Origin of the sequence: Stenotrophomonas sp. C3(2023) (genome assembly GCF_032911385.1) — a bacterium.
Classification (GTDB): Bacteria; Pseudomonadota; Gammaproteobacteria; order Xanthomonadales; family Xanthomonadaceae; genus Stenotrophomonas.
Window position 1 is genome coordinate 2,033,116 of the sequence record NZ_JAWJLO010000001.1, and the last position, 114,514, is coordinate 2,147,629.

A 114,514-nucleotide genomic window follows, 5' to 3' on the forward strand; every position below is an offset into this window, starting at 1 on the left:
TACCCGTGGTACATCCTGCACCAGAGCCTGCTCATCGCCCTGCTGTTCTGGCTCAAGCCGCTGCAACTCGGTCCGTGGGTGGAGCCGGCGCTGGTGCTGCTGGGGACGGTGGCCGGCTGCCTGGTGATCCACGAACTGCTGATCCGCCGCGTGCGCTGGCTGCGCCCCCTGTTCGGGCTGCGCATGCGCCGGCCGTAGAGCCGGCCCCATCTTCGGCCGATATTCGGACAGTCATGGCGAACCACCGCGCTGCGCGCGCGAGCCGACCATCGGGTCGGCTCCACCGACGAACCCGGCATCGCGTGCCCGCGCGAAGCGCTCGTGTAGCGCCGACCCCACGGTCGGCTGCTCTTCATACAGATCGCGGTGACCCTTGCGCTGCGCGCTCGCCGGGCAGAGCCCGGCGCTACGACAGCGCACGGCGCTACGGGCCGAAGCGCGACGATCAGGCCGGCAGGCAATGCTCGACGATGAGCTGGATGGCCTGCCCGCCACGGTAGTCGTCGCAGGCCAGGCGATAGGCCAGATGCACATGACGCGGCGGGGCGTTGCCGTGCCAGCCGCCGAAGTGGATGGCGCTGAGTGTGCCCGCCAGCCCGGGATGGCGCAGCTCCAGCTTGAGATGCCGTTCCTTCAACACGCGCCAGTTGCTCACCTCGAAATGACCGTCAAACAGGGGCTCGGGGAAGCCCTGCCCCCAGGGACCAGCCAGTCGCAACGCGTCGGCGTGGCGATGGTCGAACTCATCAACGCCCAGCTCGCCATCACTGATCACCTGCTGCTGCAGCGCGGCCGGATCGAGCAGCATCTGTACCGCTTCGACGAACGCCGCTTCGAATGCGGCCAGTGAGTCCAATGGCAGACTGAGGCCAGCCGCCATCGCATGGCCGCCAAACCGCTCGATCAACCCCGGATGCCGCGCATCAACCAATGCCAGGGCGTCACGGATATGCAGCCCGGCAATCGAGCGCGCCGAGCCGCGCAGCGACACGCCGCCGGGTTCGGATGGCGCAAACGCGACAACCGGTCGATGCAGCCGATCCTTCATTTTCGAGGCGACCAACCCGACCACCCCCGGATGCCACTGCGCGTCAAACAGGCAGGCCGCCACCGGTCGCGCCCCCTCGCCGCCGAGCACGACCCTGGCCACCGCCTGTTCGGCGTCATCGGTCATCGATTGCTGCACCGCGCGGCGCTCGGCGTTGATCTGCTCCAGCGTCTGCGCGATCTCTCTGGCCTGACGCGGCTCGTCGGTCAGCAGCAACGCGATGCCCAGCGCCATGTCTTCCAGCCGCCCGGCAGCGTTGAGGCGCGGCCCGAGGGCAAAGCCGATGTCGGTGGAGGTCAGTCGCCGGGCATCACGCCCGCTGGCCTCGATCAGTGCGTTGAGCCCCACACAGCCCTGCCCCGCGCGCAGCCTGCGCAAGCCGGCGGTGACCAGAGCGCGGTTGTTGGCGTCCAGCCCAACAAGATCGGCCACGGTCCCGACAGCAACCAGGTCCAGCAGCACGGTAAGATCCGGCCCCTTGCCGTCAGCAAACGCGCCGGCCTCGCGCAGGTGGCGGCGCAGCGCCATCAGCACGTAAAAGATCACGCCAACGCCGGCCAGAGACTTGCTGGGAAACGCGTCGCCTTCCAGGTTGGGGTCGACGATGGCATCGGCCGGCGGCAACTGCGGCCCGGGAAGATGGTGATCGGTCACCAGCACCTGCCAGCCGGCCGCCTTGGCTGCCGCCACACCGGCATGGCACGCAATGCCGTGATCGACGGTCACCAGCAGATGGGGCTGCAGCGGAGCGAGTTCGGCCACCAGCGAGGGCGACAGGCCGTAGCCGTGGACCATGCGGTTGGGCACCGCGTGCACCACGTCGGTCGCGCCCAGCATGCGCAGACCGCGCACGCCCACCGCACAGGCAGTCGCGCCATCGCAGTCGAAGTCGCCCACGACCAGGATGCGCTTGTTGCCGGCAATGGCAGCAGCCAGCAACTCCACCGCGGTCTGCATGCCGCCCATCAGGTCGGGCGCATGCAGGTTGCCCAACCGCGGCAGCGCGAGCGATGGCGTGTCGGCGCCGCGCGCGGCGTACAGCCGCGCCAGCAATGGCAGGGTGTCAGCAGGCCAGTCGCGCCAGGCGACCGGGTCACGGCGACGGATCAGCAAGGTGTCGGTGCCAGTCCCGGGCAGGACAGCAGCGGCGGCAGGAGACATCGGCAACGCCGGTTCAAGAACAAGCAGCCATGATAACGCCCCACACGACGGCGCCGTGGATCAAGTGTCGTGCAATTGCCGCGGCTTCTTCCAGAACTGCCAGCGCTGCGCAGCGGCAATCACAAAATGCGCGCCGTCCTCGAAATCCAGCACCAGCTGGTCAAGTTCAGCGCGGCGCACCGCCTGCAGCAGCGGCGCAATGGCCTCGTCCCCCAGCTGCTGCATCGAGCGCAACTGGCGCAGGTCAACCAGCGCATCGACCGTCTGCTCGCCGTCGACCTGCACACCGGCGGCCAGGGCCAGAGCGCGCAGCAGCGCGTCGCGGCTGCGGATCTGCGCGTGCGATGTGCGCACCGCGTCGGGCAGGACGCCGCCGCCCCAGAACCACAGCGTATTGATTGCCGTCCGCCCCTGCGCGGCGCGCTCGGCGTTCCACGGATGGGTATGCAGCACCACCTGGGTCTCGCTCAGCAAGGCGCGCCAGCGACGTCCGGGCTCGCCCGCCGGGAGGTGGTCGAACAGGTCATCGCCGAGCACCGCCTCCGGTGCAACGAACACCGGCAGCGGCAGGGCCTCAGGGACGCGCAGGTACCAGCGCGTGGGCGTGGGTGCGTCGAACTGCAGGCCGTGTTCGGCGAACACCGGTTGCAGCGCAGGCAGCAGGGCCTGCGCGTCCGTCTCGTCCAGCCCCAGCGTCTCGCCAAAACCCATCAGCCGCGCGCCGTGCATGTCCGGCACCACCCGTGCCGGGTCGGCACGCAGCCAGAGGTCACGGCCGGCATCGCCGACATCCATCTGCCGGGTCAACGCCGCTACCGGCCAGACATCGCCTGCCAGCTGGAAATGCCGCTTCAGCTGCGCATGCTCGCCCTCGGCGTGCATGCTGAAGCGCGCACGACCGAGCGCGCGCGCCACCGGCTCGGACAACGCAGCCGCGCCGAGGCGGCTGCGGGCAGGCAACAGCAGGGTTGCCGTGGCCATCGTCAGACGTCGTACTGGACGCTGACGATCTCGTACTCGCGCTGGCCGGCGGGTGCGTCGATCACGATCGAATCACCTTCCAGCTTGCCGATCATCGCCCGCGCGACTGGTGAGGAGATGGCGATCAGGCCGAGCTTGATGTCCGCCTCCAGGTCGCCAACGATCTGGTACTTCTTTTCCTCGTCGGTTTCCACGTCGGCCAGCGTCACGCTGGCACCGAACACCACCTTGGAGCCGGCATTGAGCTTGCTCACATCGATGATCTCGGCATGCGACAGCTCGCCTTCCAGCTGCTTGATGCGGCCCTCGATGAACCCCTGTTCCTCGCGCGCGGCGTGGTACTCGGCGTTCTCCTTCAGGTCGCCGTGCTCGCGCGCTTCGGCGATGGCGGCAATGACCTTGGGGCGCTTGACCGACTTCAGGTGGTCCAGCTCGTCGCGCAGGCGCTGTGCGCCCTTCATCGTGATGGGAGCTCTCATGCGTCCAATTCCTTGTGCAGTTCCTGCAGCGACCAGACCGGGCCGGTGCCACGGAATTCCAGCGACTGCACCAGCGCCTTGGCGCCGGCAATGGTGGTCGAATAAGTGACGCGGTGCTGCAACGCCTCGCGACGGATCGAGAACGAGTCATTGATCGCTGCACGGCCTTCGGTCGTGTTGACGATGTAGACGATCTCCCCGTTCTTGATCGAGTCGACAATGTGCGGACGACCTTCAACGACCTTGTTGACGATCTCGCAGTCCATGCCGTGCTGCTGCAGCCACGCAGCGGTGCCGCGGGTGGCGACCAGGCTGTAGCCGCGCTCCAGCAGCGCCTTGGCTACGGGCAGCACACGCTGCTTGTCCGGGTCACGCACCGATACGAAGGCCTTGCCCAGCGGCGGCGCCTTGATGCCGCCGGCTTCCTGCGCACGCGCGAAGGCAGCGCTGAAGCTGCGGCCCACGCCCATCACCTCGCCGGTGGAGCGCATCTCCGGCCCGAGGATCGGGTCCACGCCCTGGAACTTGGCGAACGGGAAGATCGCTTCCTTCACCGAGTAGTAGTCAGGCACGATCTCCCTGGTCGCGCCCTGCTCGGCCAGACTCTTGCCGGCCATGCAGCGTGCAGCGATCTTGGCCAGCGGCATGCCGGTGGCCTTGGAGACGAACGGCACCGTGCGCGAGGCACGCGGGTTCACTTCCAGCAGGTAGACGATGTCGTTGCCGTCTTCGCCCACCTGGATCGCGAACTGGGTGTTCATCAGGCCCACCACGTTCAGCGCCTTGGCCAGTTCGACCACCTGGCGCCGCAGTTCGGCCTGGGTTCCGGCAGAGAGCGAGTACGGTGGCAGCGAGCAGGAGGAGTCGCCGGAATGCACACCCGCCTCCTCGATGTGCTCCATCACGCCACCGATCAGCACGTTGCCGTGGGCATCGGCGATGATGTCCACATCGCACTCGACTGCGTTGTCGAGGAAGCGGTCCAGCAACACCGGTGAATCGTTGGACACCTTGACCGCGTCGCGCACGTAGCGGGCCAGGTCGGACTCGCCGTAGACGATTTCCATTGCCCGGCCGCCCAGCACGTAGCTCGGGCGCACCACCAGCGGATAGCCGATCTCACGGGCCAGCAGCAGGGCTTCCTGGTCATTGCGGGCGATGCGGTTCGGCGGCTGCTTCAGGCCCAGCTTTTCGACCAGCTGCTGGAAGCGCTCGCGGTCTTCGGCCAGGTCGATGGAGTCCGGACTGGTGCCGATCACCGGCACGCCGTTGGCCTCCAGCGCACGCGCCAGCTTCAGCGGGGTCTGGCCGCCGTACTGCACGATCACGCCCTTGGGCTGTTCCAGCTCGACGATCTCCAGCACGTCTTCCAGCGTCAGCGGCTCGAAGTACAGGCGGTCGGAGGTGTCGTAGTCGGTGGAGACCGTCTCCGGGTTGCAGTTGACCATGATGGTTTCGTAACCGTCCTCGCGCAGGGCAAGAGCGGCGTGCACGCAGCAGTAGTCGAACTCGATGCCCTGGCCGATCCGGTTCGGTCCGCCGCCGAGAATCATGATCTTGTCACGGTTGCTCGGCGCCGCCTCGCACTCGTCCTCGTAGGTCGAGTACAGGTACGCGGTGCCGGTGGCGAACTCGCCGGCGCACGAGTCGACGCGCTTGTACACCGGGCGCACCTTGTGCGCGCGGCGCAACGCACGGATGGCTGCTTCGTTGGTGCCGGTAAGCTGCGCCAGACGTGCATCGGAGAAGCCTGCACGCTTGAGCCGGCGCAGACGCGCGGCATCCAGCGCATCGATGCCTTCGGCCGCAACGCGGGTTTCAGCAGCGATGATCTCTTCGATCTGATCCAGGAACCAGGGGTCGATGAACGACAGTGCGAAGATGTCGGCCACGCTCATGCCGGCGCGGAATGCGTCGGCCACATAGAACAGGCGCTCCGGACCCGGCGCCTTGAGCTCGCGGCGCAGGGTCTGCAGGTCGTCTTCGCTGGCAAGGTCCAGGCCGGTCGGGTCAAAGCCGACCTTGCCGGTTTCCAGGCCGCGCAGCGCCTTCTGCATCGACTCCTGGAAGCTGCGGCCCATGGCCATCACTTCGCCCACCGACTTCATCTGGGTGGTCAGGCGCGCGTCGGCGGCGGGGAACTTCTCGAACGCAAAGCGCGGGATCTTGGTGACCACGTAGTCGATGGACGGCTCGAACGAGGCCGGGGTCAGCCCGCCGGTGATCTCGTTCTTCAGTTCGTCCAGGGTGTAGCCGACGGCGAGCTTCGCAGCCACCTTGGCGATCGGGAAACCGGTCGCCTTGGAGGCCAGCGCCGACGAGCGCGACACACGCGGATTCATCTCGATCACCACCACGCGACCGGTATCCGGGTTGATGCCGAACTGCACGTTCGAGCCGCCGGTATCCACGCCGATCTTGCGCAGCACGGCGATGGAGGCATCGCGCAGGCGCTGGTATTCCTTGTCGGTCAGGGTCTGGGCCGGGGCCACGGTAATCGAGTCACCGGTGTGCACGCCCATCGGGTCCAGGTTCTCGATGGAGCACACGATGATGCAGTTGTCCGCGGTGTCGCGGACCACTTCCATCTCGAATTCCTTCCAGCCCAGCACCGATTCTTCCACCAGCACCTCGGTGGTCGGCGACAGCTCAAGGCCACGGTTGACGATCTCGACCAGCTCTTCGCGGTTGTAGGCGATGCCACCACCGCTGCCGCCCAGGGTGAAGCTTGGGCGGATGATGGTCGGGTAACCCACACGGGTCTGGATCTCCAGCGCCTCATCCAGCGTGTGGGCAACCGCAGCCGACGGACATTCCAGGCCGATCTCGCTCATCGCCACGCGGAACAGTTCGCGGTCTTCGGCCATGCGGATGGCTTCGCGCTTGGCGCCGATCAGTTCGACGTTGTACTTCTCCAGCACCCCGTTGTCGGCCAGGTCCAGCGCGCAGTTCAGCGCGGTCTGGCCGCCCATGGTCGGCAGCAGCGCATCGGGCTTTTCCTTGGCGATGATCTTCTCGACCGTCTGCCAGTTGATCGGCTCGATGTAGACGGCGTCGGCCATCTCCGGGTCGGTCATGATGGTGGCCGGATTGCTGTTGACCAGCACCACGCGGTACCCCTCGTCGCGCAGCGCCTTGCAGGCCTGCGCGCCAGAGTAATCGAACTCACAGGCCTGGCCGATGACGATCGGGCCAGCACCGATGATGAGGATGGTTTTCAGGTCAGTGCGCTTGGGCATTGTCTTCTCTAGGTCAGTACAGCGTGTCTGGGGGACGTGATCGCACGCTGTCGATCAGGAAATGGCGTCTGGATGCTTGGTGATGCGGCAGCGGCGCCGCGCCGCGCACGGCGCCGGCTTGCGCATCAGGCCCTGGCCTCGGCCATCAGGGTCACGAATCGGTCAAACAGCGGGCCGACGTCGGTTGGACCCGGCGATGCTTCCGGATGGCCCTGGAACGAGAACGCCGGCACGTCGGTGCGGGCGATGCCTTGGTTGGTGTTGTCAAACAGCGAACGGTGGGTCACCCGCAGGCTGGCCGGCAGCGTCGCCTCATCCACCGCGAAGCCATGGTTCTGCGAGGTGATCATCACCCGGCCGCTGTCCAGGTCCTGCACCGGATGGTTCGCGCCGTGGTGGCCATGGCCCATCTTCAAGGTCTTCGCGCCCGAGGCCAGCGCCAGCAGCTGGTGCCCCAGGCAGATGCCGAACGTCGGCACACGCGCCTCAAGCACCTGCCTGATCGCCTCGATGGCGTAGTCGCAGGGCTCCGGATCACCGGGGCCGTTGGACAGGAACACACCGTCCGGCTTGAGCGCCAGAACTTCCGCTGCCGGGGTCTGGGCGGGCACCACGGTAACTGCGCAGCCGCGCTCGGCCAGCATGCGCAGGATGTTGGTCTTGACGCCGAAATCGTAGGCCACAACCTTGTACTGGGCCGGCACGCTGACAAACGCGTTGGCGTTCAGGTCCAGCTGCCCTTCACTCCAGCTGTAGGCGGTGTCGGTGCTGACCACCTTGGCCAGGTCCATGCCCTTGAGCCCAGGGAACGCCCGCGCCGCTTCCAGTGCCTTGTCCACGTCGATGTCGCCGGCCATCAGCGCGCCGTTCTGCGCGCCCTTCTCCCGCAGGATGCGGGTCAGCTTGCGGGTGTCGATGCCGGCGATGGCGACCACGCCCCGCTGCAGCAGCCAGTCCTGCAGGCTCAACTGGCTGCGCCAGCTGCTCGGACGGCGCGGGACGTCGCGCACGATCAGGCCCGCCGACCACACCTTGGACGCTTCGTTGTCCTGGTCGGTCATGCCGGTATTGCCGATATGCGGATAGGTCAGCGTGACCATCTGCCGGGCGTAGGACGGGTCGGTCAGCACTTCCTGGTAGCCGGTCATGGCGGTGTTGAACACCACTTCACCGACGGACAGGCCGGGCGCTCCTACGGATTCGCCCTCGAATACGGTGCCGTCTTCGAGGACGAGGATTGCGGCTTGGGTCACGGAAATCTCACTTTGGCTACCGAGGGGGCACCGAAGGTCACGCCTGAGCAACGGGTCAAAAACCGGTTGCAAAAAAGCGCGGACGTACGGTACTGGACCGGTCCGGCTGTCGTGTTTCGGCGAGTGCGAATTGTAAACGCATGCCGGGGCTGACGCCAGCGCCCGGCGGCGAATTCAGCGAACATTGCGCGGCAGACCGGCGCACAACGCCACCGGTCAAGGCGGCCGTTCAGCCTGCCGGGGCATCCAGCAGATCGCGCACGCGGTAGCTGCCTGGTGCCCGGCCCTGCAGCTGGCGGGCTGCGAACAGCGCGCCGCGGGCAAAGATGTCGCGGTTGGTGGCCCGGTGCACCAGTTCGATGCGCTCGCCCTGGCCGGTGAACTGCACCAGATGTTCGCCGATGATGTCGCCGGCCCGCAGGCTGGCGTAATGCGGCTGTGCACCGCCACGCGCAGCGGCCGCGCCCAGCGTCAGCGCCGTACCCGAGGGCGCGTCCTGCTTGCGGGTATGGTGCGATTCGACGATGTCGCAGTCCCAACCGGCCACAGCCTTGGCGGCCCGCTCGACCAGCTCATCCAGCACGGCCACGCCCAGGCTGAAATTGGACGCCCACACCAGCGGAACGGTCACCGCAGCCGCATCCAGGCGCTCACGCTGGAACTGGCTGATGCCAGTGGTGCCCGAGACCAGCGCGGCGCGGCGCTCCACACACAGCTGAACGATGGCATCGAAGCCCTCCGGCAGGCTGAAGTCGATGGCCACATCGAACGCGGGGGCGCCGGCCAGTTCGCTGGCGGCGAAAAACGCAATGCCATCGACCACGCGCTGCGCCGGCGCACGACCGGTCACGGCAGCGACCACCTTGAGATGGTCGGGATGGTCGGCGGCCAGTCGCAGCAGGGCCTGGCCCATGCGCCCGGAAGCGCCGTGAACAAGCAGTCGCAGAGGAGTCGGATTCATTGCTACAGGCTAGCGGCCACCGCCGCGATTGAACAGCACCCGGTGTGAACTGGCCAAACGGCAGCCGCGTAGCGCCGGGCTCTGCCCGGCGAGCGCGCAGCGCGGCTTCATCGCAATCTGTCCGAAGAGCAGCCGGGCAGAGCCCGGCTCTACGGCTGCGGTAGCCGCCGGCGGGTGCCAACACCCTCTTCACCCGACCGAGGGCCACACTGTGGCACCTGCCGACCGAACCGACTGCCCGATGCGCGTCCTGCTGGCCGACGATCATGCCACCGTGCTTGCCGGAATGGAGGCCCTGCTGCGGGGTGTACCGCGCCTGCAGATCGTCGGCAGTGCCCATACCACCGACCAGCTGCACGCCATGCTGGCGACCCGGCACTGCGACACGCTGGTGACCGATTACGCCATGCCGGGCGGCACCCACGGCGATGGGCTGTCGATGCTGCGTTTCCTGCGCCAGCGCCACCCGGCGCTGCGCATCGTGGTCCACACCATGCAGGAATCACCTGCCGTGCTGGCGCAGATCGTCCGCTGCGGGGTGCCCTGCGTCGTCAGCAAGGCCGACGCTGCCGGTCACCTGGCTGCGGCACTGGAGGCAGCGCGCGTCGACGGGCACTACCTTTCACCGGCCATCCAGCGCCTGCTGGCGACCGGCCACACGGCGCGCAACGCGCTCAGCCCCCGCGAAACCGAGGTGATCCGCCTTTATGTGTCCGGACTGCGGACCGATCAGATCGCCCAGCGGCTGCATCGCAGCAAGCAGACCATCAGCACGCAGAAGCGCAGTGCCATGCGCAAACTCGGCGTGGACCACGACGCCGCCCTGATCGGCGCGTGGGCAGGCCGTTGCGCGCAGTCCGGGGAGTAGGCCGGCGGCTCGTACCGATACGAAACGTTCTCGTACGGGTACGAAAAACCGCCCTCCGGGCCACCTTCCACCCTCCACCGGCGCCATCCTGCGCGGCCTCTTCCGCCGCCTGGTACCGCGCCGATGCCCCTGATCGTACGCCCTCGTCACGCCGCCGCCTGGCGGTGCCTCGCCCGCGCCATCCCCTCACTGCTTCTGACGGCCATCGGCAGTGCCGCAGCCCTTGCCTCGCCTGGTGCTGCCCTGCCCCTGGCCCTGCCCCCGTCAGTGCTGCAGCAGCCTGCGACCCGCCTGCTGGACGCCGTGCACGTGCGCCCGCTGATGGTCATCCCGGCGCCCCCGCAGAGCCCGGCATTCACGCTGCCGCTGAGCCTGACCTTCCGCGTCAGCAGCCCTTTTGGTGGACGCGTCCATCCCATCGCAGGCAAGCGCCATCAGCATACCGGCGCGGATCTGGCAGTACCGCGTGGCACCGAAGTGCAGGCCGTTGCCGCAGGCACCGTGAAACGGATCGTGCAGACCCGCGGCGGCTACGGACGGCTGGTCGTGGTCGCGCATGATGCCGGCTACACCAGCTGGTATGCGCACCTGGACCGCTTTGCCCCCGGGCTGGCCGTCGGCCAGCATGTACAACAGGGCACCCCGCTCGGTCAGGTAGGCAGTTCGGGGGCGGCCACCGGCCCGCACCTGCATCTGGAGATCCGTCTTCACGATGCGCCATTGGAGCCATTGGCGCTGTTGCGTCCCTCCGCCGTGCCAGCAGCGCCCGGCGCGGGCGGCAGCTGGCGCATGCAGGCCTCGCCGCCCTAGCCGACGCTGCCTAATGCTGCTTGGGCGCGCTGGGGCCGCAACTGTCGCAGCCCCCGCAGGCGCCGGCACTGCTGCCGGCCGGCGGTGCGATGCGCCGGCCCAGCGCCTGCATCCAGACCGGCCGGCCTGGCCGCACCAGCGCCAGTGCCAGCCCCCCGCGCAGGCGGCGCACGGTCCCAGGGAACTGCTTCTTCAGCACGACCCACAAGCTGAGCAGCGCCGCCAGCGCGATGACCAGATACTGCAGCACCAGGCCGGTTTCCATCAGCCGCCTCCCAGTGCCACGGTGACCTGGTAGGTGATCAGCGCGGCGATGTAGGCCGCAGCGAACAGGTAGACGGTGGCAAAGCCCATCTTGCTCCACGAGTTGGTCTCGCGCTTGATGGTGGCCAGCGTGGAGATGCACATCGGCGCATAGATGAACCAGACCAGCAGCGACAGACCGGTGGCCAGCGACCAGCCGTCACTGACCACCGGGGTCAACGCCTGGATCGCGGCATCATCGTCGGCGGCCGACAGCGCATAGATGGTGGCCAGCGAGGACACGGCCACCTCGCGTGCGCCCATGCCGGGAATCAGCGCGATGCAGATCTGCCAGTTGAAGCCCAGCGGGGCGAAGAACACGGCCATCGCGTGACCCAGCTGACCGGCGTAGCTGTAGTCGATGGCCGGCATCGTGGCATCGGCCGGGGCAGCCGGGAAACTCAGCAGCACCCACAGCAGCACGGTCAGCGCCAGGATGATGCCACCCACGCGCTTGAGGAAGATCATGCCACGCTCGTACAGACCCACCGCCAGATCGCGCGGGTGCGGGATGCGGTAGGAAGGCAGCTCCAGCATCAGCGGGTGTTCGCTCTTGTCGCGGCGCCACTTCTTCATCACCCACGACATCAGCAGCGCGCTGAGGATGCCAGCCACGTACAGGCCGAACAGCACCAGCCCCTGCTGGTTGAAGATGCCGACCTTGCCCTCGGGAATGAAGGCGCCGATCAGCAGTGCGTACACCGGCAGCCGCGCCGAACAGGTCATCAGCGGTGCCACCAGAATGGTGGCCAGGCGGTCACGCGGGTCCTGGATGCTGCGCGTGGCCATGATGCCGGGCACCGCGCAGGCAAAGCTGGACAGCAGCGGGATGAACGAGCGGCCGGACAGGCCGGCCGAGGCCATCATCCGGTCGAGCAGAAACGCCGCGCGCGGCAGGTAACCGGACTCTTCCAGTGCCAGGATGAAGGCGAACAGGATCAGGATCTGGGGCAGGAACACCACCACGCCACCGACACCGGCAATGATGCCGTCGGTCAGCAGGCTGCTCAGCGGACCTTCCGGCAGGGTGGTGCCGACCACCTCGCCGAGCCAGCCAAAGCCGCCCTCGATACCGTCCATCAGCGGCGTCGCCCAGGCGAACACCGCCTGGAAGATCAGGAACATCACCACCACCAGCGCCATCAACCCGAATACCGGGTGCAGCAGCCAGCGGTCGAGCACATCGTCGACCCTGGAGGTGCGGGTCGGCATGCTGACGGCGCTGGCCAGGATGTCGCGGACCTGGGCGTGATAGTCGTCACCGCCAGCGGTTGCCTGCACGGGTGCATCCAGATGCGGCACCATCGCATCGAGGCGCTGCACCAGCGCCTGTGCGCCATGGCGCCGTACCGCCACGGTCTCCACCACCGGCACGCCCAACGCCTTTTCCAGTGCGGGCACATCGACGGTGATGCCGCGACGCTGGGCGGCGTCGACCATGTTCAGTGCCACGATCATCGGCTTGCCCAGCTCCCGCAACTCCAACGCGAAGCGCAGATGCAGGCGCAGGTTGGTGGCATCGATCACACACAGCAGCACGTCCGGCGCCGCTTCGCCGGGGTAGAAGCCCCGGCACAGATCGCGGGTGATCGCCTCATCCAGGCTGGCCGGCTGCAGGCTGTATGCGCCCGGCAGGTCGAGCACGGCGAATTCGCGGCCGGACGGCGCACGCAGGCGGCCTTCCTTGCGCTCCACCGTCACGCCGGTGTAGTTGGCCACCTTCTGGCGGCTGCCGGTGAGCTGGTTGAACAGTGCGGTCTTGCCACTGTTCGGGTTGCCGACCAGCGCAACCCGCAGCGGCGCTGCCACCGCGCTCACGCGTGACCTCCCGCGTGCTTGTCCGGCTGCACCTGCACGCGCGCGGCTTCGCTGCGACGCAGCGCAAAACGGGTGAAGCCGATCTGCACGAGCAGCGGCTCACCACCGACCGGGCCACGGGCGACCATGCGCACCGGCTCGCCGTTGACGAAGCCCAGTTCCCTGAGGCGGCGGGCAATGGCGTCGTTGGCGTGCAGCTCGAGCACGGCATCAACCACGGCGGAAGCTTGCATCGGCAGATCGGACAACGTCACCAGCGCCTTCTCGTGTACTTAAGAATGGTTCTCGATTGTATCACCGCCGCAACGCGTCATGTCCCATGACCGATGGGCCGCTATGATCCATACAGCCAACCGCACCACGATGGACCCATGAGCAACGCACTGGAACAGCACCGCCACGGCAGCACCCTCACCCTGTGGCTGAACCGCCCCGAACTGCACAACGCCTTTGACGACAGCCTGATTGGCGAACTGACCGCGGCGCTGGCCGACGCCGCTGCCGATCCCGAGGTGCGCGTGGTGGTGCTCGCCGGCCATGGCGCCTCGTTTTCCGCCGGTGCCGACCTGAACTGGATGCGGGGCATGGCCGCGCTCAGTGAAAGCGAAAACCGCCAGGACGCGCTGGCGCTGGCCCGGCTGATGCGCACGCTGGACGAGCTGCCCAAGCCCACGATCGCGCGGGTCCACGGGGCAGCCTTTGGCGGCGGCGTCGGCCTGGTGGCGTGCTGTGACATCGCCATCGCCAGCGAGCAGGCGCGGTTCGGTCTGACCGAGAGCCGGCTGGGGCTGCTGCCAGCGGTCATTTCGCCTTACGTGGTGGCTGCCATCGGGCCGCGCCAAGCACGCCGCTGGTTTGCCACCGCCGAGCAGTTCGACGCCGCCACTGCCGGGCAGATCGGTCTGGTGCACCAGGTGGTACCTGCCGACCAGCTCGATGCAGCCGTTGCCCGGCAGCTCGAGCTGCTGGGCAAAGCCGGTCCGCTTGCCGCCGCCAGCGCCAAACAACTGGTGCGCGAAGTGGCCGCCATTGCCGACCGTGACGCGCTGGATGAAGCCAATGCGCGGCTGATCGCCCGTCTCAGGGTGTCGGCCGAGGGTCAGGAAGGCCTGGGTGCGTTTCTCGACAAGCGCGCGCCACGCTGGCAGACCTGACCGGTCGGCGCTCGAGCCCACCGGTTCAAGGGCCACCACTGGCACATGCTGCGGGTGCTGGACGCACATCCCGCCTTCCCCTCCTTCCTTACCGCACCGAGACCCGCCGTGATCACGTACTGCCCGCCCATCTCCATCACCGTTGCCTGCCACACCCCACCGGGCCACGCCGATGTCTGATTTCGTCCGTATCGTCGAGGTCGGCCCGCGCGACGGCCTGCAGAACGAAAAGCAGCCGGTGTCCACCGCCGACAAGATCGCCCTGATCGACCGCCTGTCAGCCACGGGCCTGCGCAGCATCGAAGCGACCAGCTTTGTCAGCCCGCGCTGGGTGCCCCAACTCGCCGATGCCGCCGATGTCCTGGCCGGCATCACCCGCCAGCCCGACATCGCCTATCCGGTGCTGGTACCCAACCTGCAGGGGTACCAGCGCGCCCGCGCAGCCGGTGCCGACGAAGTGGCGGTGTTCACCGCCGCCTCGGAAACCTTCAACCGTACCAACACCAATGCGGGCATCGACGAATCACTGGCGCGCTTCGAACCGATCCTGGCCCTTGCCGCTGCCGACGGCGTGCGCGTGCGTGGTTACGTGTCCACGGTGCTGGGGTGCCCCTACCAGGGGCAGGTCCCGCTGGCCGACGTGGTGCGCGTGGCCAGCGCCCTGCGCCAGATGGGCTGCTACGAAATCTCGCTCGGCGACACCATTGGCGTTGGCACGCCGCGCAAGGCACGTCAGATGCTCGAGGCGGTTGCCGCCGAGGTGCCGATGCACGCCTTGGCCGTGCATTTCCATGACACCTACGGCCAGGCCGTGGCCAACATCGCTGCGTGCCTGGATGCCGGCGTCCGCGTGGTGGACAGCGCCGTGTCAGGCGCCGGGGGATGTCCGTATGCCAAGGGCGCCAGCGGCAACGTGGCCAGCGAAGACGTGGTCTACCTGCTGCAGGGCCTGGGCCTGGACTGCGGCGTGGCCCTGCAGCCGCTGGCAGAAACCGGCCGCTGGCTCGCAGGCCTGCTGGGCCGGAACACCGGCAGCCGCACCGGACAGGCGCTGGTAGCCTCCTGAGCAACAAGGTGCTGCGCCACCGGCCGAAGCTCGCCATGAGACGCGGCGCAGTTCCTCGCACGATGGAAGCACTGCACAACGGTTCCAGCGTCGGCTTCCGCTAGAATCGCCGGTTCTCGAACCCGCAGGATCGTACGATGCAGCTGTCTTCTGTCCGCGCCGTCATCACCGGTGGCGTTTCCGGCCTCGGGCTGGCCGTGGCCCAGCACCTGGTCGCCCATGGCGGCAAAGTCGCCCTGTTCGACCTCAACGACGAGAAGGGGGCGGCAGCCGTTGCCGGCCTCGGCGCTGGGAACGCGCGTTACTACACCGTCAACGTCAGCGACGAAGCGGCCGTGGACGCGGCCATGGCGCAGGCGCACCAATTCCTGGGCGGGCTCAACCTGGCGATGAACTGTGCCGGCATCCTCGGCGCCGGTCGCGTGCTGGGCAAGACCGGGCCGATGCCGCTGGCTGCGTTCCAGAGCACGGTAATGGTCAACCTGGTCGGCAGCTTCAATGTCGCCAAGGCCGCAGCGAACCTGATGCAGCACAACGCCCCCGGCGATGACGGCGAACGCGGCGTCATCATCAACACGGCCAGCATTGCCGCCTACGAAGGGCAGATCGGCCAGGCCGCCTATGCAGCCAGCAAGGGGGGCGTGGTCTCGATGACGCTGCCGATGGCCCGCGAACTCTCGCGGTTCGGCATCCGGGTCAATACCATTGCCCCGGGCGTATTCTGGACCCCGATGGTCGATGGCATGCCCGAAGAGGTGCAGCAGTCACTGGCCGCGTCGATTCCGTTCCCCTCGCGGTTGGGCAGGCCGGAAGATTTTGCCGGTCTTGTCGGCTTCATCCTCGGCAACACCTACCTCAATGGCGAGACCATCCGCCTGGACGGCGCAACCCGGCTGGCTCCGAAGTGAATCCCCCGGGCACCGGGACGGTGCCCTCCCCCTACTGACACACACATCACATGAAAGCCAACGACATCAAGAAGGGCAACGTCGTCGAGTACAACAACGGCGTCTACCAGATCCGCGACATCGAGCGCAGCTCGCCGCAGGGTCGCGGCGGCAACGTGCGCTTCCGCTTCATCATGTACAGCGTGCCGGGCGGCAACAAGCTCGACGCCAGCTTCGATGCCGACGACAACCTGGTGGAGGTCGAGCTGCTGCGCCGCCAGTCCACCTATTCGTACAAGGACGGTGACGCGTTCGTGTTCCTCGACGACGAGGACTACACCCCCTATACGCTGGACGCCGACGTCATCGGCGACGATGCCGGCTACATCACCGACGGCCTGACCGGCATCTACGTGCAGGTCATCGACGAGATGCCCGTGGCGATCCAGCTGCCCGCCTCGGTGGTGCTGGAAGTGGTGGAGACCCCGCCGGAACTCAAAGGCGGCACGGCCACCAAGCGGCCGAAGCCGGCCAAGCTCAACACCGGCATCGAGATCATGGTGCCGGAGTACATCGTCAACGGTGAGCGCGTGCTGGTGAACACCAGCACCGGCGAGTTCGCCGGCCGCGCGGACTGACCGGAACGCCGGCGTGCCGGCTGCGGCCGGCACGCTATGCTGTGCTTGTGCGGTGTCGGGGCTTCAGATCGTTGCCGCACCCATGCAGCTGGCGTGTGCCAACCGTCAGCATCACCTTGGCATCGAACGACTGCCCACTCATGTCGTCCTGGCACGGCACCCGCTGAACGACCAGCCGGATCGGCGTGCCATCGGCGGCACTGCCCGCCCAGCCATCGGCACCCTCGCTGGGCGCGGCGACCTCGTAATGCGTCTGGCCGTAGTCCACTTCCACCCGCATGCCGGAGCTGGCTTCGCCGACCTCGGCCATCCACCCCGGCTCGTTGCCCATGGCACGGAACACGATCGTGCCCATCGGTGCCGGCACGGCACCGGACCCGGCCGGCGGGGCGCTCGCAGCAGAAACCTCCGCCGTGTCAGCCGGCATGGCCACCGGCGGACGGTCCTGCTGGCATGCCGCCAGCGCAATGCAGGCCAGCAGCGCAGTTGCAACACTATACGTTCGCATCAGTCTCATCCTCCATCCTGAGTGCTCTGCCCAGCCTAACAGAGCGACCTGAACAGGCTGCGTGGACGCACGGCCGGCGCGCCTCCCGCTTTCGTAGCGCCGGGCTCTGCCCGGCGAGCGCGAAGCGCGGCTTGCCACCGCGCCCTGACCGAAGACCTGCCGACCGTGGAGGCGGCGCTACCTACCGCGCTCTGTCCGAAGAGCCGCCGACCGTGGGGTCGGCGCTACCGCGGGCCAGGGCGCGCAGGTGCTCAGCGAGGGTCGCCAGGTTCTGCTCGATCTGCTCCAGCTCGGCCTGCTCGCGATGTGGCAACGACCGCTGCAGCTGCGTGCGCAGTTCCCGCCAGGCCTGTGGCGCCTGCGCGTCTGCTGCCTCAAGAACGGGCTGCAGCGCGGCCAGTTCGTCGGCCTGTGGCAGGCCATAGCCGCCGGCCGGCAGCAGCCCGGCGGGCTGCAGCCACTGACCAGCCTGCTGGAGCAACGCCTGCAGAGCCGCTGCTTCCTGCGGCTGCTGCCCGCGCACGAGCAGCCGCTTGAGCTGCTCGCGCGCCTGCATTTCCGCTCGACGCAGCGCCGCCTGTTCCAACAGCAGCAGCCCGGCGGTGCTGCGCAGGTCACCTCGGGTCAACCAGCGTGCGCGCACCGACGCGTCCAGCGCGAGCCAGTCCCGCGCGCGGGCGGCAGGCAACGGCAACTGCGCACGTGCCGCAGCGAACAGCGCGTCGAAATGCGCATCCGCCGCGGGGAAGTAGTATCCATCGCGCTCGGCGCTGCGAAGGTCTTCGAGCACGGTTTCATCCAGCATGCCCGCCTTGCGCAGCCGTTTGCGGACTCCGGCAGGCGTCAGCCGCCCGACTCCGGCCTGCTGCAGCGCCGGCACACCGGCACGCAGCAGCTTGGCGGTCTCCACCGCACAGTTGTTGCTCACAAAATAATAGCGGCCATCGTAGGCCCAGTTGCGCTGCGCCGCTTGTTCCAGCAGCGCGCGGATCTGCGCGCGCTCCAGCCGCAGCGGCAAAGAGGCGAGCCCGCGCAGCTCCACCTGGGTGTACTCGTCAATGACCTGCTGCAGCGGCAGCACGAACAGGCGCGACGGGTAACCTCCGGTCAGACCACGCCAGCTGGAAAGCTGAACATCACCAACGAACGCGCGGAAGGACAACACGCGGTGCTGGTCCAGATCCAGCCGGCAGTCCGGCCCAAGCGGCCGCCCCCGCCGACAGATCACCAGCCGCAGCATGCTGTGGCCCCAGCGGCTCATCGCCTGGCGTCCCTGTTCGGCATGCAGGTAATCCACGGCGTAGACCCGTGACGGGTCAAGGTCGAGCAGCTCGACCTGGCCTTCGACCGTACCTGCTGCAAGCAGTGGCACATGATCGCTGCAGGCCGCGGACGCCTGCGGCAGCGTGCCCCAGTGCGCGTCGAACCACGCCGCCAAGGCTGGACGACGGCAGGCGTAATCGGGATCAAGCAGCCAATGCTCGGCGTTGACCGCCAGGAACTCGGCCGGGCTGTGCAGCTCGTACAGGTCCGGGCTGCGCTGGCGCATCCCATTGCTGGTTCGCCCAAGACGCCATGGGCGCTGCTGCCACCCTGCCAGCTCACGCAGCCGCGCCTGCCGCGACCAGCCGCCGTGCGGACCGCGGTCGGCAAGATGCACAAGCTCGTGCAGCAGGGCCGCCTGCAACTGCTCTGGCGGCAGCGCCGGATCAGCCAGCGCCGGCCCCAGGGTGATCCCCTCGCCGTGCGCGCGGCCCGCCACGTGCTCCGGCAGCGTATCGCTCCATCGTATGCGCACCCGCGCCGGTATTGCCTGCCCCAGACCGCCCGGCAGGTGATCGGAAAGCCACTGCCCCGCCTGCTGCACGCGCCGCGACGCCGCCGCATCCGTGGGGTGTGGCTGGATCTGAAGCTCGAATGCTGGCACGGGCGCGGCGATCGCCAGTACCGGGAGCGCGGCCAGCAGCACCGCCGCACGCCGCGCCCGGCGCAGCACAGACATCAACGTGCCAGCAGCGCCTTGGCCAGCTGCAGGTCGCTCGCGTTGCGGGCCTCGACGTCGCTCTGCCGCAACTGCACCAGTGCGGCCTGCAGTCGCGCGCCGCGGATCTGGCCATCGCTGGCCACGAACGCCGCCGCATCGTCGCGCGCCTGCAGCAGCACCTTGTCATCGCCGGAGCTGCTGCCCGACGACGCCGAGGACGCCCCGGAGGCCGAGCCGGCCGAGGTCCCGGCAAAGCTGGAGGCAAAACTGGTCATCGGCAGCGCCACCAGGGCGAGCAGCAACAGCGAACGGGTCATCGGCGGCATCCAGCATGTGTAGGTGGCGTCAAGAGTAGCCGGATGCCGGGTCCGATGTCGCGCTATGGATCGAACAGCTTGTCCGGATTCAGCCGCCCGTCGGGATCGAACGCCTGCTTGACCGCCTTCATCAAGGCGATCTCGGCAGCGCCGCGGGTGCTGTCCAGGTAGCCCTTCTTGACCAGGCCGATGCCGTGCTCGGCGGAGATGCTGCCATCGAACTCGGCCAGCACCTGCGCCAGCAGGCGGGTGACCTGTTCGCATTGGCTGACGAACTCGGCCGAGGTAGTGTCGGCGGGCTTGAGGATGTTGATGTGCAGGTTGCCGTCGCCGATATGCCCGAACCAGACCACCTCGAAGTGCGGGTACGCCTGCCGCAGCAGCGACTGGGTGCGCTCAAGGAACGCGGGCATGGCCGAGATGCGCACCGAAACATCATTTTTGTACGGGGTATGCGGTGCCAGCGCCTCGGTGATGCCTTCGCGCAGCCGCCAGAGCTGGGCGGCCTGTGCATCACTGGCGCTGATCACCCCATCGACCACCCAGCCATGGGTCATGCAGTCCTCGAAGGCTGCCATGGCCGCCGCTTCCTGCGCCTCATCGCCGGCGGCGAATTCGGTCACCACATAGTAGGGGTGCACCTGCTCAAACGGCGGCTGCGCGCCGTGGGCCAGCACATGCGCCAGCGCCCGCTCGGTGAAGAACTCGAAGGCCTGCAGCTGCAGCCGCGCGCGGAAGGCGGCAAACACCTGCATCAGCACCTCGAAGCTCGGCAACGCCAGCAGCATCACGTTGCTCGCAGGGGGCGGGTCGGTAAGCCGCACCGTGGCTTCCACCACCACACCCAGCGTGCCCTCCGAGCCGATCATCAGCTGACGGAAGTCATACCCGCTGGAGTTCTTGATCAGGCCCTTGTTCAGTTCAAGCAGTTCGCCGCTGGCGGTGACCACCTTCAGGCCGGCGACCCACTCGCGGGTATTGCCATACCGGATCACCCGGATACCGCCGGCATTGGTGGCGATGTTGCCGCCAATCGTGCACGAGCCCCGCGCGGCAAAGTCCACCGGGTAGATCAACCCATGTTCGCGCGCGGCATTGTGCAGCGCCTCCAGCGGCATGCCCGCCTGCACCACCATCGTCCGGTCAACCGCATCATAGGCGACCGCCTTGTTCATGCGTTCCAGACTGAGCACCAATTCGCCATTGGCCGCAACTGCGCCGCCAGACAGACCCGTGCGCCCGCCTGAGGGCACCACCGCCACTGCGTGCTCGGCACTCCATCGCATTACGGCCTGCACCTGTTCCACCGTGGACGGCAGGGCGACGGCCAGCGGCGCCGGCGTCCAACGCCGCGTCCAGTCGCGCCCGTAATGCTCCAGGTCGGCCGGGTCGGTCTTCAGCCGCAGGTCCGGGCAGGCCTGGTGCAGCGAAGCGAGGCGGGAATCGGTCATGGCAATCCAGCACGATGCGTGAAGAACTGGCAAGGGTGACAGCGCCGCTGCGAGGCGTCCAGCCCTGACGCCGATGGCTGCAGATGCAACCATTTGCGCAGTGCACCATCGGCCGCACCTTCTGGCATAGTGGGCAGCTTCTGTCCTACTGGCCGTGCCGTCCCATGTCGCCGAAGAAGACCTCCTACCCCAAGCAGGATATCCGCGTGCTGTTGCTGGAGGGGGTCAGCCAGACCGCCGTGGACGTGTTCACCGCCGCCGGTTACAGCCAGATAGAACTGCACACCACGGCGCTGCCCGAGGACCAGCTCAAGGAGCGCATCGCCGAGGCCCACATCGTCGGCATCCGCTCGCGCAGCCAGCTCTCAGCCGATGTGCTGGCCGAGGCCAAGCGGCTGATCGCAGTGGGCTGCTTCTGCATCGGCACCAACCAGGTCGACCTGGACGCGGCTGAGCTGGCCGGCATTCCGGTCTTCAATGCGCCCTACTCCAACACTCGCAGCGTGGCCGAGCTGGTCATCGCCGAAGCGATCATGCTCACCCGTGGCATCCCGCAGAAGAATGCGCAATGCCATCGCGGCGGCTGGTCCAAGTCTGCCGCCGGCAGCCATGAAGTGCGTGGCAAGACGTTGGGCATCATCGGCTACGGTCATATCGGCACGCAGGTCGGCGTACTGGCCGAGGCGCTGGGCCTGCAGGTGATCTTCCATGATGTGGAGACCAAGCTGGCACTGGGCAATGCGCGTGCCGCGGCAAGCCTGGACGACCTGCTCGCACGGGCCGACATCGTGACCCTGCACGTGCCGGAAACCGCGTCCACCCAATGGATGATCGGGGCGACCGAGCTGGCGAAGATGCGCCGTGGCGCGCACCTGATCAACGCCGCCCGGGGCACCGTGGTCGACATCGATGCACTGGACGCGGCTCTGACGTCGGGCCACATCGGTGGCGCGGCACTGGATGTGTTCCCGATCGAGCCCAAGGGCAATGGCGATGTGTTCAGCTCACCGCTGATCCAGCACGACAACGTGATTCTCACCCCGCATGTGGGTGGCAGCACGCTGGAAGCCCAGGACAACATCGGCGTCGAAGTGGCGGCCAAGCTGGTGCGCTACAGCGACAACGGCAGCACGCTCTCGGCGGTGAATTTCCCGGAGGTCACCCTGCCCGAGCACGATGGCAGCCTGCGGCTGCTGCATATCCACCGCAACGTGCCCGGCGTGCTGTCCAAGGTCAATGAGATCTTCTCGCGGCACAACGTCAACATCGACGGCCAGTTCCTGCGGACCGACCCCAAAGTGGGTTACGTGGTGATCGACATCACCGCCAGTGAGGCACAGGCATCGGCGGTGCGCGAAGAACTGGCCGCCATCGAAGGCACGCTGCGTACGCGCGTGCTGTACTGACGCAGCAGCGGGGCGCTGCCGGTCACCGGCGCGCGAGCCACCGCCGTGCCATGCGCTGCAATGAGGGATCGCCGTCAGGATCGTCGGCGAGGGCCTCGATATCTCGCCAAGCCAGGGCCAGCGACTCTTCACTGATGGCGTACTGTTCACTGCCCCGCGCACGCACCACGTAGCGTACGTCGTAGTGCCAGTGCCCCTCGACCTGGCCACGGGCAGGAATCCAGTGCTTGTCCAGATCAAAGATTGCCGGGCTTTCCAGCACCAGGTCCTCAAGCCCCGACTCCTCCTGTGCCTCGCGCAGGGCCACCTGGGCCAGGTCGCGGTCCCCGTCGGCATGCCCGCCCAGCTGCAGCCAGCGCTCCAGCTTGCGGTGATGGGTCAGCAGGGCCCGCCGGCCATCGGCGCTGACCAGCCATGCACTGCCAGTGAAATGGCCTGCCACGCGTGAGCGCTCGAACGGATCCTCAAGCGCCTCCAGCATTGTGCTGAATTCGGCGCAAAGCCCGTTCTGCGAGGGCACTTCGGCAGCGTGCCGACGCAGCTGCGTGCGCAGCGCTTCGCACGGTGAGTCAAGGGCTGTCGCGCTTTCAGTCATGACCTATGCATGTTCAGGAAAAGGTCCTGCCATTATCGCCATGAAATGTTGCACGTGCGTCTTGTGCTTGGCCTTCAGCTTTGGCTAAGGTAGGGCCGGGCTTCGCATGGCCTTCACGACACAGGTGACGGTGGCGGCGTTTCACCACCCAACCCAACCACTCAGGATTGATTGCATGCTTAAAGCTCTGTTGAGGGTCAAACCGGTTGCGCCAGCCGGTCACGTAGACGCTGGCGAACCCATCGAAGGCAGCCTGGATGGCGAAGCCACGTTGAAACGGACTCTCACGGCGAAGCATCTGATCCTTCTGGGCATCGGTGCGGTGATCGGTGCGGGTATCTTCGTGCTCACCGGGCAGGCGGCGGCCAACCACGCGGGCCCTGCGGTGATGCTGTCCTTCGTCATCGCCGGCTTTGCCTGTGCGCTGGCGGGCCTGTGCTATGCCGAGTTCGCAGCGATGATGCCGGTCTCCGGCAGTGCGTATTCCTACTCGTACGCCACCCTGGGCGAAGGCATGGCCTGGTTCATCGGCTGGTGCCTGGTGCTCGAATATCTGTTCGCCTCGGCATCGGTGGCCGTGGGCTGGTCGGCCTATCTGATCAGCTTCATCACCACCACGCTGCACATGCCGTTCCCCGATGCGCTCAGTGCAGCACCCATTGCCTGGACCAACGGCGAGTTCGTGCGCTCGGGCCAGCTGTTCAACCTGCCGGCCGTGCTCATCGTCGCGGCTGTATCGGGCCTGCTGTACGTGGGTGTCACCCAGTCCGCCTTCGTCAACGCGATCATCGTGGCGGTCAAGGTCACGGTGATCTGCCTGTTCATCGGCTTCGGCGCAGCGCATATCGATCCGGCCAACTGGACGCCGTTCATCCCCGAAAACACCGGTGTTGCAGGTGAGTTTGGCTGGAGCGGCGTGTTCCGTGCGGCCACCATCGTGTTCTTCGCCTACATCGGCTTCGACGCGGTCTCCACCGCCGCAGGTGAAACCAAGGACCCGCAGCGCAACATGCCGATCGGTCTGCTGGGCTCGCTGGCAGTGTGCACCGTGGTCTACATCGTGGTCTGCGCGGTGCTGACCGGCATGATGCCGTTCAACCTGCTGGGCACCGACAAGCCGGTGGCCACCGCGCTGGAACCGTATGCCAGCCTGTCCTGGTTGAAGACCGCCGTTGAGATCGGCGCCATCGCCGGCCTGTCCTCGGTGGTGCTGGTGATGATGATGGGCCAGACCCGCATCGCCTACACCATCTCGCGCGACGGCCTGCTGCCCAGGATGTTCGGCAAGGTGCACGCGCGCTTCCGCACGCCCTACGTGGCCACCATCGTGGTGGGCGTACTGGCAGCGGCCCTGGCCGGCCTGGTACCGCTCAACGTGCTGGGCGAGCTGGTGTCGATGGGCACCCTGCTGGCGTTTGCCACGGTGTGCATCGGGGTGCTGGTGCTTCGCTACACCCGCCCGGAGCTGCAGCGTCCGTTCCGGGTGCCGGCGGTGTGGATCATCTGCCCGCTCGGCGCGGCCACCTGTCTGTTCCTGTTCTGGCAGGCGTTTGCGGTGCATTGGCACCTGTTCATCGGCTGGACCGTGCTCGGTCTGCTGATCTACCTCGGCTACGGCATCCGCAACAGCAAGCTGGCCAGGTCCAGCTGAGTTCCTCCCACGGGCCGACCCGGCAGGGTCGGCCCGCTTCACGTTCACCGGACGAAGAAATCCTTCCATGCTCAAGCAACTGTGGGCCACCAAGCACCCCCACGCCGCCCACGAAGACGCCAACGGTCTCAGCCTGACCCGGACGCTGGGACCCTGGGGCCTGACCGCGTTGGGTATCGGCGCGGTGATCGGTGGCGGCATCTTCGTCATCACCGGTCAAGCCGCCGCCAACCACGCCGGCCCGGCCATCATGCTCTCGTTCGTGCTGGCCGCCATCTGCTGCGCGTTCTGCGCGATGGCCTATGCCGAGTTCGCCTCGATGGTGCCGGTCTCCGGCAGTGCCTACACCTACACCTACGCCACCTTCGGCGAACTGGCGGCGTGGTTCATCGGCTGGATGCTGGTGCTGGAATACGGCGTCTCCGCCTCGGCGGTGGCGGTGAGCTGGACCGGCTACTTCCTCAGCCTGCTCAGCCATTTCGACATCCATCTGCCCGCGGCGCTGGTCAACGCTCCGCTGGACGGCCAGCTGCGTCCCACCGGAGCCATCGCCAACGTACCGGCGGCGATGCTCGTGCTGCTGCTGACCTGGCTGTGCTACGTCGGCATCCGCAAATCCTCGGCCATGAACATGGCCATGGTGGTGCTCAAGACCGGCCTGATCATCCTGGTGATCCTGGTCGGCTGGAAGTACGTAGACCCAGCCAACTGGACGCCCTTCATTCCCGACAACGAGGGGCCGGGACGCTACGGCATGGAAGGCGTGCTGCGCGGTGCGGCGATGGTCTTCTTCGCCTACATCGGCTTCGAGGCGGTCTCGGTGGCCGCGCAGGAATCGCACCGGCCGCAGCGGGACATGCCGGTGGGCATGATGCTCTCGCTGGTGGTCTGCACCGTGCTGTACATCGCCATGGCGGCGGTGATGACCGGGCTGGTGCCTTACACGCTGCTCGGGACCGATGAGCCGGTGGTGACCGCGGTGGCCGCCCATCCCCAGCTGGGCTGGCTGCGTGTGGTGGTGGAAATCGGCGCGCTGGTGGGGCTGTCCTCGGTGGTGCTGGTGATGATCATCGCCCAGCCGCGCATCTTCATGATCATGGGCCGGGACGGGCTGTTGCCGCCGGTGTTCACCCGCATCCATCCGACCTACCGCACGCCGCACATCAATACGGTGATCACCGGTATCGGCATTGCGATCCTGGCGGCAGTGTTCCCGCTGGACGTGCTCGGCGAACTGACCTCCATGGGGACGCTGATCGCGTTCGCCGCCGTCTGCGCCGGGGTGCTGGTGCTGCGCCGCACGCAGCCGGACCTGCCGCGACCATTCCGCATTCCAGCAGCGTGGCTGGTGTGCAGCCTCGGCGTACTGAGCTGCCTGGCATTGCTGTCGGCGATGACGTTCCACAACTGGATGCTGATGGGCGGCTGGACGATTGCCGGCCTCGTGCTCTACTTCGCCTACGGGCACCGGCACAGCCGTCTGCGCGGGAAGTGAGGGATTGCGGGGCAGCGGCCCCGCAATTCCGCGTCGCAGCGACAGGGCGGATCTGCAGCGCTGCGCGGCGTTTGGCCTTAAAATAGCCGCATGAGCGCTCCCACCTACCCTTACGACACTGCCCGGCTGGGCGACCTGGCCCGGCTGCTGATCACCAACGTCGGTGAACTGGCCCGCGCGGGCTGGACACCGGCGACCAGCAGCAATTTCTCGCATCGGCTGGATGACCGCCATGCGGCCATCACGGTGTCCGGCAAGGACAAGGGCCGGCTGGTCGAGGATGACATCATGGTGGTCGACTTCGATGGCAAGGCGGTCGGTCGTCCGCTGCGTCCGTCGGCCGAGACGCTGCTGCACACCCAGCTCTATCGCCGCTTTCCGGAGATCGGCTGCGTGCTGCATACGCATTCGCCGGTGCAGACCATCGCCTCCCGCCTGTATGCGCCGCAGGGCCACGTGCGGCTGGAAGGCTATGAGCTGCTGAAGGCGTTTGCCGGCAACAGCACCCACGAGATGGCAATTGATGTGCCCGTGTTCGCCAACACCCAGGACATGAACGTGCTCTCGGCCCAGGTCGACGCGCTGCTGGACAGCCAGCCGCTGTGGGGCTATCTCATTGATGGCCACGGGCTCTACGCATGGGGCCGCGACATGGCCGAGGCCCGGCGCCATCTGGAGGCGTTCGAGTTCCTGCTGCATTGCGAGCTGGAGCTGCAGCGCCTGCGCCGGTGAAGCGTGACGACCAACGGTCGTCATCTACCCCTCCACCCGCCGCCCCGGTAGGTGACGACCGTTGGTCGTCACGCCATTGCTCCCGCCCGCAGCCGCCCCGGCAGGTGACGACCGTTGGTCGTCACACCGTTGCTCCGCCCGCAGCCGCCCCGGTAGGTGACGACCGTTGGTCGTCACGCCGTTGCCCCGCCGCAGCCCGCGCCGGTAGGTGACGACCGTTGGTCGTCACGCCGTTGCTCCCGCGTACGCCTCTGCGGCACGGAGGTTGCCGGGCAGAGCCCGGCACTACTATTCTGGGGGCCCCCTGTTCAAGCCCTCGCCATGAGCCGACTGCGCATCTACGACGACACCGCCCCCGATACACCGCTGCTGGACACCCAGGACGGCGGGCTCATCGCGACCGAGCTGCAGAAGATCGGGGTTACCTTCGAGCGCTGGCAGGCCACCCAGCCGGTTGCTCCAGGGGCGAGCCAGGAAGAGGTGTTTGCCGCTTACCGCGCTGATATCGACCGCCTGGTCGCCGAGCGCGGTTTCAAGAGCGTGGACGTGGCGTCGATCGCGCCCGACAACCCCAACCGCGCCGAGCTGCGGAAGAAGTTCCTCGATGAGCACTTCCACAAGGAGGACGAGGTGCGTTTCTTCGTCGCCGGCTCGGGTCTTTTCACCCTGCATGTGGGTGACAAGGTCTATGAGATCGAGTGCGTCAAGGATGACCTGATCGCCGTACCCGACGGCACCACGCACTGGTTCGACATGGGCGATGAGCCGAGCTTCGTGGCCATCCGCTTTTTCACCGAGCCCGATGGCTGGGTAGGCCATTTCACCGGCACCGATATCGCGCAGAAATTCCCCCGCTACGTTCCCACCCAGGGCTCCTGATCCATGCAGCCGCGCGTGATTCTCACCGACATCGAAGGCACCACCAGCAGCATCTCGTTCGTCAAGAACGTGCTGTTTCCTTACGCTCGCAAGGCGCTGCCCGCGTTCATCGCCGAACATGGCCGGGAGCCCGGGGTCCGCCGCTGGCTCGACGCGGTGGCTGCCGAGATCGGCGGCGCCTGCCAGGACAGTCTGGTGGCCGAGACCCTGCAGGGCTGGATCGACCAGGACCGCAAGCACACCGCGCTGAAGGCATTGCAGGGCATGATCTGGGACGCTGGCTACAAGCGCGGCGATTACACCGCCCACTTCTACCCCGAGGTGGCTGCCGTGCTGCAGCGCTGGCATGCGCAGGGCCTGTCCCTGCACGTGTACTCCTCCGGGTCGGTACCCGCGCAGAAACAGTTCTTCGGCTACAGCACCGCAGGCGACCTGACCGCCCTTGTGTCGGGCTGGTTCGACACCGAAGTTGGCGGCAAGCGCGAGGCGGACAGCTACCGCCGCATCGTCCAGACCATCGGCGTGCCTGCGCCGGAGATCCTGTTCCTCTCCGATGTAGTGGAGGAGCTGGACGCGGCGCGTGAAGCGGGCCTGCAGACCTGTCTGCTTGACCGTCGCGACGATTACCCGCAGCCGCGCACCGGTGAGGCCACCCACGCCCACACGCGGGTGGAAAGCTTCGAGCAGATCACTCTCTGAATCCTGCCGGGCGTTGCCGCAACAGCAACGCCCGACCGCTTATCCGCGCAGCACGCGCAGTACCTCGTGACACGCACCCATGGTGTGGTAATCGGTCTTGCCCGCTGGACTCTTCTGAGCGTCGTACGGCCGGTTGTTCGCATCCAGGATGCGGAACCAGGCGCCATGCCGGTGATCGACCAGATGCCGCCAGCTGTAGTCCCATAGCCGCTGATACCACTGCCAGTACGCTGCATCGCCGGTTCGGGTGGCCAGCAACGCGGCTGCGGCCAGGCTCTCTGCCTGCACCCAGAAGTACTTGTCGCCGTCACAGATCGTCCCGTCCGGGGCGAACCCGTAGTGCAGGCCACCGTGCGTGGCATCCCAGCTGCGTGCCACTGCCGTATCGAACAGATGACGCGCCACCGGAAGCAGCCAGTCGGCCTGCACGTGCCGTTCAAGCATCAGCAGCAGTTTGGCCCATTCGGTCTGGTGCCCGGGCTGGAACCCCCACGGCCGGAACAGGTTGCGCGGGTCGTCCTTGTTGTAGTCCCAGTCCGGCAGCCAGTGCGTGTCGTAGTGCTCCCAGACCAGCCCGCCCGAACGCGCCGCCTGGCGCCGGGTGACGGCGTCAGCCAGCTGCACGGCCCGCTGCAGGTAGCGCGCCTCTCCGGTAGCCTCGAAGGCCGTCAACAGCGCCTCGCACAGGTGCATGTTGGCGTTCTGCCCGCGGTAGTGGCTGAACTGCCAGTCCGCATCGGCCTGGTCCCGGTACAGGCCGTGTGCCGGCTCCCAGCAGTGCTGCTCCAGCAGCTGCCAGGTCTCGGCCACCCACTCCCGCGCCTCCGGCATGCCGGCCTTCAGCGCCCACGCGTAGGCCAGCATGACAAAGGCCAGACCATAGGTGTGGTTGTCGGCGTCTTCCACCGCCCCGCCGCGCAGGGTCCATGCGTACCCGCCACGCACCGGGTCGCGATGTACCTCGCGCAGGTAAGCCACGCCATGCCTGACGGCCTGCTGATAGGCCGGCTCGCCGAACTCGAGCCACGCACTGGCGTAGTTGAAAATGAAACGGGTGCTGCTGACCAGGTGCCGATGGTCGCGCTCATACACCGTGCCATCGTCGAGGAAATAGTGGAAAAAGCCACCTGCCGGGTCGATGCAGCGCGGGTGATAGAAGGCCATTGTGTCGGCCACGTGGTCGCGCAGGAACGCGACGCTGCGGAAATCGGGAAGCATGATGGTGTTCATCAAGCCTGCTCCAAATGCTGCGAAAGCAGCGACTCGACCTCGTCGCGGCCAGGCATCGCCGCAAAAGCGCCCTGCCGGGTGACGGCCAGCGCACCTGCCGCAGCGGCAAAGCGCAGCACCGGGCGCAGCAGCTCCGGCTGGGCGCAGGCAGCGGCAAAGCGGTCACCGTCCAGGCCGTGTCGGCACAGCCCGGCCAACAGTGCTCCGACGAAGGCATCGCCCGCCGCGGTCGTATCGCATGCCTGCACGGTAAACGCACGCTGCTCGCCCTGTCCGGTCCGGGTAAACCAGCGCGCCCCCTCGGCGCCATCGGTCACCAACACCAGTTGTGCCTGGGCGGTGAGCAGATCACCGATCACGGCCTCGCTGGAGGTGAGCTGGGCCTGGGCCACGAAACTCAGTTCACTGCGCGAGAACTTCACCAGCGTGGCACGCTGCAACGCCTGCCAGATGACGGGCGCAGCCGCCGTTTCGTCGGCCCACAATGCCGGCCGCAGATTGACATCGAAACTCACCAGCGCGCCGCCCGCAGCGGCCCGGTGCATGGCGGTCAGCGTCGCCTCGGCGATTTCCTCGTCGGTAAGGCTGTTGGAGCACACATGGAAACAGCCGACGTCGGCGAACATCGCGGCGTCCAGATGCGATGTGCGGTAAAGAAGGTCGGCGGCAGGCGGCCGGTAGAAGCTGAAACTGCGTTCGCCCTGCGCATCAAGCGCGACCACCGCCAGCGCAGTGGGCGCATCGGCAGTACGCCGCACGTGGCGCACATCCACCCCGTTTTCAATCAGGCTGCGCAGCAGGAAGTCGGAGAACGCATCCCGGCCCAGCATGCCGACAAAACGGCTGGGTACGCCCAGCCGCGCTGCTGCCACGGTGACATTGGCAGGAGCGCCCCCTGCCTGCTGCACGAACAGCGGTGCACCCCCGTCAGCCGCAGGCGGAAGCGCCAGCAGATCGATGAGTGCCTCTCCAAATCCCAGTACAGCCTTCATGAGTCAGTGCTCTCCATTACAGTCATTACGCACCGGTGCGCCAAACACCATCACCGCCACATAGCAGCACAATGGCACGATGAAGCTGACCTGCAACCCTGCCTGGTCGGCCAGCAGCCCCTGCAGCATGGGAACCACCGCCCCACCCGCCACCGCAATGAGCAGCAGGCCGGAACCGGCCGTGGCCTGCGACCCAAGGCCTGCAATGCCTTGAGCGAAGAGGCTGGGAAAAATGATCGAGTTGAACAGACCCGCCACCACCAGACAATAAAGCGGCAGCGCGCCGGTGGCGCCGATCACCACCGTCAGCAGGGCCATGTTGATTGCGGCAGCCCAGAAACGCAGACGATGAGCCGGCAGCTTGAGCATGAGGGCGGCGCCGGCGAAGCGTCCCAGCATGGTGCCACTCCAGTACAGCGAGACCAGCGGCGCTGCCTGCCTCATGTCCATGGCAGCGACCTGCGGCAGCGCCGCGTACAGGATCAGCAGGCTGCCCAAGGCGATTTCGGCGCCGACAAAGCAGAACAACGCCAGCCACGCGCCGCGCAACGGCCGGTGGTGCAGGAGCTTGCGCACCGGGGCCGCTGCCGGGGCCGGCGACACCTTCGTCGCCGGCAAGGGCAGGCGCAGGACAACAATAGCCGTCAGCACCAGCACCAGCGCCATCACCGCATACGCGACCTGCACCAGACCTGCCGGGCCCGCATGGCCTGCGTCCGTTTGTCGCGACGCGCCCAGCAGCAACCATCCACCGGCCAACGGCGCCAGTACGGTACCCAGCGAATACAGGCCCTGGGCCAGGGTCAGCCGGGCAGCGCTGGTGCGGCTGGCACCGAGCTGTGTGGTGTAGGAGGTGGCCGTGACCTGCAGCACGATGACGCCGCTGGCAAGCACGAACAGCGACGCCAGGAACAGCGGGAAACGGTGCATGCCTGCTGCGGGCACGAAGCACAGCGCGCCCAGCGCAGCCACCGCCAGACCAGTACCCATGCCGATGTTGGGCCGATGGTGCGCCACCCACCGTGCAGCGAGCACGGGCAGCACGACGTAGGCGGCAAAGAAGGCGGTTTTGACCAGCATCGCGCGCGCATAGTCCAGCGCGAATACCGCCTTCAGGTGCGGCACCAGCACGTCGTTGAGGCTGGTCAGAAAGCCCCAGATGAAAAACAGCGGCAGAACGCAGGCCAGCGCGCCCTTCCGGCCCATCGTCTGCGTTACGCGGGACAGCGGGCGAGCATTCATGGCGGCCGGACCTCACAGGTTGCACCGTTACGCACATCCTGACCGCCGCACGCAGGCGGCGCAGCGCGTGCGGCGCCAAACGCCGCCGCGTGCCGTCAGACAGCGGCGCCGTCGCGACAGCCTGCGCCGACCACGCCCGAGTGCGGTGGCGGCGGCGACACCGGGCCTCGCCACCTCACCGGCTCAGGGCTCGCCCACCTCCAGCCGATAGCGGGTGCTCGCCGTGAAGACGGCGCCATCAGGCTGGGTCGCGCGCACGTCCACCTTGTGCTCGCCCACCTCCAGCGAGGTCGGCAACGCACCGCGCCACAGATGCGGCGATGCCGTCGCCTCGGGCGAGCGGTCATAGCCACGCAGCGTGTCGGCCAGATCATCGGCCACATTCTCAAGCAGCAGCTGCGGATCAGGCTGACGGACCTGCTTCATCGGCTGCCACGGGCCGCCATCGACGCGGTACTCGACCACACTGCGGTCCTCGCCCATGTAGACGTTCGCGTAGACGCCCCACGCCGGGTACGCGCCCTGACGCAGCACCTTCGGGGCATGCAGGCCGATCTGTTCACTGGCCGGTGCGCCGGCGACCCGGTACTGCAGGCGGTAACTGCCGTTGCCGGCCACGTCCAGCAGCGCATACCCCTTCGGCGTGCCATCGCTCATGCGACTGTCGGGCACACCATCGGCGTCCTTGACCCCCGACCAGAACGCGCCGCAGTTGGCGCCGACGTTGTACTCGTGCAGCGGCTTGTCGCCGTGCCACCCCTCGGCGGCGCCATGGTAATAGTGCTGCTGGGTATGGCTGTGACCGCTGAGCACCAGCACATTGCTGAAGGGCCGGAGCAGCGCGAACAGGCGCTGGCGGTCGGCGTGACGGAAGGTTTCCCGTCCTGGCGCGGCATCGAACAGCGGGATGTGCATGCCCAGCACCAGCAGCCGATCACGGCGCAGGCCCTTGAGGTAGCCCTCCAGGAACGCAAACTGATCCGCGCGCAGACCACCGACGTACTTCGGCGTTCCCGCAGGGTCGTAAACCACGTCATCAAGGAACACGAAGCTGGCTCCGCCCTCCTCCACCGCGTAGGTGTCGGGCCCGTAGATTGCCCGCCAGCTGTCGAGCGAGCGCGCGTCATCGGGCGCATCGAAGTCCAGATCATGGTTGCCCGGCACATGGAACCACGGCACACCCAACTGCGTGGTTACCCGGTTCAGCAGCGGATACAGCGACAGATCGTCGTTGGTGATGTCGCCCAGCGTGGTACCCAGGCGCGCCCTGGTACCACGCAGCGGCCGGACGATGGACTGCTCGTAATACCCCACATCGCGCGCGCTGGCAGTCTGCGGATCGGTGAACACCAGCATCTGGAACCCATCGCCGCTGGCGCGCCGATCCGGCTGCAGCGCAAAGTCGTAGCTGTTCAAGGGCGTATGGGTGGCCGCGATGCCCTTGTACTTCAGGGGCGGCGATCCTTCGGGATGGTAGTGACGCCAGAAGCCCGGCAGCCCACCGGCAGCTTTGACGAAACGATAGTCCTCGGGCTTGATCACAAACACCGTATCCCCCGATCGCACCGGCAGCCGGTAGCTGCCATCACCCGCGGTGCGCACGATATCGCGACCATTGGACACCCGCACACCCGCCAGGCCCGGATCAGTCGCCCCCCGCCCCGGCTTGCCATCACGCTCCTGATAGACCTTGCCGCTGACCACCGCATCGGCCGCCAGCGACAGACCCGGCACAGCCAGCAACAGCCCCAGGCAGAACACGGCAGGCAACTTGATCACGACGGCACACCCCTCAAAAAGACCCGCCTATTCTAAAGGCCGAAGGTGACAGCCGTCCCCCGCAGACCCACACCGGCCCGCCAGACCATCAGCGGCACGTATCCAGCGCCGTTGCCATTGCCATTGCCGTTGCACTTGCCACTCGCACTAGCAGTTGCTCTACCCACCGGTAGCAGCAGACTGTCAGAGGCGGGACGGTGTGGGTCTGCGGGGGTGTCGAGCGCCAGGGACGGCGCGAAACAAGGCACGCACGGATGCAGTTTTTGCCGTCCCCCGCAGACCCCCACCGGCCCGCCCAACCATCAGCAACACCCAGCCGTTGCCGTTGCCGTTGCCGTTGCCGTTGCCATTGCCGTTGCAGTTGCACTTGCCACTCGCACTTGCAGTTGCTCTACCCGCCGGTAGCAGCGGACTGTCAGAGGCGGACCGGTGTCGGGCTGCGGGGGTGTCGAGCGCCAGGGACGGCGCGAAACAAGGCACGCACGGATGCAGCTTTTGCCGTCCCCCGCAGACCCACACCGGCCCGCCAGACCATCAGCAACACCCCGCCAACGCCGTTGCACTTGCCGTCGCCGTTGCACTTGCACTTGCACTTGCCGTGCGCCCCGGCCTCAGCAATCTGTCAGAGGCGGGACGGGGTGGGTCGGCGGGGGTGTCGAGCGCCAGGGACGGCGCGAAACAAGGCACGCACGGACGCAGTTCTTGCCGTCCCCCGCAGACCCACACCGGCCCGCCCAACCATCAGCAACACCCAGCTACTGCCGTTGCACTTGCACTTGCACTTGCCGTAAGCCTCAAGGGGGCGCGGGGGCCAAGCCCCCGCAACACCTCACCCCCTGTGACGCTGCTCCAGCACCGCCCGCGCATCATCCAACGACAACCCCCGCGCACGCAGCACCACCAGCAGATGGAACAGCAGATCCGCCGCCTCCCCCAACAGCGCCGCATCATCCTGCGCCACCGCAGCCAACGCCGTTTCCACCCCTTCCTCACCGACCTTCTGCGCGATGCGCCGCACCCCGCCCTCGAACAACGACGTGGTGTAACTGCCCTGCGGACGCTGCTGCTCGCGCACCGCCACCAGCCGATCCAGCCCACCGAGAAAATCCTGCGGCGCCGGACCAAAGCAGCTCTCCGTGCCCGTGTGGCACGTCGGCCCCGCCGGACGCGCCACCACCAGCACGGTATCGGCATCACAATCGACACAGATCGACCGCACCGCCAACACGTTGCCCGACTGCTCGCCCTTGGTCCACAGCCGCTGCCTGCTGCGACTGAAGAAGGTCATCCGACCAGTGGCAAGGGTGACCTGCAGCGACTCGGCCGACACATAGCCCAGCATCAACACCTGCAGCGTATCGGCGTGCTGGATGACGGCCGGCAGCAGACCATCGCCCTTGCTCCAGTCCAGTGCGACCAGCGCCTCGGTCGAAGGGAACACATCAATAGACATCACGGACCTCGATCTGCTGCTGGCGCAGGTAATGCTTCAATTCGGGAATGACGATGGCACCGCGGTGGAAGACGCTCGCAGCCAATGCACCGTCCACGTCGGCGTGGGTGAAGACCTCGGCGAAATGCTCTGGCGCCCCGGCACCACCCGACGCGATCAGCGGAACATGGCACAGCTGCCGGGCCTGCTGCAGCTGCGCGACGTCATAACCACGACGCACGCCGTCACTGTCCATGCAGTTGAGCACGATCTCGCCGGCGCCACGCCGCTGCGCCTCCACCAGCCAATCCAGCGTGCGCAGCGCCACGGCCTGGGTCTTGTGCGGATCGCCGCTGAAGCGGCGCACCCGCCATTGGCCATCAGGCTCGCGCACCGAGTCGATGCCCACCACCACGCATTGGACGCCGAAGGCCTCGGCCAGCTCGGTGATCAGTTCCGGACGACCCAGCGCCGGCGAATTGATCGATATCTTGTCCGCACCGGCATGCAGCACCCGCCGCGCGGTCTCCACGTCACCGATACCACCGGCCACGCAGAACGGAATATCGATCAGGCGGGCAATGCGCTCGATCCAGCCGACATCAACACTGCGCCCGTCAGGGCTTGCACCGATGTCATAGAACACCAGCTCGTCGGCCCCCTGCTCGCGGTAACGCAGCGCCAGCTCGGCGATGTCGCCCATGTCGACATGGTCACGGAAACGAACGCCCTTGACCACGCGACCATCGCGAACGTCCAGGCACGGAATGATGCGACGACTCAGCATGCCAGTGCCTCGCCCAGGTCCATGCGCTGCTCCAGCAACGCCTTGCCCAGTACCACACCGCCGCAGCCTGCGGCGCGCGCAGCGGCCACGTCGGCCACATCGCGCACACCGCCCGACGCCTGCACCGCCACCCCGGGCAACAGGGCCGCCAGGTGCCGATACAGTGCCAGGTTCGGTCCGGCCAGCATGCCATCACGGGCGATATCGGTGCACAGCAGCTCGGTCATGCCGGCATCGGCGTAGCGCCGGGCCAGAGTGTCCAGCGTGACACCGGCATTCTCGGTCCAGCCGTGGATGGGCAGCTGCCACAGACCCTGCGCGTCCTGGCGTGCGTCCAGCGCGATGGTCAGCCGCTGCGGGCCGAAGGCCAGCAGCCACTGCAGCACCTTCTCCGGCTCGCGCACCGCCAGCGAGCCGATGACCACACGGCTGGCGCCGGCATCGAGAATGCGCGCCACGTCGTCACGGCTGCGTACGCCGCCGCCGGTCTGCACCTGCAGACCGGTCTGCGCGCTGATCTGCTCCAACAGCGGGGCCAGCGTGTAGCCGCCTGCACGGGCGGCATCGAGGTCGACCAGGTGCATCCAGCGCGCGCCCTGCGCGGCGAAGGCCCGTGCACGCGGCAACGGGTCGTCACCGTAATGCGTTTCCTGCGCGTAGTCGCCCTGGCGCAGGCGCACCACACGCCCCTGGCGGATGTCCAAAGCGGGATAGACGGTGAAGCTCATGCCGAGGTGCTCTTGAGAAAGTTGTGCAGCAGCAGCGCGCCGGTGTCGCCGGAACGTTCCGGGTGATACTGCGCGCCGAAGTAACGACCGTGCTCGACCACCGCACTGAACAGCCCGCCATGGTCACAGGCAGCCACCGTGTGCTGGTTGATCGGCGCCGCGTAGCTGTGCACGAAATACGCGCTGGACCGTTCGGCAATCCCGTCCAGCAACGGCGAGGCACGCAGGGGCAACAGCCGGTTCCAGCCCATGTGTGGCACGCGGATGCCGGTAGCGGGCACCAGCTTGCGAACGATGCCGGGAATCAGCCCCAGCGTCTGCACATCCGCTTCTTCCGAGCGCTCGAACAGCAGCTGCATGCCCAGGCAGATACCCAGCAGGGGCACCTGCAGCTGCCGCAGCGGCGTGTACAGCCCCTGCGCGTGCAGGCGCTGCATTGCCGGTCCGGCGGCGCCCACGCCGGGCAGGATCACCCGGCCCGCACCTGCCAGGCCAGCCTCGTCGCGCACCAGGCGGACGTCAACGCCAAGCCGCTCCAGCGCAAAGCGCACCGAACCGAAGTTGGCGCCACCGGCATCGATCAGCGCGACCTCGGTCACAACGCCCCCTTGGTGCTGGGAAGGCTGGTGCCGCTGCGGGCTACCGCCGTGCGCAGCGCGCGCGCCAGCGCCTTGAAACAGGCTTCAACCTTGTGATGATCGTTATCACCCCGCACCTGCAGGTTGAGATTCAGCCCAGCCGCATCGCAGAGCGAGCGGAAGAAGTGAGGCACCATCTCGGTGGGCAGGTCGCCGACCCGTTCGCGCCGGAACTCACCATCGAACACCAACCAGGGACGCCCGCTGAAGTCGAGCGCCGCCGTGGCCAGTGCTTCGTCCATGGGCAGGGTGAAGCCGTAACGGCCGATGCCGCGCTTGTCGCCCAGCGCCTGTCGGAGCGCCTGACCAAGCGCCAGCCCGGTGTCTTCGATGGTGTGATGTTCATCGATATGCAGATCGCCCTCAGCCTGGATGCGCAGGCTGAAGCCGCCGTGCTTGCCGATCTGCTCCAGCATGTGATCGAAGAACGGCAGACCGGTAGCGATCTGCGGCTCGGCGGCCGCGTCCAGATCAATCTCGACCCGGATGCGGGTTTCCCGGGTATCACGCTGCACGACCGCCGTGCGTGGCGCATCGGCCAGCGCGTGCGCGATGCCCGGCCAGTCCCACTGACCGCCGAACTCGTCGGTACGCAGCTGGAAGCCACGGATGTTGAGGTTGTCGGCAAAGGTGATATCGGTAGGGCGGTCGCCCACCATCGCCGAGCGCGCCCAGTCGATGCTGCGATCCTGCAGATAGCCGGTCATCAGACCGATGCCCGGCTTGCGCGTAGGCAGGTTCTCGTGCGGCCAGCTGCGGTCGATGAGCACGTCACGGAAGACGATGCCCTGGCTTTCGAAGACGTGCATCATCAGCGCGTGCGGCCCATCGAAACTGGCCTGCGGATAGCCCTCGGTACCCAGACCATCCTGGTTGGAAACGATGACGAACTGCCAGCCGGCATCGCGCAGTTTCAGCAGCGCCGGGATCACATCGCGCACAAAGCGCAGCTTCCCGTAAGCGTCGATCTGGTGGTCGGCGGGCTCCTCGATCAGGGTGCCGTCTCGGTCAATGAACAGGATCGGGGTCATGCGGCGGCACTCCGGGCCGAAAGTGCGGCAAGCACGCGTTGGTTGTCGTCGGCGCTGCCGATGCTGATGCGAAGCGCATCGTAAAGCTGCGGCGCAGCACGCTGATCGCGCACCACGACACCGGCGGCCAGCAGGGCCTCGAATGCGGCCTGGGCGTCATCGAACCGCACCAGCAGGTAATTGCCGGCCGACGGGTAGACGCGGCGTACGCCGGGCAGCGCAGCCAGGGACTGCGCAAGCGCGGAGCGCTGCTGGCAGACCTCGGCCACCCGCGCGCGCGTCTGTGCCAGTGCAGCCGGCTGCAACGCAGCCAGCGCCAGCTCCGCGCACGGCGTCGGGACCGGGTAAGGCGCCTGGCAGCGACGCAGTGCCGCAATGAGCGGGGCGGCGGCCAGCAGCGTGCCCACGCGTGCGGCGGCCAAGGCGTGCGCCTTGGACAGCGTGCGCAGCACCGCGACATTGTCATGCCCGGTCAGCAGGGTGGCAGCCGAGGCCTGGCTGCTGAACTCGATGTAAGCCTCGTCCACCACCACCACGGCCTGCCCCTGCAACGCCTGCGCGGTGCGCACCACATCGGCCAGCGCGATCTCGCTGCCGGCCGGGTTGGACGGTGAACACAGGAACACCAGACGCGCCGCATTGTCGCGCGCGGAGCGGATCACCGCGTCGATGTCGACCATCAGCCCCGCCTCGGTTTCAATCAGCGGCACTTCCAGCAGCGGCGCGCCCTGCAGCCGGGCGGACACCGCGTACATGCCGAACACCGGTGGGGTGGCCAACACCGCGTCGATGCCGGGACGGCAGAACGCACGCACCAGCAGGTCGATCGCCTCGTCACTGCCCCGCCCCACCAGCACCTGCTCGGGAGCTACCTCGTACAGGTCGGCCAATGCAGCGCGCAACCCGGAGGGCTGCGGCTCGGGATAGCGCCGGCTGGTGCCGGCTGCATCAGCCGGGTTGGCCCAAGCCAGCTCGTTCGCATTGAGCCAGACCTCGCCATTCAAGGCAGCGCTGCGTGCTGAACTGTAGCCAGCGAAGGCCTGCAGGTCGGGGCGCAGCAACGCCAGAACAGCGTCGATGGCAGGCCGGGGAAGCGCAGCGCTCATGCCAGCACCCCCATGCGCACGGCCACCGCACGCTCGTGGGCGTCCAGCCCCTCGGCGCTGGCCAGCACCCGCGCGCATCCACCGATGGCGGCGATGCCCTGCGCGCTCGCACTCTGCACGCTGATGAAGTTCTGGAAGCTGGCCACGCTCACCCCGCTGTAGGCGCGGGCCGCACCGGCGGTCGGCAGCACGTGGTTGGTGCCGCTGCAGTAGTCGCCCAGCGCCTCGGGCGTGTAGTCGCCCATGAACACCGAGCCGGCAGCCTGGACCTGTCCGAGCCAGGCGCGCGGGTCGCGCAACGCCAGAATCAGGTGCTCTGGTGCGTAGCGGTTGCTGATCTCGAACGCGTCCTGCAGGCGCTCGACCAGGATCAACTGCGAGGCGGCCAGCGCCTGGCGCGCGATCTGCTCACGCGGCAGCAGGGCCACCTGGCGTTCTACCTCGGCCTCCACCGCAGCCAGCATCGCGGCATCGTCGGTCAGCAGCAGCACCTGCGAGTCAGGGCCATGCTCGGCCTGGGAGAGCAGATCGGCGGCGACGAAGGCCGGGGGCGCACCGGCGTCGGCGATGACCAGCACTTCAGAGGGCCCCGCCGGCATGTCGATGGCGGCAGCCCCGTCCTGCGCGACCTGCTGCTTGGCTTCGGTGACGAAGCTGTTGCCCGGCCCGAACAGTTTGTCGCAGGCCGGCACGCTCGCCGTGCCATAGGCCATGGCGGCTATCGCCTGTGCCCCGCCCAGCTTGAACACCCGCTGCACACCGGTAAGACGGGCAGCAACCAGCACAGCAGGATCAGCCGTGCCATCGGCGCGCGGTGGTGTACACATCACCACCTGCGGGCAACCGGCCAGCTGTGCCGGCACACCCAGCATCAATGCCGTGGACGGCAACGGCGCACTACCGGCCGGCACGTACAGACCGACGCGCCCGATCGGCCGGACAACCCGCTCGCAGCTCACCCCCGGCGCGGTTTCCACCGTGTAGCCCTGGCTCATGCCCGCGGCGTGGAATGCCCGGATACGATCCGCAGCCTCTTCCATCGCCGCGCGCAACGGCGTGGCAACGGCGGCTTCTGCGGCGGCAAACTCTTCCGGCGTGACTTCGATGTCCTGCAGCTGCACGCGATCAAACCGTTCGGTGATCGCACGCAGCGCGTCGTCGCCCTGCTCACGCACTTCGTTCACAAGCGCGGCCACCGCCTGCCGCGTCTGCACCGCCACGGCCTGCACCGGGCGGGTCAGGGCCTGACGGCGGGCGGGTTCATCCAGTTGGGACCAGTGCAGACGGTTCATGCCAGCGACCGCTCCACGCTCAGGACCATCAACCCCTGCGCACCTGCGCGCTCCAGTTCTTCCATGCGCTGCCACGACAGCGGCCCCGGACACATGGTCTGCAGCTGCAGCACGTCGCCCTCGCCTGGCAGCCGCACCAGCGGTTCGGCGTCGGCCAGCAGCTGCGCCAGCGCGGCTACCCGGTTCTCCTCGGCACGGAACATCAGAAGCTTGCGGTCCTGTTGCTGCACCACGCCATCAAGGCGGCGCAGCAGCATGCTCAGCAGACCGGCACGCGCATCGTCCGGCGCCAGCACCGCCCCGGCCAGCACGGCCTCGCTGTCGAGCACGGTCTGCACCGGCTTGAGCTGGTTGGCCCGCAGCGTGGCGCCGCTGGACACCAGATCGCAGATCAGCTCGGCCGTGCCAAGACGCGGCGCGATCTCCACCGACCCGGACAGTTCGACCACCTCGGCCTGCACGCCCTGCTGCTGCAGCCATTGCGTGAGCAGTGCCGGGTAGCTGGTGGCGATACGCGTCCCTTCGGCCTGTGCCGGACCCTGCCACTCCCATTCTTCCGGCACCGCCAGCATCAGGCTGCACTGGCCAAAGCCCAGTGCGCGCAGTGGCTGGAATGCCGATGGCAGACCACGCTGGCGACGGGCCGCATCCTGCTCGTCCAGCTCGTTGCGGCCGACGATACCGAGGTCACACACGCCATCGGCGATCAGGCCCGGAATATCGTCGTCGCGTACCAGCAGCAGGTCCACCGGCAACGACTCGCCGTAACAGAACAGCTTGTCACGGCTTTCGCGCCAGCTCAGACCGCACGCCGCCAGCAGATTGCGTGCGGGTTCGGCCAGCCGCCCATTTTTCTGGATGGCAATACGCAGCCGGTCACGGACCGGCGCTGCCTTCGATGCACTCATGGAAATATCTCTTGGAAATCAGGGGGCAGCGGATCAGTCCGCGGTGTCGGCATCCAGCCGGGCAAGGGCAGCGGCGTAGCCACGATGGCCATGCTCAAGCGTGCGCGCCACCCGTCCGGTGGTGGTCACGCTGACGCCGGTGCGCTCATGGATCTCCCGGTAGGGCACGCCCTGCAACAGCAACGGCACCACCTTCCAGCGGTCGGCCATGGCCTCCAGCTCCGCTGGCGTGCACAGATCGCGCAGGAAGTCGGTCATCTGCTGTGCGTCGGTCAGGCCGGCAAACGCCGTGGCCAGGGCGGCAAGGTCGGCCTGGACGTCTTTCACCACAGGGTTGGGGCGTGCTTTCACGAAAACCGGTCCGTTGAATCAATGTAATAGCGTGCTAGTACATTAATGCATTCGCCTGCGCCGGGTCAAGTCGCAGGGGAGAGGCAGCCGAGGTCGGTTCAGCTTGCAGGGCCCGGACAGCCTTGACGGAGAGCCGGAATCAGAGCCAAGGCGTGACGACCAACGGTCGTCACCTACCGCAGCCGGCTGCCACAACGCAAAACAGCGCAGGGCTTACGCCCTGCGCTGTTTCTGTCACACCTGCCGGGCGCCGCCGCGGCCGCCTCACGCCATCGCGCGGGTCTGCTCCAGTTCGACCTGCAGCGTGCTGGCCAGCTCATCGCGTGCCACCTCGAACTGCTGCTCGCGCAGCAGATCCTTCACCGCAACCACGCCGCGGGCCAGCTCGTCCTCGCCGGCCAGCACCACGAAACGGATACCCGCCTTGGCCGCGTACTGGAACTGCTTGCCGATCTTCTTCGGCTCCATCTGCACTTCGGCGTTGATGCCACCGGCACGCAGACGCCGGGCGATGTCCAGCGACTGCACCATGCCCTGCTCGTCCATCAGGGCCACCAGCGCCTGCACGCTGCTGCCCTCAATGCCATCGATCAGGCCGGCTTCGCGCAGCTGCCAGAACAGGCGCGTCAGTCCAATGGAAATGCCCACGCCCGGCAGGCGACTCCTGCTGTAGTGGCTGGCCAGATCCTCGTAGCGGCCACCCGAGCAGATCGAGCCGATCTGCGGGTGGTCGGTCAAGGTGGTCTCATAGACGGTGCCGGTGTAGTAGTCCAGGCCGCGCGCGATGGAGAAGTTCAGGCAGTACGCCTGTTCCGGTACGCCCAGCGCCTTTACCAGCGCCAGTACTTCGCGCAGCTCGGACACGCCCGCCCGCAATGTGTCGGTGGCTGCCACGTCAACCTCCAGCGCTGCCAGTTGCGCCAGCGCATCGTCATGGCCCTGCGAGCGCACGGCCACGAAGGCCAGGATGCGCTCGACCTGCTCGGCCGCGATGCCAAACCCTTCGCCCACCAGCGTCTCGCGCACGTAATCGGGCCCGCGCTTGTCCAGCTTGTCGACCTCGCGCAGCACCGCCAGCTGGCGCTCACCTTCGGCCACGCCCAGGGTTTCGAAGAACCCGCGCATCAGCTTGCGGTTGTTCAGCTGGATGCTGAAGTGACCAATGCGCAGTTCGGAGAACACCGCGTGGATCACCGCCAGCACCTCAGCGTCGTAGCGCACGCTCAGGCTGTCCTTGCCGATCACATCGATATCGCACTGGTAGAACTCGCGGAAGCGGCCCCGCTGGGCGCGCTCGCCACGGTACACCCGCTGCATCTGGTAACGACGGAACGGGAAGGTCAGCTCATGCTCGTGCTCGGCGACGTAGCGCGCCAGTGGCACGGTGAGATCAAAGCGCAGCGCCATCTCCGGCAGCGAGCGGTCGCCCGCTTCAGCCGCATTGGCCAGCGCCCCGGTGGACTGCACGAAGTAGACCTGGCGCTCGGTTTCCCCACCGGACTTGGTCAGCAGCACGTCGGACAGCTCGAACACCGGCGTTTCCACTGGCAGGAACCCGAACCGCTCGTAGTTGCGGCGGATGACGTCCAGCATGCGCTGGAACGCGATCTGCTCGCGCGGCAGCAACTCCATGATGCCGGGCGGGGTACGGGGCTTGATCACGAAAGGACTCCTGCGGAAAACGGGGGAAGGACAGGGGCGATATTCTAGCGCCAGCGCCCCCCGGCGCGCGCCCTGCCGGACCAAGCGGCTGCATGGCGTATCATTGCAGTGTTTATTACTGACGCCCGACGACGCCCCGCCCCCATGTCCCGGCAGCATCCCCACAGCGAATCGGCCAGCGCTGCCGCCTGCACCGCGCAGGAATGCATGCAGTGCAGCGTGCGGCACCTGGCCGTGTGCTCGGCCCTTGCGCCTGACGAAGTGCAGGCACTCGAAGCGGTCACGCTATCGCAGCAGGTGGCGATGGGCGCAACGCTGGCGCGCGCCGGTGAACCGCGCCTTCATGTCTATACATTGACCCAGGGTGCGCTGCGTCTGGTGCGGACCCTGGCCGATGGCCGCCGCCAGATCAGCGGCTTCGTGCTGCCGGGCGACTATCTGGGCCTCAGTGGCAGCGATGTGCACCGGTACGATGTCGAAGCCATCGCCGACAGCCGCGCCTGCCGCGTCTCCGTTGCGCACATGCGCGAGCTGCGCAGTCGCTTCCCGCACCTGGAACGCAAGCTGCTGCAACGGGCCTGCCAGGCGTTGGACGACGCGCAGGACGCGGCGATGGCGTTGGCACGGCTGCAGCCGCCGGAGAAGGTCGCCGACTTCCTGCTGCGACTTGCCGCCCGCGAAGTGCGTCTGGGCGGCAGTGCACTTCGGGTGACACTGCCGATGGGGCGCGGCGACATCGCCGACCATCTCGGCCTGACCATGGAAACGGTGAGCCGCACCTTCACCCGGCTGCGCCAGCAGGGCCTGATCGCCCTGCCCCACCTGAACATTGTCGAGATCCTGGACGAATCGGCGCTGCGCCAGCTCGCCGGCGACGAAACGTAACCCTGCTGCCGGGCGCTGGCCGGCGGCGTTGCGACCTGCTCACCGCAGCAGATACGCGCGCAGCGCCGCGTAATCAGCCGCCAGAGGTTCAGCCTGTGCCGGGCGCTGCAGCAGCGCCGCCAACGGTGCCGGCACGGCGACCGCGTGGCCGACCAACGGCTCGACCACGGCCTCGAACTTGGCCGGGTGCGCGGTGGCCACCACCGCCCAGTCACCGCCTGCCCCCTGGACGCGCAGATCCTGCAACACCTTGGCGGCGGTCGCGGTATGCGGGCAGATCGCCTCGCCGGTGCGTGCATGTACGCTGGCAATGGTTGCGCGGATCATTGCGTCGTCCACCGCGTGACACGTGAACGCCGCGCGCAGCTTTTCATCGTCGTCTGCGTAGAGCCAGCGCAGCCGTTCAACGTTGCTTGGTGCACCGACATCCATCGCGTTGGCCACCGTAGCGACACTGCTGCAGGGCTGGTACGGCTGGCCATCAAAGAACCGCGGCAGCACGTCATTGGCGTTGGTGGCCAGCGCGATGCGACCGATCGGCAGCCCGACGTGCCGCGCCAGGATCGCCGCCATCGCATTGCCCAGGTTGCCGGTCGGAATGACCAGGTTGAGGGCGGACCGCCCTGCCGCCTGGTGCTGCAGTGCTGCATGGGCGTAGTAGCTCATCTGCGGCAGCAGGCGCCCCAGGCTGATGCTGTTGGCCGAACTCAGCGGCCGCTGTGCCTGCAGGTCGGCATCGGAGAGCGCCTGCTTGACCATCGCCTGGCAGTCGTCGAATGAACCGGCCACACGCAGCGCCTGCACGTTGTCGCCGAAGCAGCCCAGTTGATGGGCCTGCCGGGGCGAGACGCGGCCATCGGGGTACAGGACCACCACCTGCAGCCCCGGCTGCCGGTGGAAGGCTGCCGCCACCGCCGCGCCGGTGTCGCCCGAGGTGGCCACCACGATGGTCAGCGGCCGGTTCTCAGCGCGGCGCAGGCGTGACAGGGTCGCGGCAAGGAAGCGCGCACCGATGTCCTTGAACGCCGCCGTGGGTCCATGGAACAGTTCCAGCAGATAGTCTCCATCGGCGCCGAACGGCCGCAACGGTACCGGGAAGTCGAACGCCTCGGCGCAGATTGCCGGCAGCTCCGCGGCCAGCACGTCATCGGCAAAAAACGGGGCAAGCACCTGCGCGGCCGTGTCGGCCAGGCAGCTGCCCACGCGCCAGCGCCGCGCGGCTGGCAGCATCTCTGGCACATACAGGCCGCCATCCGGCGCCAGACCGGCGGCAATGGCCGCACTGAGGGATACGGGCGCACTGACGCCGCGGGTGGACACAAAGCGCATCACATCATCCTGTCGAAAGAGCAAGGTCACAGCAGCACGGCTGCCGGTGAGGCCAGGCTGGAAACCCACGCCTGGCTGGAGAGCCCGTGGGCGGCAAAAGCAGCCTGCACCGGCGCCGCCGCCGCCTCCGCTTGGGCACGGTGTTCAAACCATGCAAAAACGCTCGGGCCCGCACCGGAGATGCTCGCCCCCATCGCGCCGGCCTGTAGCGCCGCATCGCGCGCAGGCCCGAATCCGGTGATCAGCGGCGCACGCCGTGGCTCGACCAGCACGTCACGCAATCCCGCCCGGACCAGCGCGGCATCTGCTTGGTGACAGCCGGCCAGTACCAGCGCCAGCTGACTGCTCTGGGCAACGAATTCGCCCAATGCGTAGCTGCCCTGCAGCACTTCCCGCGCACGACGGGTTTCGAGCACCGCGTCCGGATGCACCAACAGGCTGTGCCACTGCGCCGGCACGGGAATGGGCACCAGCCGGTCGGCGGTACTGAGCACCAGGCCACCGAGCAGCATCGGGCCCAGGTTGTCGCCGTGCCGCCCGCCGCTGGCCACCTGCTCGCCATCCAACGCGAACGGATACAACGCGCGCCGGTCAAGCGGCGTGTCGAGCAATGCATTGGCTGCCACCAGCGCGGCGACACACGATGCTGCCGATCCGCCCATGCCCGAGCCCAGCGCAATGCCCTTGTCGATGCTCACCGAAAACCCGAATGGCAGCGCCAGCGCCTGGCGCAACGCAATCAACGCCGCGCCGGCCGTGTTGTGCTCTGGCTCCAACGGCAGCTGCACCGTGGTCCCCCGGATCGCGGCGATGCGCACCTCGGGCGCGGCGATGCGTTCCACCGTTACGGTATCGCCTGCGCCTTCGATGGCGTGCCCGAGAATGTCAAAGCCCACCGCGACGTTGCCGACCGAAGCCGGTGAGAAGGCGCGCGCGATCACAGCCGTGCCCCCTCGCCCGCTGCCACCCGAAGCAGGTCGGCGAACACGCCGGCAGCGGTCACCTCCGGTCCAGCGCCAGGCCCCTGTACCACCAGCGGGTTGTCGCAGTAGCGGCGGGTGCGGAACTGGACCACGTTGTCGGTGAGCTGCAGGTTGGCGAAGGCGTGGGTTGCCGGCACTTCCGCCAGCCCAACCGACGCGCCATCGGCGGTCAGCGCGGCAACATAGCGCAGGACCGCGCCCCGCTCCCGGGCCCGCTGCAGGCGCTGAAGCAGTGCTGCATCACCCTGCTCAAGCGCTCCCATGAAGGTCTCCACATCGCCATCGCGCAGTGCTTCGGGCACCAGACTTTCCACCTGGACCTCCGGCAGACTGAGCGCGCGCCCGGCTTCACGCGCCAGGATCACCAGCTTGCGTGCCACATCCACCCCGGAAAGATCGTCGCGCGGGTCCGGCTCGGTGTAACCCAGGGCCCGGGCCTGGGCGACCAGCGCGGAAAATGGCTGGCTGCCATCGAAGCGGTTGAACAGCCAGGCCAGCGTGCCGGAGAAAATGCCTTCGATGGCCAGCACCTCGTCGCCGGTATCGACAAGATCGCGCAACGTGGTGATCACCGGCAACCCCGCTCCCACCGTGGCCTCGTAACGGAAGCGCGCACCACTGGCCAACGCCGCGCTGCGGATCTGCTGGTAGCGCTCCCACGGCCCGGAGCCGGCCTGTTTGTTGGGCGTGACCACATGGATGCCGGCGGCAAGCCACCCGGCGTAGCGCTCGGCGACCTCGGCGCTGCCGCTGCAGTCGATCACCACCGCGTGCGGCAGATGCGCGGCCTGCAGGTGGGCGGTAAAACGGTCCAGGTCGCTGGTCTCATGCTGCGCAGCCAGCGCCGAACGCCAGTCCCCCTGCACCGCGCGCGGAGCCAGATGCATGCCCCCGCGGGAGGCCACCGCGCGCAACCGCAGATCGATATTGGCCCTGGCCAGCAGTGCCGGCTGCGCGGCCTGCAACTGATCCAGCAGCGCCGCGCCCACATTGCCCGGACCGATCACCCCCACCGCGAACGTCTGCGGTGACAACCAGAAGCCCGCATGCGCCGCGCGCAGCGCGCGCGTTGCGTCCTCGCTCCGGATGGCCACCGAGATGTTGCGCTCCGAAGACCCCTGCGCGATTGCCAGGATGTTGACCCGCGCCCTGCCCAACGCCTCGAACAACCGCGCGGCCACGCCCGGCTGCCCGGCCATGCCATCACCCACGGCCGCCAGCACGCTGACGTTGTCGGTCACGTGCACGCGCTGCACCTGGCCGGCGGCCAGTTCGCCGGCGAAGGCACGCAGCAGCGCATCGCGGGCCTGCGCTGCGTCGTTGCCGCGCACCACACAGCAGATCGAATGTTCGGAGGATCCCTGCGAGATCATCACTACCGACACGTGTGCCTGACGCAGCGCCGAGAACACGCGCTCGGCCGTGCCGGGCACGCCGATCAGCCCGGTGCCCTCCAGGTTCACCACGGCCAGCTCCGGGCTGAGGGTCAGCCCTTTGATCGGTCCGCGGATCGAGCGCTGCGCGGTGATCCGCGTGCCTGGATGCGCAGGTTGGAAGGTGTTGCGGATCAAAATAGGCAGGCCGCGTTCGATCGCCGGCGACATGGTCTGCGGGTGCACGACCTTGGCGCCGAAGTACGCCAGCTCGCATGCTTCGTCGTAGCTCAGCGCCTCCAGCTGGACCGCTTCAGGCACCAGCCGCGGGTCGGCCGAGAGCACCCCGTCCACATCGGTCCATATCTGCAGTTCTTCAGCGTTGAACAACGCGGCGAAGATCGCACCGGAATAGTCACTGCCGTTGCGCCCCAGCGTGGTGATGCGGCCCTGGCGGTCACGGGCGATGAAGCCGGTCACCACCACGCGCGGCTGCGGGTTGTTGCGCCGCCACTGCTGCAGCCGCTGTGCGCTGAGTGCCCAGTCCACGGTGACGCCCAGTTCGCCGTGATCCACGACCAGCACCTCACGCGCGTCAAGCACCGCACACGCCTCACCCAATGCCAGCAGATGCTGGCCAAGCAGGAAGGCCGAGCAGACCTCACCCAGGCCCTGCACGCGGTCCAGCACCTCGCGTGGCAGACCACCGATGACGGCCAATGCCTCCAGCACCAGCAGCAGTTCATCGAACTGCGCGTCCAACCACTCCACCCCTTCCCCTGCGTCTTCTGCCAGCAGGGCCACGGCAGCGCCACGATGGCGCGCGCGAAGTGCATGCCAGGCATCGCGCCAATGGCTGGCGCCTTCAGCCGCCAGCCGTGCCAGATCAATCAGGCTGTCGGTGACCCCTTTCATCGCCGATACCACGCTGACCTGCTCGGCTTCCCGGCGCTGGAGCAGCAGCTGTGCCACATGGCGGTAACGCTCGGCATCGGCCACGGAGGTGCCGCCGAACTTGTGCACCACCGTGCGCGGAACCGCATCTGCGGTGGCAACGGGAGCGGCCTGGGACAAGGGGAAAGCGGCAGCAGGAGAAGACATGGTGACCTCGTTGGGAGGCCCCGCATCACGCCGGTGGAAGGGTATCCCCGCCACCTGTTCCGGTGCGGGGCCGTGGTTTTCGTGTGTTACGCGAAGACGACGGACCGCACCCCGGTGGTGGTACCGGTGGTAATGGTGGTGGTAATGGCGGTGCTGATCGAACCGCTGGACACCTGCACACCCACGCCCGTCGCAAGGGCGACGAAGGCGCTCGGGTTGATGGAGGCGTGCAGGTCCATGGGTCAAGAAAACTATGCGCGGCGTGGGGCTGTCAAGTGCTGCGCCGCAAAAAAAGCCGGCAAGCGAGGTCGGCCTGCGCTCGGGCATCTGTTGCACTGGTTACCATCGTTGCGTGGCAAGGCGCCACGCCCGCCGTGCGCACGATGCGCCGAATGTTACCCCGGTCCGCTTTCGCTGCTCAGCCGGCGTGTTCGGCAATGGCCGCAGGCGCGCGGTGCGCATGTGCGCAGAGCAGCACCCCGCCCACCAGGCAGCCTACCGCCACCATTTCCAGCGCCGTGGGCCAGCGTTGCTGCCACGCAAAACCGTAGGCCAGCGCGAACAACGTCTCGAATACGATCATCTGGCCGGACATCGTCAGCGGCAGTTCCCGGCTGGCACGGTTCCAGCAGGCATTGCCGATGACCGAGGCGAACACGGCCACTGCTGCGGCCACGGCCCAGAACGTGGCCCATTCTCCCGGAGCATGGGCCTGCTGCCGGCCGGCGAAGGCCAATGGCACCAGAAGCAGCGCCAGCGCCCCGGTGGCGACACCGGTGAGCAGCGACCAGTCGTGCCCGGACAGGTCAGGCCGCCGCGCCAGCCAGCGGCTGTTGCCTACTGAGTACAGCGCCCATGAGAACAGCGCGCCGAACGCGCAGACCAGCCCCAGCAGACGCCGTCCCCACGGCGTTTCCAGATGCTCGGACATCACCGCCTCATAGCCGACCAGGAGCACCCCGAGCACGCACAGCAGCAGCGCCGGCAGCAGCCGCCTGAGCGGCACCGCACCCTCCTCGCGCGCCCCCACCAGGGTGACCACCACCGGGATCAGTCCGACGATCAGTGCCGCGGCCGCACCGCCAGCCCATTGCACGGCAGTGGCCAACAACACGAAGTAGACCAGGTTGCCGGCCAGGCTCAACCAGATCAGCGCACGCCATTCGGCTCGACCAAGGCGCGGCGCCAGCCGCTTCCAGCGGGGCAGCAGCAGCACGAGCGCGACCATCCCGTAAACGAGGTAGCGCGCAGCCGAAAGCTGCACCGCACTGAAGGCGTGCAGCACGGCCGGGGCGAGGAACACCAGTCCCCAGAGGGCGCCAGCGGCCACACCGTTGCCGATGCCGATGGCCATGGATGGGTTACGCATGGGTCTCGCGGAGAATCGGACAGGTGCGCAGTGTAGGCCGTCAGCGCTCAGGTGTGTGGCGCAGGCGCGTTGCTGCCTCAGGCGACGCGGCGCGGCAGGCACGCCTCGAACACCACCCCATCGTCTTCATTGCGCGCCTGCAGCGTGCCGCCGTGCGCGGCCACGAACTGGTCGGCGATATACAGGCCCAGTCCAAGCCCCTTGCTGGCGTGGAAGCTGGCCTTGAAGGGTTCGAACAACCGCGGCATCAGCGCCGGGTCGATCTGCCCGGCGTTGCGCACCTGCAGCACCACGCGCTCGGCCGTGGTGCCATCGAGCTGTACCTGTACCCCCTGCTTGCCCCCATGGACAACCGCATTGCCCACCAGGTTGGAAACAATCTGGCCAAGCCGATCGGCATCACCGTGCAGACGCACGTCACCGTACTGCTCGTAGTGGATGTTGGCATCAGGATTGGCCCGACCGGCCTCTTCCACCACCGACGCCACCACCTTGCCCGCATCGCAGCGCTCCAGCTGCAGGCGCAGCCCGCCGGTGCGGATGCGTGAGAAATCCAGCAGCTGTTCCACCATGCGCGCCATGCGCAGGGTGCTGGTTTCAAGGTGTACCAGGGTCTGCTGGGCGCCACTGTCTTCAGGCAGGTCGAAGCTGAGCTTGTCGGTGCACAACAGGATGGCCGACAGCGGCGTGCGCAGGTCGTGGGTGAGTACGGCGGTCATCGTCTCGTTGAGCTTGATGGCGCGCTCGAGCTCTTCATTGCGTGCCTTGAGCAGCTGCTTCTGCTGGTAGAGCTCGATGAACACATTGACCTTGCTCAGGATCACCTGCGGCTCAACCGGCTTGTGCAGGAAGTCCACCGCCCCGCTCTCATAGCCCTTGAACGCGCGTACCGGATCGTTGGGCGAGGCGGTCAGGAAGATGATCGGCACGTCGCGGCTGCGCTGTGAGCCGCGCATCAGCTCGGCCAGCGAGAAACCGTCGATTTCCGGCATGTGCACGTCAAGCAGCGCCAGCGCGACCTCGTGCTCCAACAGCAGTTCCAATGCCTGGGCCCCGGACTGCGCCAGCAGCAGGTTGACCCCGTCGCGGCGCAACAGCGCCTCCATCGCCACCAGGTTCTGCGGCACGTCATCGACGATCAGCAGATTGACCGGCGCAACGCGGGCGACGGGAGCGGTGGGCAGCAGGTTCATGAAAATACGTCCTTCAGGCGCCGACAAAGCTGTTCAAGGGGCAGCACGGCATCGGCGCCGGCGTGCTGCAGGGCTGCGGCCGGCATGGTGGGTGCAACGGCCTCCTCAGGGCATTGCAGCCAGGCCTGGCCACCGGCAGCGCGCACGCAGGCAATGCCATCGCTGCCGTCGTGGCTCGCGCCGGTCAACAGAATGGCCAGCACACGGCTGCCAAACACCGCCGAAGCAGATTCAAACAAGGGATCGATGGCCGGCCGCGAGAACACCACCGGCGCATCCACCGAAAGCGCGACGGCCTGTTCGTCTTCGACCAGCAGGTGATAATCAGGCGGCGCAAAGGTCACCGTACCGGGCTCCAGCGGTTGCTTGTCGCAGGCCTCACGGACCGGCAGCAGACAGTCGCCGGCCAGTACCTCGGCGATGCGACTGCGCCGATCGCGCGGAAGATGGATGACCACCAGCACCGGCACCGGAAGCGTGGCCGGTAGTGCGGCCAGCAGCGGGCGCAGCGCGGCCACGCCGCCCGCCGAAGCCCCGACGACGACCAGCGCCGGTTGCCAGGTCGACATCAGACGGCTTTCCGGTACAGGCGCTGCTCGCGCGAGCACGCCTCGAAGGCATCATGGTGCCGCCCGAACTGCAGCGACTCCTTGCTGCCCAGCCCCAGAAAACCACGGTGCACCAGTGCCTCGCGGAACAGGCCCACGGCACGGTCCTGTAGTTCGCGGTTGAAGTAGATCAGCACGTTGCGGCAGGACACCAGGTGCACCTCGGAGAACACCTGGTCGGTGGCCAGACTATGATCGGCAAAGACCACGTTGCGGCGCAGGCGGCGATTGAACACCGCACCGTCGTAGGCGCTGGTGTAGTAGTCCGAAAGCGAAGCGGTGCCACCCGCGGCCAGATAGTTGCGGCTGAACTGGGCGATGCGGTCGATCCCGAACGCGCCGGCCTCGGCCGCCGCCAACGCGGCCGGGTTGATGTCGGTGGCGTAGATGATCGAGCGCTCCAGAAGGCCTTCTTCCTGCAGCAGGATCGCCAGCGACCAGACCTCTTCACCGGTGCTGCAGCCGGCTACCCACAGCTTTACCGACGGATAGGTGCGCAGCACCGGAATGGCCTGCTCACGCAGCGCGCGGAAGTAGGCCGGGTCACGGAACATCTCCGAGACCTGCACGGTGAAGAACTGCATGGCCTGGGTGAACAGTTCCGGCTCGTGCAGCAGCCGATGCTGCAGGTCGCTCAGGCGCTCGCACTCATAACGCTGCATGGCCTGGCGCATGCGCCGGCGCAGCGAAGAAACCGCGTAGTCACGGAAGTCATAGTGGTAGCGCTGGTAGATCGCTTCCAGCAGCACCTTCAACTCCAGGTCAAACAGCGCCTGCTCGTTCATTGACGCGAGCACCAGACCCGGCACAGCGAGACCAGCTTGTCCACGTCGATGGGCTTGGCGATGTAGTCATTGGCGCCGGCCTGCAGGCAGCGCTCGCGGTCATCGGGCATCGCCTTGGCGGTCAGCGCGATGATCGGCAGTTCCTGCAGGCTTGGCTTGGAACGGATCTCGCGCATCGCGGTGAGCCCGTCCTTCTCCGGCATCATGATGTCCATCAGCACCAGGTCGACCTCGAGCTCGGCAAGCTTGTCCACGGCCTCTTGGCCGTTGCGGGCAATCTGCAGGTTCACCCCCAGTGGTTCGAGCACGCTGGACAGGGCGAAGATATTGCGCACATCGTCCTCGGCCAGCAGCACGGTGCGGCCATCGAGCACGCTGTCACGTCGACGGGCCTCGCGCAGCAGGCGCTGCTGGTCGGTGGGCAGGTTGGCTTCAACGCTGTGCAGGAACAGGGTCACCTCGTCGAGCAGACGCTCGGGAGAGCGCGCGCCCTTGATGATGATGCTCTTGGAATAACGGCGCAGCTGCTGTTCTTCCTCGCGGTTGAGTGCGCGCCCGGTGTAGACGATGACCGGCGGGAAGCCCACCTCATCATTGCCGGCCATTTTCTCCAGCAGTTCGTAACCGGTGCCGTCAGGCAGGGAAAGATCCATGACCATGCAGTCGAACGTCGACGAGGCCAGCTGCGCCATCGCATCGGCCACGGTGCCCACGGCGGTGATCTGCAGCTGGTCGCGGCCCAGCAGCAGCTCCAGGTTCGCGCGCAGGTCACTGTCGTCCTCGACGATGAGCAGGCGACGCATGTCGCGGCGGCTGGTTTCTTCCAGCTGACGGATCGCCATGGCCAGGCGCTCGCGGCTGGCCGGCTTGATCACATAGCCGATCGCGCCGAGCTCCATCGCCACCTGGCTGCGCTCCATGCCCGAGACCATGTGTACCGGAATATGGCGGGTGTCGGGGTTGCGCTTGAGGCGCTCGAGCACGCTCAGCCCCGAGACATCCGGCAACCCGATGTCGAGCAGGATACCGTCCGGCTGCAGATCGCTAGCCAGCTGCAAGGCTTCCTCGGCCGTGGTAGCCACCACACAGCCGAACTGCAGTTCGGCGGCCAGGCCGACAAGCGCTTCGGCAAATGCCGGGTCATCCTCGACCGCCAGAATCAGACGGTTGTGCCCGCTGCCCGCCAGCGCCTCGGCCCGACCACTGCCCGCGTTCCGGCTCGCACTGTAGGTGGCCACTGTCGGCGCGGCGAGCGGCGCAGTCTGCGCGCGTGCGGCAGGTGCTGCGGCCGGACGTGCCGCGGGTGCACTGGCCGGCGCAGCGGCCGGGCGTGCCGCGGCCGTCGCCTCGACGTCGGCCGGCGCACCTTCCAGCGGCACTTCCACGGTAAAGCAGCTGCCGCGCCCGGGCTCGCTGTCCACCAGTATCTGCCCGCCCATGCGGGCGGCCAGGTCACGCGAGATCGACAGACCCAGCCCGGTACCGCCGTAGCGCCGACGCGTGCTGCCATCGGCCTGGCGGAACGCTTCGAAGATCACCGGCAGCTGCTCCTGCGCGATACCGATACCGGTATCGCACACGGCGAAGCGGAGGAAGCCGGCCGCGCCCGGACGCACCTGCAGACTGACGCTGCCCTGCTCGGTGAACTTGACCGCGTTGGCCAGCAGGTTCTTCAGTATCTGCTGCAGGCGCTGGTTGTCCACCACCAGCTGGCGGGGGGCATCCGAGGCAAGCTCGATGTTCAACGCCAGACCCTTCTGCCGCGCCATCGGTTCGAAGGTGTCACGCATGCGGGTGATGATGCTGTCCACCGCCACCACTTCATCGCTCAGCTCGACATGGCCGGCCTCGATCCGCGAAAGATCGAGGATGTCGTTGATCAGCGCCAGCAGGTCGTTGTTGGACGACAGGATGGCCTGGGCATACTTGACCTGTTCGGCGGAAAGACTGCCGTCCTTGTTGTCCGCCAGCAGCTTGGCCAGGATCAGCGAGCTGTTCAGCGGTGTGCGCAGCTCATGGGACATGTTGGCCAGGAACTCGGACTTGTAGCGCGAGGTCTCGGCCAGCTCGTTGCTGTTGCGCACCAGCTGCGCCTGCGCCACCAGCAGGGCCTGCTTCTGCGATTCCAGCTCGTGAGTACGCTCTTCCAGCTGGACGTTGGTCTGTTCAAGCTCTGCCTGCTGCTGCTCCAGGCTGACCTGCGACTGCTGCAGGCTGCGGCTCTGCTCTTCCAGCTCTTCGTTGGCCACGCGCAGCTCTTCCTGCTGGGCCTGCAGCTCCTCGCCCTGACGCTGCGATTCTTCCAGCAGGGTCACCAGCTGCGCGCGCAGCAACGAGGCGCGCAATGCCATGCCGATGGAATCGCTGCAGCGCTCAAGCAGTTCGCGCAGCAGCGAAGCATCGAGGCTGGTCTGATCACGGCCCAGTTCCAGCACACCCACCGCAACCCCATCGCTGCTGACCGGCGCGACGAAGCGCTCGCGCACCGCGATCTGGCCCAGGCTGGACTGCACCTGCAGGCTGGCCGCCGCATCGCCACGCAGCACACGCGCCGCGCCGTCCCGCATCGCCTGGCCGAGCTGGCCTTCGTGCAGGCCGACCGCAGTCGGCTGTCCCGCCGGTACGGCAACGCCGCCGGTCAGCAGCAGCCGCCCGCCCTCAAGCCGGTACAACACACCCACCTGGGCCTGGGTCTGGGTGGCCAGCGCCTGCATCGCCGCTTCGGCAATCTGCTCCGGACCGAGGTCGCCGCGCAGGCTCATCGCCACCGCGTTCTCGGCCTCCTGCAGCCACAGCGCGCGCAACGCCTGGCGCCGCGCCTGGATCGCCCGGGTGACGATCAGCGCGATCATGAGGAAAGCGACGCCACCGATGGTGCGGTTGACATACGAGAACGCCGAGTTGCTGCTGGCCGGCGCGACGTTGTAACCGATCGCCAGCAGCACGCAGGCCAGCAGTGCAACCACGACCGGCACACGCGTACTGCGCTGGAACAGGGTCACGCCGACCGCGAGGAAATAGGTCAACCACGTTGCATAGCCGAGCGGCACCACCAGTTCCATTGCCGCCGTACCCAGCAACAAGCCTGCAGCCGCGGCCCACACCCACCGATCACGCACCATCGCGCCAGCAGTCATCAGGCAACCGTCCAAAAAAGGGGCCCCGATGGTAGCGCATCTGACGCGATTGGCAGCATGGGACCAAAGACAGGCGAAAAGCGTCTACGGTGTCTTCACAATGGTCTCACTAGCGTTGCCTACCGCACACCTTCGATATGAAATGCGTGGCCATTGCCTTCCAGCCTGATTCCGTGCTCAGCGATCCGAGCCGCCAGCTGCGTCTATTGATCGACAGCGTGCACGATCATGCGCTCTACCTGCTGGACTGCGACGGTATCGTCTGCAGCTGGAACCCGGGTGCCCAGCGCATCAAGGGCTACACCGCCGAGGAAGTCATCGGCACGCATTTCGGGCGCTTCTACCTGCCGGCCGACCGCGATGCCGGCGCGCCATTGCGCCTGCTTGAACAGGCTCGGCAGGCCGGCCGCCACAGCACGGAAGGCTGGCGGGTGCGCAAGGACGGCAGCCGCTTCCGTGCCAGCATCGTGATCGAGCCGGTCATCGACAATGGCACTTTGCTGGGGTTCGTCAAGATCACCCGCGATGTCACCGAAAACTGGCAGGCCCAGCGCCTGCTGCGCGATGCCCAGCGGGCGCTTCGCCAGAGCCAGAAGTTCGAGGGCGTGGCCCAGCTGAGCCGCGGCCTGGCGCACGAGTTCAACAACCTGCTCACCACCATCGGCAACGCCCTGGACCTGCTGTCGGTGCGGGTGGGCGACGACCCACGTGCCGGTGGCCTGCTGGACCGGGCGCAGGCCGCCAGCGATCGCGGCGCACACCTCACCCGGCAGTTGCTCGCTTTTGCTGCCGGGCAGACCCTGGTCGGCGACCAGGTCCAGCTGTCCAGCCTGATTCCGCAGTGGGAGGGCATGCTCAAACGCTCCTGCCACGGCAACGTGCAGCTGCAGTTCGCGCTGGATGCAGCCTTGCCCGAGGTGCTGGTAGACCCCACCCAATTGCAGGCGGCACTGACCAACCTGGTCATCAACGCCTGCGAAGCGATGCCCGAGGGCGGGCGCATCCTGGTGGCCGCCACGCTGGAAGAGCGCCTGGACCCGGATGCTGAACAGCCACTGCGTCGGCGTTACGTGGCCTTGAATGTCTGCGATGATGGACGGGGTATGCCCCCGGATATCGCCGAGCGGGCCAGCGAACCTTTCTTCACCACCAAGGACATCGGCCAGGGCAGCGGTCTGGGCCTGAGCCAGGTGTTCGGTTTTACCACCCAGAGCGGCGGCTTCGTTGATGTGTCCACCAAGCCCGGTGTCGGCACCACGGTCAGCCTGCTGCTTCCCGCAACGGAGGATGCTTCACCATGACCGATTCGATCCGCGTACTGATGGTCGAGGACCAGCCAGACCTGCGCGAGATGATAGGTGTGGCCCTGAACGATCTCGGCATCGAGGTCGAGACCACCAGCGACGGGCACGGGGCTCTGGCGCTGCTGGAAGAAGGTGCCCCGTTCGACGTTGTTTTCAGTGACGTCAGCATGCCCAACGGCATGTCCGGCATCGAGCTGAGCGAGTACGTGGCGCAGCGGCAGCCCTCGGCGCGGATGATCCTGTCCTCCGGCTACGCGCGCTCGCAGTTGCCGCCGCTGCCGGACAACGTCGAGTTCCTGCCCAAGCCCTACCGGCTGCGGCAGCTGTTCGACCTGCTCACCGCCCGCTGAGTGGCAGGCTGCCATCATGCTGCGGCACCGCTGGCGGTGAGATCGAGCCAGCCTGCCCACACCAGCTGGATGCCGATGCACAGCAGCACGAAGGCCACCAGCTGCTGCATCACCACCGCGCCGTTAGGCCCGATGCGGGTCACCAGCTTGATGGCGTTGCGCAGCGTGTAATAGACCACCAGCACCACCAGCAGCGCCCCGCCGATGGCCACCAGCACGCCGGACACCATGTGCAGCGGCGTTACCGTGCCGCTGTGCGCGCCCAGCGTGACGCAGGCCGCCAGCGTGCCCGGCCCGGTGGTCAGCGGGAAGGTCATGGGATAGAACGCCTGCTGCAGCGGCTGCTCATCACTGAGCGCGGCTGCCTGCTCTTCCGCCGGCGACGGCGGTGAATCAGCGCGGGCACCCAGCATGCGCCATGCAGTGGCCGCCACCAGCAGGCCACCGCCGATGCGTACCACCGGCAGCGAAATGCCGAACAGGGTGAGCACGTAGGTGCCCACCAACATGGTGGCCACGATCATCACAAAACTGTTGATGGCGATCTGTCGCGCCAGCTGTCTGGCCAACCCTTCCCGCGCACCGACCAGCCCGACGAACACCGATGCCGAGCTCAACGGGTTGATGATCGGCAGCAGCGTCACCGGCACCAGCAGAATCTCGCTGGCCAGGGCGCTGATCACCTGCATGGCTGACTGCATCGTGCGTGTCCGTAAGGGTGGCGTCTGGCCATCGTAAGCGCACCCGCCCCACTGCGGTACAGCAGCAGGGCGAGCGCACGACGGTCAGAACCTGTAGCGGGCGCCCAGGTAGATTTCGCTGGACACCAGATTGGCGCGCATGATCTCGTCCTGCAGACCACGGGCATTCGGGAACGCATTCCAGCCGCTCTGGGCCTGACCCATATCGGTGTAGCGGTAGCCCAGGTCCAGGGTCAGCTGCTCGATCGGGGCATACGACACACCTGCGCCCACCGACCAGGTCAGGTTGTTCTGGCGACCGACGTTGTACATGCGGGTCGGCATGCCCTGCCAGCCATCGGACTTCAGGCGGGTGACGCCCAGACCGAGCGAGCCGTACACCGACACGCCCTCGTAGATCGGGAAATCGCGGTACGCATTGGCCATGAAGCGCTGGGCTTCAATGTAGTTCACATTGTTGCTGAGCGGGAACGTGGTCGAGCCGCTGGTAAAGGTATCGGTCTTCGGCAGCACGTATTCGCCTTCCACACGCCAACCGTTGCCGTACTGGTAGCCTGCGGCCACCGAGCCGGTGGTGAACTTCTGCTTTTCCTGACCCGGCACGAAGCTGCCGATCCCCGGACGCGCGCTGGCGGCCATGTCGCGCGCCTTGTGCTCGGCACCGATGACACGGCCAGCGATGTAGTAGCCAGCTTCGTCAGCCGGGGCCGCCATGGCTGAAGTGGAGGCCGCGCAGGCCAGGGCCAGGACAGAAAGGGACAGCAATGCAGCAGTGCGCATGTAATCGACTCGCTTGGTCAGATCGGCGCCACGCAGGGCACCGAGGAAGGGGGAGAGGCTTGTTAATGCCAGCCGGCACTCTAGGCCCCGCCCCCGGCGGTCGATATAGGACTGGTCGCAAGCGACCGGAGGCGCTGCTACCAGCGCGCGAACAACATGAACAAAACGGCCAGCACGGCGATCCCGAGCGCGATCAGCAGACCGCTGCGCTGCCAGCGCGACGGCTTGGGCTTACCAGGGGTATTCATGGGTACAGGCTCCTGTGCAACGCCTGCAACCAGCAGGCTTGGCCCCACCCTGCCGTGTCGAGTGCGACGGGCGGGTGCAGACAATGTGCAGGCCGCGTCGCATGCACGCCGACTAGCGCGCGCCCATCGTGCCCATGCTGAACACGTAACCGTGATCCATCAGAAAGCGGCGCATGCGCAGCTCCACCGCATGTGGCGCATTGAGCGTGGAAGGGCCGTACAGCGCATAGACCACCCCGCCCTCGTCCAGACGCTCGCGGCGAACGCTGCATCCGTCTGCAGCGGCAGCATTGTTCCAGCCTGCCTGCAGCTTGTCCGGCCCGATCGACTGCCCGTTGCGCAGCCTGAAACTCAACCAGCGCACATCGGCGCCGGAGGTATGAAGCCGTTTGCTCATTGCGTCCTGCCCCGAAGGTCCAGACATGACCATACGCGCTCTGCATGTCAGGCTGGAATGAGACGATGGGTGGGCACCCGGCGCCCAGCGCTGCTGCGCCCGGGCGCCCGCCATTGAGGCGGCACACCACCACCGTGCCGCGTGTATCCATTCCCCCGGAGTGCTGTTGCTGGCTAGTGGATTCGCAGGTCACCACCGAGGGCAGCGGTTCATGGCCCTCAGGTCCGGGACGACAACCGTCCGCTGGCGGCGTGCTGACATCCGGCGTGCCTGCCGGTCCTGCGCCGCTGATCATGCAGACATCGTTGGCGCCCTTCGGACCGGTGTAGCTCAGGCGTGGCGAGCCATCAGGGGCAACACTGAGCGAGAGCCCCAGCGCGGTGCGCGCGTCGCGGGCCTGGTAATACGCGTCGCTGAAGCGCTTGAGCTTGGCTTCCCGGCCCTGCACGAAGACCGGGCCGCCGGCATCGGCATGCACGTCGATGCCCTCGGGTCAAAGGGCGCTGAGCTGGGGAAGGGCGGCGTGGCTGGCGGTGGCGGCCGGCAGCAGCACCGCAGCGTGCAGACGGGGAGCGGGCCCCGGTACGGAGCAGCATCCTGACTCTCCTGGTCGCTTTACCGCTGCCAGCAAGCTCACGTAGCGTTCTGCGTGTCGCCGCCCAATCGGCGACCGGGGCTTAGCAGCTCTCTCAAGACGCGCCAGCGTCCATCGACCGATATCCGGTGCCTCGGTGCCGGGTATCGGCGGTGGCGTGCTTGCCTGTGCTCCATGGCGGGCGGTGCGCGGAGACCGAAAGGTCTGCCGGGCTCTTGAGCCGGTCTGCTAACCGCGCATCGTCTGCCGCCTTTGGGCCAGCGGAGGCAGGTCACTTCTGACGCCGGACGGCGACGAAGAGGCGGTGTCCAAACCGAGGTATTGACCTGAGGCTTGGGACCGCTGGGACCAAGTACTGTGGATATGTGGGAAACAGTGTGAAAAGCGCCGCCACTGCCATCCGATAAGTCATTGGTCGTGGTGACCCCGGCCCGATTCGAACGGGCGACCTTCCCCTTAGGAGGGGGACGCTCTATCCAGCTGAGCTACGGGGCCATCGGCAGCCGTGAAGGATACAGGGATGCAGCGCGCGCGGCCACCTCCCCTGCAGTCATGGCCGCCCGCCGCTCGTCGCTGCAGCGCGCAAAGCCGAAACCGGACCCTCTGTTACCATCGGCGTTTGGCTGACCGCCCCCTGCTGCACGCGGCCCGGCTTCCCAGACACACGCAGGAAAACAGGAGTAAGCATGTCCTCTGAGCTGCTCAAGGCCCTCGGCCTGGATGCGATCAACGCCGGCACCTATCTCGGCAACGGCCAGTGGTCCACCGCCACCGACGGCGAGCTGATCACCCCGGTCAACCCGACCACCGGCCAGGCCATCGCCCAGGTCCGCGCGACCACCGCGGCCGAGTACGAAACCGTCATCGCCCGCGCGCAGGAAGCCTTCAAGACCTGGCGCACCACCCCGGCCCCGCGCCGTGGCGAAGCCGTGCGCCTGTGCGGCGAAGCGCTGCGCGCCAACAAGGATGCGCTGGGCTCGCTGGTCGCGCTGGAAATGGGCAAGAGCAAGCCCGAGGGCGACGGCGAAGTGCAGGAGATGATCGACATCGCCGACTTCGCCGTGGGCCAGAGCCGCATGCTGTACGGCTACACCATGCATTCCGAGCGCCCCGGCCACCGCATGTACGAGCAGTACCATCCGCTGGGCCTGGTGGGCATCATCTCGGCGTTCAACTTCCCGGTGGCGGTGTGGAGCTGGAACGCGTTCCTGGCCGCCATCTGTGGTGACATCTGCATCTGGAAGCCGTCCAACAAGACGCCGCTGACCGCCATCGCCTCGATGAAGATCTGCAACGACGCACTGCGCGAAGCCGGTTTCCCGGACATCTTCTTCCTGATCAACGATGCCGGCACCGAACTGTCCGAAACGCTGGTCGAAGACCGCCGCGTGCCGCTGATCAGCTTCACCGGCTCCACCCAGGTCGGCCGCCTGGTCAACGAAAAGGTTGCCCGCCGTCTGGGCCGTTGCCTGCTGGAACTGGGCGGCAACAATGCCATCATCATGGACGAGACCGCCGACCAGAAGCTGGCCGTGCCGGGCATCGTCTTCGGTGCGGTCGGCACCGCCGGCCAGCGCTGCACCACCACCCGCCGCCTGATCGTGCACCGCTCGATCTACGCCGACGTGCTGGCCACGCTGATCAAGGCCTACAAGCAGGTCGAAGGCAAGATCGGTGACCCCACCGATGCGGCCAACCTGATGGGCCCGCTCAACAGCGAAGCGGCCGTGCAGCAGTTCCTCGATGCCATCGCCCAGGCCAAGGCCGCCGGTGGCACCATCGAGACCGGTGGTACCCGCATCGACCGTGCCGGCAACTTCGTGCTGCCGGCCATCGTGACCGGGCTGAAGAACAGCGACGCGGTGGTGCAGCACGAAACCTTCGCCCCGATCCTGTATGTGATGCCGTATGACACGCTGGATGAGGCCATCGAGATGCAGAACGGTGTGCCGCAGGGCCTGTCCTCCTCGATCTTCACCCAGAACCTGAAGACCGCCGAGAAGTTCCTGTCGGCGGCCGGCAGCGACTGCGGCATCGCCAACATCAACATCGGCACCTCCGGTGCGGAGATCGGCGGCGCCTTCGGTGGCGAGAAGGACACCGGCGGTGGCCGCGAGTCCGGCTCGGACGCGTGGAAGGTCTACATGCGCCGCCAGACCAACACCATCAACTACTCCGACTCGCTGCCGCTGGCCCAGGGCATCAAGTTCGACCTGTGATGGAACTGACCCGGCCCCCTGCCCCGCCCGTGCTGGATTTTTCAGGCCGTCGGGTGCTGGTGGCCGGCGGCAGCAGGGGCATCGGCCGCTGCATGGCATTGGCCTTTGCCGCGGCAGGCGCGCAGGTTTCGGTCTGCGCGCGCGGCCAGCAAGGGCTCGATGCCCTGCTCGCCGATGCCGCTGCGCAGGGCACGCCGCTGCACGCGGTGTCCACCGACCTGGCCGAGGCCGGGCAGATCCAGCGCTGGCTTGAGCAGGCTGCCGAAGCACTCGGCGGCATTGATGTGCTGGTCAACAATGCGACCGGCTATGGCATGGCCGACGATGAGGACGGCTGGGCTGCCAGCCTGCAGGTCGACCTGATGGCAGCGGTACGCGCCAGCCGGATGGCCCTGCCCTGGCTGCAGGCCTCGGCCGATGCCTGCATTCTCAATCTGTCCTCGATCGCCGCCCAGCAACCGCGCCCCGGCGGTGCGCCCTATGCCGCAGCCAAGGCCGCGCTTTCCCACTACACCACCTCGCAGGCGCTGGCGCTGGCACCGCACCGGATCCGGGTCAACGCCATCGCGCCGGGTTCGATCAGCTTCGCCGACGGCCTCTGGGAGCGCCGCCGTGTGGACGAGCCGGCGCTGTACGAGGCCACGCTGGCGCGCATTCCGTTTGGCCGCTTCGGGCATCCGGAGGAAATCGCCAATGCGGCGCTGTTCCTGTGTTCGCCGCTGGCCGGCTGGATCACCGGCCACGTGCTCAACGTCGACGGTGGCCAGGTCCTGATGGGCTGAGCCGCAGGCTCGGCGTTTGGGCTAAACGGCGCACACCGCCTATCATGTACACACCTGCAGACCTGCGAGGTGTATGTGACCCACCCCGATTCGGCCAGCCGCTTCAGCAACCGGGTTGATGACTATGTGCGCTACCGGCCCGGTTACCCGCCGGCGCTTTGGCAATGGCTGCACGCGCAGCACGGCGAGCCCGTCGACAGCGTGGTGGCCGATATCGGTGCCGGTACCGGCATCTCCAGCCAGGCCTTGCTGCAGGCTGGCCATACGGTCATCGCGGTGGAACCCAACGCCGCCATGCGCCAGGCGGCCGAGCAGTGGCTGACGCCGGACTGGCCACGCTTTGCTGCGGTGGACGGCAATGCCGAAGCCACCGGGCTGGCAGATGCGAGTGTGGGGCTGATCAGCGCGGCCCAGGCTTTCCATTGGTTTGACACCACGGCCATCGTGCCGGAGTGGAAGCGTGTGCTCGCCCCTGGCGGCCGGGTACTGGTCTACTGGAACTCGCGCCTGCTCGATGGCAGTGGGTTCCTGCGTGGCTACGAGCAGCTGCTGCTGGACTACGGCACCGATTATTCGGCCGTGGCCGAGCGCTACCAGAGCGATGCGCAGATGGCCGCGTGGTTCGGCTCGGGCCTGCAGGCCAGTGCGCAGTTCGCCAATGTGCAGCTGCTGGACTTCGACGCGCTGCGTGGTCGCCTGCTCTCCTCTTCCTACGCACCGGTGGCCGGCCAGCCCGGCCATGCCCCGATGCTGGCGGCGCTGCGTGCGCTGTTCGATGCCCAGGCGGTGGACGGCCGGGTTGCCTTTGAATACCAAACCCGTGCGTTTCTCGGCACGCTGGACTGATCTGCCCCATGTACTCGTTCGCCCGCCCCCTGCTGTTCTCGCTCGATGCCGAGCGCGCCCATGAACTGACCCTGCGCAGCCTGGATACCGCCTATCGGCTGGGTACCACGCCGCTGCTGGCCCCGCGCATCGCGCCGCTGCCGACCCGGGCGCTGGGTCTGGAGTTTCCCAATCCGGTGGGTCTGGCTGCCGGGCTGGACAAGAACGGGGCCCACATCGATGCCCTGTTCGCACTGGGCTTCGGCTTTGTGGAGATCGGCACCATCACTCCGCGTCCGCAGGCCGGCAATCCGCGCCCGCGCATGTTCCGCCTGCCTGCCCATCAGGCGGTGATCAACCGCATGGGCTTCAACAACGACGGCGTCGACGTGCTGGTGCGCAATGTCGAGCGCGCGCGCGACCGCCGCGGCGTGCTTGGCATCAACATCGGCAAGAACAAGGACACGCCCAACGAGCAGGCGCTGGATGACTACGTGGCCTGCATGGACAAGGTCTATCCGCTGGCCGACTACATCACCGTCAATATTTCCTCGCCCAACACCGCCGGCCTGCGCGAGCTGCAGGAGGAAAACGCGCTGCGCCAGCTGGTGGCCGGCGTCCGCGAGCGGCAGGAACAGCTCGCCGCCCGCCATGGCCGCCGGGTACCGGTGCTGGTCAAGGTGGCGCCCGACCTGAGCGAGCGCGACATCGATGCCGCTGCACGGGTGCTGGGCGAGCTGCAGGTGGACGGCGTCATCGCCACCAACACCACCATCGACCGCAGCGCCGTGGTCGGCGATCGGCGTGCCAATGAAGCCGGCGGCCTGTCCGGTGCGCCGCTGCTGGACCAGTCCACGGTCGTGCTGCGCCGCCTGCGCGCGCGCCTGCCCGAGGCCGTGCCGCTGATCGGTGTGGGCGGCATCACCTGCGGTGCCGATGCGGTGGCCAAGATGGCCGCCGGTGCTTCGCTGGTGCAGTGCTACAGCGGGCTGGTGTTCCGAGGGCCGGCACTGGTGTCCGAGTGCGTGGAGGCGATCCGTCGACGCCGCGAGGCGCCCAGTGGTGGCGCGGTGGAGCCGTTGCGATGAGCCTGCCGGTAAACGCCCAGGACGGCTGGACCCTGCAGTACGATGCCTCGCTGCAGGCACTGAACACCTTCCACGTGGCCGCCCGCGCCCAGCGGCTGGTGCACGTGCACGACCCGGCCTGCCTGCCCCAGGTGCTGGCACTGCCCGAGGTGGCCGACGGCCCGCTGCTGGTGCTCGGCAGTGGCAGCAACGTGCTGCTGTCCACCGATCAGGTGCCTGGCACGGTGCTGGTGTTTGCCAACACCACCGTGGAGATCATTGAACATCGCCAGGACCACGCGCTGGTGCGCGCCGGCGCCGGGGCGAGTTGGCATGGGCTGGTGGTCGAATCGCTGCAGCAGGGCCTGTCCGGGCTTGAGAACCTGGCGCTGATTCCTGGCACCGTCGGTGCCGCTCCGATCCAGAACATCGGGGCCTACGGCGTGCAGGTCGGTGAGTTCATCCAGACCGTGGAAGCGTGGGATCAGCAGGCTGCCCAATGGGTCCGCCTGGATGCTGAACAGTGTGCGTTTGGCTACCGTGACAGTGTGTTCAAGCAGGAACCGGACCGCTACCTGATCACGGCAGTGGAACTGCGCCTGCCGCTGCTGCATCACCTGCGCATGGACTACGCCGGCATCGCCGAAGAGCTCACTGCGCAGGGCGTGGAGCTGCCCGCCGCAGTGGATGTGGCCAATGCCATCATCGCGATCCGCCGCCGCAAGCTGCCCGATCCGGATGTACTGGGCAATGCCGGCAGCTTCTTCAAAAACCCGCAGTTGCCGCTGGAGCAGGTTGAACTGCTGCAACAGCACTTCCCGCAGCTGCCGGTTTTCCCGGCCGACCGCGAAGACCATCGCAAGCTCTCGGCGGCGTGGATGATCGAGCACTGCGGCTGGAAGGCCTACCGTGAGGGCGACGCCGGCGTGTCACCGGCCCACGCGCTGGTACTGGTGAACCATGGCCAGGCCACTGGCGCCGAGCTGCTGGCCCTGGCCCGGCAGATCTCCGCTTCGGTCCTTGAGACCTTCGGCGTGCCGATCGAACCGGAGCCGCGCCTGATCGGCGCCCAGTGGTGAGCGCCCCGGCAGCACCCCTGAGTCAGCCGGTCCGCGCGGCCTGGCTGATGCTCGGCAGCACCTTTGCCTTTGGCCTGATGGCGGTGGCCATCCGCTTGGCCACCGCGCATGTGCCCACGCAGGAAGTGGCGTTCTTCCGCAATGCCTTTGGTCTGCTGGCGCTGCTGCCCATGCTGCTGCGGCCAGGCCGCGCGCCGCTGCGCACTCGGCAGTTGCCGCAATACCTGCTGCGCAGCGCCATCGGCCTGTGTTCGATGCTCTGCGCATTCTGGGCACTGGGCCACCTGTCACTGGGGCAGGCGGTGTCGCTGTCCTACTCCACGCCCCTGTTTGTGACCATTGCCGCGGTACTGTGGCTGGGTGAGGTGGTGCGCGTACGGCGCTGGGCGGCCGTGGTGATCGGCTTTGTCGGCGTGCTGATCATCGTGCGCCCCGGCACCGCGGGTTTCAGCGCCGGCAGCCTGGTCGCCGTGGCCGCCGCTGTGCTCGGCTCACTGGTCGCCATCCAGATCAAGCAGCTCACCCGCGTGGACAGTGCAGACACGGTGGTGTTCTACACCTATGTGTTCTGGGTGCCGCTGTCGCTGGTGCCGGCCTTGTTCGTCTGGGTCTGGCCCAGTGGCATCGCCTGGCTGTGGCTGGCCGCCACCGGGGTGATGGGGACGGTGGGGCAACTGCTGTGGACGCGCGCGCTGCGGCTGGGCGAGGTCTCGGCCTTGACGCCGATCAGCTTCACCCAGCTGCCACTGGTCACCCTGTTCGGATGGTGGCTGTTTGACGAAACGCTGGACCGCTGGACCGTCATCGGCGCGCTCATCATCCTGTCCAGCAATGCCTATATTGCCCACCGCGAGGCGGTACTGGCCCGGCGTGCCGCCAGCCGGGCCGCGACAGCAGGCTCAGCACCCGGCGAGTGACGCCAGCGGCGCAGCCGTCTGTTCCGCCTCACCCGACCTGGCGGGAGTCACCCGCAACTGCGGCAGCAGCACCGCCAGCCGCTGCACGCCCTGATCGCGGATGGCCTGTGGTTGGAAGCGGGCGCGCGGACCGAGCAACAGCAGCTGCAGTTCCTGCAGCGCGTGCAGCAGCAGGCAGCACTGCTCCCACTGCAGCCAGCGTGGATCATCGGCGCCGCAGCCAAGCGCCTGCATCTCGGCCTGCAGCGCGTCGTGCAGTGCCTCGGCATAGGCATGCCATGGCTTCACATGGGCCAATGCCTGCTGCCATTGCTGCACAAACGCCCCGCCGAACGGGTCGGTGGCAGTCGGCAGCCCTGCCGGCTGGGCGATCCAGCCGCCGACCCGGTCCAGCACCCGCGTATCGGCCGCGCGCAACCGGGGCGGCGAGGCAGCCTGTCCCAGACCAGCACTGGGCCACGGCCCGGCCGCAGGAACCCGTCGGCTTTCCCCCTGGCCGAGCGCGAACAGCGTCCAGTACTGGTCGCGATGACATACCGACGGCTCGCCGCAAAGGCTCGGGTGCGGTTCACGCATCAAAAGCGAGCCTAAAACGTCATTCCGCGCGAACACCTCGTCGCTCACCTGCAGGCACCATTGCCGCCCATCGGTGCTTTCCACCTGATACATGCAACCGGTGTCAGCATGGACTGGCGGGCAATGGACCACCGATCGCGCCCACAGGGCATAGCGCTGGGCGAGCATCTCGGTGACGCGGAGGATTGGTATAGCTTTCATAGCGGTGCTGGCATCGGATTGGTCTGAGTTTCACTATCCCAGAACGGTCGGCTGTCCGTCGCGATCGAGGCCATCCCCGTCATGCGGCGTCCTGTTCCGCGCGAAAGCATCCGTTCGGCGCAGCCTGTTGCGACAACGGCGGGCTGCTCAGTCGACACAGCGACGGCTGGAGGATGGCCGATTCCGAAAGACCGAGCGCGCGGAAAGGCGTCGCGCGGCGCTTCGGACAGCGCCAGCATGTGGCGCGCCTGCCCCTCGCTTCCTGCCATGCCGTCAATGCCTCTTTGCACATCTATGGAAGGCGCCTATCAATGTCGCCGTACCACACGCCAAGAGGCACCTGGATGTTGAATCGTAGAGAGCTGCTCAAAGGGGGCGCACTGACCGTGGCCGTGTTCAATGGCGTTCTGCCCGGCCTGCGCGTGTCTGCGCAAGGGCTGCGGATCCGCCGCGATGTCGCCACGCTCAGCGATGATGACGATACCCTGCGGGCGCTCCGCCAGTTCGTCGCCGAAATGCGCGCACGCCCTGCGGGCAAGCTGCCCAACTGGGCCACGCTGTACTCCATTCACGGCACCCTGACCGACGGATTCAACAAGTGCCCCCACCGCAACTGGTTCTTCCTGCCGTGGCACCGCGCGTACATGGAGATGTACGAAAACCTGGTGATCGATCTGACCGGCTACACGCAGTTCGCGTTGCCCTACTGGAACTGGACAGAGCAGCGCAGCTACCCGGCGTCCTTTACGGCGCCCATAGCCAACGGCCTGCCCAATCCTCTGCAGTCGCCCGCCTCAGGCGATGCCCCCAAGCGCCTGCGCAAGACCCTCGCCCTGACCGACGCGGATGTCGGCCGCGCGCGGATCGTCACGCTGCTGCAGGAACCCAATTTTGAACTGTTCGGCTCCAGCCGGCCGCTGGATGAGCAGGACAATCCCCAGAACAATACCGATCAGGCGTGGCTGACACGGCAGGGCACCTGGGGTGAGTTTGAAACCGCGCCCCACAACCGCGTGCATCTGGCGGTGGGTGGCGCCGAGCCGAATGACACCCAGGGCTACATGGGCTGGGCCGAGTCGGCGCACGATCCGATCTTCATCGTCCACCATACCAACGTGGACCGGCTCTGGACGAGCTGGCGCGGCGTCAATCCGCTCGAGTCGATCTGGCGGGACATGGAGTTCACCAACAACTTCGTCCGCGCCGACGGAAGCCTGTATTCGGTCAAAGTTGCCGATCTGCTCGACAATACCCAGCGCGGCTACGCCTATGACAAGCTCGAAGACGTGGCCGTGCGTCCCGGCGCTGGCGATGCCAGCCGCCTTCTGCTGCCCGCGCCGCTGCCCTCCGGCCAGCGCGTGCGCGCGCTGCCTGCATCGCGCGGCGCCGGGTCGCTGGCCCCGCTCCGCTTCCCGCAGTTGGCGCCCGGCTCTGCATTGGCCTATGCGCTGCGGGCCGGCGATGACGTGTATGCGGTATTGCGTGACATCACCTTGGGTCCGCACGTCGTCGGCGCCAGGGTATTCGTCAACCTGCCAGGCTCGGCGGCAGAAGCCACCACCAGCGCACCGCAGTTCGTCGCTGAGATCGCGTTCATCAGCGGCCATCACCACAGCCCCGAACACGACCGTTTCTCGGTCTCGCTCAATCTCGGTCCGGCTCTGCGCCGCCTGGCCAGCCAGAACCTTCTGATCGACGACGCTCTGAGCCTGCAGATCGTCCCGGTGTTTCCCGAGGACCTGGATCCGCGCAGGCGCGAGGGAACGGTCATGCCGGCAGCCGTTGACATCGGCGTGCCCTGAGCGGGCACACGTGCCCGCACTACCGTGCGGTGCAGCGCTGAAGCGCTGCACCGCACGCCAGGCATACCCGCCCAGGAGTTCCGATGCTCAACCGTAGAGAGCTGATCAAGCGCGGCGCGGTGACCGTGGCCATCTTCAGTGGCGTCCTGCCGGGCCTGCGCGCAGCCGCCGCACCGCCGCGCACCCGGCGCGACATCACCACGCTGCGCGACACCGATGACACGTTGCTCTCACTGCGTCAGTTCATCAAGGACATGCGCGCCCGGCCAGACGACCGCCTGCCCAACTGGAACTCGATCGCCGCCATCCATGGCACCCGTGAGGGCTTCAACCTGTGCCAGCACTTCAACTGGTACTTCCTGCCCTGGCACCGTGCCTACATCGAGATGATCGAGAACATGGTGATGGCCCACACCGGCAACGCCCGCTTTGCGATGCCTTACTGGGACTGGTCAGCATTGCGCACCTATCCCACCGCGTTCACCGCGAGGCTGGCCAATGGCGCGCCCAATCCGCTGGTTTCTCCCGGCGTGGGCGATGACCCCGAGCGCATCCGGTCGCCACGGCTGACGATCACCGACAGCATCGCCGGCACCGCCCGCATCACCTCATTGCTCAGACAGCCATCGTTCGAACTGTTTGCCTCTTCGCGCCCCGTCGATGGCAACGAGGTCTGGCAGAACACGCTTGACCCGCGATGGCTGGGCATGCGCGGGGTCGCGGGCGAATTCGAGAGCAGCCTACACAATGTGCTGCACCTGCTTGCTGGCGGCGCCGCCGGCTTCATGAGCAGCCCCGAGTCCGCCCGCGATCCGCTGTTTCTGGTCCATCACACCAACGTCGACCGCATCTGGGCCAGCTGGCGAGGCCAGAACAGTACCGACCCACTCTGGTCACAGATGCAGTTCAGGAACCACTTCATGCGCATGGATGGCAGCCACTACACCGTGAAGGTGGACGACCTGCTGGACACGACGGGCCGTGGCTACCAGTACGACAGACTGCTTGATGTGAACCTCGCCGGGGCCACGGGGGACGCACGGAGGCTGCTTCAGTCTGCCACCGGACAATTGCCGGACACGCGCGTGCAGGTGGCATCCCCACAACGCGTCGGGCCCGCGGCAGCACTGCGCTTCCCGCGTGCCGCACGCGGCGGTGCGCTCGACCTCGCACTGCGTACCGGCGATGACGTGTATGCCGTGCTGAACGATATCCACCTCAGCGCGCACGTCGTTGGCGTCCGCGTGTTCGTCAACCTTCCTGATACTGCAGACGATGCCTCGCCGGAAGCACCGCAGTTCGTGTCAGAGCTCGGTTTCCTGCCCGGCGGGCATCATGGCGGGGGGGAACACCGCCATTCGGCCTCGGTCAATCTGAGCCCTGCCCTGCGAAGACTGGCGAGTCTGGGGCTGCTGCGTGACGACACGCTCACCCTCAGGCTGGTGCCGGTGTACGCCGAGGGCACCGACCCTGGCACGCAGCCTGGCGAGGTAATACCTGGCGCGGTGACCATCGGCGTGCTGTAGGCCAATGACGTGGGGGCGCCTTGCCAGCGCCCCGCCGCTCAGCCATAGACAGGATGGCGCCGGCACAGTGCCGTCACCTGCGCACGCACCGCATTGCGCACCGCCATGCGCGCATCGTCGTCGTGCTCGAGCGCATCGAGCACATCGCACAGCCAGCCTGCCAGCTGCTGGCACTCGCCCACACCGAAACCGCGCGTGGTTACCGCGGGCGTGCCGATGCGCAGACCCGAGGTGACGAATGGCGAGCGCGGGTCATTGGGGACGCTGTTCTTGTTGGTGGTGATGTACGCCTCGGCCAACGCGGCGTCCGCCTCTTTGCCGGTGTAAGGCCGGGTGGACAGATCAATCAGCATCAGATGATTGTCGGTGCCGCCGGAAACGATCGTGTAGCCGCGCTGCTGCAGCACCTCGGCCATGGCACGGGCATTGGTGACCACCTGGCGCTGGTAGGTCCGGAACCCTGGCTGCAATGCTTCCTTGAAGGCCACCGCCTTGGCGGCGATGACATGCATCAGGGGACCGCCCTGCGTGCCGGGAAACACGGCCGAATCCAGTTTTCGATGGAACGCCTCGCTCTGCCCCTTGGCCAGGATCAGGCCGCCGCGGGGCCCGCGCAGCGTCTTGTGGGTCGTGCTGGTCACCACATGGGCATGCGGGAGCGGATCAGGATATTCACCGGCTGCTACCAGCCCGGCGACATGGGCCATGTCCACCCAGAAGATCGCGCCGACCTCATCGGCGATGGCCCGCATCCGCGCCCAGTCCTTGAAGCGCGAATAGGCCGAGAACCCGCCGATCAGCATCTTCGGCCGCGTGACACGGGCGATGCGCGCCATCTCGTCGTAGTCGATCAGGCCGGTGTCCGGATCGAGGCCATAGGGCACGATCGTGTAGTGCCTGCCGGAGAAGTTGGAGGGATTGCCATGGGTCAGGTGGCCGCCCTGGGCCAGGTTCATGCCCATCACCGTATCGCCCGGTTGGGTAAGGGCGAGAAACACGGCAGCGTTGGCCTGCGCACCGGCGTGCGGCTGGACGTTGGCGTAGTCACAGTCGAACAGGGCCTTGGCGCGCGTGATGGCCAGGCGCTCGGCGACGTCCACGTGCTCGCAGCCGCTGTAGTAGCGCCTGCCAGGGTAGCCCTCCGCGTACTTGTTGGTGAGCAGCGAATCCTGCACCGCCATCACCAGCGGACTGGCGTAGTTCTCCGAGGCGATCAGCTCGACGTGATCCTCCTGGCGTCTGCCTTCGTGCGTGATGGACAGCGCCAGTTCGGGGTCGAAATCCTGCAGGGTCAGCGTGGTGTCATACATGGCAGTGCCTTGAGCATGAAGTGAAAGGGGTCCGACCGGCGCAGCGCGGTCAGCCGGATGAAAGGACGCTGCCGGCTGCATCGGGCCAGTAGTGGCTGTCCGGCAGCGGACGTGCACCGAAGATGGCCTGCCCGACCCGCACCACGGTGGCGCCCTCCTCGATGGCGATCTCGAAGTCACCGGACATGCCCATCGACAGATCATCCAGACTCATTCCGGCGGGCGCGTGTTGCCGCAGCCGGTCGCGCAGCTGGCGCAGTGCGATGAAGCAGCGCCGCACCCGCTCTGCTTCGCTGGAAAAAACCGCCAGGGTCATCAGGCCGCGCACCCGCAGCGCGGGAAAGGCGGGTAACGCATCGATGAAAGCGGGCGCATCCTCCGGTGCAAGACCGTACTTGCTGGCCTCACCAGAGGTGTTGATCTGCACGAACACATCCAGCGAACGCCCCTCGATCTGCAGCCGGCGCTCCAGCGCCTGCGCCACGCGCAGGCTGTCCAGTGCCTGGAACTCGCTGGCAAAGCGCGCCACCTGCTTGGCCTTGTTGGTCTGCAGATGGCCGATGACCGACCACTGCAGGTCGGCCAGATCCTGCATGGCCTCCCACTTGCGCTGCGCTTCCTGCACCTTGTTCTCGCCGAGCATCCGGCAGCCGGCGGCGTGGGCCAGCCGCAGGCTGGCCTCGGGCTTGGTCTTGCTCACCGGCAACAGACGCACCGTTGCCGGGTCACGGTCGACCCGGCGGCAGGCCGCCTCGATACGCGCCTGCACGGCAGCCAGGTTGCGGCGGAAATCATCCACAGTGGTCGCTTCCGGGTAGCGGCCATGCTGGTCGTGGCCGGTCGGAGTATCGAAACTGTGGGTCATGGCTGTGGTTTCCTGTTCAAGGGCGCCGGGGATGCGGCGGACGTCGTGCGCGGCAGCGGCCCATGCAGGACCGCATAGGCGACCAGCCCGATCACCAAGCCCCAGAATGCACCGCCGATGCCAAGCAGGGTGATGTTGGCCGAGGCGGCAAGGAAGGTGATCATCGCCGCTTCGCGGGTTCTCGCCTCGGCCAGTGCACTGGCGAGGCTGCCTCCAATGGTGCCCAGCAACGCCAAGCCGGCCAGGGTGGCAATGAACGTTGTGGGGAATGCCATGAACAAGGACGCCAGCGTGACCCCGAACACGCCGACCAGAATGTAGAACACGCCTGCGGCCACGCCGGCAATCCACCGCCTTGAGGGATCTTCATGGGCCTCCCGGCCGGTGCAGATGGCTGCGGTGATGGCCGCGATGTTGAACGCGTGCGAGCCAAACGGCGCCATCACCAGCGAGCCCAGCCCGGTGAGCGTCACGATGGGATTGGCACTGGTGGTGTAGCCATCATTGCGCAGCACCAGCATGCCCGGCATGTACTGCCCGGTCAGCGTGATCAGAAACAGTGGCAGGGCGACACTGAGCAGTGCGTTGCACGAGAACCCCGGCAGCGTGAACACCGGTGCGGCCAGCGCCAGGCGCACACCGCTCGTATCGAGCCGGCCCTGCACCAGCAGCAGCGCCAGCCCAAGCAGCAGGATGCCCACCACCGCATAGCGCGGCGCAACGCGCTTGAGTGCCAGGTAGGCGACGATCAGAACAGCGGCCAGCACCGGGTCCACGCTCACGCTGGCGAACGCGCCGATGCCGAACTGCAGCAGGATGCCGGCCAGCAGCCCGGCGGTCACGCACGCTGGGATCAATCGGATCACCCGTTCGAACAGACCTGACAGGCCGAGCACCACGAACGCGGCGGCCGAGATCATGTAGGCGCCTACCGCCTCGGCATACGGCGTGGTCGCCAGGGCGGTGACCAGAAACGCGGCCGCCGGCGTGGACCAGGCGGTGATGATCGGCGCCCGTGTCCGCCAGCTCAGCACGATGCCGGTGATGCCCACCCCGATGGAGACGGCCCAGACCCAGGAAGCGGTGAGTTCAGGGCCCAGGCCTGCGCCTCGGGCCGCCTGGAACACCAGGATGAAGGTACCGCCGTAATTGACGATCACGGAAATTAGCCCGGCAATGACCGGATGCAGCAGATCCTTCCAGCCGGTGGAAGCGGTGATGGGGGCACGGGCCATGCGCAACGGAGAACTCCAGACAACGGCGGGCTTTGCGGAACGCATTTATAGCCTCACAATGGCCGGAATAGCCCCTCCACTTTCAGCCAGACCAGCAGACCAATGTTCAAGCACGCGCAACTGGAGTCGGTGAAAGCCGCGCTGGCAGACCCCACGCAGGCAGCGTCGCCGCTGCACCTGCGTGTACAGCGCGCCTTGCGCCAGCTGATCCTGGACGGCGCCCTGAGCGCAGGCAAAGCGGTGCCGGCCTCGCGCGCACTCGCCCGATCGCTGGGGGTGTCGCGCGATACCGTGGAAGCCGCTTACGTCCAGCTGCATGCGGAGGGCTTCATTGATCGGCGCGTCGGCAGCGGCAGCTTTGTTTCCGCACGCGCCGGACGCGCACGCGGACGCAGCACGCCACCTCCTGCCGGCCCGGAGTGCGCGACCGCGCGCTTGAGCCAGCGCGGCAGCGCCCTGCTTGAACGCGGTGGCGTGCGCGACTTTGTCGCCCCGCGCGCATTTGCACCCGGCGTGCCGGAGACGCGCAGTTTTCCCCTGCAGACCTGGGAGCGGTTGCAGCGCCAGGTGGTGAAGGAACACGGCACGCGCGCGCTGCTGCACAGTCCGCCACAGGGCATGGCCCCCCTTCGCCAGGCCATCGCCGACTACGTCAACCTTGAACGCGGTGCCCACGCCACCGCTGATCGGGTCCTGGTGCTGACCAGTTCACAGCAGGCGCTGAGCCTGTGCGCGAACGTACTGCTCGACGCCGGCGAGTCCATCTACATCGAAGATCCCGGCTACCACGGCGCACGCAAGGCATTCCAGGCCGCCGGCCTGCACTGCGTGCCGGTGCCGGTGGACGCACAGGGGCTGGCGGTGGCGCACCTGCTGCAGGCCGGCCGCTCGCCCGGCAGCCGCGCGCGGGCGGTGTTTCTGACCCCCTCGCACCAGTTTCCGACCGGCGTGACGTTGTCGCTGGAGCGCCGGCTGGCGCTCATCGAGTGGGCACGGATACAGCAGGGCTGGATCATCGAGGACGACTACGACAGCGAGTTCCACTACGCCGGCAAGCCTACCGCGTGCGTGCAGGGACTTGATCGCCACGAGCGCACGATCTACATCGGCACGTTCACCAAATCGCTGTTTCCGGGTCTGCGCATCGGCTACATGGTGCTGCCTCCCGCGCTGGTGGCGCCGATGACGGCCGCGCGCACCCTGCTCGACGGCCACAGCGCGCCCATCCCCCAGCTGACGCTGGCGCGCTTCATCGAAGGCGGTCACTTCGGTGCGCATGTGCGCACCATGCGCGCGGTCTACGCGCAGCGGCGCGACACGCTGGCCGCGCTGGTGGACTCGCAGCTGACGGCCTTTCTTGCGCCACAGGTGCCGGCCGGCGGCATGCAGATGCCCTGCACGTTCGTGCGCGCCCTGCCCGAGGCCGAGGCCGTGGACGCGGCGCAACGCGCTGGCATCGACCTGCTCGGCCTGAGCACACTGCATGCCGCCGATGCGCCCGCACCCGGCTTTCTGATGGGCTTTGCGGCCCACGCGCCTCCTGAGCTGGAGGCGGGGGTGGACGTGCTGGGCAAGGTGCTGCGCAGGCTGTCCGCATGAAGCCGCGTGCAGCGCAGCGGCGTCAGGGCGGTGCAGTACCCGTGGACGTGACCGGCACATGCGCCGGCCACGCGTTGACTTCGGTCTCGTCAATTGGCGGGAAAAAGACCGCGTCGGCCGAAGCAGCGGATCGTGTCCACCAGAATCTCCCTGTCGTCTGCCTGGATGTACAGCGGCGCCGTGCTGCCACAGTCCGGTCCCATCGACGAAAGTGCTTCATCGGTCCAGCTGCCCTGCCCTTTCAACCACTGGCCGCACTGCAGGGTCTGATAACCCTGCACCATGTCGTAACGGTCATTGCCGAACTGGCTGGCCCCAAGCCGGCCGATGTGCGTCCAAGGGCTGATGGCCAAGCCCCGGCATGGCAGGCGGTGCAGGCGGGCGCCGGCGGCGGCGACGGTGGCGGCATACGTAACTGGCTGGCCTCACTGGTCGCGCGCAGCCATCGCAGCGACCTGATGATCGGCCTGCGGCAGGTTCAATGCCGCATCAAGCAGCTCATTGGTCAAAGCCAACGCGACCTGGAGCTGTACGCACGCATCGAAGCGGCTGTTGAGCACGCTGCGCGGCACCACCAGACCTGGCCACGCTCGACGCTCTGGAGAGCGCAGGCGTGGGGCGGCTGCCCCACGGCACGGGCGGACTACCGATACCGGCCAGGCCCTGCGGCGCTCCTTCAGGGTTCTGCTGCACCTGACGGCGAGCTGGCCCGATCAGATCACTCCCACTCGATCGTCGCCGGCGGCTTCCCCGAGATGTCATACACCACGCGCGAAACGCCACGCAGCTCGTTGATGATGCGGTTGCTCACCGTGCCGAGGAATTCATACGGCAGGTGCGCCCAGTGCGCGGTCATGAAGTCGATGGTCTCAACCGCACGCAGCGCGATCACCCATTCGTAGGCGCGTGCGTCGCCGACCACGCCAACCGACTTCACCGGCAGGAACACCGCGAACGCCTGGCTGGTCCTGTCATACAGGTCGGCCTTGCGCAGCTCGTCAATGAAGATGGCATCGGCCTTGGCCAGCAGCTCGGCATACTCGCGCTTCACTTCGCCGAGGATGCGCACGCCCAGGCCTGGGCCGGGGAACGGATGGCGGTAGACCATGGTGCGCGGCAGGCCGAGCTCGACGCCGAGGCGACGCACTTCGTCCTTGAACAGCTCGCGCAGCGGCTCAACCAGGCCCAGCTTCATGTGCTCGGGCAGGCCGCCCACGTTGTGGTGGCTCTTGATCACGTGCGCCTTGCCGGTCTTGCTGCCGGCCGACTCGATCACGTCGGGATAGATGGTGCCCTGCGCCAGCCACTTGGCATTGCTGAGCTTGTTCGACTCCTCGTCGAAGATCTCCACGAACAGGTTGCCGATGATCTTGCGCTTGGCTTCCGGGTCGGCCACGCCTTCGAGCGCCTTGAAGTAGCGGTCGGCCGCATTGACCCGCACCACCTTGACGCCCATGTGCTCGGCGAACATCGCCATCACCTGGTCGCCTTCCTGCCAGCGCAGCAGGCCGGTGTCGACAAACACGCAGGTCAGCTTCTCGCCGATGGCCTTGTGCAGCAGCGCGGCCACCACCGAGGAATCGACACCACCGGAGAGGCCGAGGATCACTTCGTCATCGCCGACCTGCGCACGCACGCGCTCGATCTGGTCCTCGATGATGTTGGCGGCCGTCCACAGCGCCTGGCACCCGCACACATCAATCACGAAACGACGCAGCAGGGTCTGGCCCTGCAGGGTGTGGGTCACTTCCGGGTGGAACTGCACGCCGTACCAGCGCTTTTCCTCGTTGGCCATCGCGGCCACCGGAATGCGGTCGGTGGTGGCGGTGATGGTGAAGCCCGGCGGCGCCTTGGAGACATGATCGCCGTGGCTCATCCAGACATTCAGGCGCGGCTCGCCGCCGTGATCGCTCAGGCCGGAGAACAGCGCATCGGGGTTGATCACGTTGACTTCGGCATGGCCGAACTCGCGCTGGTCGGCCGCTTCAGTGGCGCCACCGAGCTGGGCGGCCAGGGTCTGCATGCCGTAGCAGATGCCGAAGATCGGCAGACCGCTGTCGAACACTTCCTGCGGCGCGGCCGGCGCGCCCGGCAGCGTGGTCGACTCGGGGCCACCAGAGAGAATGATGCCCTTGGCACCGAAGGCCGCGATCTCGGCCGGGTCATGATCCCAGGCCCAGATTTCGCAGTACACACCGATCTCGCGGATGCGGCGGGCGATCAGCTGCGTGTACTGCGCGCCGAAATCGAGGATCAGGATCTTGTCGTTGTGGATGTTGGTCATGGCGCCTGGGCGATGCAGGAGAAAAGGGGGTACGACACCCGCGATGCGGGACTTACCGGCGGCAGATGGAGAAAGAGGAACGGGATGATCCCGTTCCTCTCTGCTCGTTCCGCGTCAGGCGCGGTAGTTCGGCGGTTCCTTGGTGATCGTCACGTCGTGGACGTGGCTCTCACGCTGGCCGGCGCCGCTGATCTTGACGAACTTCGGCTTGCTGCGCATGTCTTCGATGGTGGCGCAGCCCACATAGCCCATGGTGGCGCGCAGGCCGCCCATCAGCTGGTGGACGATGCCGCCGACCGGTCCGCGGTACGGCACGCGACCCTCGATGCCCTCGGGCACGAGCTTGTCGGCAGTGGCTGCGTCCTGGAAGTAGCGGTCCTTGGACCCCTTTTCCATCGCGGCCAGCGAGCCCATGCCACGGTAGCTCTTGTACGAGCGGCCCTGGTACAGCTCGGTCTCACCCGGCGATTCCTCGGTACCGGCGAGCAGGCCGCCGACCATGATGGTCGAGGCACCGGCGGCCAGCGCCTTGCCGATGTCACCGGAATAGCGGATGCCGCCGTCGGCGATCAGCGGAATGCGATCCTGCAGCGCCTCGGCCACCAGATCGATGGCGGTGACCTGCGGCACACCGACACCGGCCACCACGCGGGTGGTGCAGATCGAGCCCGGACCGATGCCGACCTTGACCGCATCGGCGCCGCTGTCCAGCAGGGCCAGCGCGGCTTCGCCGGTGCAGATGTTGCCACCGATGACCTGCACGGCCGGGAAGTTCTTCTTGACCCAGCTGACGCGGTCCAGCACGCCCTGCGAATGGCCGTGCGCGGTATCGACCACGATCACGTCCACGCCAGCGGCAACCAGCGCTTCGACGCGGCGGTCGGTGTCACCGCCCACGCCGACCGCAGCGCCGACCAGCAGACGGGTCGAGGCATCCTTGGCGGCGTTGGGGAAGTCGGTGTTCTTCTGGATGTCCTTGACGGTGATCAGGCCGCGCAGGGCGAAATCATCGTTGACCACCAGCACCTTCTCGATGCGGTTGCGGTGCAGCAGCTGCAGCACTTCCTGCGAGGCGGCGCCTTCCTTGACCGTGATCAGGCGATCCTTCTTGGTCATGATGTGGCGGACCGGATCGTCCAGCTCCGACTCGAAGCGCATGTCGCGGTGGGTCACGATCCCGGCCAGCAGGCCGTCGCTGCCCACCACCGGCACACCGGAGATGTTGTGCGCCTGGGTCAGCGCCAGCACGTCACGGATGGTGGTTTCCGGCCCGACCGTGATCGGGTCGCGGATGACACCGGCTTCGAACTTCTTGACCTTGGCCACTTCGGCGGCCTGCTGTTCGACGCTGAGGTTCTTGTGGACGATGCCCATGCCACCGAGCTGGGCCATGGCGATGGCCAGGCGGCCCTCGGTGACCGTGTCCATCGCTGCCGACAGGATCGGAAGCTTCAGCCGCAGGTCGCGGGTCAGCCGCGTTTCGAGGCTGACGTCCTTGGGCAGGATGGTCGAGTGGGCGGGGACGAGCGAGACGTCGTCGTAAGTCAGTGCTTCAGCCTGGATGCGCAGCATCGGCATACCCGAGATGTGGGGAAGCGCGTCATTTTACCCCTTTTCCGCGCCGAGTGGCAGGGGGGAAGTGCGACAGATCGTCCCGCGGGTGCGCCGGTCGCCGCTCAGCCCGCCTCGGCCGCTTCCAGCGTGTTCTGCATCAGCGTGGCCACGGTCATCGGCCCGACACCGCCGGGCACCGGCGTGATCCAGCTGGCACGCTGGGCAGCCGCTTCGAAGCCCACGTCGCCCACCAGCCGACCATCGTCCAGACGGTTGATGCCCACATCGATGACCACCGCGCCCGGCTTGACCCACTCCCCCGGCACGATGTCCGGCCGGCCCACCGCCACCACCAGGATGTCGGCGTTGCGCACGGCCTGTTCGAGCACGTCCTTCGGGGTGAACTTGTGGCAGCTGGTGACCGTGCAGCCGGCAATCAGCAGTTCCAGCCCCATCGGGCGACCGACATGATTGCTGACCCCGACGATGGTGGCGTTACGCCCGCGCACCGGCTGGTCGGTGTGGCCGAGCAGCGTGGTGATGCCGCGCGGCGTGCATGGACGCAGGCCGAACTCGCGCAGGGCGAGGTGACCGACGTTCTCCGGATGGAACCCATCGACGTCCTTGCGCGGGTCGATGCGCTGGATCAGCCGCCGCGCATCGGGGATGCCCGGCAGCGGCAGCTGGATCAGAATGCCGTGGATCTTCGGGTCGGCGTTGAGCTGGTCGATCAGCTCGAGCAGCTGCGCTTCGGTGGTGCCTTCGGGCATGTCGAAGTCATGCGCTTCGATGCCGACCTTTTCCGCTGCGCGACGCTTGTTGCGCACGTACACGGTCGAGGCCGGATCGCCGCCGACCAGCACCACCGCCAGCCCAGGGCGGCTGCCGCCAGCGGCCAGGCGTGCGTCCACACGCACCTTCAGGCTGTCCAGCAGACCTTCGGCAATGCGGCGGCCGTCGAGGATGCGGGCGGTGTGCGGGGCAGCGGACTTGTTCATCGGTGGCGGCGGTGTGCGGGCGGGGAGCGCTATTGTCCCTGATTAAACCGCCCTCGCCCACCGCCACGTGGTCCGCCGCAACGGTCCTGCCCGCACGCTCGCCGGGCAGAGCCCGGCGCTGCCGGCTCTGCGGGCATCCCACGGCGACGCCGGTCATTGTTCTTCGGGTACCTGGTCGGCGTTGAGCGTGCGCGACTGGCGCCGGGGCGCGGTGAACGGGGTCGGTGTGGGCACGCCCGGCAGCGCGGTGCCGAACACCATGTGCGCGCCGGCGCGCAGGCTGCCACCGGCCATCTCCAGTTCGAAGCGCTCGGCGTCACGCTCGCGGATCTGTCCGGCGATGTCCTGCACATCATCCGGGTCGACACCAAGCTCCAGCAGCGTGGCCTGGCCAAACTGCAGCGCCGACTCGAAGGTTTCGCGGATCTGATAGTCCACACCGGCGTGGATAAGGCGCAGCGAGTGTTCGCGGTCAAACGAGCGCACCAGCAGCTTGGCACGGGGGAACTCATGCGCTACCAGCTCGACAATGCGGTCGGCCTCCTCGACCTTGTCCACGCATACAGCAATGGCGCGGGCGTCGGCGGCGCCGGAGGCATGCAGCACGTCCAGCCGGGTGCCATCGCCGTAGTAGATCTTGAAACCGAAACGCTCGGCGTTGCGGATCATCTCCACATCGTTGTCGATGATGGTCACATCCACATCGCGCGCCAGCAGCGACTGACTGGCGACCTGGCCGAAGCGGCCAAAGCCGATCATCAGCACGCTGCCCGACAGCCCTTCGGCCTCCTCTACACCCTCCATGCTGACGTGCGGCGCTGGAGCGAAACGGCGGTAGACCAGCACTACCAGCGGGGTCAGCGCCATGGACAGCACGACCACGGCAGTGAAGTTCGCATTGATGTCCATGTCGATCACCCCGGCACTGGCGGCGGCGGCAAACAGCACGAAGGCAAACTCGCCGCCCTGCGCCATCACCACGCCACGATCCAGCGCCTGCGCGTGGTCGCTGCCCAGCAGGCGCGCCACGGCATAGATGCATACCGACTTGGCCGCCATCAACGCCAGCACCAGACCCACGATCAGCGGCCAGTTGCCTGCAACCACCGACAGGTCCAGCGCCATGCCCACGCTGAGGAAGAACAACCCCAGCAGAATGCCGCGGAACGGCTCGATATCCGCCTCGATCTGGTGGCGGAAGGTCGACTCGCTCAGCAGCACGCCGGCCAGAAATGCGCCCATCGCCATCGACAGGCCCGACAGCTGCATCAGCAGCGCAGCACCGAGCACGACCAGCAACGCAGCGGCAGTCATCACCTCGCGTGCCTTGGCCGCGGCGAGAATGCGGAACAGGGGGTTGAGCAGGAAGCGGCCCACCAGCACGAGCCCGATCACGGCGCCGGCGCCGATGGCCACCGACACCCAGCGCGAGCTTTCGCCATCGGCACTGCCGCCGGACGGCGACATGAACGCGACCAGCGCCAGCAGGGGAACGATCAGCAGATCTTCGAACAGCAGAATGGAGACGATTTTCTGCCCGGGCGGCAGCGCGATGTCACCGCGCTCGGCCAGCAGCTGCATCACCACGGCCGTGGAGGTGAGCACGAAGCCGGTGGCACCAATGAAGGCGACCTGCCAGGGGAAGCCGAAGAGCTTGGCAATCAGCGTGAGAACAACAGCGCAGGTGGCGATCTGCGCCGTACCCAGGCCGAAAATCTCCCGTCGCAGGCTCCACAGGTGCGACGGCCGCATCTCCAGCCCGATCACGAAAAGAAACATCACCACGCCAAGCTCGGCGGTATGCAGGATGGCCTGCGGGTCGGAGAACCAGCCCAGCCCGAACGGACCGATGGCCAGGCCGGCAGTGAAGTAACCGAGCACCGAGCCGAGCCCGAAGCGCCGGAACAACGGCACCATGACCACGGCGGCGCCGAGCAGCGCAACGACCTTGACCAGCTCGCTGCTGGCTCCTGCTTCTACCGCCATGCGGGGCGTTCCCTCAGTGTTGATGCCGCAACGATAGGGCAAGTCGCTTGCGGCAGATAGCACGGTAGACGCGTTTTCGTGTGCCATAAACAGAACAACCACACCAACAGACGTGCCATCGTCCCGAAAACGCTGACTCCGTCACGCTTCAGCTGCCGCGACAGAACGCGGCGTAGTCGATGTAGCCAGGAAACGGTGCACCCGGCGCGCACACCGGACAGTGCGGATCCGGCCCGAACCGGCTGCTGCGGAACTGCATCGACAAAGCATCAAAGCGCATCAGGCGTCCGATCAGCGGCTCACCGATACCCAGAAGCAGCTTGAGCACCTCGGTGGCCTGCAGCACACCGGCCAGGCCGGGCAGCACCCCCAGCACACCGGCCTCTGCACAGCTGGGTGCAAAGGCCGGGTCAGGCGGTTCGGGAAACAGGCAGCGGTAACACGGCGCAACCCCACGTTGGCGCCCGGCGTCGAACACCGTGACCTGACCGCTGAAACGTTCGATCGCCGCATACACCAGCGGTACGCCGTGCTGGATGCAGGCGTCGTTGAGCAGGTAGCGCAGCGGGAAGTTGTCCGAGCCGTCCAGCACCACATCGACGCCCTCGAGCAGGCCGTCGATGTTCTCCGCGCTGACCCGCATCGGCACCGCCTCGACCTTGATCGTGGGGTTGAGCGCCAGCAGGCGCTCACGCGCCGAGTCCACCTTTGCCTGGCCGATACTGGCCTCTGTATGCACGATCTGCCGCTGCAGGTTGCTGCGCTCGACCCGGTCATGGTCGACGAGCCGCAACTGACCGACGCCGGCCGCAGCCAGGTAGAACGCTGCCGGCGCGCCCAGCCCGCCGGCCCCCAGCACCAGCACGCGCGCGCGCTGCAGGCGGCGCTGACCGGCCTCGCCGACCTGCGGCAACAGCAGGTGGCGCGAGTAGCGGTCGAAGAAATCCTGCTCGGCAGCATCGGTGAGCGGCTGCACCAACGGCAGCAACTGTTCGCGCCAGGCCACGGTGCCCCCGCTGACCGACGCCACGTTGCAGTAACCCGCTGCCAGCAGCGCCTGCGCGGCGTCAGCCGAGCGTTTGCCGCTCTGGCAGATCAGCAGGAGTTCCTGACGCTGGCTCGGCAGGTGGGCCGCCGGGTCGGCGAGCAGTTCATCCAGGGCGACACCGCGCGCGCCTTCGGCCATGCCGCCGGCGCGCTCATGGGACTGACGTACATCGATCAGCACCGCGCCATGGGTCAGCCGGGTGCACGCCTGCGCAGGAGAAAGCTCTGGAATAGCCATATCCCCATTATTGCCGAGCCTGCAACAACAATGCCGGCCAATGGCCGGCATCATCGCAACAACGGCAGCGGCAGGCGCCTCTGCTACGGAATCAACGCCCCTTGACGTGCTTCATCAGGCGGCGCTTGGCCTTGACCTGGCGTTCGGTAAGCACGTTCTTCTTGCCTTCGTAAGGGTTGGAGCCCTCACGGAAGATGAAGCTCACCGGCGTGCCGATCAGCTTGAAGCGCTTGCGGAAGAAGTTCTCCAGGTAGCGCTTGTACGACTCGGGCAGCTCCTTCAGGCGGGTGCCGTGCACGATGAAGGTCGGCGGATTGGCGCCGCCCGGATGCACGTACCGCAGCTTGGAGACATGGCCGCGGATGCTCGGCGGCGGGTTGGTCTCGTAAGCCACCTCCAGCGCCTTGTTCACCTCGCTGGTGCTGAACTCCTTGTTGGCCGACTCGTGCGCGCGGTGCACCGCGCGGAACAGCTCGCGCAGGCCCGAACCGTGTTTGGCCGAAATGCGTACGTTCTCCGCCCACGGCACGAAGCCCAGCTTGAGCGAGAGCAGGGTTTCGGCCTGCTCGCGCTGGTAGTCGCTCAACCCATCCCACTTGTTGATTGCGATCACCAGCGCACGACCGGCGTCAAGCACCGCGCCGAGCACGGTGGCATCCTGGTCGGTCACGCCTTCGGTCGCGTCGAGCATCAGCACAGCGACCTGGCACTGCTCGATCGACTGCATGGTCTTGACCACCGAGAACTTCTCGACGACCTCGTCCACGCGCGAGCGGCGGCGCAGGCCAGCGGTATCGATCAGCCGGTACTCGCGACCGTCACGCTCCATGTCCACGGCAATCGAGTCGCGGGTGGTGCCGGGCACGTCCGAGGCGATCATCCGCTCCTCACCGAGGATGCGGTTGACCAGGGTCGATTTGCCCACGTTCGGGCGGCCGACGAAGGCGATGCGCACACGGTTGGGATCGTTGTCCAGCTCCTCGCCGCTGCCCTCTTCCGGCAGGCGGGCGATGACCTCGTCCAGCAGGTCGTCCAGACCCTGGCGGTGCGCGGCCGAGACGGTCAGCATCTCGCTGAAGCCGTAGCGGGCAAACTCGGAACGAACGTTGTCCTCGTCGGTGCCGTCGATCTTGTTGATCAGCAGCAGCGTCGGCCGCGAAAGCTTGCGCAGCCAGGCCAGGATCTCATCATCCAGCGCCGACGTGCCTTCACGGGCGTCGACCACGAACAGAATCAGGTCGGCTTCGCCAGCGGCGGCGCGGGCCTGGTCGGCGGTTGCGCCGGCCAGCCCCTCTTCCTCTTCCGCGATGCCGCCGGTGTCGACAATCAGGAAATGATTGTCTTCGTCCAGACGACACACACCATAGTTGCGGTCCCGGGTGACGCCAGGCTGGTCATGGACCAGGGCGTCACGTGTACGGGTGAGTGCATTGAAAATGGTGGACTTGCCGACATTCGGCCGTCCGACCAGGGCGACCAAGGGCAGCATCGCGTTTTACTCCGTAATTATTGGGCCAACCGGAACGCGGTCAGCTTGCCGTCTACATTCTGGATCAGCACGATCCCGTCAGCGACGACCGGCTGGGCCTTGATCGGGTCCCCCCCGGCCTTGGCACGTGCCGCCATCGCACCGTCGGACTGCTGCAACCAGTGCACGTAGCCCTTGTAATCACCCACCACGACGTAGTCGCCCTGGATCGCCGGCCCGCTGAGCTGGCGACGTGCCAGGCCGGTCTGCGACCATGCCGCCGCGCCGCTGGGCTTGTCCAGGCCGTACACACCGCCCTGGCTGTCGGTGACCACCGCATAGGAGGAGGTCAACGCCACACCGCCGGCACCGCCATGATCGCGCGCCCACAGCGGGCGACCGGTCGGGCCTTCGATGGCCATGGTCTGGTTCTTGAAGCTGCTGACGAACAGCGTGTTGCCTTCCAGCACCGGCGCGCCGTCGACGTCGGACATGCGCTCCAGCTCGGTGCGGCCTTCCGGGTTGCCCACGGTCTGGTCCCACAGGGTGCGGCCATCGGCCATGGCCAGCGCGGCCAGCGAGCCGTCATCGTTGCCGATGAACAGCACACCCGGGCCCGTCACCACCGGCGCGTTGCCGCGCACGGTCAGGGCCGGCAGCTCGCGCGGGTTGAACCAGCGCTGGGTGCCGTTTTCCTGGTCCAGCGCGGTGATGCGGCCGTCATTGCTGCGCACATACACCATGCCCTGGCCGACGGCCGGGGCGGAAATCACTTCGCCCGGCACGCGTGCGTGCCACTTTTCAGTGCCGCTCTGCGCGTCGAGGGCAAACACCTGACCATCCAGCGTGCCGATCACGACCAGGCCGTCACCCACGCCCGGGCCACCGGACAGGCGCAGCTTGGGCTTCTTCTTTTCCTTGGGGGCGTCCCAGGTCCAGATCTTGCGGCCGGTCGCCAGGTCGATGGCGTGCACACCGCCAGTGATGGCCGCCGCATAGACGCGGCCATCGGCCACGGCCGGGCCCTGACGGGCGCCGATGCGACCTTCGCCCTTGCCCAGGTTGACCGACCAGATGCGGTCGACCTTTACCGTGGCATCGAACTTGACCAGCTCGGCCGGCTCCTGCGCCTTCTTCGCTTCAGCGTCCTTGCCGGCGAACCAGCCTTTGACCGTGCTGCAGCCGGTGAGCGCCATGCCCAGAAGGGCAACCGTGGCGACACGCTTGAGGATGACCATCTGACCCATTACATCGTCTCCGCAGTGGCCGCGACCGTGCCGCCGGCATCAATAAGCTTGGTTTCCAGCAGGCGCCGCTGCGGCGCTGCCACGTCCAGCGTCTTCAGCGCCTTTTCGTACTGGGCGCGGGCTTCGTCCCGCTTGCCCTGCGCCGCCAGCGCGTCACCGTGGATCTCCAGGCTGGCGCTGTCGTTGTGCTTGCCCAGCAGGGTGATCGCCTCGTCGGGCTTGCCGGTGGCGATGAGCAACCGCGCGATGCGCTGGTCGACCACGCCCTGGAACTCGCCATCCAGCTTCAATGCACGCAGAGTGGCCAGCGCCTCATCGGCCTTGCCCGCGTCGACCTGGGCCTTGGCCAGCTGCAGTGCGGCCAGATCGGCATAGATGTTGGACGGGCCCGCTTCGAGCGTCTTGACCGCCTTGGCGGCCTCGTCGAGCTTGTTGCCTTCGATGCCCTGCAGGGCCTTTTCGTATTCCACGTTGGCCTGGGCCAGCTTGTTGCCGTGCTGGCCTTGCCACCACTGCCAGCCCGCGATCGCACCGATGGCGACGATCACGCCACCGAGGATGCTGGCGCCATTCTTCCGCAGCCAGCTGCGGACGCGTTCACTTTGTTCGTGCTCATCGAGCAGGTCGTCGATCGCCATGCGTACTCTCACCCCACCAGCGCCGGTTGCAGACTCGCCGGGCGGGGCTGTTCTATGGGTTTATGGATGTGCAGACCCGCGTTTCAGTTGGAAACTGGAACCACGGAGCCGTCAGAGGATACCGTAAAGCGCGCAACGTTGGCTCGCTGGAACGGCTGCAGATCGACGATACCGCCGTTGTGCTGAACCTCCACCGCCGTGGCGTTGCCCAGTGTCACCCGGCTCACCTGGCCTGGCGCGAAGCTGCGGACCTGACCGGCCTTGACTACCGCTTTTTCCACGGTGCTGCCGTCGGGCGCGGTGATGTTCACCCAGCTGTCGCCCTTGAACTGCAGGTTGAGCGCATTGCTCGGTGCTGGCGTGACCGCCGGCGCAGCAGCGGGCCGCGGCACCGGGGTCAGCGACGCCACATAAGGGGTCGCCGTCGGCGCGGCGGGTGCAGGCGCTTTGCCATCGGCAGCCACGCTCGGTTCACGCGACGGCGCAACGGCAACCGTTGCCGGAATCACATCAAGCGAGGCGGTGCTTGGCGGGGTATCAAGAAAATGGCCGCGCGTGGCAAACCACACCGGCACGGCCAGCACTGCGGTGATGCCGACATACAGCAGCCGACGACCCAGGCTCTCGGCCAGCCGCCGTGCACGCGGCGTATGCGTGTGGCTGACCAGGGTGGGCGGCACGACCGGCTGCAGGGCAGCCTGCTCCAGCACCTGTCCCACATCCACGCCCAGCAGACGCGCGTAGCTGCGAAGCTGCCCGCGCACGAACACCGGCGCGCCCAGCTGCTGCCACTGTTCCTGTTCGAGATGGCGCACGACCTGGGCGGGCATGTGCAGCCGCTTGGCCACCTCATCGATGGTCAGGCCCGCCGCCTGGCGTGCCTGGGCAAGACGTTCTCCGCAGCCGGCAGCGGCTTCGAAAGCGCTCACAGTGTGGTCGTCAGTCACTATCCTTCAACCCTTGTTGTGGTGCCCGCGTCCTGCGGAAATTCCTGCTTCAACCGCTGCAGGTATTGATCCGACGCCCTCTTGTCCCCGAGTCGCGCCTCGATCTGAGATGCCAGTTGTAACATGGAAACCGTGGCCGGTGCAGCCGACAACCGCCGCTGGACAAAGGCCCGGGCCTCGAAAAAGCCGCCCTGGTCGAAGGACCGGCGAGCCATCGATTCCAGCGCCTGCACGTTGCCGGGGTCCTGTTCCAGCGCCTTGCGCAGGTCGCGCTCGGCACGCTCGCCCTGCCCGGCCGCCAGCGCACAGGTGCCGGCGTTGGAGAGCGCAGCGGCCGCGGTGGCATAGCCTGGGGCGGCCAGGGCACGGTCGAACCAGCTCAGCGACTGCACCGCCTGGCCGTTCTGGCACAGCCACGCACCGTAATTGTTGAGCACATCGCCGCGCTCGGGCGAACCTTCCGCAGCGCGCTGCAGCCACTGGCCAGCCTCGGCCTGGCGGCCGCGCCGCTCGGCGACCGCCGCCAGCACCAGCATGGCATCGGCGCGTGCAGGCATCAGTTTCAGCGCGGCGCGCGCGCGCCGTTCGCTGCTGTCCAGCTGGCCGGCCTGCAGTTCACTGCCGGCCAGCGCCAGCTGGGTCTGGTACCCATGCAGCCGGCGCACCTGTTCATCGTCGCGCGCCACATAGGTCGGGGCCACCGCAAGCTCCGGCTTGGGCGGCTTGACACCCTTCGAACCTGCACAACCGGCCACGGCCAGCATGCTGCAAAGCACGACCGGCCAGTGGCGCTCAGGCAACCGCATCGCGGCCGGTCCCTGCCTGCAGGGTCTTGTTGAACTCCGCCTGGCGGCGGGTGCGGTCCATCACCTGACCCTTGAGCTGGCCACAGGCCGCGTCGATGTCATCACCGCGCGTGCGCCGTACCATCGTCAGCACCTGCGCATCCAGCAGGATCTTCTGGAACGCGCGGATATGGGTCTCTTCCGAGCGCTCGTAGCGGGTTCCCGGGAACGGGTTGAACGGAATCAGGTTGACCTTGCCCGAATCCTTGGCCTGCACCGCGTTGTCGAACTGGCGCATCAACCGCGCCAGCTGGCGGGCATGCTCTGGCTGGTCGTTGATCCCCTTCATCAGGGTGTACTCGAAGGTCACCGACTCACGGCGCTTGTTGGCCCGCAGGTAACGCGCGCACGAAGCCATCAGCTCGGCGATCGGGTACTTCTTGTTCAACGGAACCAGCGTCTCGCGCAGTTCATCATTGGGCGCGTGCAGCGACACGGCCAGCGAAACGTCACTTTCAGCGGAAAGACGATCGATCTGCGGCACCAGTCCGGAGGTCGACAGGGTCACCCGCTTGTTGGCCAGGCCGTAGCCCAGGTCGTCGCGCATCACGCTCATGGCGCGCACGACGTTGTCGAAATTCATCAGCGGCTCGCCCATGCCCATCATCACCACGTTGGTGAGGCGGCGCATCTGGTGCGGCACGTTGCCCAGGTGGCGTGCCGCCACCCACACCTGGCCGATGATCTCGGCGGTGGTCAGGTTGCGGTTGAAGCCCTGGGTGGCGGTCGAGCAGAAGGTGCAGTTCAGTCCGCAGCCGACCTGCGAGGACACGCACAGCGTGCCGCGGGTCTTGTCCGGGATGTACACCGTCTCGATCGCGTTCTTGCCGTCCACGCCCATGGCCAGCAGCCATTTGTGCGTACCATCGGCCGACGGCTTGTCGAACACGATGTTCGGGACGAGAACCTCGGCATGCTCCTGCAGCTTGGCGCGCAGGACCTTGCCGAGGTCGGTCATCTCATCGAAATCGGTGACGTAGCGATGGTGGATCCACTTCATCACCTGATGGGCCCGGAATTTCTTCTCGCCAAGCACCTCGACGAAGAATTGCTCCAGGCCCGCGCGATCGAGGTCGAGCAGGTTCTGCTTGCCAGCCGCGGGTGCCTTCTTCGGCAGCGGCTGGATGGCGGGTTTCTGTACGACCTCGTTCACGGCATCACTCTCAGCGCGAGACTACTTCGGTAGCAGCGAAGAAGTAGGCAATTTCGTTGGCAGCATTCTCGACCGAGTCCGAGCCGTGGGCGGCATTGGCATCGATGGAGTCGGCGAAGTCGGCGCGGATCGTGCCCGGCGCGGCTTCTTTCGGATTGGTGGCGCCCAGCAGATCGCGGTGGGCCAGCACGGCGTTCTCGCCTTCCAGCGCCTGGATCATCACCGGGCCGGAGATCATGAACTCGACCAGCGCGTTGAAGAACGGACGCTCACGGTGCACGGCGTAGAAGCCTTCGGCTTCGGCGCGCGAGAGCTGCTTGTACTTGGCGGCAACGATCTTCAGGCCGGCCTTTTCGAAGCGGGCGTAGATTTCACCGATCACGTTCTTGGCAACAGCGTCGGGCTTGATGATCGAAAGGGTGCGCTCCAGCGCCATGGGACTATCTCCGAAGAATCGGACCACGACGGGTCCGAGAGTAACATTAAAAAAACCCGCGTCGAAACGCGGGCTTAGCCTGATAAACGTGCGCGAATTGTAACGCCTCACCTCAACGCATGGTAGTGCCGGACCCTGCCCGGCATTCACCTTTGTCTGCGGGTTCATTAACGCAGCCTCGTCCATGCTGCACCGCAAAATGCCATACGCCCCCGTTTGGTACTAGGATCAAACAATCGTTTGATTGAAGCCCGCGCCCTGATGGCCAAGCCAACCCAGTTCTCCACCAAGGACCGCATTCTTGGCGCCGCCGAGGAACTGTTTGCCCTGCATGGTTTTGCCGGCACCTCCCTGCGGCAGGTCACCAGCCAGGCCGACGTCAACATCGCAGCGGTCAATTACCACTTCGGCTCCAAGGAAAACCTCGTCAACGAGGTGTTCCGCCGCCGCATGGACGAGATGACCCATATCCGCATGGCCCAGCTCGAGCGAGCGCGCAGCGAGACGCCTGGCCAGCTGCGCCCGGTGCTGGCCGCCTTCGTCGAGCCGGCCCTGGCCATGGCGCAGGACCGGCAGAACGGCGGCGCGTTCGTTCGGGTCATCGCGCGGGCCTATGCGGAGAAAAACGACAACCTGCGCAAGTTCTTGTCCGACCACTACGGCCATGTCCTGCGTGAGTTCGGCAAGGCCATCGCCGCCTGTGTCCCCGGCCTCAGCAAGGAAGAGCTGTACTGGCGGCTGGATTTCCTGGCCGGCTCGCTCACCTATGCGATGGCCGACTTCGGCCTGATCAAGCGTCCGGCCGGCGTCAGCGAAGCTGCCCACCGCGCGCAGGCCGCCCACGAACTCATCCATTTCGCCGAGGCCGGGTTCCGCGCCAGCGCACGCAGCGCCGACGCCCCCTCCTCACCTTCCTGATCCGTGCTTTCCGGTACGACGTTCCGCTTCCAACATGAGGCCTTCCGCATGACCACTTCCCTGCCAGTCCGCCGCGCCGCCGTGCTGGGTGCCGGCGTCATGGGCGCCCAGATCGCCGCCCACCTGACCAACGCCGGTGTCGACACCGTGCTGTTCGACCTGCCCGCCAAGGAAGGTCCAGCCGACGGCGTGGTGCTCAAAGCCATTGCCAATCTGGGCAAGCTCAGCCCGGCGCCGCTGGCCAGCCGCAGCTACGCCGAGGCGATCACCCCAGCCAACTACGAGACCGGCCTTGACCAGCTCAAGGACTGCGACCTGATCATCGAGGCCATTGCCGAGCGCATGGACTGGAAGCAGGACCTGTACAGGAAGATCGCCCCGTTCGTGGCCGACCACGCCGTGCTCGCCTCCAACACCTCCGGCCTGGGCATCAACAAGCTGGCCGACGTGCTGCCCGAGCAGCTGCGCCACCGCTTCTGCGGCGTGCATTTCTTCAACCCGCCGCGCTACATGCACCTGGCCGAACTGATTCCGGCCAGCACCACCGATGCCGCCGTGCTGGAAGGCCTGGAGAGCTTCCTGGTCACGACGCTGGGCAAGGGCGTGGTCTACGCCAAGGACACCCCGAACTTCATCGGCAACCGCATCGGCGTGTTTTCGATTCTGTCCACCATCCATCACACCGAGCAGTTCGGCCTGGGCTTTGACGAGGTCGACGGGCTGACCGGCCCGCTGGTGGGCCGCCCGAAGTCGGCAACCTACCGCACCTCCGACGTGGTGGGCCTGGACACCATGGCCCACGTGATCAAGACCATGGGTGACACCCTGCCCGATGACCCGTGGCACGGCTTCTTCACGTCGCCCAAATGGCTGGATGCGCTGATCGGCAAGGGCGCACTGGGCCAGAAGACCGGCGCCGGCATCTTCCGCAAGGTCGGCAAGGACATCCTGGTCGTTGACCTGGAAAAGCAGGACTACCGCCCTGCCGACCGCACGGCGGCGCCTGAAGTGGTGGAGATCCTCAAGATCAAGGACCCGGCGGAAAAGTTCGCACGGCTGCGCGCCAGCGAGCATCCGCAGGCGCAGTTCCTGTGGGCCACCTTCCGCGACCTGTTCCACTACAGCGCCTACCATCTGGCCGACATCGCCGAAACCGCGCGCGACGTGGACCTGGCCATCCGCTGGGGGTACGGCTGGTCGCTGGGCCCGTTCGAAACCTGGCAGGCTGCCGGCTGGAAGCAGGTGGCGCAGTGGATCGCCGATGACATCGTCGCCGGCAGGACCATGAGCAGCGCGCCGCTGCCGGACTGGGTGTTCGACGGCCGCGACGGCGTGCACGGCGCCGAGGGCAGCTACAGCCCGACGCGCAACGCCAAGCTGCCGCGCTCGGCGCTGCCGGTGTACCAGCGCCAGCGCTTCCCGGACCCGCTGCTGGGCGAGCGTTTCAGCCCGGGCGAAACGGTGTTCGAGAATGATGGCGTGCGCATGTGGCACGACGGCGACGACATCGCCGTGGTCAGCTTCAAGACCAAGATGAACACGGTGTCCGACCACGTGCTCAATGGTCTGCAGGAAGCCATCAAGCGCGCCGAGGCCGACTTCAAGGGGCTGGTGATCTGGCAGCAGAAGGAGCCCTTCTCCGCCGGTGCCGACCTGGCCGGTGCATTGGGCCTGCTGCAGGCCGGCAAGGTCGAGCAGTTCGAGGAGATGGTGCACAACTTCCAGCGCACCAGCCAGGCGATCAAATACTCGCTGGTTCCCGTCGTGACCGCCGTGCGCGGCCTTGCGCTGGGTGGCGGCTGCGAGTTCCAGATGCACAGTGCCAAGAGCGTGGCCGCACTGGAAAGCTACATCGGCCTGGTCGAGGCCGGCGTCGGCCTGCTGCCGGCCGGTGGTGGCCTGAAGGAGCTGGCGGTACGCGCCAGCCTGGCCGCCGGCCCTGGCGGCGATGTCTTCGCCGAACTGAAGAAGACCTTTGAAACCGTCGCCATGGCCAAGGTGTCCAACTCGGCCGTCAACGCCAAGGAGCTGGGCCTGATGCGCGCCACCGACAAGGTGGTGTTCAACAGCCATGAGGCCCTGCACATCGCCAAGGCCGAAGCGCTGGCCCTGCACGAAGGGGGCTACCGTCCGCCGATGCCGGCGCGCCGGATCCAGGTGGCCGGCGACGTGGGCATCGCCACCTTCAAGATGATGCTGGTGAACATGCTCGAGGGCCGCTTCATCAGCCCGTATGACTACGAGATCGCCGAGCGCATCGCCACCGTGCTGTGCGGCGGCCAAGTCGATCGCGGCACGCTGGTGGACGAAGAATGGCTGCTGACGCTGGAGCGCAGGCACTTCGTCGAACTGGCCCAGCAGGAAAAAACCCAGGCCCGCATCGCGCACATGCTCAAGACCGGCAAGCCGCTGCGGAACTGACGGAAGACCAGGATTGTGCCGGCCAGCCCGGCACCGGCTTCCATCCCCTATTCGAGAGACATCTGCCATGACCAAGCAAATCCAGGACGCCTACATCGTCGCCGCCACCCGCACACCGGTAGGCAAGGCGCCCAAGGGCGTGTTCCGCAACACCCGCCCCGACGACATGCTCGCCCACGTGCTGCGCAACGTGGTCGCCCAGGCGCCGGGGATCGACGTCAACCGCATTGACGATGCGATCATCGGCTGCGCCATGCCCGAGGCCGAGCAGGGCATGAACGTGGCGCGCATCGGCGTGCTGCTGGCCGGCCTGCCTGACACGGTGGCCGCGCAGACGGTGAATCGCTTCTGTTCCTCCGGCCTGCAGGCGGTGGCGATGGCCGCCGACCAGATCCGTCTGGGCAACGCGGACCTGATGCTGGCCGGCGGCACCGAGTCGATGTCGATGGTGCCGATGATGGGCAACAAGATCGCCATGGCACCGAGCGTGTTCGACAACGACCATGTGGCCATTGCCTACGGTATGGGCATCACCGCCGAGAAGGTCGCCGAGGAATGGAAGGTCTCGCGCGAGGACCAGGATGCCTTCGCCCTCGCCTCGCACCAGAAGGCGATGGCCGCGATCCAGGCCGGCGAGTTCAAGGACGAGATCAGCCCCTACGAGATCGTCTCGCGCCAGGCCGATCTGGCTGACGGCAAGCGCATCATCACCCGCAACCGCGTGGTGGATACCGACGAAGGCCCTCGTCCGGATTCCTCCGCCGAAGGCCTGGCCAAGCTGCGGCCGGTGTTCCGCAACGGTCAGTTCGGCGGCAGCGTGACCGCAGGCAATTCCTCGCAGATGAGCGACGGCGCCGGCGCCGTGCTGCTGGCTTCCGAGCAGGCGATCAAGGACTACGGCCTGACCCCGCTGGCACGGTTTGTGAGCTTCTCCGTTGCCGGCGTGCGTCCCGAGGTGATGGGCATTGGCCCGATCGCCGCCATTCCCAAGGCGCTCAAGCAGGCGGGGTTGACCCAGGATCAGCTGGACTGGATCGAGCTCAACGAAGCATTCGCCGCGCAGGCGCTGGCGGTCATCGGCGACTGTGGCCTGGACCCGTCCAAGGTCAATCCGCTGGGCGGCGCGATTGCGTTGGGCCACCCGCTGGGCGCCACCGGCGCGATCCGCACCGCGACGCTCGTTCATGGCCTGCGTCGCCGCCAGCAGAAGTACGGCATGGTGACCATGTGCATCGGCACCGGCATGGGTGCAGCGGGTGTGTTCGAGTCGCTGTAAGAGGCACTGCCCCCGCAGAGCCGACCCATGGTCGGCTCACCGCGCGCAGGCGCGGCCGCGTATCGCGGTCTGTCCGAGAAGCAGCCGACCGTACTGTCGGCTCACCGCGCGCAGGCGCGGCCGGGTTATCGCGATCTTTACGAAGAGCCACCGACCGTAGGGCCGGCGTTACAGGTCCCGGTAGAGCCGACCCATGGTCGGCTCACCGCGCGCAAGCGCGGTCGGGTCATCGCGATCTGGTCGAGCGGCAGCCGACCGTGGCGTCGGCCCTACGAGGCCAGCATCGCCTGCAGCTTCTCGCGTGCCGGGCCGGCCAGCTTCGGGTTGTCCAGCGCAAAGCGGATCGTCGCTTCGACCAGTCCCAGATGTGTGCCGCAGTCAAAACGCGTGCCCTCGAAACGGTAGGCATCCACGGCGTCCTGCTTGAGCAGCTCGGCAATCGCGTCGGTCAGCTGGATCTCTCCGCCCGCGCCGGTGCCGGTGGACTCGAGCAGGTCGAAAATCTTGGGGCTGAGCACGTAGCGGCCGACCACTGCCAGGTCGCTCGGCGCGTCGTCGGGCTTCGGCTTTTCCACGATCTGCGAAATGCGGCCCTTGCGACCATCGAAGGTTTCCGTCGCCACAATACCGTAACTGGCGGTCTTGTCGTGCGGCACGTCTTCCACGGCAATGACGCTGGACCCGCTGGCCTCGTTGAGGTCGGCCATCTGCTTCAACGCGCCGTCACCCCGGTTCCAGATCAGGTCGTCAGGCAGCAGCACCGCGAACGGCTCATCACCCACGATGGCCTTGGCGCACAGCACGGCGTGCCCCAACCCCAGCGCCTCGGCCTGGGTGACGAACACTGCGCGCACGCCTTTGGGCAGCACATGGCGGATCAGCTCAAGCTGCTCGTTCTTGCCAGCACGCTCAAGCTTCTGCTCAAGCTCATACGCCTTGTCGAAGTAGTCAGCCACCGCATGCTTGTAGCGGTTGGTGATGAAGATCAGCGTATCGCAGCCGGCCTCGATGGCCTCGTCGACCGCGTACTGGATCAGCGGGCGGTCGATGATGGGAAGCATTTCCTTGGGCACCGTCTTGGTGGCCGGAAGGAAGCGCGTACCCAAGCCCGCCACTGGAAATACCGCCTTGCGAATTCGCTTGCTCATCGATTACCACTGACCTCTCGTGCGGGGAATTGCACAACCTTACCCGAGGGAATGTAATCGTCCTGTAGCGGCGAGAACTCGGGCATCGTTGCGAAAAGGATGGAACGGATGGTGTCGGTGTCGTAGGTGGCAATCGCTTCGCGCAGCTTCGGCACATTGGCCAGCACCAGCTCGCGCGAGAACGTGCGCACGCCTGCCTCAAGCACCTTGGGATGCGAGGTGGGACGGTAGTCTTCGTCGGAGTAGAACAGGGTTTCGTGCAGCTTCTCTCCGGGGCGCAGACCGGTGTAGACGATCTGGATATCGCGGTAGGGCTGCTTGCCGGCCAGGCGGATCATCTGTTCAGCCAGCACCCGGATCGGCACCGGCTCGCCCATGTCCAGCGTGTAGATCGCGCCATGCGAGCCCGATGCAGCTGCCTGCAGGATCAGCTGGCAGGCCTCGGGAATGGTCATGAAGTAGCGGGTGACTTCCGGGTCGGTGACGGTGACCGGGCCACCGGCGAGAATCTGCTCGCGGAACAGCGGCACCACGCTGCCAGCCGAGGCCAGCACATTGCCGAAGCGCACGGTGACAAAGCGCGTACGCGAGGACTTCTGGTCCAGGCTCTGGCAGATCATCTCCGCGTAGCGCTTGCTCGCGCCCAGCGAATTGACCGGGTCGACCGCCTTGTCGGTGGAAATGAAGACGAAATGCTCGACCTGCGCTTCCATGCAGGCGCGGGCGACGTTTTCGGTCGCCAGGATGTTGTTGCGCACCGCTTCGCGCAGCTGACGCTCAAGCACGGGCACCTGCTTGTAGGCAGCGGCGTGGAAGGTCGCATCGACGCGGTGCAGTGACAGCGCGTGGCGGATCACCGCAGGATCGCCACAGTCGCCCAGTACCGCCTCGACTTCGATGTCGGGGAAGCTGCGGCAGAGCTCTGCTTCGATGTTGAGCAGCAGCAGCTCGCTCATCTCCACCAGCACGATCCGCTGCGCGCCATGACGGGCGCACTGCCGGCACAGCTCCGATCCGATCGAGCCACCCGCGCCGGTGACCATCACCGTGCGCGCGCCCAGCCAACCACGCACCACGGTCCAGTCCGGCACGATCGGTTTGCGCCCGAGCAGGTCTTCGATGGCGACCTCCTTGAGCTGACCCGGCAGCGAATACCCCTGCAGGATGTCGCTCAGGCGCGGCACCGTGCGGAACGGAATGCCGGTGCTCTCGCAGATGCCCACCACGCGCTGCATGCCGACCGCATCCAGTGATGGAATGGCGATCACGATCAGCTTGGCGGCTGTCTCACGCGCCACAGCCGCGGTATCGTCCAGCGTGCCCAGAATCGGCAGCCCCTGCAGCTTGGCACCCTGCAGGTGCGGCGCGTCGTCAAGCAGGCCGACAGGCTCGAAATCGCCGGACCGGCGCAGGTCGCGTACCAGTGCTTCAGCCGCCTGCCCTGCCCCGAGGATCAGCACGCGGCGTGCGGTGGAGTCCCATTGCAGCGCCTGGTAGTCCTTCCAGGCGCGATACAGCAGCCGCGGGGCCCCGAGCAGCGCCGAGAGGGCGAACGGATAGATGACCAGCACCGACATCGGCACGCCTTCGAAGCGTTTCCACATCAGCACCAGCACAATGGCCACCAGACCGATGAAGCTCGCTTTGAAGATGTTGATCAGGTCGGCAACGCTGGCAAAGCGCCACAACCCGCGGTACAGACCCACCCGCCAGAACACCAGCGACTGGATGGCGATGACCACCGCCGAGTCCATGGTCCACAGCGGCAGGCGCGGTGCGTCGGGCAGCAGCGAGTACCGGCCGATGTGCAGCAGCTGCCAGCACGCCCAGACCATGAAAAGGTCATGACAGACGATGGCAACGCGCGGGACCAGGCCGGTGAAGCGATTATGCCGAGCTGACATGTGCAGACCAATCCTCAATAAGCACGCAGACGGGCGCGCATGAACCACCACAGGCAGGACACCACGACCCACCATGCGGCGACAGCCACGGCCTGCGGCATGCCCCCGGACGGGGCAACAAAGATCAGCACTGTAACGCTGAGCAGGCCGATCAGCATATAGAGCGCAGTCACAAAAGCATGACTGGCGCCCGCCTTTACGGCGCGCTGATACACGTGCTGCGTATGCGGCTGGGTCCAGCGCTGCCCGTCAAGCATGCGCGTGACCAGTGTGAAGCCTGCGTCCACAAGGAACGCGGTCAGTGGCAGCAGCAGGACCAGCCAGTTGACCGGACTCGACACACTGCCCAGGCAGGCCAGCACGGCCAGCGCATAGCCAAGCGCGCCGCTGCCGACATCGCCCATGAAGATGCGCGCACGCGGGAAGTTGAACGGGAGAAAGCCAAGGCACACCGCAATCAGCAGCAGCGGGGCCAGAATGAACGGTGCCGGCAGCAGCAGGGCAAAGCCGAGGGCAGCAATGATCGCCTGGGTGGTGGCGATGCCGTTGATGCCATCCATGAAGTTCCAGATGTTGACCAGCGATACGGTCAACAGCAGCGCCAGCAGCGCCTGTATCCCGCTGCCGCCAGCGCGCAGCACCAGTGCTGCGAGCAGACAGGCGGCCAGCAGATGGACGAGCAGGCGCAGCGATGCCGGCAGTGGCCGATGGTCGTCCCACCAGCCAATCCCGGCCACCAGCACCAGCCCGGCAGCGGCCTGCAGCAGCCAGCTCCCCGTTTCGGGCCAGCGCAGGCCGATCACCAGCATGCCCAGCAGCAACCCCACGACCATGGCGATCCCGCCGCCCCGGGGCGTGGCCACCTGGTGACTGCGGCGCTCGCCGGGCTGATCGACCATCTGCCGATGCAGCGCATAACGCCGCGCTGCCCAGGTCAGCGCCGCCGTGGCCAGCACCACCGCGGCGCCGACGAACGACCATGCTGTGGAGAGCATGGATCAGAGAACCGCGTAGTTCAGCAGCGGTTTCACCGTCCCCCACTCCTTGCAACTGGGGCACTGCCAGTGATGGGTCCGTGCGCCAAAGCCGCAGCGCGTGCAACGGTAGGCCGGGTTGCGCACCAGCAGCTGATCGGTGATGTGCTTGAGGTCGTGCAGTGTGGCGGTCGGATCCGCACCTTCGGCCAGCGTGAGGTCGATCAATGCCGATTCGCCACGCACTGAAGGACGATCCTTGAGCTGCCGGCCCAGGTACGCACGGGCCGGCGCAACGCCGTCCTGCTCTTCCATCAACTGGGTCAGCGCCAGCACCGGGGCGATGCCGCGGTAATGTTCGGTCATCTCGGACAGGAAGGCACGTGCACCGCCCAGGTCACCCACCTTGCGGTAGTTCTGCATCAGCAGCTGCAGCACTTCAGGCAGGTACTCCGGATCGTTACGGGCTGCACGCTCGAAGGCGCGGACCGCGGCTTCGGCATTGCCGGCATCGTTTTCCAGCCGGCCTTCAATGATGCCCGCCCGCACCGACATGGCGTCGGCCTGGTAGGCCCGGGCGATGGCCGCGCGCGCCTCGTCCAGCTTGCCGGCACCGCGGAAGCGCTCGGCCAGTTCGCACTCGAACTGGCCGATCAGCTTGCCCATCGGGTCGCCGGTGACGTCCTCATAGCGGCTGGCGTTGTCGATCGCCTTCTCCCAGTCACGCTCGGCCTGGTAGATGCCGATCAGATGCTTGAGTGCCTGCGGCGCACGCTGGTCGATCTGTGCCAGCTCGGTGAACACGGTCTCGGCGCGGTCGAGCAGACCGGACTTCATGTAGTCCTCGCCGAGCGCCAGCAGCGCCTGCACGCGCTGGGCGTCGTTGAGATCGTTGCGGTTGACCAGCCCCTGATGCAGGCGGATCGCACGATCCACCTCACCGCGGCGGCGGAACAGATGGCCCAGCGCGACCTGGGTCTCAAAGGTTTCCTTGTCCAGCTCGGCGATATGCAGGAACAGTTCGATGGCCTTGTCCGGCTGCTCGTTGAGCAGGTAGTTCAGACCACGGAAATAGGTGCTCGACAGGCGGCTGACCTGGTTGTCGCCGTGGCGCTGGCCACCGCGACGACCGATCACCCAGCCAGCCAGCGCGGCCAGCGGCACGCACAGGAAGAACCAGAAATACTCGGTGACGAAATCCATGTTCGATCAACGTCCATCAAAAGGGGGAGCAGAAGAATGCGGACGCACACCCGGCGCGCCCTTGTTGGCCCGGCGCAGCTGCCCGTACAGCGGGATGACCACGCTGACCAGCACCAGCCCGGCGCCCACCACCACGCCCAGCAGCAGCGCGCTGATCAGCGCAACCCCCACCGAGGTATGGATCTGGGCAAAAACGAGGTTGAAGGTCATGTCGGTCATGTTGACCGCACCGATGATCAGCCCGATGACCAGCAGGGCCAGCAGGACCAGTAGACGGAATACCTTCATGAGCCAACTCCCGACAGCGAAGGCTGTAGCTTAGCCGACTGGACACGCCATCGGCACATGGCCGATGCATCCGGCTCAGGCCGGATCGGCATCCTGCGGCACGACATCACTGACGCGCTCGCGCAGTTCCTTGCCCGGCTTGAAGTGCGGGACATGCTTGCCCGGGAGGGCGACCGATTCACCGGTCTTGGGGTTGCGACCCAGTCGCGGCGGACGGTAATGCAGGGAGAAGCTGCCAAAGCCCCGGATCTCGATCCGGTCACCGGCCGACAGCGCCCCGCCCATCATTTCCAGCAACGACTTCACCGCCAGATCGACATCATCGGCCTTCAGGTGCGCCTGCCGGCGCGCAAGGATTTCGATCAGCTCGGATTTGGTCATTGCCAACTCGTAACGGGGGTACAGACCCTGAAACGGCCCGGGCACTCGCCCGGGCCGTCCAGGAAAACACGGCTCAACGCGTACCGATTACTCGGACTTGTTGCCGCTCAGCTGTGCGCGCAGCAGGGCGCCGAGCTGGGTGGTGCCGCTGGAAGCGGACGAAGACTGGTATTCCTCCAGCACTTCGCGCATTTCAGCATCGTCCTTGGCCTTGATGGACAGCTGCAGGGTACGACCCTTGCGGTCCATGCCAACGAACTTGGCTTCCACCTTGTCGCCGACCTTCAGGTGCTGGGTGGCGTCGTCAACGCGCTCGTTGGCGATGTCGCGGGCCGAGACGTAACCTTCGATGCCGTCAGCCAGATCGATGATCGCGCCCTTGGCGTCGACTTCCTTCACCACGCCTTCAACCTTGGAGCCCTTCGGATTGGTCGCCATGTACTGGCCGAACGGATCCTGCTCCAGCTGCTTGACGCCCAGCGAGATGCGCTCACGCTCCGGATCAACGGCCAGCACGACCGCTTCCAGGGTGTCGCCCTTCTTGAAGTTGCGGACGATGTCTTCGCCAGTGGTTGCCCAGCTGATGTCGGACAGGTGGACCAGACCGTCGATGCCGCCGTCCAGACCGATGAAGATACCGAAATCGGTGATCGACTTGATCTGACCGGAGACCTTGTCACCCTTCTTCTGGGTGGCAGCGAAGGTTTCCCACGGATTGGCGGCAACCTGCTTCATGCCCAGCGAGATGCGGCGACGCTCTTCATCGACGTCCAGCACCATCACTTCGACTTCGTCACCGACCTGCACGACCTTGGACGGATTGACGTTCTTGTTGGTCCAGTCCATTTCCGAAACGTGCACCAGGCCTTCGACGCCCGGCTCGATCTCCACGAACGCGCCGTAATCGGTCACGTTGGAGACCTTGCCGAAGACGCGGCTGTTGGCCGGGTAACGACGGGCGATGTTGTCCCACGGATCTTCGCCCAGCTGCTTCAGACCCAGCGAAACGCGGTTGCGCTCGCGGTCGAACTTCAGCACGCGCACGTCCAGCTCGTCGCCGACGTTCACGACTTCGGACGGATGGCGCACGCGCTTCCATGCCATGTCGGTGATGTGCAGCAGGCCGTCGATGCCACCCAGGTCCACGAACGCGCCGTAGTCGGTCAGGTTCTTGACGACACCCTTCAGGATCGCGCCTTCCTGCAGCTTGTCCATCAGCTGCTCGCGCTCTTCCGAGTGCTCGCTTTCGACGACAGCGCGGCGCGAAACCACGACGTTGTTACGCTTGCGGTCCAGCTTGATCAGCTTGAACTCGAGCTCCTTGCCTTCCAGGTAGGCCGGATCGCGCACGGGGCGCACATCGACCAGCGAACCCGGCAGGAAGGCGCGGACATCCTTGATGTCCACGGTGAAACCACCCTTGACCTTGCCGCTGATGCGGCCGGTGATGGTTTCGTTCTTTTCCAACGCTTCTTCCAGCTCGTCCCACACCATCGCGCGCTTGGCCTTCTCGCGCGACAGGACGGTTTCGCCGAAGCCGTTCTCGATCGAGTCGAGGGCGACCTTGACGATGTCGCCTTCGGCGACGTCGATTTCGCCAGCGTCGTTACGGAACTGTTCGATCGGCACGATGCCTTCGGACTTCAGGCCCGCGTTGATCACCACGACGTCGCCGCGGACTTCAACAACGGTACCGCTGACGATGGCGCCGGGCTTCAGCTTGGCCAGATTGGCCTGGCTGGCTTCAAACAGTTCGGCAAATGATTCGGTCATTAGATTTACTCTGTTGGACACATGGGCCGGCTGGCTTCCTTCCAGGAGCAGAGCTCCTCCGAAGACCATGACCGCCCGCCTGTTGGTCGACCCCGGAAACGCAGGTCGTGTGTAGTAGGAAAACCGCCACGCATCATTGCGCGGCGGAGCTTGTACAGCACTGCATTGTGCGACCACCGCCCATGCCACCGGCGATGCTCCTTCGCGAACGGATCAGGCAGCCGAAACCGGGAGCAGATCCATCACCCTGACAACGACCTTTTCGATGTCGATGTCTGTGGTGTCGATGATGACGGCGTCGTCTGCCGGCTTCAGGGGCGCCACGATACGCTGGGCATCACGGGCGTCGCGGGCCATGATCTCGCGCAGGAGGTCATCAAAGCTAACAGAAACCCCCTTGTCTTTCAACTGCTTATGCCGGCGCTGCGCACGCTCCTCGGCACTGGCGGTCAGAAAGACCTTGAATTGAGCGTCGGGAAAGATGACGGTGCCCATGTCGCGGCCGTCGGCCACCAGCCCAGGCGCAATCCTGAATGCGCGCTGACGTTCCTTCAGTGCGCCGCGCACCTCAGGAATGGCGGCGATGGCCGAGGCCAGCGCACCGGTGGTCTCCAGGCGCAGCTCGTCGGTCGCGTCGGTGCCATTGACCAGAACCCGCATCGCCTCGCCCTGCTCGACGAACTGGACCTTGGTGTCAAAGGTACAGCGCACCAGCGCCGAGGCATCGGAGGTATCGATATCGGCCCAGCTGGCGGCCACGCCCACCGCGCGGTACAGCGCGCCCGAATCCAGATAGTGCCAGCCCAGGCGACGTGCCACGATGCGGCTGATGGTACCCTTGCCAGCCCCGGAAGGGCCGTCGATGGTCAGGACGGGAGCGAGTGTGGTCATGGGGGTTCCAGCAGCGGTGAAGCCCCCATTCTAGACCTCCCCCGGGCGGGTTCTGCGATATTTTCCTGCAACCACTTGAAACGCTGGAGAAAAGCCCGGTAGAATGGCGGGCTTGAACGAGCGTCAACGCCGATTGTCTACTGCATATCGCGGCCACGCTCCACTCTGAACACTTACGTTTACGCCGAGGTATGCCATGAAAGTCCTGTCCTCCCTGAAGTCGGCGAAGTCCCGTCACCGCGACTGCAAGGTTGTCCGTCGCCGTGGCAAGATCTTCGTGATCTGCAAGTCGAACCCGCGTTTCAAGGCGCGCCAGCGCTGAGCCGGCAGGCCCTTGCGGCCGCCGCAGCCCTTCGCGGGCCGGTTTGAACAGAAAGCCGCCTCCGGGCGGCTTTCTGTTTTCTTTGTGCTGTAATCGCTGTTCTTGACCACTGGGGAGTAGATCGAGATGACGCGTTTGACCAATGCGCTGGTGCTGACCAGCCTGCTGGCCGCAGCCAGCCCTGCCCTGGCCGATACGCTGCTGGTGGACCGCGCACAGCGGCCGCCGGCTGCCAGCGTGCCGGTGCGCGGCCAGACCATGCAGCAGGTGCAGGGGCAGTTCGGCGCACCCAGCGAGCGGCTTGAGCCGCGCGGCGGTCAGAAACAGCAATGGCCCACCATCCACCGTTGGGTCTACCCCCAGTTCACCGTTTACTTCGAGAAGCAGAAAGTGATCGATGTGGTGGCCAACCAGGCCGGTCCGAACGAGATCGGCCCCCGTCCCCCGATCCGCTGATGCCCCACGCCCGCCACCGAGGCGGGCCCAGATGTGCGAGCCCATGAACCAGAATCTTCGTTTTCCCGCCGAGTGGGAAGCCCAGAGTGGCGTCCTGATTGCCTGGCCGACCGCCGACACCGACTGGGCCGACCGCCTGGGCCAGGTCGAAGAGACCTATATCGCGCTGGTCGCGGCCATCACGCGCTTCCAGCCGGTGCTGATCTGCGTGGCCGACGATGATGTGGAGACCTACGCCGAGATGCGGCTGCGCTCCAACCGCATCGACATGGACAAGGTGCACTTCACCACTGCGGCCTACGATGACACCTGGCTGCGCGATTCCGGCCCGATCACCCTGCGCCGCGAAGAAGGCGGTTTCCAGCTGCTGGATTTCCGCTTCACCGGCTGGGGCGGCAAGTTCGACGCGACCCTGGATGACCAGCTGGTCGGCGTGCTCGACGGCGCAGGTGTGTTCAACGATGCCACCGTGCGCAGCATTCCCTTCGCACTTGAGGGCGGCGGCATTGAAACCGACGGCGCCGGCACGCTGCTGACCACCTGGCGTTGCCTGCATGAGCGCCACCCGGAGCGGGACCGCGCCAGCCTGAGCGCCGACCTGGCCGACTGGCTGCGCCAGGACCGTGTGCTGTGGCTGGACCACGGCTATCTGGAAGGCGACGACACCGACGCCCACATTGACACCCTGGCCCGCTTCGCCTCGGCCGACAGCATCGTCTACCAGGCCTGCGATGATGCTGGCGATGCGCACTTTGCCGAACTGCAGGCGATGGGCGCTGAACTGGCCGCGCTGCGCACCGCCGATGGACAGCCGTATCGCCTGTTCCCGCTGCCGTGGGCGCAGCCGGTGCTGGACGAGGGTCGCCGCCTGGCCGCCTCGTACGCCAACTTCCTGATCGTCAACGGTGCGGTGCTGATGCCGGCCTATGATGACCCCGCCGATGACCTGGCCCGCGACGTGCTGGCGCAGGCCTTCCCGGACCGCGAAATCGTGCAGGTGCCCTGCCGCCCGCTGATCTGGCAGAACGGCAGCCTGCACTGCATCACCATGCAGCTGCCTGCGGGCCTGCTGAAGGCATAACGCCGGCCCCACCGCGGCAGGTGACGACCGTTGGTCGTCACGCCGTTGCCTGTGCACACACCGTCCCCGCGCGACTGCGGCGCTGAAGCGTGACGACCAACGGTCGTCACCTACCCACGCCTGCGCCAGCGCGGACGGCCGCGCTGCGCGCTCGCCGGGCAGAGCCCGGTGCTACGAACACCGGCCCCGCCCCGGTAGGTGACGACCGTTGGTCGTCACGCCGTTGCCGAGGTGTACGGCACGGTTCGGCGGCACAAACGACCCGTACGTACCTGCCATTCAGCCGCCACCACACCGGCTTTCACCATCCGCGTTACCATGCATGTTTTCCCCTGCAGGACCGCATCCGGATGAGCCCCCGCCCGCCCCTTACCGTCGCCCTGATCCAGGAACGCAACCACGGTGATGCCGCTGCCAACCTGGCGGTCATCGAAGCCCGCGTGGCCGAGGCGGCCGCGCAGGGTGCGAAGCTGGTGCTGTTGCAGGAACTCCACAACGGGGCCTACTTCTGCCAGCACGAATCGGTGGACGAGTTCGACCTGGCCGAGCCGATCCCGGGCCCCAGCACCGAGCGTCTCGGCGCGCTGGCCAGGCAGCACGGTGTGGTCCTGGTCGCTTCGCTGTTCGAGCGCCGCGCCGCCGGCCTGTACCACAACACCGCCGTGGTCTTCGAGAAGGACGGCACCTTGCTGGGCAAGTACCGCAAGATGCACATCCCCGACGATCCGGGTTTCTACGAGAAGTTCTACTTCACCCCCGGCGACCTTGGCTTCACGCCGGTCGACACCTCGGTGGGCCGTCTCGGCGTGCTGGTGTGCTGGGACCAGTGGTATCCCGAAGCGGCGCGTCTGATGGCGCTGGCCGGTGCCGAGCTGCTGCTGTACCCGACCGCGATCGGCTGGGACCCGGACGACCAGAAGGACGAGCAGACCCGCCAGCGCGACGCGTGGGTGCTGAGCCACCGTGGTCACGCTGTCGCCAACGGTGTGCCGGTGCTCAGCTGCAACCGCGTCGGTCACGAACCTTCGCCGCTGGGCGCCTCCGGCATCCAGTTCTGGGGCAACAGCCATGTGCTGGGTCCGCAGGGCGAGTTCATCGCCGAGGCCGGCACCGAGGCCACGATCCTGGTCTGCGACGTGGACCTGCAGCGCAGCGAACACGTGCGCCGCATCTGGCCGTTCCTGCGTGATCGTCGCATCGACGCCTACGGCGACCTGCTCAAGCGCTACATCGACTGAGCCGGGAGATCACAGGCATGGGCGTGCGCATCCGCGACGTGGCCGCCGGCGATATGGCGGCCATCACCGCCATCTACGCGGTGGAGGTGACCGACTTCGTCAACACCTACGAGTACGACGTGCCTGACCAGGCCGAGATGGCGCGACGCATGCAGGACATCGTCGCGCGCGGCTTCCCCTACCTTGTCGCCGAGATCGACGGCGAGGTGGCCGGCTATGCCTACGCCAACACCTACCGGACACGCGTGGCCTACCAGTGGACGGTGGAAAACTCGGTGTACGTCGATGCCCGCTTCCAGGGCCACGGCGTGGGCACCGCGCTGATGCAGGCGTTGATCGATGCCTGCGTCGCGCGCGGCTACCGGCAGATGGTCGCCGTGATCGGCGAGCCCAGTAACGCGGCCTCCATCAAACTGCACGAGCGCTTTGGTTTCCATCTGGTCGGCGTGTTCCGCGGCCTTGGCCGCAAGCACGGCCGCTGGCTGGATACCGTACAGATGCAGCGCGCTCTCGGCCCCGGTGCCGACGACGCCCCAACCCATGAATGAACTGATGACCGACTCTGTTACCGAAGGCGGCGACGCCCTGTTCGCTGGCCAGCCTGTGCGCGTGGTCGAGCGCGACGGCGTGCGCTACACCCTGCTGGGCACGGCCCATGTTTCCCATGCCAGCGTGGCCGCGGTCGAGCAGGCCATCGACAGCGGCCGCTTCGATGCGGTGGCGGTGGAGCTTGATGCCCAGCGGCTGCAGGCCCTGACCGATCCGGACACCTTGTCCAAGCTCGATCTGGTCGAGGTGATCCGCAAGGGCCGGGTTGCGTTGTTTGCCGCCAACCTCGCCCTGGCCGCCTACCAGCGGCGTCTGGCCGAGCAGCTGGGCATCGAACCGGGGGCCGAGCTCAAGCGCGCGGTGGCGCTTGCCCGCGAGCGCGGCCTGCCGGTGCACCTGATCGACCGCGAAGTCGGGCTGACCTTCAAGCGGGCCTCGCAGAAGCTCGGCTTCATCGGCCGCATGAAGCTGATGATGGGGCTCGGTGCCGGGCTGTTCTCTTCGGACAACGTCGGCGAGGAGGATATCGAAAAGCTCAAACAGGGCGACATGCTCGAGTCGAGCTTTGGCGAGTTCGCCGACGAGAGCCCCGCGCTGTACGAGGCGGTGATCGGCGAGCGTGACCGCTACATGGCCACCCGCCTGCGCGAAGAGCGTCAGTTGCAGGGCGCCGAACCGGCCCAGCGCGAGGTACTGGCCGTGGTCGGCGCCGGCCACCTGGCCGGGCTGGCGAACTATCTGGAAACCGACACCGCCGCCCCCGTACCGCTGCGCGCTGAGCTGGAACAGGTGGCAACCCGCAGCAAGGTGCCCTGGTTCACCCTGGCCATCATGGTGGTGGTGCTGGCCGGTATCGTGGTCGGCTTCATGCGCGGTGGCATGGGCATGGGCCTGGAGCTGCTGCTGACCTGGGTGATGTACACCGGCGGTCTGGCCGGTCTGGGCGCGCTGCTGGCCGGCAGCCACCCGCTGAGCATTCTCACCGCGATCGTGGCCGCCCCCTTCAAGCCGTTCCGGCTGAGCATCCCGGCTGGCGCGTTCTCCGCGCTGGTGGAACTGCGGCTGCGCAAACCCGCCTATGCCGACTTCCTCAACCTGCGCGATGACGCGCAGACGCTGAAGGGCTGGTACCGCAACCGGGTCACCCGCGTGGTGCTGACCTTCATGCTGACCAGCGCCGGCAGCGCTGCCGGCCTGTGGCTGGCCACCATCCAGGTCTGGGGCAAGGTCGCAGGATAAGCCGTTGAACCGGTGGGTGATGACCATGGGTCGTCACCCACCGGTTCAACGAGGCCGCACGCCGCGGCCCACCGTGGTCAGGTCACCTCCGGTGCCGGCACGCCACGGCCGCGGGCACGGCGAATCAACGCTGCCACGCCGTTGCGCATGTCATCGAGCACCGCATAGATGGTTGGCAGGAACAGCAGGCTTACCACGGTGGAGAACGCCAGCCCACCGGCGATCGCGCGCGCCATCGGGTAGTACGGTGGGCCATCCCCGAACAGCTGGGTGTCGGTCAGCGAGATCGGCACCATCGCCAGAATGGCCGTGCCCATCGTCATCATGATCGGTCGCAGACGCTCGCGCGAACCTTCCACCAGCGCGCGCGTGCGTTCCATGCCGTTGCGGCGCAGGTTGTTGATGTGCTCGATCATCACGATGCCGTTGTTGACCACCACGCCCATCAGCACCAGGATGCCGATGAAGGACATGATGCCGAACGACGTACCGGTCAGCCAGAAAAGCCAGAACACCCCGAAGATCGAGAACAGCACGCCGCTCATGATCGCCGCCGGGAACAGCAGCGACTCGAACACCGCGGCCATCACCACATAGATCATCACCAGCGCGATGATCAGATTGAACATCATCTGCTGCATGGCTTCGTTGTCGTTGCCGTAGTTGCCACCGTCGAACGTGTAACCGTAGCCGGCCGGGAAACGCATCGGCTTGAGCATCGCCTCGATGGCGGCACGGCCCTCCGGCGCGGTGACCTTCTCGGCCAGGTTGGCTTTGATGGTCAGCGTGGTCTGCCGGTTGGTCCTGCCGATCTGCGTGGCTGCCGAGCGCACGTCCACGTTGACCAGGCTGCGCAGTGGCACATTGCGGCCATCGCCGGTGCGCACGCTGAAGCCATCCAGGTCCTCCGGGGTGGTCTGCTCGGCACCGGCGAAGCGCACCCACACCGGCACCTCGCTGTCGCCGCGCCGGAACTCGCGCAGCGGTGCACCGCGCAGTGCCAGTCCAACAAAGCTCGCCACCTGCTCGGCATTGAAGCCGAACGCCGCCGCCCGCTCGCGGTCGACCCGGATCGCCAGCTCGCTGCCCTTCTCGCCGTTGTCGATGCGCACATCCCGCAGTTCCTTGCGCTGGGCCAGCATCGGCAGCACCTCCTTGCCGATTTCCTGCAGCATCTGACTGGAGTCACCCACCAGCTGCACCTGCACCGATTGGCTGCCGCCGCCCTGCCCGCCGCTCTGTCCGCCGACGAAGTAGTCGGCACGTGCCGAGCGTGGCAGCCCCTCCCGCAGCTGTTCGCGCAGCGCGGGCAGCTGCTTGGCGTAAGCCGGATCGAGGGTGACGATGGTCGAGCTGCCTTCATCCTCGCTGTACCAGGAGTACACCTGGCTGATGTGCAGGCGCTCGCGGTTCTGGTCCAGCCAGGCCTCCACGCGCTGCACTTCGTCGGCCATCTGCCGGTGCGTGTAGGCGCTTTTCCACATGTAGCCGATGTAGATGTCCTTGCCGCCCTCACCACCGAACATGTCGACCTTGGTCAGCTTCATCGGCACCAGGCTGATCAGCACCACCACGATGATGCCGGCGATGCTCCAGCCGCGATGCCGCAGCGTCCAGTCCAGCAGTTGCGCGTAACGCCGCTGCAGTCGCGGGATCACCCCGGTCTGCGCATGCACCAGCGAGGGCGTGGCCATGCGCGCGGACAGCATCGGTATCAGGCTCACCGCCACCAGCCACGAGGCCAGCAGCGAGACCGAGATGGTGATCGCAATCTGCGCCATGAAGATGCTGATGTTGTTGGTCTCGCCAAACAGATTGGGCACGAACACGATGCAGTGGCACAGCGTGCCGGCGCTGAGCGCGATGGCCACATTGCGCGTGCCGATGATCGAGGCGCGTATCGGCTGGTCCGGCATCCGCTCGCGCTCCTGGTAGATGCTCTCCACCACCACCACCGCGTTGTCCACCAGCATGCCCACCGCCAGCAGCAGCCCCATCATGGTCAGGATGTTGAGCGTCACCCCGGCGAAATACATGAAGCCCAGCGTGATGATGAAGCAGATCGGGATGGCCAGCGTCACCATCAGCGTCGAAGGCCAGTGGCGCAGGAAGAAGAACAGCACCGTCACCGACAGCAGCAGCCCCACCGCGCCGGCCTCGGCCAGCTCCAGCAGTGACGAGGTGACCGACTTGCCCTGGTTGTCGATCACCTTGATCTGCACGTCGCGCATGTTCGGCTCGGCACGGATCGCCTCGACTTCGGCCAGGGCTGCCCGCGAGACCTCCACCAGGTTCGCGCTGCGCTCCTTGTAAATGTCCAGGCCGATGGCCGGGTTGCCATCCAGGCGACGTCCGTAGGTCATGCGGGTCGGCTTGAAGCGCACCTCGGCGATGTCGCCCAGGCGCAGGCCCTTGGCGTTGATGACCAGCTCACGCAGCTCCTGCAGGTCGGTGATCTCCCCCACCGGCTGGATGCGTACCCGCTGCCCGTGGTCGTCGATCTGGCCGGCGGAGAGGGAGAAGTTCAGCGTGCGCAGCCGCGTGTGCAGCTCGTTGATGCTCAGGCCATGCGCGTTGAGCCGGTTGGGGTCGATGGCGATCTCCACCTCGTTGGGTGGCGCGCCGGAGATGGTGACCCGGGCGACCCCCGGAATACGCTCGATGCGCCGCTTGAACTCGCGGTCGAGCATGTCATACGCACCGGTCAGGTCGGTGGTGCTGGCCAGGCGCACCTTGAGCACCGGCTCGTCACTGCTGGACCACTTGAACACGTTGTAGCGCTGCAGATCGTCGGGCAGGTCGCTGCGGATGGCGTCGATGCGCTCGCGTGCATCCGAGGCGGCAATGGCAATATCGCGGTCCCAGTCGGTGAACTCGATGAAGATGCTCGCGCTCTCGGACGTAGCCGAGGACTGCATGCGCTTGATCCCGGTCATCGTCGCCAGGGTTTCTTCGACCGGCCGGATCAGCGTGCGCTCGATTTCTTCCGGTGTGGAGCCGCTGTACGGAATCTGCACGAACAGATACGGCGCGGTGATGTCCGGCAGTGCTTCCAGCGGCAGCCGGAACGAGGCGATCAGGCCGACCACCACCAGTGACACGAAACACATGATGGTGGTGACCGGGCGACGGATGGAGAACTCGGCCACACTCATGCCGGGTCCTCCACGCCCACCTGGCCGGGTGCCTGGTCGAGCAGCCCGCGTCCGCGCTGCCGGTAATAGGCGTCGCCGCGACGGTCCATCAGGTCATACACCACCGGAATCACCAGCAGGGTCAGCAGGGTCGACACCAGCAGGCCGCCGATCACGGTGATCGCCATCGGCGCACGCACCTCGGCGCCCTCGCCCATCGCCACCGCCAGCGGCAGGAAGCCGAACAGCGTGCACAGCGTGGTCATGATGATCGGGCGTAGGCGCGAGCGCGCACCCTCCACCAGTGCCTCGTGCTTGGCCACGCCGGCCTCGCGCAGCTGGTTGACCTTGTCGATCAGGATGATTGCGTTCTTGGTGACCAGCCCCACCAGCAGGATCAGACCGATGAACACCACCACCGAGATCGGCTTGCCGGTCAGCAGCAGCGCCAGGATCGCGCCGACCAGCGCCAGCGGGATGGTGAACAGAATCACGAACGGATGCAGCAGTGACTCGAACTGCGATGCCATGACCAGGTAGACCAGGAAGATCGCCAGACCAAAGGCGAAAATCAGTGAACGGGCCGACTGCTCCAGTTCTTCGCCCTGACCGCCGATATGCAGGCCCACGCCGGCGCCGATCGGGTGTTTGGCCACCATGTCCTGCACTTCGCGCATCGCCGCGCCCAGGTCGATGTCGCGCAGGTTGGCCGACACGACGGCCACCCGGGTCTGGTCGGCGCGATGGATCTCGCTGGGCCCGGTGGTGGCCACCACCTCGGCCACCGCGTCCAGGGTGACCGGGCGCGCACTGCCGGGATTGACGATCAGACGGCGGATGCTGTCCACGCTGGCGCGGTCACTGGCCTGCGCGCGCACCAGCACATCGATCTTGCGGTCACGGAAGCTGTAGCGCGTGGCCACATCGCCGCGCACTTTCTTGACCACCACATCGGCGATCTGCCGCGTGGTCAGGCCCAGTGCACCGGCCCGCTCCTGGTCGAAGCGGATCTGGATTTCCGGAAAACCTTCCTCCACGGTCGACTTGACGTCAGCATAGTGCGGATTGGCGCGCAGCAATGCCGCCATGCGCTGGCCGGCCTGCTCCAATCCGGCCATGTCCTGCCCGCGCAGCTCGATTTCCAGCGGCGTGGAGAAACTGAACAACGCGGGCCGGGCGAAGTCGACCTGCACGCCCGGGTGCCGTTGCATGGAAGCGCGCAGCCGCTCGGTGATTGCCGCCTCCGTGCGCGCGTTGCCGCCGCCTTCCATCACCACAGTGAGCTTGCCGATGTTCTCGCCACTCTCCGTCGGGCTGGCATCCAGCCGCGTGCCGCTGCCGCTCACCCCGTACAGCGAAGCGATCTGCGCGTCGTCGTCGTGAGCCAGCTGCAGCTCGCGCACCAGCGCGTCGGTCTGCTTCAGCGGGGTGCCTGCCGGCAGCTTGGCGGTCATTTCAAAGCGGTCCTGCGCCAGCTGCGGAATCAGGTCTGCACCCAGCAGCGGCACCAGCGCCATGCTGCCGACGAAGATCACCGCCGCCAACGCCAGCACCTTGCCCGGATGGGCCAGGGCGCTGGGCAGCAGGCGCAGGTAGCCACGCTCGGCACCGGCGTAGGGCTTCATCGCCACGTCGCTGGCCTTGCGCATCACCGGGCCGACCACGGCCACCAGCAGGCGCCAGGTGCGCACCACCAGCCAGGCCAGAGCGAATACGCTGCCGCGCAACACCGCCATCAGGCCGCGCCGGCTGCCGGCCACCGGCTTGAGCCAGCG

Annotated in this window: 103 protein-coding genes and 1 tRNA gene (2 of these 104 running past the window's edge); 34 read left to right on the forward strand and 70 right to left on the reverse strand. The window is 66.9% G+C overall.

The genetic code is table 11. The features are described from left to right. Positions 1-198, forward strand: the 3' end of a protein-coding gene (locus RZA67_RS08925) for an acyltransferase family protein (protein ID WP_317212375.1). It extends 972 nt beyond the left edge of the window; 198 of the gene's 1,170 nt are visible here — the last part of the coding sequence; its start codon lies off the left edge, out of view; it ends in the stop codon at positions 196-198. Between the two features lie 33 nt (positions 199-231). Here RZA67_RS08925 and RZA67_RS08930 read toward each other — a convergent pair whose 3' ends face one another. The 7 genes from RZA67_RS08930 to dapB form a co-directional block, all read right to left on the reverse strand. Beyond that, positions 232-420, reverse strand: a complete 189-nt coding sequence (locus tag RZA67_RS08930) for a hypothetical protein (protein ID WP_317212377.1) — start codon at positions 418-420, stop codon at positions 232-234. 25 nt (positions 421-445) lie between these two features. Continuing rightward, the gene (gene recJ, locus RZA67_RS08935) at positions 446-2,209 is read right to left on the reverse strand and encodes a single-stranded-DNA-specific exonuclease RecJ (protein WP_317212378.1); all 1,764 of its coding nucleotides are present in this window, start codon (positions 2,207-2,209) and stop codon (positions 446-448) included. Positions 2,210-2,269: 60 nt separating this feature from the next. Beyond that, positions 2,270-3,190 (reverse strand): phosphoglycerate mutase, encoded by a 921-nt coding sequence (locus tag RZA67_RS08940; protein ID WP_317212380.1) that lies wholly within the window; start codon positions 3,188-3,190, stop codon positions 2,270-2,272. A 2-nt stretch (positions 3,191-3,192) separates the two neighbouring features. Further along, positions 3,193-3,669, reverse strand: coding sequence for a transcription elongation factor GreA (gene greA / locus RZA67_RS08945; protein ID WP_317212381.1), 477 nt, complete (start codon positions 3,667-3,669; stop codon positions 3,193-3,195). Further along, positions 3,666-6,908, reverse strand: coding sequence for a carbamoyl-phosphate synthase large subunit (gene carB / locus RZA67_RS08950; protein ID WP_317212382.1), 3,243 nt, complete (start codon positions 6,906-6,908; stop codon positions 3,666-3,668). The genes greA and carB overlap by 4 nt, the downstream gene beginning before the upstream one ends. Positions 6,909-7,033: 125 nt before the next feature. After that, entirely contained in the window at positions 7,034-8,161 is a 1,128-nt protein-coding gene (carA, locus tag RZA67_RS08955) for a glutamine-hydrolyzing carbamoyl-phosphate synthase small subunit (protein WP_317212383.1), read from the reverse strand. Positions 8,162-8,390: 229 nt separating this feature from the next. Then, entirely contained in the window at positions 8,391-9,122 is a 732-nt protein-coding gene (dapB, locus tag RZA67_RS08960; RefSeq protein ID WP_317212385.1) for a 4-hydroxy-tetrahydrodipicolinate reductase, read from the reverse strand. Positions 9,123-9,363: 241 nt separating this feature from the next. Here dapB and RZA67_RS08965 point away from each other — a divergent pair, with 241 nt between their 5' ends. Together RZA67_RS08965 and RZA67_RS08970 are read left to right on the forward strand one after the other, a co-directional pair. Beyond that, complete coding sequence (locus tag RZA67_RS08965; RefSeq protein WP_317212387.1) at positions 9,364-9,990, forward strand: response regulator; 627 nt, start codon at positions 9,364-9,366, stop codon at positions 9,988-9,990. Positions 9,991-10,113: 123 nt separating this feature from the next. Beyond that, entirely contained in the window at positions 10,114-10,800 is a 687-nt protein-coding gene (locus tag RZA67_RS08970; RefSeq protein WP_317212390.1) for a M23 family metallopeptidase, read from the forward strand. 10 nt (positions 10,801-10,810) lie between these two features. Here the strand turns inward: RZA67_RS08970 and RZA67_RS08975 are convergent, their stop codons facing one another. The 3 genes from RZA67_RS08975 to RZA67_RS08985 are packed head-to-tail and all read right to left on the reverse strand — an operon-like array spanning position 10,811 to position 13,175. Then, complete coding sequence (locus RZA67_RS08975; protein ID WP_317212391.1) at positions 10,811-11,065, reverse strand: DUF6587 family protein; 255 nt, start codon at positions 11,063-11,065, stop codon at positions 10,811-10,813. After that, the gene (gene feoB, locus RZA67_RS08980) at positions 11,065-12,921 is read right to left on the reverse strand and encodes a ferrous iron transport protein B (protein WP_317212393.1); all 1,857 of its coding nucleotides are present in this window, start codon (positions 12,919-12,921) and stop codon (positions 11,065-11,067) included. Before feoB ends, RZA67_RS08975 begins: the two co-directional genes overlap by 1 nt. Continuing rightward, positions 12,918-13,175: a FeoA family protein gene (locus RZA67_RS08985; protein WP_317212395.1), complete on the reverse strand. Its 258-nt coding sequence runs from the start codon at positions 13,173-13,175 to the stop codon at positions 12,918-12,920. Before RZA67_RS08985 ends, feoB begins: the two co-directional genes overlap by 4 nt. 117 nt (positions 13,176-13,292) lie before the next feature. Between RZA67_RS08985 and RZA67_RS08990 the strand changes: the two genes are divergently transcribed. From RZA67_RS08990 to yeiP, 4 genes are all read left to right on the forward strand, one after another. Continuing rightward, positions 13,293-14,075 carry an enoyl-CoA hydratase/isomerase family protein gene (locus RZA67_RS08990; RefSeq protein WP_317212397.1) on the forward strand — a complete coding sequence of 261 codons (783 nt, stop codon included), beginning with the start codon at positions 13,293-13,295 and terminating at the stop codon, positions 14,073-14,075. Positions 14,076-14,247: 172 nt separating this feature from the next. Then, the gene (locus RZA67_RS08995; RefSeq protein ID WP_317212399.1) at positions 14,248-15,141 is read left to right on the forward strand and encodes a hydroxymethylglutaryl-CoA lyase; all 894 of its coding nucleotides are present in this window, start codon (positions 14,248-14,250) and stop codon (positions 15,139-15,141) included. A gap of 137 nt (positions 15,142-15,278) precedes the next feature. Next, a complete protein-coding gene (locus tag RZA67_RS09000) occupies positions 15,279-16,049 on the forward strand; it encodes an SDR family NAD(P)-dependent oxidoreductase (protein ID WP_317212401.1) in 771 nt (256 codons plus the stop codon). Positions 16,050-16,099: 50 nt separating this feature from the next. Continuing rightward, on the forward strand, positions 16,100-16,666 hold the full coding sequence (yeiP, locus tag RZA67_RS09005) for an elongation factor P-like protein YeiP (RefSeq protein WP_317212403.1): 567 nt from the start codon (positions 16,100-16,102) through the stop codon (positions 16,664-16,666). A gap of 34 nt (positions 16,667-16,700) precedes the next feature. Here yeiP and RZA67_RS09010 read toward each other — a convergent pair whose 3' ends face one another. The 4 genes from RZA67_RS09010 to RZA67_RS09025 all read right to left on the reverse strand — a co-directional run bounded on the left by RZA67_RS09010 (position 16,701) and on the right by RZA67_RS09025 (position 20,926). Next, positions 16,701-17,174 carry a hypothetical protein gene (locus RZA67_RS09010; protein ID WP_317212405.1) on the reverse strand — a complete coding sequence of 158 codons (474 nt, stop codon included), beginning with the start codon at positions 17,172-17,174 and terminating at the stop codon, positions 16,701-16,703. 181 nt (positions 17,175-17,355) lie between these two features. Further along, on the reverse strand, positions 17,356-19,176 hold the full coding sequence (locus RZA67_RS09015; protein ID WP_317212407.1) for a DUF4105 domain-containing protein: 1,821 nt from the start codon (positions 19,174-19,176) through the stop codon (positions 17,356-17,358). After that, positions 19,176-19,475: a DUF2388 domain-containing protein gene (locus RZA67_RS09020; RefSeq protein WP_317212408.1), complete on the reverse strand. Its 300-nt coding sequence runs from the start codon at positions 19,473-19,475 to the stop codon at positions 19,176-19,178. The genes RZA67_RS09015 and RZA67_RS09020 overlap by 1 nt, the downstream gene beginning before the upstream one ends. 62 nt (positions 19,476-19,537) lie before the next feature. Then, on the reverse strand, positions 19,538-20,926 hold the full coding sequence (locus RZA67_RS09025; RefSeq protein WP_317212409.1) for an FAD-binding oxidoreductase: 1,389 nt from the start codon (positions 20,924-20,926) through the stop codon (positions 19,538-19,540). A 164-nt stretch (positions 20,927-21,090) separates the two neighbouring features. On the opposite strand from RZA67_RS09025, the gene serA reads away from it, so the two are divergent. Continuing rightward, on the forward strand, positions 21,091-22,332 hold the full coding sequence (gene serA, locus RZA67_RS09030; RefSeq protein WP_317212410.1) for a phosphoglycerate dehydrogenase: 1,242 nt from the start codon (positions 21,091-21,093) through the stop codon (positions 22,330-22,332). A gap of 22 nt (positions 22,333-22,354) precedes the next feature. Here the strand turns inward: serA and RZA67_RS09035 are convergent, their stop codons facing one another. Beyond that, positions 22,355-22,927 carry an NUDIX hydrolase gene (locus RZA67_RS09035; protein ID WP_317212411.1) on the reverse strand — a complete coding sequence of 191 codons (573 nt, stop codon included), beginning with the start codon at positions 22,925-22,927 and terminating at the stop codon, positions 22,355-22,357. Positions 22,928-23,102: 175 nt separating this feature from the next. Here RZA67_RS09035 and RZA67_RS09040 point away from each other — a divergent pair, with 175 nt between their 5' ends. The 5 genes from RZA67_RS09040 (at position 23,103) to mtnC (ending at position 28,383) form a co-directional block, all read left to right on the forward strand. Beyond that, positions 23,103-24,578 carry an amino acid permease gene (locus RZA67_RS09040; RefSeq protein ID WP_317212412.1) on the forward strand — a complete coding sequence of 492 codons (1,476 nt, stop codon included), beginning with the start codon at positions 23,103-23,105 and terminating at the stop codon, positions 24,576-24,578. 67 nt (positions 24,579-24,645) lie between these two features. Next, the gene (locus RZA67_RS09045; RefSeq protein WP_317212413.1) at positions 24,646-26,073 is read left to right on the forward strand and encodes an amino acid permease; all 1,428 of its coding nucleotides are present in this window, start codon (positions 24,646-24,648) and stop codon (positions 26,071-26,073) included. A gap of 90 nt (positions 26,074-26,163) precedes the next feature. Beyond that, complete coding sequence (locus RZA67_RS09050) at positions 26,164-26,805, forward strand: methylthioribulose 1-phosphate dehydratase (protein WP_317212414.1); 642 nt, start codon at positions 26,164-26,166, stop codon at positions 26,803-26,805. Positions 26,806-27,126: 321 nt separating this feature from the next. Further along, entirely contained in the window at positions 27,127-27,684 is a 558-nt protein-coding gene (locus RZA67_RS09055) for an acireductone dioxygenase (protein WP_317212415.1), read from the forward strand. 3 nt (positions 27,685-27,687) lie between these two features. Further along, positions 27,688-28,383 (forward strand): acireductone synthase, encoded by a 696-nt coding sequence (gene mtnC / locus RZA67_RS09060; RefSeq protein WP_317212416.1) that lies wholly within the window; start codon positions 27,688-27,690, stop codon positions 28,381-28,383. Positions 28,384-28,422: 39 nt separating this feature from the next. Here the strand turns inward: mtnC and RZA67_RS09065 are convergent, their stop codons facing one another. The 14 genes from RZA67_RS09065 to hisS all read right to left on the reverse strand — a co-directional run bounded on the left by RZA67_RS09065 (position 28,423) and on the right by hisS (position 43,561). Further along, positions 28,423-29,613: an AGE family epimerase/isomerase gene (locus tag RZA67_RS09065; protein ID WP_317212417.1), complete on the reverse strand. Its 1,191-nt coding sequence runs from the start codon at positions 29,611-29,613 to the stop codon at positions 28,423-28,425. Continuing rightward, complete coding sequence (locus RZA67_RS09070) at positions 29,613-30,605, reverse strand: carbohydrate kinase (protein ID WP_317212418.1); 993 nt, start codon at positions 30,603-30,605, stop codon at positions 29,613-29,615. Before RZA67_RS09070 ends, RZA67_RS09065 begins: the two co-directional genes overlap by 1 nt. Positions 30,606-30,608: 3 nt before the next feature. Continuing rightward, a complete protein-coding gene (locus RZA67_RS09075) occupies positions 30,609-31,847 on the reverse strand; it encodes an MFS transporter (RefSeq protein WP_317212419.1) in 1,239 nt (412 codons plus the stop codon). Positions 31,848-32,030: 183 nt separating this feature from the next. After that, the gene (locus tag RZA67_RS09080; protein WP_317213970.1) at positions 32,031-33,623 is read right to left on the reverse strand and encodes a calcineurin-like phosphoesterase family protein; all 1,593 of its coding nucleotides are present in this window, start codon (positions 33,621-33,623) and stop codon (positions 32,031-32,033) included. Between the two features lie 832 nt (positions 33,624-34,455). Next, positions 34,456-35,079: a bifunctional phosphoribosyl-AMP cyclohydrolase/phosphoribosyl-ATP diphosphatase HisIE gene (gene hisIE / locus RZA67_RS09085; RefSeq protein ID WP_317212420.1), complete on the reverse strand. Its 624-nt coding sequence runs from the start codon at positions 35,077-35,079 to the stop codon at positions 34,456-34,458. Beyond that, positions 35,069-35,845 carry an imidazole glycerol phosphate synthase subunit HisF gene (gene hisF, locus RZA67_RS09090; protein ID WP_317212421.1) on the reverse strand — a complete coding sequence of 259 codons (777 nt, stop codon included), beginning with the start codon at positions 35,843-35,845 and terminating at the stop codon, positions 35,069-35,071. The genes hisIE and hisF overlap by 11 nt, the downstream gene beginning before the upstream one ends. Beyond that, positions 35,839-36,573: a 1-(5-phosphoribosyl)-5-[(5-phosphoribosylamino)methylideneamino]imidazole-4-carboxamide isomerase gene (hisA, locus tag RZA67_RS09095; RefSeq protein ID WP_317212422.1), complete on the reverse strand. Its 735-nt coding sequence runs from the start codon at positions 36,571-36,573 to the stop codon at positions 35,839-35,841. The genes hisF and hisA overlap by 7 nt, the downstream gene beginning before the upstream one ends. Then, positions 36,570-37,172, reverse strand: a complete 603-nt coding sequence (gene hisH / locus RZA67_RS09100; RefSeq protein WP_317212423.1) for an imidazole glycerol phosphate synthase subunit HisH — start codon at positions 37,170-37,172, stop codon at positions 36,570-36,572. The genes hisA and hisH overlap by 4 nt, the downstream gene beginning before the upstream one ends. After that, a complete protein-coding gene (hisB, locus tag RZA67_RS09105) occupies positions 37,169-38,242 on the reverse strand; it encodes a bifunctional histidinol-phosphatase/imidazoleglycerol-phosphate dehydratase HisB (RefSeq protein WP_317212424.1) in 1,074 nt (357 codons plus the stop codon). The genes hisH and hisB overlap by 4 nt, the downstream gene beginning before the upstream one ends. Continuing rightward, the gene (hisC, locus tag RZA67_RS09110; RefSeq protein WP_317212425.1) at positions 38,239-39,348 is read right to left on the reverse strand and encodes a histidinol-phosphate transaminase; all 1,110 of its coding nucleotides are present in this window, start codon (positions 39,346-39,348) and stop codon (positions 38,239-38,241) included. The genes hisB and hisC overlap by 4 nt, the downstream gene beginning before the upstream one ends. Beyond that, positions 39,345-40,640 carry a histidinol dehydrogenase gene (hisD, locus tag RZA67_RS09115; protein ID WP_317212426.1) on the reverse strand — a complete coding sequence of 432 codons (1,296 nt, stop codon included), beginning with the start codon at positions 40,638-40,640 and terminating at the stop codon, positions 39,345-39,347. The genes hisC and hisD overlap by 4 nt, the downstream gene beginning before the upstream one ends. Beyond that, positions 40,637-41,548, reverse strand: coding sequence for an ATP phosphoribosyltransferase (gene hisG, locus RZA67_RS09120; RefSeq protein WP_317212427.1), 912 nt, complete (start codon positions 41,546-41,548; stop codon positions 40,637-40,639). Before hisG ends, hisD begins: the two co-directional genes overlap by 4 nt. Before the next feature lie 33 nt (positions 41,549-41,581). Next, positions 41,582-41,899 (reverse strand): YerC/YecD family TrpR-related protein, encoded by a 318-nt coding sequence (locus RZA67_RS09125; RefSeq protein ID WP_317212428.1) that lies wholly within the window; start codon positions 41,897-41,899, stop codon positions 41,582-41,584. 264 nt (positions 41,900-42,163) lie between these two features. After that, on the reverse strand, positions 42,164-43,561 hold the full coding sequence (hisS, locus tag RZA67_RS09130; RefSeq protein WP_317212429.1) for a histidine--tRNA ligase: 1,398 nt from the start codon (positions 43,559-43,561) through the stop codon (positions 42,164-42,166). Positions 43,562-43,768: 207 nt separating this feature from the next. Between hisS and RZA67_RS09135 the strand changes: the two genes are divergently transcribed. Next, positions 43,769-44,446, forward strand: coding sequence for a helix-turn-helix domain-containing protein (locus RZA67_RS09135; RefSeq protein ID WP_317213972.1), 678 nt, complete (start codon positions 43,769-43,771; stop codon positions 44,444-44,446). Between the two features lie 39 nt (positions 44,447-44,485). On the opposite strand, the gene thrC is transcribed toward RZA67_RS09135, so the two are convergent. The 9 genes from thrC to RZA67_RS09180 all read right to left on the reverse strand — a co-directional run bounded on the left by thrC (position 44,486) and on the right by RZA67_RS09180 (position 56,324). After that, the gene (thrC, locus tag RZA67_RS09140) at positions 44,486-45,775 is read right to left on the reverse strand and encodes a threonine synthase (RefSeq protein WP_317212430.1); all 1,290 of its coding nucleotides are present in this window, start codon (positions 45,773-45,775) and stop codon (positions 44,486-44,488) included. A gap of 26 nt (positions 45,776-45,801) precedes the next feature. After that, positions 45,802-46,716 carry a homoserine kinase gene (locus RZA67_RS09145; protein ID WP_317212431.1) on the reverse strand — a complete coding sequence of 305 codons (915 nt, stop codon included), beginning with the start codon at positions 46,714-46,716 and terminating at the stop codon, positions 45,802-45,804. Then, the gene (gene thrA, locus RZA67_RS09150) at positions 46,713-49,232 is read right to left on the reverse strand and encodes a bifunctional aspartate kinase/homoserine dehydrogenase I (RefSeq protein WP_317212432.1); all 2,520 of its coding nucleotides are present in this window, start codon (positions 49,230-49,232) and stop codon (positions 46,713-46,715) included. The genes RZA67_RS09145 and thrA overlap by 4 nt, the downstream gene beginning before the upstream one ends. Before the next feature lie 86 nt (positions 49,233-49,318). Then, the gene (locus RZA67_RS09155; RefSeq protein ID WP_317212433.1) at positions 49,319-49,471 is read right to left on the reverse strand and encodes a hypothetical protein; all 153 of its coding nucleotides are present in this window, start codon (positions 49,469-49,471) and stop codon (positions 49,319-49,321) included. A 179-nt stretch (positions 49,472-49,650) separates the two neighbouring features. Continuing rightward, complete coding sequence (locus tag RZA67_RS09160) at positions 49,651-50,601, reverse strand: DMT family transporter (RefSeq protein ID WP_317212434.1); 951 nt, start codon at positions 50,599-50,601, stop codon at positions 49,651-49,653. Positions 50,602-50,678: 77 nt separating this feature from the next. After that, a complete protein-coding gene (locus RZA67_RS09165; protein WP_317212436.1) occupies positions 50,679-51,794 on the reverse strand; it encodes a hybrid sensor histidine kinase/response regulator in 1,116 nt (371 codons plus the stop codon). Beyond that, positions 51,791-52,363 carry a chemotaxis protein CheB gene (locus RZA67_RS09170; RefSeq protein ID WP_317212438.1) on the reverse strand — a complete coding sequence of 191 codons (573 nt, stop codon included), beginning with the start codon at positions 52,361-52,363 and terminating at the stop codon, positions 51,791-51,793. The genes RZA67_RS09165 and RZA67_RS09170 overlap by 4 nt, the downstream gene beginning before the upstream one ends. Continuing rightward, complete coding sequence (locus tag RZA67_RS09175; protein ID WP_317212439.1) at positions 52,363-53,187, reverse strand: CheR family methyltransferase; 825 nt, start codon at positions 53,185-53,187, stop codon at positions 52,363-52,365. Before RZA67_RS09175 ends, RZA67_RS09170 begins: the two co-directional genes overlap by 1 nt. Continuing rightward, positions 53,184-56,324 (reverse strand): response regulator, encoded by a 3,141-nt coding sequence (locus tag RZA67_RS09180; protein ID WP_317212440.1) that lies wholly within the window; start codon positions 56,322-56,324, stop codon positions 53,184-53,186. Before RZA67_RS09180 ends, RZA67_RS09175 begins: the two co-directional genes overlap by 4 nt. A 173-nt stretch (positions 56,325-56,497) precedes the next feature. Between RZA67_RS09180 and RZA67_RS09185 the strand changes: the two genes are divergently transcribed. Both RZA67_RS09185 and RZA67_RS09190 read left to right on the forward strand, forming a co-directional pair. After that, positions 56,498-57,625 carry an ATP-binding protein gene (locus tag RZA67_RS09185; RefSeq protein ID WP_317213974.1) on the forward strand — a complete coding sequence of 376 codons (1,128 nt, stop codon included), beginning with the start codon at positions 56,498-56,500 and terminating at the stop codon, positions 57,623-57,625. Then, entirely contained in the window at positions 57,622-57,978 is a 357-nt protein-coding gene (locus RZA67_RS09190; RefSeq protein ID WP_317212441.1) for a response regulator, read from the forward strand. The genes RZA67_RS09185 and RZA67_RS09190 overlap by 4 nt, the downstream gene beginning before the upstream one ends. Positions 57,979-57,992: 14 nt before the next feature. Here the strand turns inward: RZA67_RS09190 and RZA67_RS09195 are convergent, their stop codons facing one another. The 4 genes from RZA67_RS09195 to RZA67_RS09210 form a co-directional block, all read right to left on the reverse strand. Continuing rightward, complete coding sequence (locus RZA67_RS09195) at positions 57,993-58,667, reverse strand: MarC family protein (protein WP_317212442.1); 675 nt, start codon at positions 58,665-58,667, stop codon at positions 57,993-57,995. A 96-nt stretch (positions 58,668-58,763) separates the two neighbouring features. Further along, on the reverse strand, positions 58,764-59,459 hold the full coding sequence (locus RZA67_RS09200; RefSeq protein ID WP_317212443.1) for an outer membrane beta-barrel protein: 696 nt from the start codon (positions 59,457-59,459) through the stop codon (positions 58,764-58,766). Between the two features lie 360 nt (positions 59,460-59,819). Further along, positions 59,820-60,104, reverse strand: coding sequence for a hypothetical protein (locus RZA67_RS09205; RefSeq protein WP_317212444.1), 285 nt, complete (start codon positions 60,102-60,104; stop codon positions 59,820-59,822). A gap of 1,013 nt (positions 60,105-61,117) precedes the next feature. Next, positions 61,118-61,194: transfer RNA gene (locus RZA67_RS09210), tRNA-Arg, on the reverse strand. A gap of 191 nt (positions 61,195-61,385) precedes the next feature. On the opposite strand from RZA67_RS09210, the gene RZA67_RS09215 reads away from it, so the two are divergent. The 6 genes from RZA67_RS09215 to RZA67_RS09240 all read left to right on the forward strand — a co-directional run bounded on the left by RZA67_RS09215 (position 61,386) and on the right by RZA67_RS09240 (position 67,588). After that, complete coding sequence (locus RZA67_RS09215) at positions 61,386-62,918, forward strand: aldehyde dehydrogenase family protein (RefSeq protein WP_317212445.1); 1,533 nt, start codon at positions 61,386-61,388, stop codon at positions 62,916-62,918. After that, entirely contained in the window at positions 62,918-63,700 is a 783-nt protein-coding gene (locus tag RZA67_RS09220; protein ID WP_317212446.1) for an SDR family oxidoreductase, read from the forward strand. Before RZA67_RS09215 ends, RZA67_RS09220 begins: the two co-directional genes overlap by 1 nt. 75 nt (positions 63,701-63,775) lie before the next feature. Then, entirely contained in the window at positions 63,776-64,546 is a 771-nt protein-coding gene (locus RZA67_RS09225; RefSeq protein WP_317212447.1) for a class I SAM-dependent methyltransferase, read from the forward strand. Between the two features lie 8 nt (positions 64,547-64,554). Beyond that, complete coding sequence (locus tag RZA67_RS09230) at positions 64,555-65,613, forward strand: quinone-dependent dihydroorotate dehydrogenase (RefSeq protein ID WP_317212448.1); 1,059 nt, start codon at positions 64,555-64,557, stop codon at positions 65,611-65,613. Then, positions 65,610-66,671 carry a UDP-N-acetylmuramate dehydrogenase gene (gene murB / locus RZA67_RS09235; RefSeq protein ID WP_317212450.1) on the forward strand — a complete coding sequence of 354 codons (1,062 nt, stop codon included), beginning with the start codon at positions 65,610-65,612 and terminating at the stop codon, positions 66,669-66,671. Before RZA67_RS09230 ends, murB begins: the two co-directional genes overlap by 4 nt. Before the next feature lie 47 nt (positions 66,672-66,718). Next, positions 66,719-67,588 carry a DMT family transporter gene (locus RZA67_RS09240; protein WP_317212452.1) on the forward strand — a complete coding sequence of 290 codons (870 nt, stop codon included), beginning with the start codon at positions 66,719-66,721 and terminating at the stop codon, positions 67,586-67,588. Here RZA67_RS09240 and RZA67_RS09245 read toward each other — a convergent pair. Then, positions 67,571-68,164 (reverse strand): hypothetical protein, encoded by a 594-nt coding sequence (locus RZA67_RS09245; protein ID WP_317212453.1) that lies wholly within the window; start codon positions 68,162-68,164, stop codon positions 67,571-67,573. The two genes, RZA67_RS09240 and RZA67_RS09245, sit on opposite strands and share 18 nt — an antisense overlap. Positions 68,165-68,538: 374 nt before the next feature. Between RZA67_RS09245 and RZA67_RS09250 the strand changes: the two genes are divergently transcribed. Together RZA67_RS09250 and RZA67_RS09255 are read left to right on the forward strand one after the other, a co-directional pair. Beyond that, positions 68,539-70,167: a tyrosinase family protein gene (locus RZA67_RS09250; protein ID WP_317212454.1), complete on the forward strand. Its 1,629-nt coding sequence runs from the start codon at positions 68,539-68,541 to the stop codon at positions 70,165-70,167. Positions 70,168-70,250: 83 nt separating this feature from the next. Then, a complete protein-coding gene (locus RZA67_RS09255) occupies positions 70,251-71,693 on the forward strand; it encodes a tyrosinase family protein (RefSeq protein WP_317212455.1) in 1,443 nt (480 codons plus the stop codon). Between the two features lie 38 nt (positions 71,694-71,731). On the opposite strand, the gene glyA is transcribed toward RZA67_RS09255, so the two are convergent. From glyA to RZA67_RS09270, 3 genes are read right to left on the reverse strand one after another with little or no spacing between them, the layout of a single operon-like run. Next, a complete protein-coding gene (gene glyA, locus RZA67_RS09260; RefSeq protein WP_317212456.1) occupies positions 71,732-73,003 on the reverse strand; it encodes a serine hydroxymethyltransferase in 1,272 nt (423 codons plus the stop codon). 49 nt (positions 73,004-73,052) lie between these two features. Next, complete coding sequence (locus RZA67_RS09265) at positions 73,053-73,868, reverse strand: YggS family pyridoxal phosphate-dependent enzyme (RefSeq protein ID WP_317212457.1); 816 nt, start codon at positions 73,866-73,868, stop codon at positions 73,053-73,055. Continuing rightward, on the reverse strand, positions 73,865-75,103 hold the full coding sequence (locus RZA67_RS09270; RefSeq protein WP_317212458.1) for a benzoate/H(+) symporter BenE family transporter: 1,239 nt from the start codon (positions 75,101-75,103) through the stop codon (positions 73,865-73,867). Before RZA67_RS09270 ends, RZA67_RS09265 begins: the two co-directional genes overlap by 4 nt. 102 nt (positions 75,104-75,205) lie before the next feature. On the opposite strand from RZA67_RS09270, the gene RZA67_RS09275 reads away from it, so the two are divergent. After that, entirely contained in the window at positions 75,206-76,702 is a 1,497-nt protein-coding gene (locus tag RZA67_RS09275) for a PLP-dependent aminotransferase family protein (protein WP_317212459.1), read from the forward strand. A gap of 89 nt (positions 76,703-76,791) precedes the next feature. Here RZA67_RS09275 and RZA67_RS09280 read toward each other — a convergent pair whose 3' ends face one another. The 14 genes from RZA67_RS09280 to ndk form a co-directional block, all read right to left on the reverse strand. Then, entirely contained in the window at positions 76,792-77,055 is a 264-nt protein-coding gene (locus tag RZA67_RS09280; RefSeq protein WP_317212460.1) for a hypothetical protein, read from the reverse strand. 72 nt (positions 77,056-77,127) lie between these two features. Beyond that, entirely contained in the window at positions 77,128-77,262 is a 135-nt protein-coding gene (locus RZA67_RS09285; protein ID WP_317212461.1) for a hypothetical protein, read from the reverse strand. A 158-nt stretch (positions 77,263-77,420) separates the two neighbouring features. Continuing rightward, positions 77,421-78,986 carry a glutamine-hydrolyzing GMP synthase gene (gene guaA, locus RZA67_RS09290; RefSeq protein WP_317212462.1) on the reverse strand — a complete coding sequence of 522 codons (1,566 nt, stop codon included), beginning with the start codon at positions 78,984-78,986 and terminating at the stop codon, positions 77,421-77,423. Between the two features lie 114 nt (positions 78,987-79,100). Then, complete coding sequence (gene guaB / locus RZA67_RS09295) at positions 79,101-80,558, reverse strand: IMP dehydrogenase (protein WP_317212464.1); 1,458 nt, start codon at positions 80,556-80,558, stop codon at positions 79,101-79,103. Between the two features lie 104 nt (positions 80,559-80,662). Further along, a complete protein-coding gene (folD, locus tag RZA67_RS09300) occupies positions 80,663-81,538 on the reverse strand; it encodes a bifunctional methylenetetrahydrofolate dehydrogenase/methenyltetrahydrofolate cyclohydrolase FolD (RefSeq protein ID WP_317212465.1) in 876 nt (291 codons plus the stop codon). Positions 81,539-81,691: 153 nt separating this feature from the next. Next, positions 81,692-83,524: a monovalent cation:proton antiporter-2 (CPA2) family protein gene (locus tag RZA67_RS09305; protein WP_317212466.1), complete on the reverse strand. Its 1,833-nt coding sequence runs from the start codon at positions 83,522-83,524 to the stop codon at positions 81,692-81,694. A gap of 148 nt (positions 83,525-83,672) precedes the next feature. Further along, complete coding sequence (gene moeB / locus RZA67_RS09310; RefSeq protein ID WP_317212467.1) at positions 83,673-84,809, reverse strand: molybdopterin-synthase adenylyltransferase MoeB; 1,137 nt, start codon at positions 84,807-84,809, stop codon at positions 83,673-83,675. A gap of 91 nt (positions 84,810-84,900) precedes the next feature. Beyond that, a complete protein-coding gene (der, locus tag RZA67_RS09315) occupies positions 84,901-86,298 on the reverse strand; it encodes a ribosome biogenesis GTPase Der (RefSeq protein ID WP_317212468.1) in 1,398 nt (465 codons plus the stop codon). A gap of 17 nt (positions 86,299-86,315) precedes the next feature. After that, positions 86,316-87,524, reverse strand: coding sequence for an outer membrane protein assembly factor BamB (gene bamB / locus RZA67_RS09320; protein WP_317212469.1), 1,209 nt, complete (start codon positions 87,522-87,524; stop codon positions 86,316-86,318). Continuing rightward, positions 87,524-88,162, reverse strand: a complete 639-nt coding sequence (locus RZA67_RS09325) for a tetratricopeptide repeat protein (protein ID WP_317212470.1) — start codon at positions 88,160-88,162, stop codon at positions 87,524-87,526. The genes bamB and RZA67_RS09325 overlap by 1 nt, the downstream gene beginning before the upstream one ends. An 83-nt stretch (positions 88,163-88,245) precedes the next feature. Beyond that, the gene (locus tag RZA67_RS09330; protein ID WP_317212471.1) at positions 88,246-89,109 is read right to left on the reverse strand and encodes a RodZ domain-containing protein; all 864 of its coding nucleotides are present in this window, start codon (positions 89,107-89,109) and stop codon (positions 88,246-88,248) included. After that, positions 89,109-89,885 carry a type IV pilus biogenesis/stability protein PilW gene (pilW, locus tag RZA67_RS09335; RefSeq protein WP_317212472.1) on the reverse strand — a complete coding sequence of 259 codons (777 nt, stop codon included), beginning with the start codon at positions 89,883-89,885 and terminating at the stop codon, positions 89,109-89,111. The genes RZA67_RS09330 and pilW overlap by 1 nt, the downstream gene beginning before the upstream one ends. 16 nt (positions 89,886-89,901) lie before the next feature. Next, positions 89,902-91,107, reverse strand: coding sequence for a 23S rRNA (adenine(2503)-C(2))-methyltransferase RlmN (gene rlmN / locus RZA67_RS09340; RefSeq protein WP_317212473.1), 1,206 nt, complete (start codon positions 91,105-91,107; stop codon positions 89,902-89,904). A 10-nt stretch (positions 91,108-91,117) separates the two neighbouring features. Next, complete coding sequence (gene ndk / locus RZA67_RS09345; RefSeq protein ID WP_317212474.1) at positions 91,118-91,543, reverse strand: nucleoside-diphosphate kinase; 426 nt, start codon at positions 91,541-91,543, stop codon at positions 91,118-91,120. A 261-nt stretch (positions 91,544-91,804) separates the two neighbouring features. Between ndk and RZA67_RS09350 the strand changes: the two genes are divergently transcribed. The 3 genes from RZA67_RS09350 (at position 91,805) to RZA67_RS09360 (ending at position 96,158) form a co-directional block, all read left to right on the forward strand. Further along, positions 91,805-92,461, forward strand: a complete 657-nt coding sequence (locus RZA67_RS09350) for a TetR family transcriptional regulator (RefSeq protein WP_317212475.1) — start codon at positions 91,805-91,807, stop codon at positions 92,459-92,461. Between the two features lie 48 nt (positions 92,462-92,509). Further along, complete coding sequence (locus RZA67_RS09355; RefSeq protein WP_317212476.1) at positions 92,510-94,882, forward strand: 3-hydroxyacyl-CoA dehydrogenase/enoyl-CoA hydratase family protein; 2,373 nt, start codon at positions 92,510-92,512, stop codon at positions 94,880-94,882. Between the two features lie 67 nt (positions 94,883-94,949). Further along, complete coding sequence (locus tag RZA67_RS09360) at positions 94,950-96,158, forward strand: acetyl-CoA C-acyltransferase (RefSeq protein ID WP_317212477.1); 1,209 nt, start codon at positions 94,950-94,952, stop codon at positions 96,156-96,158. Positions 96,159-96,427: 269 nt separating this feature from the next. On the opposite strand, the gene galU is transcribed toward RZA67_RS09360, so the two are convergent. The 8 genes from galU to cmk form a co-directional block, all read right to left on the reverse strand. After that, positions 96,428-97,306 carry a UTP--glucose-1-phosphate uridylyltransferase GalU gene (gene galU, locus RZA67_RS09365; RefSeq protein ID WP_317212478.1) on the reverse strand — a complete coding sequence of 293 codons (879 nt, stop codon included), beginning with the start codon at positions 97,304-97,306 and terminating at the stop codon, positions 96,428-96,430. Further along, on the reverse strand, positions 97,303-99,210 hold the full coding sequence (locus RZA67_RS09370; protein WP_317212479.1) for a nucleoside-diphosphate sugar epimerase/dehydratase: 1,908 nt from the start codon (positions 99,208-99,210) through the stop codon (positions 97,303-97,305). The genes galU and RZA67_RS09370 overlap by 4 nt, the downstream gene beginning before the upstream one ends. A 14-nt stretch (positions 99,211-99,224) precedes the next feature. Further along, positions 99,225-100,205 (reverse strand): glycosyltransferase family 4 protein, encoded by a 981-nt coding sequence (locus tag RZA67_RS09375; RefSeq protein WP_317212480.1) that lies wholly within the window; start codon positions 100,203-100,205, stop codon positions 99,225-99,227. Between the two features lie 3 nt (positions 100,206-100,208). Further along, positions 100,209-101,387 carry a lipopolysaccharide assembly protein LapB gene (lapB, locus tag RZA67_RS09380; protein WP_317212481.1) on the reverse strand — a complete coding sequence of 393 codons (1,179 nt, stop codon included), beginning with the start codon at positions 101,385-101,387 and terminating at the stop codon, positions 100,209-100,211. A 6-nt stretch (positions 101,388-101,393) separates the two neighbouring features. Then, positions 101,394-101,675: a hypothetical protein gene (locus RZA67_RS09385; protein ID WP_317212482.1), complete on the reverse strand. Its 282-nt coding sequence runs from the start codon at positions 101,673-101,675 to the stop codon at positions 101,394-101,396. Positions 101,676-101,750: 75 nt separating this feature from the next. Further along, the gene (locus RZA67_RS09390; RefSeq protein ID WP_317212483.1) at positions 101,751-102,056 is read right to left on the reverse strand and encodes an integration host factor subunit beta; all 306 of its coding nucleotides are present in this window, start codon (positions 102,054-102,056) and stop codon (positions 101,751-101,753) included. A gap of 87 nt (positions 102,057-102,143) precedes the next feature. Further along, a complete protein-coding gene (rpsA, locus tag RZA67_RS09395; protein ID WP_317212484.1) occupies positions 102,144-103,829 on the reverse strand; it encodes a 30S ribosomal protein S1 in 1,686 nt (561 codons plus the stop codon). Between the two features lie 213 nt (positions 103,830-104,042). Beyond that, positions 104,043-104,720: a (d)CMP kinase gene (gene cmk, locus RZA67_RS09400; RefSeq protein WP_317212485.1), complete on the reverse strand. Its 678-nt coding sequence runs from the start codon at positions 104,718-104,720 to the stop codon at positions 104,043-104,045. A gap of 196 nt (positions 104,721-104,916) precedes the next feature. Between cmk and ykgO the strand changes: the two genes are divergently transcribed. The 6 genes from ykgO (at position 104,917) to RZA67_RS09430 (ending at position 109,605) form a co-directional block, all read left to right on the forward strand. Next, positions 104,917-105,042 carry a type B 50S ribosomal protein L36 gene (gene ykgO / locus RZA67_RS09405; RefSeq protein ID WP_017355593.1) on the forward strand — a complete coding sequence of 42 codons (126 nt, stop codon included), beginning with the start codon at positions 104,917-104,919 and terminating at the stop codon, positions 105,040-105,042. A 126-nt stretch (positions 105,043-105,168) separates the two neighbouring features. Further along, entirely contained in the window at positions 105,169-105,498 is a 330-nt protein-coding gene (locus tag RZA67_RS09410; RefSeq protein ID WP_317212486.1) for a hypothetical protein, read from the forward strand. A gap of 43 nt (positions 105,499-105,541) precedes the next feature. Continuing rightward, positions 105,542-106,579 carry an agmatine deiminase family protein gene (locus tag RZA67_RS09415; RefSeq protein ID WP_317212487.1) on the forward strand — a complete coding sequence of 346 codons (1,038 nt, stop codon included), beginning with the start codon at positions 105,542-105,544 and terminating at the stop codon, positions 106,577-106,579. A gap of 350 nt (positions 106,580-106,929) precedes the next feature. Then, entirely contained in the window at positions 106,930-107,817 is an 888-nt protein-coding gene (locus RZA67_RS09420; RefSeq protein WP_317212488.1) for a carbon-nitrogen hydrolase, read from the forward strand. Positions 107,818-107,834: 17 nt separating this feature from the next. Beyond that, entirely contained in the window at positions 107,835-108,365 is a 531-nt protein-coding gene (locus tag RZA67_RS09425; RefSeq protein ID WP_317212489.1) for an N-acetyltransferase family protein, read from the forward strand. 4 nt (positions 108,366-108,369) lie between these two features. After that, complete coding sequence (locus tag RZA67_RS09430; RefSeq protein ID WP_317212490.1) at positions 108,370-109,605, forward strand: TraB/GumN family protein; 1,236 nt, start codon at positions 108,370-108,372, stop codon at positions 109,603-109,605. A gap of 77 nt (positions 109,606-109,682) precedes the next feature. Here RZA67_RS09430 and RZA67_RS09435 read toward each other — a convergent pair whose 3' ends face one another. Both RZA67_RS09435 and RZA67_RS09440 read right to left on the reverse strand, forming a co-directional pair. Then, entirely contained in the window at positions 109,683-112,760 is a 3,078-nt protein-coding gene (locus RZA67_RS09435) for an efflux RND transporter permease subunit (protein ID WP_317212491.1), read from the reverse strand. After that, a protein-coding gene (locus RZA67_RS09440) for an efflux RND transporter permease subunit (RefSeq protein WP_317213975.1) crosses the window boundary here: on the reverse strand, positions 112,757-114,514 show its 3' portion. The gene runs 1,689 nt beyond the window's last position; only the last 1,758 of its 3,447 coding nucleotides appear in the window; its start codon lies off the right edge, out of view; the stop codon is at positions 112,757-112,759. The genes RZA67_RS09435 and RZA67_RS09440 overlap by 4 nt, the downstream gene beginning before the upstream one ends.

What these genes read in the sequence shown, in the direction of transcription:
- recJ (WP_317212378.1), bottom strand. Translation starts at nt 2,209, where the DNA reads ATGTCTCCTGCCGCCGCTGCTGTCCTGCCCGGGACTGGCACCGACACC.
- RZA67_RS08940 (WP_317212380.1), bottom strand. Translation starts at nt 3,190, where the DNA reads ATGGCCACGGCAACCCTGCTGTTGCCTGCCCGCAGCCGCCTCGGCGCG.
- greA (WP_317212381.1), bottom strand. Translation starts at nt 3,669, where the DNA reads ATGAGAGCTCCCATCACGATGAAGGGCGCACAGCGCCTGCGCGACGAG.
- carB (WP_317212382.1), bottom strand. Translation starts at nt 6,908, where the DNA reads ATGCCCAAGCGCACTGACCTGAAAACCATCCTCATCATCGGTGCTGGC.
- dapB (WP_317212385.1), bottom strand. Translation starts at nt 9,122, where the DNA reads ATGAATCCGACTCCTCTGCGACTGCTTGTTCACGGCGCTTCCGGGCGC.
- RZA67_RS08965 (WP_317212387.1), top strand. Translation starts at nt 9,364, where the DNA reads ATGCGCGTCCTGCTGGCCGACGATCATGCCACCGTGCTTGCCGGAATG.
- RZA67_RS08970 (WP_317212390.1), top strand. Translation starts at nt 10,114, where the DNA reads ATGCCCCTGATCGTACGCCCTCGTCACGCCGCCGCCTGGCGGTGCCTC.
- RZA67_RS08975 (WP_317212391.1), bottom strand. Translation starts at nt 11,065, where the DNA reads ATGGAAACCGGCCTGGTGCTGCAGTATCTGGTCATCGCGCTGGCGGCG.
- RZA67_RS08990 (WP_317212397.1), top strand. Translation starts at nt 13,293, where the DNA reads ATGAGCAACGCACTGGAACAGCACCGCCACGGCAGCACCCTCACCCTG.
- RZA67_RS08995 (WP_317212399.1), top strand. Translation starts at nt 14,248, where the DNA reads ATGTCTGATTTCGTCCGTATCGTCGAGGTCGGCCCGCGCGACGGCCTG.
- RZA67_RS09000 (WP_317212401.1), top strand. Translation starts at nt 15,279, where the DNA reads ATGCAGCTGTCTTCTGTCCGCGCCGTCATCACCGGTGGCGTTTCCGGC.
- yeiP (WP_317212403.1), top strand. Translation starts at nt 16,100, where the DNA reads ATGAAAGCCAACGACATCAAGAAGGGCAACGTCGTCGAGTACAACAAC.
- RZA67_RS09010 (WP_317212405.1), bottom strand. Translation starts at nt 17,174, where the DNA reads ATGCGAACGTATAGTGTTGCAACTGCGCTGCTGGCCTGCATTGCGCTG.
- RZA67_RS09015 (WP_317212407.1), bottom strand. Translation starts at nt 19,176, where the DNA reads ATGTCTGTGCTGCGCCGGGCGCGGCGTGCGGCGGTGCTGCTGGCCGCG.
- RZA67_RS09020 (WP_317212408.1), bottom strand. Translation starts at nt 19,475, where the DNA reads ATGACCCGTTCGCTGTTGCTGCTCGCCCTGGTGGCGCTGCCGATGACC.
- RZA67_RS09025 (WP_317212409.1), bottom strand. Translation starts at nt 20,926, where the DNA reads ATGACCGATTCCCGCCTCGCTTCGCTGCACCAGGCCTGCCCGGACCTG.
- serA (WP_317212410.1), top strand. Translation starts at nt 21,091, where the DNA reads ATGTCGCCGAAGAAGACCTCCTACCCCAAGCAGGATATCCGCGTGCTG.
- RZA67_RS09035 (WP_317212411.1), bottom strand. Translation starts at nt 22,927, where the DNA reads ATGACTGAAAGCGCGACAGCCCTTGACTCACCGTGCGAAGCGCTGCGC.
- RZA67_RS09040 (WP_317212412.1), top strand. Translation starts at nt 23,103, where the DNA reads ATGCTTAAAGCTCTGTTGAGGGTCAAACCGGTTGCGCCAGCCGGTCAC.
- RZA67_RS09045 (WP_317212413.1), top strand. Translation starts at nt 24,646, where the DNA reads ATGCTCAAGCAACTGTGGGCCACCAAGCACCCCCACGCCGCCCACGAA.
- RZA67_RS09050 (WP_317212414.1), top strand. Translation starts at nt 26,164, where the DNA reads ATGAGCGCTCCCACCTACCCTTACGACACTGCCCGGCTGGGCGACCTG.
- RZA67_RS09055 (WP_317212415.1), top strand. Translation starts at nt 27,127, where the DNA reads ATGAGCCGACTGCGCATCTACGACGACACCGCCCCCGATACACCGCTG.
- mtnC (WP_317212416.1), top strand. Translation starts at nt 27,688, where the DNA reads ATGCAGCCGCGCGTGATTCTCACCGACATCGAAGGCACCACCAGCAGC.
- RZA67_RS09065 (WP_317212417.1), bottom strand. Translation starts at nt 29,613, where the DNA reads ATGAACACCATCATGCTTCCCGATTTCCGCAGCGTCGCGTTCCTGCGC.
- RZA67_RS09070 (WP_317212418.1), bottom strand. Translation starts at nt 30,605, where the DNA reads ATGAAGGCTGTACTGGGATTTGGAGAGGCACTCATCGATCTGCTGGCG.
- RZA67_RS09075 (WP_317212419.1), bottom strand. Translation starts at nt 31,847, where the DNA reads ATGAATGCTCGCCCGCTGTCCCGCGTAACGCAGACGATGGGCCGGAAG.
- hisIE (WP_317212420.1), bottom strand. Translation starts at nt 35,079, where the DNA reads ATGTCTATTGATGTGTTCCCTTCGACCGAGGCGCTGGTCGCACTGGAC.
- hisF (WP_317212421.1), bottom strand. Translation starts at nt 35,845, where the DNA reads ATGCTGAGTCGTCGCATCATTCCGTGCCTGGACGTTCGCGATGGTCGC.
- hisA (WP_317212422.1), bottom strand. Translation starts at nt 36,573, where the DNA reads ATGAGCTTCACCGTCTATCCCGCTTTGGACATCCGCCAGGGGCGTGTG.
- hisB (WP_317212424.1), bottom strand. Translation starts at nt 38,242, where the DNA reads ATGACCCCGATCCTGTTCATTGACCGAGACGGCACCCTGATCGAGGAG.
- hisC (WP_317212425.1), bottom strand. Translation starts at nt 39,348, where the DNA reads ATGAGCGCTGCGCTTCCCCGGCCTGCCATCGACGCTGTTCTGGCGTTG.
- hisD (WP_317212426.1), bottom strand. Translation starts at nt 40,640, where the DNA reads ATGAACCGTCTGCACTGGTCCCAACTGGATGAACCCGCCCGCCGTCAG.
- hisG (WP_317212427.1), bottom strand. Translation starts at nt 41,548, where the DNA reads ATGAGTGCATCGAAGGCAGCGCCGGTCCGTGACCGGCTGCGTATTGCC.
- RZA67_RS09135 (WP_317213972.1), top strand. Translation starts at nt 43,769, where the DNA reads ATGCAGTGCAGCGTGCGGCACCTGGCCGTGTGCTCGGCCCTTGCGCCT.
- thrC (WP_317212430.1), bottom strand. Translation starts at nt 45,775, where the DNA reads ATGCGCTTTGTGTCCACCCGCGGCGTCAGTGCGCCCGTATCCCTCAGT.
- thrA (WP_317212432.1), bottom strand. Translation starts at nt 49,232, where the DNA reads ATGTCTTCTCCTGCTGCCGCTTTCCCCTTGTCCCAGGCCGCTCCCGTT.
- RZA67_RS09155 (WP_317212433.1), bottom strand. Translation starts at nt 49,471, where the DNA reads ATGGACCTGCACGCCTCCATCAACCCGAGCGCCTTCGTCGCCCTTGCG.
- RZA67_RS09160 (WP_317212434.1), bottom strand. Translation starts at nt 50,601, where the DNA reads ATGCGTAACCCATCCATGGCCATCGGCATCGGCAACGGTGTGGCCGCT.
- RZA67_RS09165 (WP_317212436.1), bottom strand. Translation starts at nt 51,794, where the DNA reads ATGAACCTGCTGCCCACCGCTCCCGTCGCCCGCGTTGCGCCGGTCAAT.
- RZA67_RS09170 (WP_317212438.1), bottom strand. Translation starts at nt 52,363, where the DNA reads ATGTCGACCTGGCAACCGGCGCTGGTCGTCGTCGGGGCTTCGGCGGGC.
- RZA67_RS09175 (WP_317212439.1), bottom strand. Translation starts at nt 53,187, where the DNA reads ATGAACGAGCAGGCGCTGTTTGACCTGGAGTTGAAGGTGCTGCTGGAA.
- RZA67_RS09180 (WP_317212440.1), bottom strand. Translation starts at nt 56,324, where the DNA reads ATGACTGCTGGCGCGATGGTGCGTGATCGGTGGGTGTGGGCCGCGGCT.
- RZA67_RS09190 (WP_317212441.1), top strand. Translation starts at nt 57,622, where the DNA reads ATGACCGATTCGATCCGCGTACTGATGGTCGAGGACCAGCCAGACCTG.
- RZA67_RS09195 (WP_317212442.1), bottom strand. Translation starts at nt 58,667, where the DNA reads ATGCAGGTGATCAGCGCCCTGGCCAGCGAGATTCTGCTGGTGCCGGTG.
- RZA67_RS09200 (WP_317212443.1), bottom strand. Translation starts at nt 59,459, where the DNA reads ATGCGCACTGCTGCATTGCTGTCCCTTTCTGTCCTGGCCCTGGCCTGC.
- RZA67_RS09205 (WP_317212444.1), bottom strand. Translation starts at nt 60,104, where the DNA reads ATGAGCAAACGGCTTCATACCTCCGGCGCCGATGTGCGCTGGTTGAGT.
- RZA67_RS09215 (WP_317212445.1), top strand. Translation starts at nt 61,386, where the DNA reads ATGTCCTCTGAGCTGCTCAAGGCCCTCGGCCTGGATGCGATCAACGCC.
- RZA67_RS09220 (WP_317212446.1), top strand. Translation starts at nt 62,918, where the DNA reads ATGGAACTGACCCGGCCCCCTGCCCCGCCCGTGCTGGATTTTTCAGGC.
- RZA67_RS09230 (WP_317212448.1), top strand. Translation starts at nt 64,555, where the DNA reads ATGTACTCGTTCGCCCGCCCCCTGCTGTTCTCGCTCGATGCCGAGCGC.
- murB (WP_317212450.1), top strand. Translation starts at nt 65,610, where the DNA reads ATGAGCCTGCCGGTAAACGCCCAGGACGGCTGGACCCTGCAGTACGAT.
- RZA67_RS09240 (WP_317212452.1), top strand. Translation starts at nt 66,719, where the DNA reads ATGCTCGGCAGCACCTTTGCCTTTGGCCTGATGGCGGTGGCCATCCGC.
- RZA67_RS09245 (WP_317212453.1), bottom strand. Translation starts at nt 68,164, where the DNA reads ATGCGTGAACCGCACCCGAGCCTTTGCGGCGAGCCGTCGGTATGTCAT.
- RZA67_RS09250 (WP_317212454.1), top strand. Translation starts at nt 68,539, where the DNA reads ATGGCCGATTCCGAAAGACCGAGCGCGCGGAAAGGCGTCGCGCGGCGC.
- RZA67_RS09255 (WP_317212455.1), top strand. Translation starts at nt 70,251, where the DNA reads ATGCTCAACCGTAGAGAGCTGATCAAGCGCGGCGCGGTGACCGTGGCC.
- glyA (WP_317212456.1), bottom strand. Translation starts at nt 73,003, where the DNA reads ATGTATGACACCACGCTGACCCTGCAGGATTTCGACCCCGAACTGGCG.
- RZA67_RS09265 (WP_317212457.1), bottom strand. Translation starts at nt 73,868, where the DNA reads ATGACCCACAGTTTCGATACTCCGACCGGCCACGACCAGCATGGCCGC.
- RZA67_RS09270 (WP_317212458.1), bottom strand. Translation starts at nt 75,103, where the DNA reads ATGGCCCGTGCCCCCATCACCGCTTCCACCGGCTGGAAGGATCTGCTG.
- RZA67_RS09275 (WP_317212459.1), top strand. Translation starts at nt 75,206, where the DNA reads ATGTTCAAGCACGCGCAACTGGAGTCGGTGAAAGCCGCGCTGGCAGAC.
- guaA (WP_317212462.1), bottom strand. Translation starts at nt 78,986, where the DNA reads ATGACCAACATCCACAACGACAAGATCCTGATCCTCGATTTCGGCGCG.
- guaB (WP_317212464.1), bottom strand. Translation starts at nt 80,558, where the DNA reads ATGCTGCGCATCCAGGCTGAAGCACTGACTTACGACGACGTCTCGCTC.
- folD (WP_317212465.1), bottom strand. Translation starts at nt 81,538, where the DNA reads ATGAACAAGTCCGCTGCCCCGCACACCGCCCGCATCCTCGACGGCCGC.
- RZA67_RS09305 (WP_317212466.1), bottom strand. Translation starts at nt 83,524, where the DNA reads ATGGCGGTAGAAGCAGGAGCCAGCAGCGAGCTGGTCAAGGTCGTTGCG.
- moeB (WP_317212467.1), bottom strand. Translation starts at nt 84,809, where the DNA reads ATGGCTATTCCAGAGCTTTCTCCTGCGCAGGCGTGCACCCGGCTGACC.
- der (WP_317212468.1), bottom strand. Translation starts at nt 86,298, where the DNA reads ATGCTGCCCTTGGTCGCCCTGGTCGGACGGCCGAATGTCGGCAAGTCC.
- bamB (WP_317212469.1), bottom strand. Translation starts at nt 87,524, where the DNA reads ATGGGTCAGATGGTCATCCTCAAGCGTGTCGCCACGGTTGCCCTTCTG.
- RZA67_RS09325 (WP_317212470.1), bottom strand. Translation starts at nt 88,162, where the DNA reads ATGGCGATCGACGACCTGCTCGATGAGCACGAACAAAGTGAACGCGTC.
- ndk (WP_317212474.1), bottom strand. Translation starts at nt 91,543, where the DNA reads ATGGCGCTGGAGCGCACCCTTTCGATCATCAAGCCCGACGCTGTTGCC.
- RZA67_RS09350 (WP_317212475.1), top strand. Translation starts at nt 91,805, where the DNA reads ATGGCCAAGCCAACCCAGTTCTCCACCAAGGACCGCATTCTTGGCGCC.
- RZA67_RS09355 (WP_317212476.1), top strand. Translation starts at nt 92,510, where the DNA reads ATGACCACTTCCCTGCCAGTCCGCCGCGCCGCCGTGCTGGGTGCCGGC.
- RZA67_RS09360 (WP_317212477.1), top strand. Translation starts at nt 94,950, where the DNA reads ATGACCAAGCAAATCCAGGACGCCTACATCGTCGCCGCCACCCGCACA.
- galU (WP_317212478.1), bottom strand. Translation starts at nt 97,306, where the DNA reads ATGAGCAAGCGAATTCGCAAGGCGGTATTTCCAGTGGCGGGCTTGGGT.
- RZA67_RS09370 (WP_317212479.1), bottom strand. Translation starts at nt 99,210, where the DNA reads ATGTCAGCTCGGCATAATCGCTTCACCGGCCTGGTCCCGCGCGTTGCC.
- RZA67_RS09375 (WP_317212480.1), bottom strand. Translation starts at nt 100,205, where the DNA reads ATGCTCTCCACAGCATGGTCGTTCGTCGGCGCCGCGGTGGTGCTGGCC.
- lapB (WP_317212481.1), bottom strand. Translation starts at nt 101,387, where the DNA reads ATGGATTTCGTCACCGAGTATTTCTGGTTCTTCCTGTGCGTGCCGCTG.
- RZA67_RS09385 (WP_317212482.1), bottom strand. Translation starts at nt 101,675, where the DNA reads ATGAAGGTATTCCGTCTACTGGTCCTGCTGGCCCTGCTGGTCATCGGG.
- RZA67_RS09390 (WP_317212483.1), bottom strand. Translation starts at nt 102,056, where the DNA reads ATGACCAAATCCGAGCTGATCGAAATCCTTGCGCGCCGGCAGGCGCAC.
- rpsA (WP_317212484.1), bottom strand. Translation starts at nt 103,829, where the DNA reads ATGACCGAATCATTTGCCGAACTGTTTGAAGCCAGCCAGGCCAATCTG.
- cmk (WP_317212485.1), bottom strand. Translation starts at nt 104,720, where the DNA reads ATGACCACACTCGCTCCCGTCCTGACCATCGACGGCCCTTCCGGGGCT.
- ykgO (WP_017355593.1), top strand. Translation starts at nt 104,917, where the DNA reads ATGAAAGTCCTGTCCTCCCTGAAGTCGGCGAAGTCCCGTCACCGCGAC.
- RZA67_RS09410 (WP_317212486.1), top strand. Translation starts at nt 105,169, where the DNA reads ATGACGCGTTTGACCAATGCGCTGGTGCTGACCAGCCTGCTGGCCGCA.
- RZA67_RS09415 (WP_317212487.1), top strand. Translation starts at nt 105,542, where the DNA reads ATGAACCAGAATCTTCGTTTTCCCGCCGAGTGGGAAGCCCAGAGTGGC.
- RZA67_RS09420 (WP_317212488.1), top strand. Translation starts at nt 106,930, where the DNA reads ATGAGCCCCCGCCCGCCCCTTACCGTCGCCCTGATCCAGGAACGCAAC.
- RZA67_RS09425 (WP_317212489.1), top strand. Translation starts at nt 107,835, where the DNA reads ATGGGCGTGCGCATCCGCGACGTGGCCGCCGGCGATATGGCGGCCATC.
- RZA67_RS09430 (WP_317212490.1), top strand. Translation starts at nt 108,370, where the DNA reads ATGACCGACTCTGTTACCGAAGGCGGCGACGCCCTGTTCGCTGGCCAG.
- RZA67_RS09435 (WP_317212491.1), bottom strand. Translation starts at nt 112,760, where the DNA reads ATGAGTGTGGCCGAGTTCTCCATCCGTCGCCCGGTCACCACCATCATG.